The sequence below is a fragment of the Planococcus sp. YIM B11945 genome, assembly GCF_050864155.1.
Classification (GTDB): domain Bacteria; phylum Bacillota; class Bacilli; order Bacillales_A; family Planococcaceae; genus Planococcus.
The window spans coordinates 1-85541 of sequence record NZ_JBOZWR010000009.1 but is presented as its reverse complement, the minus strand read 5'-3'; the positions used below and the strand labels follow the sequence as shown (position 1 = coordinate 85541).

Sequence of the window (85541 nt, the reverse complement as noted above, 5' to 3'; positions counted from 1 at the left end):
CCAGCGTTCGTCCTGAGCCAGGATCAAACTCTCCATTATAGAAGCTTGATTGCTCATGCTGGCGCTCGCCATCCCGAAGGATGCGCGAATCGCTTGATCTGAGTAAACTCTGATCAGTAGTTTAAGCCACAAACACCGAGACTTGGAAGACTATTGCTCCGATTGCCTAAAGGCAACCCTCGCAAAAGCCGTTCTCGCGCCAAGGCGCTCGTGACGTCTTTCGTTGACGTTTTGCTGTTCAGTTTTCAAGGTTCGTTTTTTCTGCCCTGTAAAAGCGACTTCTCTAATTTAGCATCACTTCGCAAATGCGTCAAGCACTTTTTATTATCGTGAAAAACTTATTTCCTTAGCGACGTGTATTATCATAATATGAATCGTTATCAATTGTCAACGATAAATACAAAAAAAGTCTAAAATACTGAAAATCGTTGGTATCAAAGGAATTTACTTCATCTTACACGAACAGAAACATCATAGAAAAAAGAAAAGGAATCGAACTGATCTTCTTAGAAAAACCAGCTCGACCACTCAGTATATTTCCATTTTAACTTTTCACAAAATAATACCTATGAAAAATTCCTTCACTTTTTGTCTTGACCCCTTTCACAAAAATCAATTCTTTTTCAATTAAATACTCAATGAAAACTTCCAAGTCAGCGGAATAGTTCTTCAACTCTTCTTGTTCATGTAATTCCTGGATCGTCCAGCTTTCATTCTTCTGCATTACTTCTCTTATATGTCGGGCTCCATCTTTTGTCCGCGAATGGATATGGAATTCGCTCGCTAGAAACAGCAGCTCCAATCTTTTTTCAAGAGGCTCTTCACTCAAAATTAATTCTTCGTACAATTTATAGATGGCTGGCTCCATTTGTTTCACTTGGGACCAAACTGTTACTTCAGGAGGCAGGCCGTTTTCTAATACCGCTAGCCTTGCTAAATGATGAAGGGAATGGACGATGTGGTTATACGCATCCATATAGTTTTTTTCTTCAAAAAAAACTTTCCCTTCAGAATAGCGCCGAATCAATTTCGCAAATTCCATACCCATCTTAATCTTTCGTCCATAAAATGGGTAATCCTTCAGTTCTGTCCTTAATCTCTCCATAAACTCATTTCGATCGTAGATGATGCGGCCATGGAATAGCCAATCCACTATCTTTCGGTTAGTTCCTAACAGCAGCCATTTGTGCAATTGCTTTTCCTCCACGATATGCATGACAGCTTTTTTATCTAAATATGTGTAATGCTTGGTAAAAACAGGCGTATCATTTTCTTTTGTAATGATCAGCAGCACCGAATCAAATGTATCGGTAATTGGACTCGCTTTTCCTCTTTTTTCTATTAACACCACACCAAGTGTACTTTCCTGGCTGGCGCGCTCCTGATAAATCGGTCTCAACATTTGTTCCATTTAATTTCACTCCTCGAGTGTCTAACTAGTTTGGGTCGGTTTACAGAACTACTATTGGGTTCTCGTCTGCTTTTCTTTATTTCGACATATTTATTAGAGAATCCTTCACCCGAAAATCAATATCACTTTTTAAGAGTCTTTATGATATAGTATGATGGATGCAAGGAGGAATTAAACAATGAAACCTTATAAAAATAAAATTAACCGAATCCGGACTTTTGCGTTATCGCTGGTTTTCATCGGAATCGTTATTATGTATGTCGGTATATATTTTAAAGACCATCCGCTCGTCATGGTCATTTTAATGCTGCTGGGTGTTATTGCCATCATCGGCAGCACTGGCGTGTATGCCTGGATTGGATTGCTTTCAATGAAAACCATTCCTGTAGAATGCCCGAACTGCGGAAGACATACCAAAATGCTTGGCCGCGTAGATATGTGCATGCATTGCCGTGAACCGTTGACGATGGATCCTGCTCTTGAAGGAAAAGAATTCAATGTGGATTACAATAAGAAAAACTCAAAAATCTAAATAAAAACATCCGCCCGAAATTTTCAGGGCGGATGTTTTTATTTAGCAAATAAACTTTCACTGTGCTTTCGCTGGTTTTTCAACGCAGTCTTGGCAAGTCCCGTAAATTTCTAAGCGGTGATAATCTACTTGGAAGCCGGTCACATGAGAAGCCAAATGCTCCACTTCGTCTAGTCCAGGATAATGGAAGTCGACAATCTTTCCGCAATCGTTGCAGATCATGTGATAATGATCATTTGTCACGAAATCAAAACGGCTGGATGAATCGCCATAAGTCAATTCTTTTACCAATCCAGCTTTTCTAAAAACCCGCAAATTATTATAAACAGTTGCAACACTCATATTAGGAAACGTTTTTTCAAGCGCGCGATAAATGTCATCCGCTGTTGGGTGTGCTGTTGAATGAATCATATACTCCAAAATCGCATGACGTTGGGGTGTGATTCGTACACCTGTTGACTTCAAAGCATCAAGCGCGTCTTTTAACTGAACCTCAGACATCGCTGTGCACCTCACTTCATAATTATACTTACATTATAATCGTTATAATTAGTGTACTTAAAAATGAGGGCCTATGTCAAGAAATCACCATATCACGGCATTCCCACCGGTCTATTTTTCTTAGGAGCTGTGAAGTTCGTTTTCTTTTTTGCCTAGCTTCAAATTAACGAAGCGGGCCGCGACAAATAGAAAATCAGACAACCGATTTAAATAAGCCAAGACATTCGGTGAGACTTGTTCCCCGATAGATATGGCCATGCGTTCTGTACGCCGGACCACGGTGCGCGCTACGTGGAGAGCTGCACCCGCCGGATGGCCTCCCGGCAAAATAAAATTAGTCAATGCTGGAACTTTGTCATCAAAAAGGTCGATCCATTGTTCAAGTTTCGCGATATCTTGTTCTTCGAGTTTCCATTTCACTTCTTTTCCGTGTGGTGTTGCAAGCTCCGCGCCGACATGGAAAAGCTTCGTTTGGATTTCATGAAATGCTTGTTCAAGTGCTTCTTTTTCTTTAAAAAATTCATTCGACAAATGCGACACAGCCAAACCGACCATGGAGTTTGCTTCATCACAAGTGCCATAAGCTTCAACGAGCACATCGTTTTTCGCTACCCGTGTACCATAAACAAGCGATGTCGTTCCTTTATCTCCCGTTTTCGTATAAATTTTCATCGTCAATACCCCTTTTCTAAATCTACAAGATTGGTAGGGTTTTTGTCCTCAGCCAGCCATTTCCGCAAATTCGGAATAAAAATATCCAATGACCGTTCAACGTATTTTTCCGAATGGCTTGAAACGTGGGGAGAAACGACAACGTTTTCCATTTTCCAATACGGGTGATCTTCTGGCAATGGTTCTTGTTCGAATACATCCAATACCGCAAAACCGATTTCCCTGCTTTCGAGAGCTTCCAAAAGAATGTTGTCCTCGACCAAGTCGCCTCGGCCGAAGTTCATGAAAATTGCGTCTTTTTTCATTGCATGAAAATGGTCTTTCTTCAGCAAGTGTTTAGTTTCCGGAGTGCTCGGAACCACCGAAATGACGATGTCCGCTTCCGGTAAAACAGTGGCCAATTCTTCGTTGGAAACCATTTTTCCCATAAATTCAGCGGCTTTGCCGGAACGGTTGCAGCCAATTGTACGAACGCCGAACGCTTGGAGGAGCCGGCCGATTTCAGAACCGATTGCTCCTGGCCCAATAACTAAGGCAGTCGAACCTAAAAGTTCCGACGACGGAATTTTCCGGCTCCACTCGTTGTTTTTCTGGTTTGCGTAAAGCGTAGGAAGGCCGCGTTTCAATGCCAATATATGCGCCAATACGGATTCGCTCATCGGCGTTTTATGAATGCCTCGCACGTTTGAAACGATAATTCCCCGCTCTAATATCGTTTCATGCGGCAATTTTTCTACACCCGCACTGGCGACCATGATCCACTTTAAATTTTCCGCTTTCGTAATGTCTTCAGCCTTTAAATCTTCGCCATAAGTAACAACAATATCCGCCGATGGCAAACGGGTTTTGTCCTGGTAGCAAAAATAAAATTCAACTTCGGGAAATTCCTCAATTAATCGATTCTGCTGCTTTTCATTCGGTTTAAACAAAAACAAAATTTCCATCGGTGTTCCCCTCTCCTACTGGTTGCTTACTGCCTTCAATGTTTCGAGCACTTCTTTGATGTGGTCCGCTACTTTCACTTTTCTCCATTCTTTAATGATGGTACCTGTTGGATCGATCAAAAAAGTAGAGCGTTCGATTCCCATAAACGTTTTGCCGTACATGTTTTTTTCTTTCCAAACTCCATACGCTTCCGAAACCTCATGGTCCTCGTCAACCAACAGAGAAAATGGCAACCCATGTTTGCTAATAAATTTCGTGTGCTGATCCGCTGAATCCGCGCTTACTCCAAGAATAACCGCATTCAGTTCGGAAAAGTCTGCACTTGCATCCCGGAAATCACATGCTTGAGTGGTGCATCCTGGCGTCATGTCCTTCGGATAAAAATACAAGACCACATAATTCTCCCCTGCAAAATTGTTCAACGAAACTGTTTGACCGGTTTCATCTTTCAATGAAAAACCCGGTGCTTGCATCCCTTCTACCGCTTCCATTTCCATCACTCCTTTTCTACTTCTATCGTACCGAACCCGCACGAGAGTTTCAATTTCTTTGGCACCGGCGAAAATTATGTCTACAATAAGGAAGAGAATTAATTAGGAGGCAATTAAATGAAACACACAATCTCAGAACAACTTCATGAAGAAGCATTGCAACATATCGTAGGCGGAGTAAACAGCCCGTCCCGATCGTATAAAGCAGTAGGAGGAGGTTCGCCGGTATCTATGGAACGGGCAAAAGGCGCTTATTTCTGGGATGTCGACGGCAATAAATACATTGATTATTTGGCGGCATATGGACCAATCATCACTGGCCATGCCCATCCGCATATTACAAAAGCAATCACGCACGCAGCGGAAACCGGTCTTCTTTACGGCACTCCTACGCGGCATGAAATTACGTTTGCAAAAATGCTGAAAGAAGCGATGCCGAAAATAGATAAGGTCCGCTTTGTCAACAGCGGCACCGAAGCGGTCATGACGACAATCCGCGTATCGCGTGCATATACCGGACGCACAAAAATCATGAAATTCGCTGGTTGCTACCACGGCCATTCGGATCTCGTTCTGGTTGCAGCAGGTTCTGGCCCAGCTACGCTTGGCACCCCGGATTCTGCAGGCGTTCCCATTTCCATCGCCAAAGAAGTCATCACCATCCCGTTCAACGATCCGGCTGCTTTTTCAGAAGCGATGAATAAATGGGGCGAAGAAATCGCATGTATTTTAGTGGAACCGATTGTCGGCAATTTCGGCATTGTCGAACCGAAGAAAGGGTATCTAGAAGAAGTGCACCGCATTGCGAAAGAAAAAGGCGCTTTGATCGTTTACGACGAAGTAATTACCGCTTTCCGCTTCCATTACGGCGGCGCTCAAGATTTGCTTGGGTTGACACCTGATTTAACGGCACTCGGCAAAATCATTGGCGGCGGCTTGCCAATTGGCGCATACGGTGGCAAAAAAGAAATCATGGATACAGTTGCTCCTCTTGGGCCCGCTTACCAAGCTGGAACAATGGCTGGCAATCCAGCGTCTATTCAAGCGGGAATTGCCTGTCTCGAAGTACTTCGTGAAGAAGGCGTTTATGAAAAAATGGACGAACTTGGGCGCATGCTGGAAGAAGGCATTTTGGCTGCAGCTCAAGAATTCGGTATTACCATCACCATCAATCGCTTGAAAGGTGCATTGACTATTTACTTTACCGATGAAAAAGTTGAAAACTACGAACAAGCCGAAGCTACTGATGGCGAGATTTTTGGACGCTTTTTCAAACTGATGCTTGAGCAAGGCATTAACTTAGCCCCATCTAAATACGAGGCTTGGTTTTTAACAACCGAACATACAAAAGAAGATGTAGAAGTTTCCATTCAAGCTGTCCGCGAGGCTTTTAAGCAACTGTAATATTTTAAAAACCGCCATTTCTATAGAAAGGAGATCTTACTTATATGCAGTTAGGAGCACGTATATTTAAGACTGGCATCGCGATTTCTTTAGGCCTCTTTTTAGCAAACTGGCTAGATTTGCCAATTCCTTTCATGGCGGGCATTTCTGCGATTTTTGCCATTCAGCCTTCAGTTTATCGCTCTTATTTAACTATTTTAGATCAGATATACGGGAACTTGATCGGGGCAGCTATTGCGATTGTCTTCGTTTTAACACTGGGTTCCAATTACCTGACCGTCGGACTGGCCTCTGTTTTGGCGATTATTCTTATGCTTAAACTAAAACTCAACAATCCGGTTCCATTAACGTTGGTCACCATCATCATTATCATGGAATCCCACCAAGAGCAGTTTTTGATGTTTGCTGGTTTACGGTTTACAACAATTCTTCTTGGCATTCTTTCTGCTTTTATCGTCAATATGATCTTTTTGCCGCCCAAGTATGAAACACGCCTTTTTGCTTCTATCCACGAAGTGACAGAAGAAGTGATCCGTTGGATTCGCGTGTCGATCCGGCATGCATCCGATCACACTTCAGTAAAGAATGACATTGACAAATTATCTGATATGTTGGATAAAGTGGATCAATGGTATACGTTCTACAAAGATGAACGCAGCTATACGAAAAAACAGCAATTTGCCAAAGCGCGCAAACTGGTGCTGTATCGGCAAATGATTGCCACCACCAAAAAGAGTTTGGATGTGTTAAAACGGCTTCACCGCTACGAAAACGAATTGACCGACCTGCCCGAGCATTTTCATATGATGGTTCAAGAACGGTTGGAGAGTTTGGCCAGCTACCACGAGCAGCTTTATATGAAATACGTTGGCAAATTGCGCCCAGAACATAGTGAAACAGCTGGTCCGGAAGCCGATTCGAAACGCCATGAAGTAATGACCGTGTTCGTCAAAGAAATTAATTTAGCACTTGAAGAAGAAGGAAAACAAGCTTCGCTCTATCATTTAATGCATATTTTATCAGCAATGCTCGAATACGAAGAACAGCTTGAGCATCTCGACCTGCTAATCATCGCTTACCACAATTACCATGCCGATGAAGTCGGAACTGAGCTTGAAAAAGCCATTTAAAAAAACGTGTTGGGATTTCCCAACACGTTTTTTTATGATTTCATTCGGGGATCAAGCGCATCGCGCAGCCCGTCTCCCATCAAGTTAAATCCTAATACCGTCAACATAATTGCAATACCTGGGAAAATCATCGTCCACGGAGCATTGGTCAAATAAGACCGGGAGTCCGCGAGCATTTTCCCCCATTCCGGAGACGGCGCTTGTGCTCCGAGTCCCAAAAAGCCTAGTGCTGCCGCTTCAATGATCGCTGTCGCAATAGCGAGTGTCCCTTGGACAATAACCGGTGCCATGGAGTTCGGCAAAATATGCGAAAACAAGATCCGATTGTCTTTCATGCCAATCGCTTTTGCGGACATGATGTATTCGTCTTCTTTAATGCTCAATACTTTCGAGCGGATCAAGCGCCCGAAGTTTGGCACGTTGATCAGCGCAATGGCAATCAATGCGTTGCGGAGCGACGGCCCAAGAACCGAAACGACCGCAATCGCCAGCAAAATACTCGGAAATGCCAGCATGATGTCAAAAATCCGAGAAATGATGGTATCTACCCAGCGGCCGTAATAACCAGCGATAATGCCTAAAATACTGCCGACAACGGCTGAACCGATAACCGCTAAAAATCCAACCCATAGCGAAATACGGGCTCCGTAAACAATGCGTGATAAAATATCCCGCCCAAAATCATCCGTTCCCATCCAATGGTCGCCGGAAGGAGGAAGCAGCTTATTCGTTAAATTTTGTTCATTAATTCCTTGCGGGGTAAAAAGCGGACCAAAAATCGCCATGATGATGAAAAAAATTACGATTCCCATTCCGACGACCGCAACTTTACTTTTGCGGAATCCCCGCCACGCCTCTTTCCAAGGACCGGCGACTTTTTCCATCTTTACATCTTTTTTATCGATAGCGGATTGTGTCATTTTCTGTCTCCTCCTTCCTATTCGTATTTAATGCGGGGATCAATCAAACCGTAAAGCAAATCGACGATCAAATTGATCATGACAAAAATAAATGCGACGATTAAGATGCCGGACTGGATAACCGGGTAATCCCGGAATCCGATCGCTTCATAAATATAGCGCCCGATTCCCGGCCAACCGAAAATCGTCTCTGTCAAAATCGCGCCTCCAAGCAATAAGCCCATTTGAAGGCCAATAATCGTCAATACGGGAATAATGGCATTTTTTAATGCGTGTTTGTAAACGACCCAAAACATTTTCAAACCTTTTGAACGGGCCGTTCGCACATAATCCGAACGCATTACTTCAAGCATGCTCGAACGCGTCATTCTGGCGATAATCGCCATTGGAATCGTGGCCAAAGCCGTGCCTGGCAAAATCAAATGCTTAAAGACCGTTGATAATTGGGTAAAATCGCCTTGAATCAACGTATCTATCAAGTAGAAATTGGTGATCGTATTCACCGGGTCCCGAACGTTTTCTCGGCCGGTCGTCGGGAGAACGCCAAGTTCAATAGAGAAAATCCACTGGTTCATTAAACCAAGCCAGAAAATTGGCATGGACACGCCGATCAAGGCAATGATCATAGCCAAATAGTCGAACCAGGAATTTTGGAACCAAGCGGAAATAATGCCGGCATTAATGCCGATGACCACTGCAATGATTATGGCAAAAACAGACAATTCAATAGTTGCCGCTAAATAGGGCCATACTTCATCAACCACAGGCGTCCGTGTCCGCAGCGATTCCCCCAAATCACCGGTTACGAGCCCTTTTAAGTATTCAAAATACTGAATATACCATGGACTATCCAATCCCAATGTGGTTCTTAATGCTTTTATTGCTTCCGCTGATGCTTGCTGCCCCAATATGACTTGAGCCGGATCACCCGGGATCGCCCGAATAATCAAGAAGACAATAAACGTCATGCCGAGCAGAACCGGTATCAATTGAAAAATGCGCCTGCCGATATAGTGAAGCATTTTCTTCACCTCTCCATCTCTTACAATATGTATAAAAATTAAGAAAAAAGAGGAGAAATCAAGTTGACCTCTCCTCTTTCAAAGTCTTCTACTCTAAATCAACTGAAGCCAATTTGTCAGAGCCAGTTGGATGCGCTTTGAAATTCATTACATTCTTGCCGCCTGCTAAAAGCGGTGTAGAATGCGCAAGCGGTACCCATGGAGCGTCTTCGTGGATGATTTCTTGAGCTTGAGCATACAATTCGTTGCGCTTCGCTTCATCCACTTCTGTTTGTGCTTCGATCAAAATATCATGCAATTTTTGGTTTTCGTAATACGTGTAGTTGTTTGAACCGATGTTGTCTTGGTCAAGCAATACATACAAGAAGTTGTCAGCATCGCCGTTATCGCCTGTCCAACCAAGCAAGAACGCATCTGCTTCGCCTGCTGCCGCTTTTTCAAGGTAAGTAGCCCATTCAAACGACACGATTTCAGCTTTCACGCCGATATCCGCTAAGTTTTTCTGAATTGCTTCCGCTACTTTTTGGCCATCTGGCATATAAGGGCGTGGTACTGGCATTGCATAAAGTTCCATTTCAAAGCCGTCTGCTAGACCAGCTTCAGCTAACAATTCTTTTGCTTTTTCTGGATCATACGGATATGGTTCAATGTCAGCATTGTATCCGCTGATGGATTCTGGAATCGGGTTTGCAGCTACGTCTCCGCGGCCTTCGAAGAATGCATCCACAATTGCTTGCTTGTCGATGGCATAGTTCATCGCTTGGCGCACTTTCGGATCGTCAAACGGCTCGCGAGTTGTAGTCAAACCAAGGTAACCAACGTTCATTGAAGGACGTTCGAACAATTGAAGATCTGCATTTCCTTCGATTGTCTTGCCATCCGATGGCGTAATGCCGTCAGCCAAATCAATTTCACCAGATAATAAAGCATTCAATCGAGCTGAGTTATCGGGAATTGAACGGAAAACTACTTTGTCCAATTTTGGTTCGCCTTCAACCCAATACTCATCGAATTTTTCGATTGTCACTGTGTCGTTGCGTTTCCATTCTACAAACTTGAATGGTCCGGTTCCAACTGGGTTGTCGCCGAATTTATCGCCGTCTTTTTCAAAAGCAGTCGGTGATGCAATTCCGAAAGAACTCATTGCTAAGTTTTTCAAGAAAGGAGCTTGTGGACGTTTTAGTTTAAATTCAACTTCATAGTCGCCTACCGCTGTAACCGACTCGATTACGTGGCCTTCTTCGTCGCCAAATCCACCAAACATTGAGCCGTAGTAAGGAAATTGATCAGCATTCCCGCCAGCCCAACGCTCAAAGTTTTTAACGACAGCTTCTGCGTTAAAGTCGGTTCCATCGTGGAATTTAACGCCTTCTTCTAAGACGAAGTTATACGTTAACCCGTCTTCAGCAGGTGTCCATTCTTTTGCTAAGCCGGGGTGGATCTCTGTATCTTGTTCCCCGAAGTTTACCAATGTATCAAAAATGTTTTTCGTGACTTTATACGATTCACCGTCCGTTACTACGATTGGATCGAGTGATACCGAGTCACCGCCGCGTCCAAAGATCAACGTTTTTTCTTCAGTAGAGCCACCTTCATCTCCACCACCTTCATTTCCTTGCGATGAGTTATCCGAACTACAGCCGTAAAGTGCTGTCGACAACAGCATGAGCATTAAAAATGCCAGTGACAAGTACTTTTTATTCCTCAAATTGACCCCTCCGTTTGTGTTTTTTTATTATCATTGCGGCCTGGACGTCTCATAGAGATGGCAGGCTACAGAATGACCTTTTTCAACTTCGGCAAAAATCGGGACGGTCGTTTCACAAATATCCATCTTAAACGGACAGCGCGTGTGGAATCTGCAGCCGCTTGGAGGATTTGCAGGGCTTGGAATATCCCCTTGGATGACGACTTGTTCACGAACAAAATCCGGGTCCGGAACCGGAACAGCAGTAAGCAGCGCTTGCGTATACGGGTGAAGCGGCTTCTCATAGAGGTCTTCACTGCCTGCGAGTTCTGCCATTTGGCCAAGATACATGACACCGACTCGGTCGCTGATGTGGCGAACGACTCCTAAGTCATGGGCAATAAATATATAAGTAAGTTTCAGCTCTTTTTGCAGATCTTGCATCAAGTTTAATACTTGGGCTTGGATCGAAACATCGAGCGCTGAGACTGGCTCATCGGCAATAATCAATTTCGGATTGGTCATCAAGGCACGGGCAATACCAATGCGCTGGCGTTGCCCTCCGCTGAATTGGTGCGGATAGCGCTTGGCATGGTAGCTGCTGAGTCCGACAATTTCCAAAAACTCATGCACTTTTTGTTTCCGTTCTTTCGGATCGCCGATGTTATGGACATTCAACGGCTCCATTAAAATTCTCTCGATGGTATGGCGCGGGTTTAGGGAAGCGTACGGATCTTGGAACACCATTTGGATGTCTCTTCGGGCTTTTCGCATATCTTGGTTGGAAAGCGCAGTCAATTCTTGGCCATCAAAAAACACTTTGCCTTCTGTCGGGTCCAATAACCGCATCAGCATCCGCCCGGTTGTGGATTTCCCACAGCCTGACTCACCGACAATGCCAAGTGTTTCTCCTTCCGCAACCGTGAACGACACATCATCAACCGCCTTAACGTGGTTTTTGACTTGCCCCAATATACCGGATTTAATAGGAAAATATTTTTTTAGCCCTTCAACTCTTAACAGCGGTTCTGTCATGTGGCGTTGCCTCCTTTGGATCAAATAGGAAACAGCGTGTTTTGTGGTTGTCCGCTGTTTGGTACAAGTCTGGATTTTCTGTGATGCAGCGATCAAAAGCGAATTCGCACCGCGGCGCAAATTTGCAGCCGGTGTGGATCGAGCCCGGCTTAGGAACGTTGCCGGGAATGGAATACAGGCGTTCTTTCTTATAGCGCATATCCGGTACCGACTCTAAGAGCCCCCGTGTATAAGGATGCTGCGGATCTTTGAAAATCGTTTGGACCGGACCTTCTTCTACCACTTTCCCGGCGTACATGACCACAACCCGTTCACATGTTTCGGCCACTACTCCTAAATCGTGAGTGATCAATAAAACCGCCGTATTGAGCTTTTCGTTCAAGTTTTTGATCAACTTTAAAATTTGTGCTTGGATCGTCACATCAAGTGCGGTCGTTGGCTCATCGGCAATCAACACTTTCGGATCGCACAACAAAGCCATTGCAATCATGACCCGCTGGCGCATTCCGCCGGACAATTGATGCGGATAGTCTTTCATTAGCCCTTCTGCACGCGGCAAGCCAACAAGGCGCATCATTTCAACTGCGCGGTCGTTGATTTGCTTTTTGGACCAATCCTTTTTATGGATTTTAATCGCTTCTCTCAATTGATCTCCAATTGTAAAAAGAGGGTTCAAAGAAGTCATCGGTTCCTGGAAAATCATCGCAATGTCATTTCCACGGATTTCCCGCATATTCTTTTCCGACAGTTTCGTCAAGTCTTTATCTTGGAATAGTATTTCGCCTCCCGTAATTTTACCAGGAGGACTTGGGACCAATCCCATGATCGACAAGGAAGTGACACTTTTTCCGCATCCAGACTCGCCCACTATGCCAAGCACTTCCCCTTCCTTAATATGAAAGTCAACGTTATCTACTGCAGGAACTTCCCCATCGTCTGTAAAAAAGGAAGTCTTTAAACCTTTAACATCTAATATGGTTTGGCGCTCTTTCACATTTCCACCCCTTTTTTACAATTTCTCTCTTTCAGAACATTATTATTATTTTCATTATACGTAACATTACAATTATTGCAATAGCTCTTTTTTTAGTTTTTTTGCATAGAAAAAAGCCTCCAATAAATTTGGAGGCTTAGAAATTTATTAAACGAAATGCTGCACTTGGAATAAATTATAATAGGTTCCTTGCTGTTTCATCAATTCGTCATGCGTGCCTTTTTCCACGAGTTTCCCGTGGTTGATCACTAAAATTTGGTCGGCGTGCGTAATTGTCGAGAGCCGGTGGGCAACGATTAACGTTGTCCGGTCATGCGCCAATTTTTCCAGGGAATCTTGAATCAGCGATTCACTTTCCAGATCCAAGGCAGACGTCGCTTCATCTAAAATTAAAATCGGCGGATTTTTTAGGAAGACACGAGCAATGGCGATTCGCTGTTTTTGCCCGCCAGACAATTTGACGCCGCGCTCTCCAACTTTTGTATCGTAGCCTTGCGGCAGCAGTTCGATAAATTCATGGGCATTCGCAGCTTTTGCGGCAGCGACTACGTCTTCATCGCTCGCACCGGGACGACCCATCAAAATATTGGATTTTACCGAGTCGCTGAATAAAATGGAATCTTGAAGCACAAGCCCGATCTGGTCGCGAAGCGAATGAATGGTTAAATCTTTTACGTTATGGCCATCCATGAAAATGTCGCCGCCCGTCACATCATAAAAGCGGGGAATGAGCGAGACGATGGTCGATTTCCCGCCGCCGCTCATTCCGACGAATGCAACCGTTTCTCCTGGTTCCACTGTAAAATTCAAATCCGACAAAACTTCATCTGAACTGTCGCTGTAATGAAACGACACATCATGGAATTCCAGTTTTCCATCTGCTTTTTTCAAGTCAAAGGCATCTTTTTTGTCTTTGACGTCGTAGTCTTCATCCATCAATTCAAATACTCGGTCCATCGATGCAAAAGCTTGCGTCAACGTCGTCGATGAATTCACCAAACGGCGCAGTGGATTGTACAGGCGTTCAATATAGGCAATAAACGCCACCATGGTTCCGACCGACAAATTGCCTTCGATCACCTGATAGCCGGCATAGCCGATTACGAGTAGCGGAGCCACATCCGTGATGGTGTTGACAACCGCAAATGCTTTGGCGTTCCACTTTGTATGGTCAATCGCTTTTTCAAGAAATTGGTCGTTTGTTTCATCAAATATTTTCTGTTCATGTTTCTCCAGCACGAAGCTCTTGATAATGCTCATTCCTTGGACGCGTTCATGCAAATAACTTTGGACGTTTGCTAATGCTTGCGAACGGTCGCGTGTCAAATCGCGCAGGCGGCCAAAGAAATACTTGACGCTGAAGGCGTAAAATGGAAATGCCAGAAGCGTCACAAGCGTCAGCGGAACATCCATTGTCAGCATGATGCCGATTGCAATTAAGATCGTGGCCAAGTCGAGCCATAAATTCATCAAACCGATCATGACAAAGTTTTTGGTTTGTTCCACATCATTGATTACACGGGAAATCACTTCTCCTGCCCGCGTATTGGCATAAAAGCGCAAACTTAAGCGCTGCAGATGGCCATACAAATTTTGGCGGATGTCGTAAAGGATTTTATTGCTGACCAACTGGGCATAATACTGGCGGTAATATTCAATCGGAGGACGGAAAATGAAAAACAAAATAGCGGTTCCGCCAAGCCAGATATAAAGCTGCCTCATTTTTTCGTCGTTCGATAGCGACTCTGCGCCAATGATGTCATCAATGACGATTTTAATCAGCAACGGGATGAAAAGCGGAATTGCAAATTTCAATATCCCGATGATTATGGTTAAAAGAATTTGCCAATTATACGGTTTGACAAATTTCATGTAGCGTTTCATACTGCTCAAAGCCTTCACTCCATTCTTTTCAAAATGAAAAACCTGTTGCCAGGCAACAGGCTTTCACTTATTAACGAATCTTGTTTTGCCTATGAAATTCATAGCGATTCGTCCATACTTCGATGAAGTCCTGGGCAAATGGGCCCCGGCGTTGTTTGATCCAGCCAATCAGTTTTTCGACATTGCGATGAAGAATTTGATCAATGACTTCAGGATACCCCATTTGCCGTTTGTGGTCTTCATATTCGTCTTCGTCCAGCAGCGTGTATGACATGTCCGGAAACACCTTAACGTCTAAATCATAATCGATGTATTTCAACGATCCGTTATTGTAGACAAAAGGAGAACTTACATTGCAATAATAATAGACTCCATCTTCGCGAAGCATGCAGATGATATTGAACCAATGCTCTGCGTGAAAATAGCAAATGGAAGGCTCACGTGTCAACCACGTCCTGCCATCGGACTCTGTCACCATCGTCCGTTCATTTGCGCCAATGACAATGTTATTCGTTCCTTTGAGTACAGTTGTTTCCTGCCAGACACGGTGGATTCGGCCGTTGTGCTTATAGCTGTGGATTTGTATTGTTTCTCCCTCTGCGGGAATCGCCATGTACCATCCCACCTTCTTGTCTAAGCCGTATATTTTCTGCTATTTCAACATTATATCAATCAATTCTGAAAACATACAGCAAAAAGAAGGAGGCTTCTTTGATTACATAACGACCGAACGTCCGCCGTCGACGATTATCGTTTGGCCGCGGATCATATCTGCTCCGTCTGAGATCAGGAATAACGCTGTTTTTACCATGTCATCAATTTCCACCATGCGCCCTGCCGGCGTATTGACGCGTGCATCGTTCAGCAAATCTTCGCGGTTCGGGAAATGCTTCAACGCTTCTGTATCAAGCGCGCCGCCTGAAACAGTGTTTACCGCAATGCCTTTTGGCGCGAGTTCCACTGCCAAATAACGGGTGAGCGATTCGACTGCTGCTTTCGATACTCCTATTGTCGTATAGTTTTCCAAATAGCGGATCGACCCAAGCGACGAAATGCCGATGATTTTTCCGCCTTTGTCCATCAGTTTTGCCGCTTCTTGTGCTCCGAACAGCAGCGCTTTGGCGTTGATATTCATCGTCCAGTCCCAATGGGATTCTTCAAGTTCCATAATTGGGCGCAGCACGCCTGATGCTGCATTGGAAACAAATACGTCCAAACGGCCGAATTCTTCTCGAATAATCTCGAACATGCCGCGAAGTTTTTCCACATCGCCGACATTTGCGCGCACAAGCAGCGCTTTTTGTCCTCTTGCTTCAACTTCTTTTACCGTTTCAAGCGCCGCTGTTTTGCTGCGCGCGTAATTTACCACAATATCGTATCCTTGTTCAGCAAGTGCAATTGCCATTGCTTTGCCAAGGCCTCTGCTGCTTCCTGTTACCAATGCCACTTTTTGCTCCGCCATCGTTACACATCTCCTCTAGTTTGTAATGCTGTTTTCATTTTTTGGACCGGCCCTGCAATCGGCAGCAATTCCAGTTCTTCTGCCGTTACCCAGCGCATTTGATCAGGGACCGTTAAATTTACACCTTTGGCAATATAGCCATCCACATTCCATGTTAAATGAGAAAACACATGTTTAAAAGAAGTAATTTTTTCTACCCCTTGCACTGTCCCTTTTAAACTTTCGGAAAGTTCTTCTTCGATTTCGCCCGGCAGTATTTCTTTTGGCAGCTCCAGCAAAGGAAATTGCCACATATTTGCAAGCAATCCCGTAGACGGGCGTTTTTCCATGAGCACCGAATCGCCGTTTTGAATCGCAATCATAGCGTATTGCATTGCTTTGTTTTTTTTCGCTTTTGTTTTGACCGGCAATTCGTTTTGCTTGCCTTCATGAAAAGCTGTGCAATGGTCGCGCACCGGACACAGCAAACATTTTGGCGAAGTTGGTGTGCAAATGAGCGCGCCCAACTCCATCAAACCTTGATTGAACGAAGAAGGATCTTCGTGGCTGATGATTTCCGTTACGGCTTCTTCAAAGATTTTCCGTGTTTTTGGTTTCGCAATGTCTTCTTCTATTAATAAAATCCGCGACAACACACGCATGACGTTGCCGTCTACGGCATGCTCCGGAATTCCGTATGCAATGCTCAGAACAGCGCCTGCAGTATACGGGCCGACGCCTTTTAAAGACGAAAATTCCTGGCGGCTGTTCGGGACAATCCCACCGTAGTTTTCAGCCACTTCTTTAACGCCCGCTTGGAGATTACGGGCACGTGAATAATAACCGAGCCCTTCCCATTGTTTCAGCAAAATTTCTTCGTCTGCATCTGCGAGAGCCTGTAATGTGGGAAACTTTTCAACAAAGCGTTTATAATAAGGGATGACGGTATCTACCCGTGTTTGCTGCAGCATAATTTCCGATATCCAAATTTGGTAAGGATCTGCCGTGCGCCGCCACGGAAGGTCTCTTTTTTCGGCCGAAAACCAGCTGATTAAGTCTTGTTGAAATTGCTTTTTATCAATATTTATGACGTTTGCCTCCAGCCTACTAGATTATTCTTATTCAATAATGGGTAATATATATAGCAGCGAATACTATTATTTTAACAAAATTTCACGGTTACCGATATAACAAACCCATTTAGAAAGGGGATGAGGCAATGGATACAGGCACCCATATTGTCATGGGCATCGCTCTCGGCGGGTTGGCTATGGCCGACCCCACTGTAGCCAGCCATCCTATCACCATGACCGCTGTCATAGCGGGAACCATCATTGGTTCTCAAGCTCCTGATATAGATACTGTTCTTAAATTGAGAAATAATGCGGTTTACATCCGCCATCACCGTGGACTTACCCATTCCGTCCCGGCTGTTGTCATTTGGCCGATTTTGATCAGCCTGGTGCTCGGGTTTATTTTTCAAGAAGCCAACATGCTCCATTTATTCCTGTGGACTTTTTTAGCGGTGTTTCTCCATGTGTTTGTCGATATCTTCAATTCGTACGGCACACAGGCACTGCGGCCATTTTCCAATAAATGGGTAGCGCTCGGCGTCATCAATACATTCGATCCCATCATTTTCAGCGCCCACCTGATTGCGCTGATGTTCTGGGCGTTTGGAACCGATCCGGTTTGGACGATGGCCATTTTGTATATCGTTTTGTTCTTTTACTACCTCACTCGTTTTGCTGTCCAATCGGCAGTGCGCAAGGCAGTGCGACATACAATACCGGATGCCAAAGAAATTATTGTGGCTCCGACAATGCGGTTTTTTCAGTGGCGTATTGCTGCAGACACTGAGCGCCACCATTATGTCGGGCGGGCGTATGGCCGAACAATCAACATTTACGACAAATTTGCCAAAACTGCATTGCCTACGTCCAATTTGATGCAAGCTGCCTTAAAAGACCGAAACTTAGCAGCATTTGTTTCCTTTTCCCCACTTTACCGCTGGGAAATCAGCAAAGTGGACGAACTATACGAAGTCCGGCTGATTGATTTGCGCTACCGCAGCAACGATTATTATCCATTCGTCGCCGTCGCGCGCTTGAACAAAGAATGCAAAGTCGTCCAATCTTATACCGGCTGGATTTTCAGCGAAGACAAGCTGAGAGAGAAATTGGATTTTAGTATGAACTAGAGAAAAGCGAAAGCGCCTGTTTCAGCCCCGACAAATGCTAGGGGTTTGAAATATGGCGCCTTTTGCCACGACTCTCAAACCCGAAGCGGCCTCGAGGGGCTAGGCGCTGCAGCTGGACATAAAAGCTTAACTAAAAAAACGCACACTTTTGCAGTGTGCGTTTTTTTAATTCTCCTGGTCATTCAATAAATGAGCGTATTTCGGGTTGCTCCCTGCGAATTCGTGAATTTTGTCGCCGTAGCTTTCGATCCATTGGCGAATGACTTTTTCCACCACTGCTGTCCCTTGGTAGTCGTAGCCCGCTTTTGCGTAAGAGGCTTCAAAATCCGATACCAATAACTCGATCCACGTTCTTGCTTTTTCTTCAGATAAATTGTGGTTTTTATCGCGCAGTTCTGCGATCAGCTCTTCAATCGTTTCTTTCATCCCTTTACTTCCCTTCTTTCAATGGGCGCAGCATGGAAATAGGCAGCGCTTCTAAATGGCGTTCGCCGCCCATTCGGTAGCCCCAAGCAAAACGGCCGTTAAAATAGTCGATTTTGAAATACATATTGGGGTCGCCTTCGATTCGGTAAACTTCCCCTTTTTTAAAATCTTTTGGATCCATTAAGTAAGCAGCTGCCATAATGGCTTTCCGCTCCAAAACCGCAAACTCGTTGACGATGCCCAACTGTTCGGCTTTTCTCGCTTTTTCTCTCAAGTTGGCAATTTCTGTCCGGAGTTCCTGCTCCGTCATCTGGCTGTACCTTTTATGTTCAGTCATCTTCTTGCTCCTTCTTGTCCAAATATTCATTGATCACTTCACCGGGAAACCCTTTTTGGTACAATCCCTGTTTGACTTTCGATTTTAAGTCATAGCCCGTCAACTTGCTGCTATGCTTTCTCCATAATTTATCGCCTTGTTCGGCAACGCTGTCAGCCCACTCATCTTCGTCTTTCTCTAATTCCAACCCTTCTATGGCTTGGTTGATTAATGAATACGAATAGCCTTTTCTCAATAACAAATCGGTGATTTTCTGCTTGATTTGATTCGGTGTTTTATTTTTTTCTTTAGCCGCGAGTTTTTCCGCTAGCCCTCTTGCAATTTCCAGCTGCTCTTCTTCTGAATAGGAATCTAAAACATCTTTTTGCATTTGTTTATCAATCCCTTTCTTTGCCATGTCTTGTTGAATCGCTCTTGGACCTTTTTTGCCAGATGCCATTTGCGTCCGCATCAGCGCTTCCGAAAAAGCCCGGTCATCCAAAAAATTGAGCGTGTATAATTTCTTGACTGCTTCATCTATGACGGCATCGCCGTATTCTTTTTCTTTTAGCTTTTGGCGCACTTCACCTTCGCTTCGCATGCGGAAGCTTAAGTAATTAAGGGCAGAGTTGAAGGATTTTCGGACTTGGTCATCAAAAGCCATTTCTTCAATCGTCCATTGATCCAATTCTTTGCCTTTGGTGAGCTGGTATTTCACCAGCACCGCTTCGTCCACACTAAACGCAAATTTTTCCTCAAAGAAAATATTGTATCTCTCTGGGTTCTTTTTGCCTTGGGTAATTTTCGTGATAATCGGCAAGAGACGGCACCTCATTTCCTCATTTATTATACACCTTATCCAGGCTTAAATGCATGGATTCAGGGTAGAATAAAGGAAATGGAGGCGATCGGAATGAAAATTGCAATTACCGGAGGCACAGGTTTTGTCGGGAAAGAATTGACGCGTCTTGTGCATATGCAAGGCTGGGAAGTGTTTGTTTTAACGCGGCATCCGAAACAATCTTCGCTTGGCATTACATATGTCGAATGGCTGACAGAAAATGCCGCTCCTGAAAACCAATTAGAAGGCATTGATGCGTTCGTCAATCTGGCAGGCTCTTCGATCAACGACGGCCGCTGGAGCGGCAAGCAGAAAAAAGAAATTTACGACAGCCGCATGACCGCAACGAACGAAGTGCTGCGGATTCTTCGGGCCCTCGACTCAAAACCGGAAGTGCTGGTCAATGCCAGTGCCGTCGGAATTTATCCGGCATCCGAAACTGCTGCCTATACCGAAGTTTCGACTAATTTCGGCTCGGATTTTCTTGCAAAGACCGTAATCGATTGGGAACGGCTCGCGGACCAGGCAAAAGAACTCGGCATCCGCGTTGCTTCAGGCCGATTTGGCATTGTGTTGGGAACAGACGACGGAGCATTGCCGCTCATGGCGCTTCCTTATAAATTGTTCGGCGGGGGCACGGTCGGCTCCGGCAAACAATGGCTATCGTGGATTCATGTCCACGACGTGGCCCGGGCGCTTCAATTTGCCATTGAGACCAAAACATTGGATGGCCCGTTCAATGTCACAGCTCCTCATCCAAAACGAATGAAGGATTTCGGCAAAGAAATCGGAAGAGCACTTGGCCGGCCGCACTGGATTCCGGTGCCTCCCATTGCATTAAAAATCGTGCTGGGCGAGAAAAGCCGCCTCGTTTTGGAAGGCCAGCAAGTGTTGCCGGCCGTTTTGGAGCAGCAAGGTTTTGAATTCACGTTCCCCCACCTGCATTCGGCACTAGCTGATCTTTACAAATGAGGTATAATGAAAGGATGAAGAATTGAAGGACGTGAGAGCGATGAATGAACAACCCATTATTGAAGAAGGCCAAAAATTTCCTTTGACGATAAAACGGCTCGGCATCAACGGCGAAGGCATCGGTTATTTTAAACGCAATGTCATTTTCGTCCAAGGGGCTTTGCCCGGAGAAGAAATTACAGCACAAATCACAAGCGTCAAACGCAATTTTGCAGAAGCGCGCATTATGAAAATGCGGAAGCCATCGGTTCACCGGCAAACACCGCCGTGCCCGGTCTATGATACTTGCGGAGGCTGTCAATTGCAGCATATGACATACGAACAGCAATTGGTCGAAAAACGCGACTTGGTCGTCCAAGCACTTGAGCGGTATTTAAAAGGCAGCTCGGTTCCCGTCGAAAATACGATTGGCATGGAAGACCCATGGCGGTACCGGAACAAAAGCCAGTTCCAAACGCGCCTAAAAGGAACGAAAGTAATTGCCGGCCTGTTTGCAGAAGGCTCCCATCAATTGCTCGATATTGAACAGTGCATCGTCCAGCATCCGGATACCACAGTCATAACGAATGCCGTCAAACGCATTCTCGAGGAATTAAAAATTCCGATTTATGACGGCAAAACGATGAAAGGCATCATTCGGACCATCGTCGTACGGACAGGCGTTGAAACCGGGGAAATTCAATTGGTGCTGATTACGACGCGCTCCAAAATCCCGCAAAAAGAAGCCTTGCTTGAGAAACTGAAAAAAATTGATACCAATTTAGTATCGATTGTCCAAAACATCAACAAAGAAAAAACATCGCTTATTTTTGGAGACGAAACCGTTACCCTTTATGGCAAAGACACCATCCACGAGAAACTTGGCGAACTGGCTTTTGATTTGTCGGCACGCGCCTTTTTCCAGCTGAATCCGACACAAACGGTGAAGTTGTACGATGAAATCAAACGGGCTGCAGCATTGACCGGCACGGAAAAAGTAGTGGATGCGTATTGCGGCGTCGGCACCATCGGTCTTTGGCTCGCTGACCAAGCCAAAGAAGTACGCGGCATGGACGTCATCCACGAAAGCGTTGTGGATGCGAAAGCCAATGCCAAAAAGATGGGCTATACGGCCAAATACGTAACGGGCACGGCAGAGAAATGGCTGGAGACGTGGAGCAACGAAGATTTTGTTCCCGATGTGTTGACCGTTGATCCGCCGCGCACCGGCCTGGGCGAAAGTTTGCTGAAGACGATTTTAAAAGTGAAGCCGAAACGGTTTGTCTATACATCTTGCAATCCGTCAACGCTTGCAAAAGATTTGCAGGAGTTGACCAAGATTTACCGCATCGAGTATATCCAGCCGGTTGATATGTTCCCGCAAACCGCGCAAGTGGAAGCAGTAACAAAACTGGTCTTGAAATAAAAAACGGCTGGAGCCAATTGGCGCCAGCCGTTTTTTAATTTGAAATTACGATGCAACCGTTTCTTTTCGGATTTGCTTCCCTCTTATCGCGATAACCAGCCCAATAAGCAGAAGGATGCCGGCGATGAGCAGCAAAAAGCTGAAGCCCTCGACATAGCCGACAAACAGGCCGCCAAGAAAGGGGCCGATTAAACTGCCGACGCTAAACGCAATGCCGCACAGCAGATTCCCTGTGGGCAGCAATTCTTTTGGCATCAAATCTGCCATAAATGAAATACCAAGAGAAAAAGTCGAACCGACAAACATGCCCGCTAGCGCAAACAACCCCACTGTCAGCCAGGCGTTCGATTCAAAGAAACTGGCGACGCCAAATACTCCTGCCCCGCCGATCAGAGCGATGATCAACACATTTTTTCTGCCCAGACGGTCGCTCAACACGCCAAGCGGCAGCTGAGTCGCGATAGCACCGGCTGAGAACGCCGCTAGAATAATGGACACAAGAGCCACATCAATCGACTGGCGTAAGGCGTAGACAGGATAAATGGAGTTTAATGACGCTTCCAAAAAGCCGTAGCCAAGCGGCGGCAAAAAGGCCATCCAGGCAATGATGATCGCGGCTTTGAACCGTCCAAAAATCCCTTTTGAGGAATGCGTCCCCGATGACACTTCCGGAAAATCATTTTTCAGTAAAAAAACAAACGACCAGGCAATCAGGCACAGAGCGCCCGAAATGATAAAAGGCAACGCTTCAAAAATATTCACAAGCGGTACAAACAACGGGCCAGCGCCAAAGCCGACGCTGAATGACATGCCATAAATGGCAATGTTGCGGCCAAGGCGATGCTGAGGCGATGTACTGGTAATCCACGTTTGCGTCGAAAAATGCAGCGCTTGGTCGCCAATGCCGATCAACACGCGCAAGATGAACCAAAACATGACGCTTTTCCATAAAGGAAACAGCAAAAGCGAAACGATCACCAAGCCGCCGCCGAATAAAATCAGCGGCTTAAAGCCGAATTTGCGAAGCTGTGGCTCCATAAACGGGGCAATTACAAGTGTTCCTATGTATAATCCTGTCGCGCTTAATCCATTGAGCGCTGAGGATACTCCGTCTTGTTCAAAAATGACGGCAATCAGCGGCAACAACATCCCTTGGGAAAAACCAGATATGGATACAATCGCGACCAATACCCAAAAACGCGCGCGTTCACTTTTTAAAAAATAAGCCATTCCATCCTCCTTGGAAATTTCCATTCTTTTGCTGTAAATTAAAGTCAGGTATCATTTTAACACAAGGAGTGAAACACGATGAAATTTTCCATGCAAGAAAACGGCTTTACAGGAAATTTCCCATTCGGCGAACTGAAGATTTCGGGTAATGAGCAATATGGCTTCCGCCCCTATCAACTGTTAGTCGCTTCGATCGCTGTATGCAGCGGCGGTGTCATGCGCAGCGTATTGGAGAAAATGCAGATGCCTGCAGAAGATATACAAATAGAAGTAAAAGAAGTGGTGCGGATTGAAGAAGAAGCTAACCGTGTGGCGAAAGTGCATTTGCACTTTACATTGACAGGCGCCATTAAAGAATCGAAGATGGCGAGAGTGATGGAAGTGACGCGGTCAAACTGTTCCATGGTGCGTTCTGTAGAAGATTCCATTGAAATCGTGGAAACGTTCGAGCTGCTTTAATTCTAGGCACATTAAATAAGGCTCAACCCATATCTGATTATCAGATTGCAGTTGAGCCCCTAGCTTGTAGAACTATCAATTTGTGTTTTCATAGAACCATTCTCGGCTATGCAGCCGATCGAATGTGCGATCCTCCTCCTTTAACTCATGAGATTGATTGGGTATGATTTTTCCTTACATCCCCTCTCTTTTTTTATTAACTTAACTTTAACATGAATCCAGAATAAAGTAAATATTCTAACAACATTAAGTGACAATTCACTCTTAATGCCTATAGTTGTTGAAATTCTGTTCAAAATCCGCTACTATTAACATGCGAAATGAGGTGTATCAAATGGGCAAAGGCATTGATAACAAAGAAGAACAAGTTACTTACATGAAACAGCGTTTAAATATGTTCCTCGAAGTATTGGATACGATTGAACCAGAACACACAGAATTAGAAGACATCGACCGCTTGATTGAAATGGTGGATGAGTTGGAAGAAAAAATGCAGCAATTCAAGATCTCTTCTGATAAAGAAGAATAATCATAATTAAAAATCCCCTGTTTAAGTTTTTGGCTTAAACGGGGGATTTTTTCTGTTTGCTTTTGGATTGTGGGCTCGCTGCATTTCATGATGCCCTTGCATGACGGCATTAATTTGTCCGCCGACCATGAGCAGCATTGCTGAAACATACAGCCATAGCATTAAAATGATCATGCCGCCGATGCTTCCGAAAGTAGCGGAATAAATCGCGAAATTGTTAATGTAAAACGAAAAAACAAAAGAAACGGCCATCCATCCTACTGCAGTAAATGCAGCTCCTGCCAATACACTTTTTAAATTCAGCCGAATATTCGGAGCGACCCAATAAATAATGGCGCAAATCAAGAAAATGATAAGCGGCGGAATAGTGAATCGCATGGCATTCCATGTCGCCAAAAACCCTTCTTCCAATCCTAAAAACGAAAAGATAAAAACGCCGATCTGCTGTCCAAAAATCGGTAAAGCGAGAGCGACGATTAAAATAAAAATCATTAATAAAGTTGAAACAATGGACATGGCCCTTGCCAGTAGAAAAGGACGATTTTCTTCCACCCCATACGAAGCATTCAACGAATTGGTCAACGCATCCATGCCGATGCTCGCAGACCAAATGGTTGCTAAAATACCAAATGACAGGAGTCCCCCGTTTTGAGTGGTCAACAGTTCATCCAAAGTTTGCTGAATTAACGCAAACAATTCATGAGGCGCTATTTCTTCGATGAAACTATATATCTGGTCTTTCGACAAATCCAGATATGGCAGTAACGTGACCAAGAAAATGAGCAAAGGAAATATCGACAACAGGAAAAAGAACGCTAATTGCGCTCCCACTCCTATAACGTCGACATCTTTGATCCTTTTATTCAATTCTTTCAAGAAGCCTGAAGCGGTTGTAACATCATACGTCATGTGTAAACGATGCAGCCGTTCCTCAGCACTTTGGTTTTTTTTTGTTTTCATTGCAAAGTTAGAGATTAGTAGTTTTTTCCTGATCCTGAAGTTGAACCAGATCCTTTTGATGATCCTGAACCTGAATTTGATCCAGAGCCAGTTGAAGATCCTGAACCTGAAGTTGAACTAGATCCTTTTGAAGATTCTGATCCGGAATTAGACGATGAACTTCCGCTGTCTGTTAAATCTGAAGAAGCTGATGGAGCGTCTTCTTTTAAAGCAGAAAGGACATCATTTTTCGAATCAATTACAGCATCTTTCGTGTCGATAAACGCTTCTTTTGTTTCTACTGCCATTTCTTTAACGTGTGGAGTCAATTCTTTTAATTCATTAACTTTTTCTCCAACATAAGAAGCGTCTTCAGAAATGCGAGAATAAAGATTTTGCATTTTGCTCGCTTGTTGTTGTACCATCGATTGCAATTCTTTTCTATTGGTAGCGTAGTATTGTGCATTGCTTCCCAATTTTTTCGATTTCTGCATTACGTCGTTGCGTGTGTTGCGGTCAAATAATGATACGATCAATCCCATTGCTGCTCCAACTAATATACCTGTAAATAATTTGTTTTGGCTCATCCTAAATTCCTCCCAATAGTAGATTACTAACATCTCTTTGGATTTTTTCCCTCTTCTTCTAAAATCTAAACTCTTCCGTGGTTTTATTTTCAAAAAAAAACTTGACTCCTTGATTAATATTTCGGAATATTATATCAAAAGGAGGAATAAAGAAAACTAGAATCTATCTTACAAAGGGGTTAAAGACATGGAACAAATTGAAAAAATATTGGGCAGTATCAGCAGTTTTGTTTGGGGACCGCCGCTTTTAATTTTATTGGTGGGTACAGGAATCTTTTTAACGGTGCGGATCGGCCTTTTACAAGTACGCTTATTGCCCTATGCATTGAAACTCGTTTTCACGAAAAATCAAGACAAGACTTCTGAAGGTGATATTAGCCACTTCCAAGCGCTTTCTACAGCTTTAGCTGCAACGGTCGGGACCGGGAATATTGTCGGTGTCGCAACGGCCGTTATTCTCGGTGGACCTGGAGCTGTATTTTGGATGTGGTTTTCTGCTTTCTTTGGAATGGCAACGAAATATGGTGAAGCAGTTTTAGCTGTTAAATATCGCATTGTGGACGCTCGCGGCCAAATGGCAGGCGGTCCAATGTATTATTTGGAACATGGATTAAAACAAAAATGGCTGGGTGTATTGTTTGCTATATTCGGAGCGATTGCCGCTTTCGGGATTGGCAACGGAACTCAATCCAATTCAGTAGCCATCGTAGTGAGCGATACTTTTGACGTGCCGACTTGGATTACGGGGCTGATCTTAATGATTTTTGCCGGCGCAGTTATACTGGGCGGCATTACAGCAATCGGAAAAGTGACTTCTTATTTTGTCCCGATCATGGCCTTGTTTTATCTTGTAGCTGGACTCATTATTATGATCACCAATCTTGAATTGATTTTGCCTGCAATCAGCACGATCTTTGGTTCTGCCTTTACAGGTGAAGCTGCTGTCGGTGGAGCAATCGGTGCAGCCATCCGCTATGGGGTTGCACGAGGTGTTTTCTCCAACGAAGCAGGCCTCGGATCTGCACCAATCGCTGCTGCTGCTGCGAAAACCGATTTACCAGGTCGCCAAGCATTGGTTTCTATGACCCAAGTATTTATCGATACGTTAATCATTTGTTCCATCACGGGCATCACGATTGTTATGTCCGGAATGTATACAGACAAGAGCTTGGAAGGTTCGGCGCTGACAACTGCAGCATTTGAACAATTCCTCGGGCCTGCTGGTCCCATTGTCGTCGCCATCGGCTTGATTTTCTTCGCTTCTTCCACCATTATTGGCTGGGCATACTATGGAGAAAAATGTTTCCAGTACCTTTTCCGGAATCCGAGTTTATTGATCGTTTACCGCATTTTATTCATCGCGGTGGTATTCATCGGCGCTACTGTTTCACTCGATATGGTTTGGATGTTCTCTGATATCATGAACGGATTAATGGCACTTCCCAACTTGATCGGCCTTCTTGGCTTATCAGGAGTCATTGTTTACGAAACGAAACGCATTACCGCAAAAATCAAAGAAGAAAAAGCCGCGGAAAAAGCTCGCAATTGACTTTCGTTTTGAATAGTGAAATGATAAGTCATACACAACCGAAAGGCAGGTACTTATCATGGATTTATCCAAGCAATCCAACGAAAACGTTACTTTTATGATTGAAGAAATAAAAACTAAATTGCGCATGGTCAATGTGGACGCAATGAAGGCCGAACATTTTAACGCTTCTCAGTACGAAGATCTGAAGGAGCTATACGAAATGGTTGCCAAACGCGACAACTTCAGCCCGAACGAAATGGAAGCCATTGCTTCCGAGCTCGGCTCATTACGAAAATAAAAAATTCCCTGATGAACGTTCATCAGGGAATTTTTTATGCTTCTTTTTGGTACTGCACAATATACCAGCTGCCTTCTTTAATGACTGTATGGATGCCGAGCATCGTCAAACCTGCTTCGCTTCCCCATTCTGCCAGTTCTTCTGTTGTCGGCAGGCGGAACAAATTATCGAAAGACGAAAAGAAGCTGTTGAATGCATTGACAAAAGCCGGACTGTCACTGCTGCCGGCAATCGGCGTTACGATGGATAAGACGCCGTCTTTGTTCAGCCAGCTGGCAAGCTCTGTATACAATTGCTGCCGTTTCTCCAAATCAATGTAATGAATGACATTGTTCATCATCAATAAGTCCACGGGCTGTTCCGGTTTATAGTCCCACAAATCAGCATTTTTTATTTCCACGTTAGCTAAATCAGCTGTCAGGTTTTTAGCTGTTTCGGTAACCGTCGGGCTGATTTCAATTCCTTGGAATTGGGTTTTCGGGAAACGTTCAGCCAGCTTTTTAATATACCCCGCTTCCCCGCAGCCAATATCCAATACAAGTCCGCCTTTTTTCTCTTTGAGCACACGCGACATTTTCGGCAGCGCCAATACTTCAAGCAAACGGCTCGTTTCCGCGACAGTCGGTGCATGCTTTTCTTCGTCAAAGTGGCGGCGTTTGCCTTCTCGCATCAATTCAGGGTAACTCAGCAAAGTCGGAATGTGCAGCTCCATCATTTCTTTCAACAAAACACCAGATGAATTTTGTCCTTTCGGTTTTGGCAGCTTCCAGGCATTTGCCGTTTTAAAGCGTTTTCTGCCTGCTTCTTTTAAATGGCCGATCGACAAGCCAACCCGAACCCATTGCTCGAGCAGGGCTTCATCGAGTTCCAAGGCATCCGCCACATCAAATTGCGTCATTGGCCGTTCAAACGCTTTGAACAAATCCAATTCATAGCCGACATAGGCATGCCAGCTGTATAAAAACGGTTCATTCCGCTTCATGTACATGCGTGCTTTAAACATTTTCATTACGTCTATCATAGGAGTCCCTCCACTTTCCATGGGTAATCGTCTTCTTTTGTGAAATACTTTAATTCTTTGAAATCTGCCGGCAACGCCGTGGGCCGAACGGGCATAAGTCCGCCTTGAATAAACCGGTCGCGGACATTTTCTTTCCACATGCCAAGGCCGGAAACGTTCAGCATTTGCTTGAAATGAAGAATTGGATCTTCCTCCATCCGTTCAAAAGTCCGTTTTCGAATAAAACTGACCGGCTTGAACGGAAACGAATACGCGAGCGCTGCTAAATGACTTAGTTGCAGCACATGGTCTGCACGCCGGTAGCGGACTTTTTCGTACCAAGCTAAATTGCCAAGGTCCGTCTTTCCCGTCTCCAACATGTCTGCTGTCAATTCACCAAGAATGTCCGCATCTTGTATTGCCATGTTCATGCCTTCTCCGGCCATCGGGTGAACCGCATGGGCAGCGTCCCCAAGAATCGCTTTGTTGCCTTTTACATATAAAGGTGCATGGAACATGATCGGCACCATCAACTGGATTTTTTTCCAGTCATCCAGCTGTTGGACATAGCCGTCTACAACCGGAGCAAGATCGGTATAAAGTTTATGAAAATGGCTTATCGGCTTTTCTTTTAATGTTTTATAATCCCCTTGGGGAATCAAATATACGCTTCTGACTTTTTCATCAGGCAGCGGAAAAAGCCCCAAAAACCGGTTATATGTAGAAATGATTTTTCCATCTGTGAAATTCTCAGCACGCGGAAACGTGACCGTCAAAAAATGGTGATTGTATGTAGTTTGCTTTACTTCAATATCCATCGCTTTTCGGGTGACCGAAGAACGCCCCTCCGCACCAAAAAAGAAATCCGCTTCAACCTCTATGGCCTTTTTTCCTTTTTGGAGCAAAGCTGCATGAGATGTGAATCCTTTGCAAGCGGTTCCGTTTAAATAATGAAAGTGAGCAAATTCGGAAGCTGCATGAAGCAGCATTTCTTTCAATTCTTCATGAGGCACCATATAAGAAGCGTTGTATTTCCCGGGCAGCACGCTGTAGTCCATGAACGATTGATCAAGCACTTTTAAGGAACTGGACAGTTCTAGCATATCCAACACTTTGAGTTCATTGGAACGTGCACGAATTTTATCAAATAGGCCAAGGTTATCAAAAATCTGCATACTCTTCGGCTGCAGCAATTCCCCTTTGTAGGTTGAAGGCGGACTGGACATGCGCTCTGCCAGCACAACACTTACTCCCCGTTGAACCAGCTTCAACGCAAGCGTCAATCCCCCTATGCCACCGCCGCTAATAAAGACGTCGGTTTTCATCAGCTTCATCCCCTCTCTTTCCTGTACCCTCTTTTCAAGAACAAGAAAACATTTTGCTTCGGACGCAGCGAAAAGACTTTTTTAAACTAATATAAGTTGAACTAAAGAAGGTGCTTTTTTATAAGCCGCTTTGGACGCTTTGGGCAGGGCTTTCGCAAAGACATCGACCGCACTACATTCGGTCAATGTCTTGCCTGCGGAATATCGACAAGTTGGAATCATTAGTTCAACTTATATAGCCAAATTGTCGCCTTTCAGGAGAGAACTTTCCGAGTTTTTGCACGATGCGGGGTATTAGGTCCCTCTAAACTCAAAAAATTTCACAATTCTTTGTATATTCATTGCAGAAAGCGGCTCAAAATTGCTACTATGTAGAGGATGAGAGGAGAGATTTTATTGACATCTTTTAATGAAAAGTTAAACCGTTACGCTGAATTAGCTGTAAATGTTGGGGTAAACATTCAACCAGGGCAGCAGCTTTATATCGCGGCATCTCTTGACGCAGCACCACTCGTTCGCTTGATAACCAAGCAGGCCTACATAACAGGCGCTAAACAAGTTCATGTGGACTGGAACGACGATGAAGTCGGCCGCTTGCGCTATGAACTAGCTCCTGAAGATTCGTTTTCGACTTTTCCTGCTTGGAAAGTCCAAGAACGCGAGCAATTAGCGGAACAAGGTGCAGCTTTTCTAAGCATCGTCTCCCAAAGCCCCGACTTGTTAAAAGGCATTGATTCCAAACGAATCAGCGCCTTCCAAAAAGCGACGGGTACAGCACTTAGCAAGTACCGCCAATATGTCCAGTCAGATAAAATCAGCTGGTCGGTTATTGCAGCGCCTTCTAAAGCATGGGCAGCAAAAGTCTTCCCTGAACTACCCGAGGAAGAGCAAGTTGATGCTTTATGGGAAGCAATTTTTAAAGCAGTCCGCGCTGATGTTGATCAGCCTGTTGAAGCGTGGTTGGAACACGACAAAACCTTGCATACGAAAGTTGATTATCTTAATAACAAAAAATACGCTAAACTTCATTACACATCGCCGAATACCGATTTAGAAGTAGAACTGCCAAAAGGGCATCTTTGGTGTGGCGCGGGTTCCGTCAACGAAAAAGGATTTACGTTTATGGCGAATATGCCGACAGAAGAGGTCTTCACCGTGCCGAATAAAACCGGCGTAAACGGGTATGTATCCAGTACAAAACCTCTTAGCTATGGCGGCAACATCATCGATGATTTTAAAGTGACATTTGAGAACGGCCGCATTGTCGATGTAACCGCAGCTCAAGGCGAAGAAGTTTTAAAACACTTGGTCGACTCGGATGAAGGCTCCCACTATTTAGGTGAAGTGGCGCTAGTCCCTCATCAATCGCCCATTTCGGCTTCAGACGTTTTGTTCTACAACACGCTTTTTGATGAAAATGCTTCCAACCATTTTGCCATCGGCAGCGCGTATGCGTTTTGCTTAGAAGGCGGCAAAACAATGTCTTCCGAAGAATTGGAAAAACACGGTTTGAACCAAAGCATCACTCATGTTGATTTCATGGTCGGATCAGCTGAAATGGACATTGACGGCATTTTGGAAGATGGCACGCGTGAACCGGTTTTCAGAAACGGCAACTGGGCATTTTAAGGTTCTGAAAATCGACACTTATTTTTCTGTTGGTTTTTCTGTATAATGATGAGGGATCATTACCAACGAGAGAGGAGTTGTCTTACATGGTATACGGAATTACAGTTGTCCTTGGATTTATGGTCGTAATCGGTCTATTTTTCGCAACACTTATGCATTTTCTTGGAAAAGAATTGCATTCGCATGATGCAGAACACGTAGATCCACTTCCAAAGCATAGATACTAATGATTTGACAAAAGAGGTCCTGCTGCTTTGCAGCGGACCTCTTTCTCTTGTCTTCGTATGACATATATTTAACAAAGAGAAATCATTTCGATTACATAACGGTGACAAAATAGTTATATCAACCTAATTTTAATTCGATTCGAACGACCTTAGCCTCTTCTTATATGACAAGAATTTGTTATAATTTTTTATAGTTATTTTTTCGTGGTAAAATGCGAAAGGAACTTGTTTATTATTAGGAGGAGTTTATCCATGTTTTCGTCAACAGATATCGGCATTGATTTAGGAACCGCAAACATTTTAGTATATACAAAATCGAAAGGCATTATTTTGAATGAGCCTTCGGTTGTTGCTTTAGATACAAAAACTGGCAAAGTATTGGCCATCGGAGAAGACGCTAAAGCGATGATGGGAAAAACTCCAAGCCATATTCGTGTTGTCCGCCCTTTAAAAGAAGGCGTTATCGCTGACTTTGATGTAACTACAGATCTTTTAAAAATTGTCATGCAAAAAGCAGCTAAACAAATGGGAGGCGCTTTCCGCAAACCGAACGTCATGATTTGCACGCCTTGTGGAGCGACTTCAGTTGAACGCCGCGCCATCCATGATGCAGCTAAGCAAAGCGGCGCTAAAAGCGTTCATTTGATTGAAGAACCGGTAGCAGCAGCAATCGGCGCAGATCTTCCGGTCAGCGAACCGATCGCAAGCGTCATCGTTGACATCGGCGGCGGCACAACCGAAGTCGGCATCATCTCATTTGGAGGCGTGGTTTCGTCAAATACGGTAAAAGTTGCCGGCGACCGCATGGACGAAGACATTATTCAATACGTCCGCAAACATTATAATGTATTGATCGGCGAACCAACTGCTGAAAGAATCAAAAAAGAAATCGGCTACGCGCTTATTCCGCACAAAGCAGAAACGATGGAAATCCGTGGACGCGATATTATGACCGGATTGCCAAAAATCGTCACATTGACGTCTACAGAAATTCAAGAAACGCTGAAAGAATCGTTAATGTCGATTCTGGAATGCATCCGTGCTACGCTGGAAAATTGCCCTGCTGAGCTTTCAGGCGATATCGTCGACCAAGGCGTCGTTATCTCTGGCGGCGGTGCATTACTGAAAGGCATGCAGCAATGGCTGTCGGAAGAAATTTCCGTACCTGTACATACTGCCCCTCAACCGCTTGAATCGGTAGCCATCGGCACAGGGCGTTCGCTCGTCATGATGAGCAAACTTGAAAAAATCCCGAATTAATCTTTATGCCTGAAAGCCTAGCGCTTTCAGGTTTTTTATTTGGTTATTGCGTGTGATTCGTCTTTTTCGCTCGATTGCATTAAAATAAAAGAGAAGAAATTTCAAGGAGGAAATGCCATGTCGTTGCTTAACGAAATTTTGACTTTCAATGAAGAGTTTGTAAATGAGAAAAAGTACGAGGAGTTTATCACGACGAAGTTTCCGGATAAAAAAATTGTCATTTTAACGTGTATGGATACCAGGCTGTTTGAACTTCTGCCAAAAGCGATGAATTTAAAAAATGGAGACGTTAAAATCGTCAAAAGCGCTGGCGCTGTAATCAATCATCCGTTCGGTGCGATTATGCGAAGCATCATTGTTGCGGTGTATGAATTACAAGCAGATGAAATCTACATAATTGGCCACCACGATTGCGGCATGTCAGCAATTGAGTCATCCGTGGTTCTTGAAAAAATGAAATCCCGGGGAATCGAAGAAAAAACAATTGATCTCTTGAAATATTCAGGCGTTAATTTGGAACAATGGCTTTACGGATTTGACGATGTCACCGAAAGCGTTCGCCACAGTGTCAATATGGTGAAAAACCATCCATTAATGGACCGTGCTGTTCCTGTACACGGTTTAGTGATCGACCCAACAACCGGGAAACTGGATTTAGTAGTAAATGGCAATACAGACGAAAACCGCTGAGATTTCTCAGCGGTTTTGTTTTTGAAAGTAGATATAATCGAGCGCAATGCCTTCTTTGCCGAATTGGCGGAGGAATGACGTGATTTGCCCTCTATGGTATGACGCATGGTTGACGACGGTAAAGAGCATTTCTTCGCGCGTGTTTTCCAAATCGTCGCCGCGCATCGTTTTGAATTTCAATATCTCTTGCCACTGTTCATCCGTCAAGGAAGCAAAATACAATTCCATTTCTGCATGCAGCAGCATGGCTGATTCTTTCGCTTTTGCCACAGTAGAAACGTCTAGCCTTTCAAAAGTGGGCTGTCCAACTTGGTTCATGCGCATAAGCCACAATTTTTCCACGCCTAGGACATGCTCCATGGTTTGTTGGATCGAGGCAAAGGAATTCATTCCCTCCCGCACATAAATTTCTTCGCCAAGCGATTTGATATGGTCCAGACACGTTAAAGTGGCCCATTTGTGATATGAAAAAAGTTTGTCTTTGTTCATTCTGCACCTTCTTTCGCTTTGTCCATTGCTCAGAAAAACCAGCGTTTTGTTTGGCTCCACCATTTTTTATAGGTGGCCTTGCCCTTTCAAAATTCGCTTTCAAGCATAGCAAAATGAAAATGGTCTTCCCATTCCCCATTGATGTAAAGAAACTCGCGCAGCAATCCTTCATTTAAAAATCCTGCTTTTTGCAGCACTCGGATCGAACCCATATTTCTCGGTGATACATAGGCTTCAATTCGGTGCAGCCGAAGCTGTTCAAATCCAAACGCCACGACCAGTTGGACCGCTTCTGTCGCGATCCCTTTTCCAATCTGCGCTTCATCCATTGAGTAGCCGACCAAACCGCTGAGGAAAGGCAGGCGTTTGATGCTGTACATCGAAATGTGGCCGATCAACCGATTTGTTTCGTGCTCAAAAATACCTAAACTATACTCCCGGTTTTCCCTTGCTTGATAAATTGATTCCCGAATTTTTTCCCGTTGGACCGCTATTGTAAAATAACTGTCTCGGTGGCGCGGTTCGTATATGGCCCAATAATCACGATTTCGGACAAGCAGTTGGACCATCGCTTCTGCGTCGTCGACTTCTAAACTTCGGAGATAGCAGGTTTTTCCATTAAATAACATGGCAAATCACCCCATGGAAGACGTCAATGCGACGAATTCTTCTGCATCTTTCACACACAATGCGATGCCTTTTTCCCAAAATGCTTGTTGCGTAATGTCTTCGCCCAAATGCTTCATCGCCAAATCTTCAGCCGACATGATGGCCGTATCGCGCAATAGCGCCATATATTTCTCTTCAAACCCGGTTCCTTCTTCTAGCGCTTTTGCGTAAATGCTCAACGAGAATAAATAGCCGAACGTATACGGGAAATTGTAGAATGGTACATCGGTGATATAGAAATGCAGTTTTGATGCCCAGAAATGCGGATGCGTGGATTTTAAGCCGCCTGCAAATGCTTCGTTCTGCGCTTCATCCATCAACTCGTTTAAACGGGAAGCGGCTACCACACCTTTTTTGCGTTCTTCATAAAAACGCGTTTCAAATAAGAAGCGTGCATGGATATTCATGAAAAAAGCGACGCTTCGCTGCACTTTATCTTCCAAAAGCGCAATTTTTTCTTCTTTCGTTGCTGCATTTTTCACTGCAGCATCCGCCACGATCATTTCCGCAAACGTTGAAGCCGTTTCAGCCACATTCATCGCATAAGAACGGTTGAGCGGATGGACCGGGCGCAATGCATACGAATGGAACGCGTGGCCAAGTTCATGGGCCAGTGTCGCTACATTGGACATTGAGCCGCTGTAAGTCATGAAAATACGCGATTCTTCCGTCAGCGGCAGCCCAGTGCAAAAACCGCCTGGGCGTTTGTTTGGACGATCTTCTGCTTCGATCCACCCTTTTTCAAATGCCTGCTCTGAAAAACGAGCAAGTTCCGGACCGAATTTGTCAAAATGATTTAAAATAAAATCCGCGCCTTCTTGATACGAAAATTGCTGCGTGCTTTCCGTGACTGGGGCATCGACGTCGAACCAGTCCATTCCATCTTTACCGAGCAATTCGCTTTTTTTGTTCAAGTATTCAACGAATGGTTGTTTGTGTTTGCTGATAGCTCCCCACATCGCATCCAATGTTTCTTCTTTCATTCGGTTGATGTGCAGCGGATCTTGCAGCGGGTTTTCCCACCCACGTTTTTGGTAAACTGCTAAACGGAAACCGGCAATTGAATTTAAGGTTTTGGCGAAAAACTCTTCTTTCTCGGTCCACGCCTCTTCTAACTTCTCATACGATTCCTGGCGGATGGCAGCATCCTTATGTGAGCTTAAGTTGTTCGCTTGACCGACGGAAAAAACTTTTTCTTCCCCGTCCACCGTCATGGTGATCTTGATATCGCCCACCAGCATATCGTAGAGCTGGCTCCATCCGTGGTAGCCATCTACGCTAAGCGCGGTGATTAAATTCTCTTCTTTTTCTGAAAGTTGCAGATTGGCTTCTTCACGCCATTCATTCAGCAAAAAGCTAAACTCGCGAAGAGAGGCTTCTTCCAACAACTTGTTCCAAACCCCGTTTTCCGTTTTGGTCAAGTCTTGCTGAATTTTTTGAAGCGCCGACTGGAAGCGCGCACCGAGTGCAGCCGTTTCACTTTGCAGAATGTTTGCCTTTTTGTCTTCGGTGTTTTGTGCCATAAGGCAGCCGATAAAAGCACTCGATTGGCGGAGATGCAACATAACGTCTTTAACTTCATCTAAAAGTGCCGCTATTTTCCCGGCGTCTTCTATTGAAGATGGCACTTGAAAGTTTAAAGCCGTAGTTTCAAACTTATCCAATTTTGGTGCAGCATTGTCCATATGTAATCGCAATTCCTGGGAGTCGCTTCCACCTGGAAACAATATATCCAGATCCCACACTTCAGCATATTTTACGGTCATCGGCTTACCTCCGTCTAAACTTAATTTTCTAAAAACACTTATAAGTATACCATTGTTAATCTGAAGGCGGAATAATTTGAACAGTTCGCCTCCGGCTTAATCTGGAAAATTTCACGTTTCGTTCTTTTTTGCTCAATTTTTGAATTTTCTAGGAGAAACATATTTGTTGAACGAAACTTGGACAGGTATACTGATAATAAGGAGGGGGCTCTATCATGTTTCGTACACTAGTCATGACCATTGCGTTTTTAGCAATCGTCGTATTCAACACGCTAGCCAATACGCTGCCAATCAATGGACAGACAACCGGAGAGATTTCCAATCGGCTTCCGGTCATGTTTACTCCAGCTGGCTATGTCTTTTCAATCTGGTCTTTCATTTACATAATTTTTGCCATTTGGATTATCGGCCAATGGATTCGCTGGAAAAACGGAACCGCTCCTTCGGCAAAAATCACCTTGTATTTTACATTGAGTGCCGCCTTCAACATTGCGTGGCTGTTTTTATGGCATTATGAATTCTTTATTTGGTCCATCGTGGCGATTGTCAGTTATTTGATTGCCTTAGTTCTGCTTTACCTGCAATACTCAAATGCGGAACGAAAGTTGACCGAACGCATGCCGGTCTCTATTAACCTCGGCTGGATCATTGTCGCAACTATCACCAACATTAATTTCGTTTTGACTTATTTCAATTGGAGCGGCTGGGGACTCAGCGACCAATTATGGACGGTCATCATGTTGACGGTAGCTACCGCCATCGCGCTCCACATCCGCTTCCACCACAACGACATCCCGATTGCCCTTGTCTTTATATGGGCGTTTATCGGCATCGCTGTCAAGAACGGAGCGGACGAACTGCTCGTCACAACCGCTTCCCTTTTCTTAAGCGGCGTCATTGCGACCGGCATTTTGTTAATCAAAAAACGAACGGCCCAGTAATGCTGGCCGTTTAAAGACAAAAATCCTGTATCGATAATTCGATACAGGATTTTTATTTATGCATATTTCAATCAGTCTAATTTCGTCAACAAAATCGGTTCGCCTTTTGTGACGAGCACGGTATGTTCAATTTGAGCGACTAGCGACTGGTCCGGTGTGATGAATGTCCAGCCATCTCCGGATTCTACAATATGTTCAGCTTTTTGGGAAATAAACGGCTCGACCGCCAATACCATTCCTTCTTTCAGGATGGTTTTTTCCCAAGCATCGTAATAGTTTAAAATGTGCTGCGGCTCTTCGTGAAGAGATTTCCCGATGCCATGGCCCGTTAAGTTTTTGATGACAAACAAACCTTGTTGTTTGGCTTCCCGTTCAACGGCTTTGCCGATTTGATTCAGCTTGGCTCCGGCTTTGACTTTCGTCATGGCGCGCTCAAATGCCGATTCAGCCACTTTGCACAGCTGTTCTTTTTCAGGATGGCCTTCGCCTACGACAAACGAAATGCCGGTATCGGCAAAAAATCCTTCATATGAACCGGATACGTCAATATTGACGATGTCGCCGTCTTTGATGACGCGGCTGCCCGGAATCCCGTGAGCCACTTCTTCGTTGACGCTGATGCATGTATATCCTGGGAAATCGTATTCGCCTTTCGGGCCTGACAAGCCGCCTAGTTCTTTGAACAGCTGTCCGCCAAGTTCGTCAATTTCTTTCGTTGTGACGCCCGGTTTTGTTGCAGCCTTCATCGCTTCACGAATTTCAGCGACCATGCGGCCGGCTTTTTTCAACATTTCTATTTCTTTTTCTGTACTGGCAATCATTGAATACCCTTCTTTCAAGCTTTTCTAATTAAAAATTATACCATAAGAAAAGCGGAAGCGCCCAGGTAAGCCTCGACAAGCGCTGGAGGGCTTGAAAGTAATGGCGTTCTTTGCCATTGCTGGCAAGATAGCCAGCGACCTCAAGAGGCTGGGCGCTGGAGTCTGGACCATAAGAAAAGCGGAAGCGCCCAGGTAAGGCCTGACAAACAATGGATAGCGGACAAAATCGACAATAAGAAAAGAGGCTGTCCATAACTGCAAAATATAAAAAAGGCTAAGAAAAGTGGTGCTTTTCTTAGCCTTTTTTATAATTAGCTGACGGGAATGGATGCGGCGACTCCTGCGGGCTGGAATGGACGTCAGCCCCTTTTGGGACAACCCCTGCTGCTTATGCTTTGCTGTCCACTAACTTCGGTGCTGCTACAAATAGTGCTGAACACACAACTGCGGCGAGCAAGAATACCGGAATCATATAAGTAGCGTTATAAATGATGGAATAAATGACTACATTTCCTTCTGCAAATTCGGCGAAGAACAAAATCCCGGTGATCACATGGACCACGTAGCGCAAAAAGGATGCGATCAAAATGCCGATGACAATTGCAGAAATCATGCTGCCCGTTTTTCCGTTTTGCAGTCCGTTCACGTATTGGCTTCGCATGCTGCCAGCAAAGCCGACCATAGCATAAGCAACCAGATAATCGAGAATCACTTGCAAAATGACAAACCCGAATGACAATGGCGTGACTGAAATGACACCCGTGACAATTTGCAGCAAGCCAACCAGCAACCCGGTCAATACGCCCGCCCCTACACCTCTTCGGAATGCCATCAAGACTATCGGAATCATTACCAAGCTGACGGATCCCCCTTGCGGCATTTTAAACGCGACAAAATCGAGAACATATCCCAGAGCGCCAAAAATTGCAATTTCCACCAATAATAAAATGCGTTTGTTTCTCATAACTTCCTCCTTAATGTGTTTGCACAACACCAGAAGGGAAAGCAGAATAAAACCTATTTTTTTCCATATAAAAGCGGCGTCAGGATAGAGCCTGACGCCGCATAAGGGCAGGTTTCCATCCACATCCCTGCGCAAGCGTTAACTTACAGGTTCAAAGGGTAAGAACAGAACTGTTCACTCTCAGCAAAAGCTCCCCTTGTGGTGTATACATGATTTTCGGTAACATATGTATTGTACCGAAGGCTTCAACCGAAAGCAATCTTACAGGTGAATAATTTTACAAAGGGGGTGGCAGCGGCCAGAAATTTGGCGGCTCTCATATGATTGACTTGTTAAAAAATCTGATCCAAATCAAAAGCGATACGAAAACCGGCGCAAACGAAGCCTTGATTTATTGCGCTGATTGGCTGAAAGAACGCGGCCAATTGGTTACTCTCCATGAACATAACGGCTTTCTCATGTTGACGGCAAGCAAAGGCGGCGGCAGTGATACGATTATTTGGAATGGACATGTTGATGTCGTTCCGGGCCACGAAGAACAATTTGTTCCGATAGAGAAAATGGATCGCCTTTACGGCCGCGGCTCTGCTGACATGAAAGCTGGCGTTGCAGCAATGATGCAAGCTTTTGTGGAATTAGACGCTTCATTGCTGCAACGGACCGTTCAACTGCATCTGGTCACTGACGAAGAAATTGGCGGCGAAAATACTTCCAAGTGGCTAGTCGAACAAGGCTACAGCGGCGACTTCGTGATTTGCGGCGAACCGACCGGTTTAAAAGTTGGGGTGCAGTCGAAAGGCGTTTTACATATGGATTTGGTGTTCAAAGGAAAACCTGCTCACGGCAGCCGGCCTTGGGAAGGCATCAATGCCATCGAATGTGCAATGAAATTTCATGAGCAGTTGTCGGAACTTCCTTTTCAAAAACAATCAACCGACTTTTACGAGCACCCTTCTGTCAACTTGGCCATTATGAATGCTGGAAAGCGCTACAACGTGGTTCCTGAAGTATGCCATGTTTCTTATGACATCCGCTTTTTGCCTGGGCAGGATCCAGATGAAATTATTCACCAAATGGCAGAGTTGGCAAAAACGCTTGGTCTGAAAATGGATTATCAAGCGGACAATTCTACGCCCGCTTTAAAAACATCTGCTGAACACAGTTCAATTTTAAGTTTGCAAAAAGCTATTCGCCAAGTGACGAAAACGGAACCGGTTTTATTCGGCCAGCATGGAGCCGCTGATACCCGCTATTACGCAATCCCCATCAATGGCGAAGGTGCAATCGAATTCGGGCCAAGCGGCGGCGATTGGCATGGAAATGCGGAATATGTTGAGTTATCCAGCGTCCAGGCCTATAAGGAAATTCTTCTCTTGCAGGCACTTTCCAAAGAATAAATGTTTGCATCTCCCTATTTTCGGGAACTTGTATAATACCTTTACTAAACGAATGGAGAGATGATAATGGGAATTGGCCGCATTGTAAAAACCGCTATCAAGTATGGACCAATCGCTTACCCGATTATACGGAAAGCTATGAATAAACGAAAAGCTGGTGCTGGAGCTGCTCAATCAACCAACCAGTATAAACCGAACCCACGGAAACGCTAAATGCCAAAACCCCGATCTGGAATATCCGGATCGGGGTTTTGTTATGCATGGCTTTAAATGTAAGGAATTGGTTCCAGCAGAGCCAAATAATCTTCCTTCATGCTATCGGAAGGCTGGGAAGAAGTTCCTTCAACGGCTTCTCCTTGCCCTTCCTGGCTTTGCATGATTTCTTCAAATGACTTCGGATCAGCTTTTGGAAGTTCTCCCTTTTCCACTTTCCATCCTTTTTGGTACTCGTTCAAAAACGCATTTGCCATCGCTTGGTAGCCAAAAATATTTGGATGAACATCTGCCGGGTTCGGTACTTTATCCACCGCTTTATCGCCAAACGCTTTATCGACAGCAACAAACTGGGCACCCGCTTGTTCCGAACTTCTTTTCAGAATTTCATTAAGGCGATCTAATTGCTTCGCCGTGCCTTCTTTTTGGCTTTCTCTTACGTGAGGATAGGCAAAATAATAGCCCATTACATAGACATCGGCGTTAGGCGCCTTTACTTTCAATTCCTCTAAAATGGTTTCCATATTGATGCGGGCTTCGTTCAACGCAAAATCCACTTGAATTTGCTGGAACGCAAGCGACCCATTTTTTGGATCGGATTGCACAAGGCGCAGCAAATCATTGGCTCCTGCTGAAATGGTAATGATATTGGCAGAAGCTAATACGTCCTTGGCTTCCTTCGAGCGAACCCGCTCCAGCACATCTTTTGTCGTGAACCCAGGAAACGCCAGTTGTTTTGTATAGAAAGCGACCGGCTGATGCCGGGAAAGTTCCTGTGCAATCAAATCGGTATAGCCTGCATCTATTTTCGAATCCGGAGTCTGCCCAGCCGCCAGCGAATCACCAAGGGCAATGTAAACCGCTGGTATTTTAATAGCAGCTTCCGCAGAATAGGATCCGCTAAAGGAGAAAATAGCCAGCATAGCTGCAATCAAATATTTTTTCAAAAGGTTCACCTCTTAAAATGCCCAGTTTCCTTTACGGAAAATTGGTTCTCTCGTTCCATCGGCCAAAATGCCATCGATGTCCATGTTATCGCTTCCGATCATGAAATCTTCATGGACGATGGACGTATTCAAGCCGATCGATTCCAGCTGCGTACGCTCCAAATCGCGTGCGCCTTCATAGCAAGTCGGATACGAATCGCCAATCGCCAAATGATTGGAAGCATTCTCATCGAATAATGTATTAAAAAATAAAATATTGGAATCGGAAATCGGTGAATGGTGCGGCACTAACGCGACTTCGCCTAAATAAGACGCCCCATTGTCAGCCGTAATCATTTCATTCAGCAATTCCTGTCCCGTCTCCGCTTCTGCTTTGATGATCTTCCCTTTTTCAAACGTCAGGGAAAAACCGTCAATGATATTTCCTTGGTAAACAAGCGGCTTCGTGTTGCTTACTTTACCTTCTACGCCATATTTTGCTGGGACTGTATACACTTCTTCCGTTGGCATATTGGCGATAAAGCTATTGCCTTGAGGCGTTTTGGCAGCTCCTGTTAGCCATAAATGTTTTTCCGGCAACGCAATCGTCAAATCGGTGCCTGGTGCTCGGTAATGCAATTGCGTATATTTTTTGCCATTCAACTGTGCCGCACGCTGTTCTAACTTTTCAATATGCGTTTTCCACAATTCCACGGCATTGCCTTCACCGATGCGCACCGTTTTAAAGATTGCTTCCCAAAGCGCCGCCATGCCTTCTTCCACCGATAAATCCGGGAATACTTTTTCCGCCCATTTTGTGGACGGAATGGCGACAATCGACCAAGCAATTTTGTCGGAACCGACCGCTTGGCGGTAACGTTCCAGCGCCTTGCCTGCTGATTTCTGAAAATCGGTCAAACGTTTAACCGGTATGCCCGTCAGTAAATCTGGGTCTTCTGCATCAATCCACAAAAACGAACCGCCTTTATCAATCACTTCTTCTCGCTGGACAACCGACCATTGCGGATATTCCTGGAATGCTTGATCCGGAGCCAGTTCATAATGCATTCGAGTTTGAATTGGATCCGAATAATTGACTTGGACAGTTTTCGCTCCAGCTTCGTACGCTTTTTTTACTACAAGGCGAGTAAACTCAAGCGTATCGATGGTTGTGTTGATGACAACCAACTGGTCTTTTTGAACGTTCAATCCTACATAGACCGTTAATTCTGCGTAATGCTCCAATTTTTCCTGGAATGTCATCGTTTGCTCCCCTTTTCGGCGATGGTTTTGCTCGATCCTTCTATTAATTGGCCGCCGTGCAACACTTTCTGCACTGGCTTGGACGGCAATTCTTTTGTGAATTTCTTGTAATGGCGTTCGTCTGCATAAGCAAGGAGCGTCAAAACTTCGCCGTCTGCTCCTGCACGGCCTGTTCGGCCTGAACGGTGCAAATACTGCTCGACCGTTTGCGGTACGTCAACGTGAATGACGTGGGTAACCAAATCGATATCCAAACCGCGTGCCGCTACTTCTGTTGCGATCAAGACTGAAACTTCCCCTTTGCGGAACGCATCAAGCGCTTTTTTCCGCTCGTCTTTTTTCATTTCAGAATGAAGCGTGACGATTTTCGCATCACGGAATTTCAATTTATTTTCTTTCATTAACAGTTGATCGATGTTGTTGACAAAAGCCAATGCTTTAACGTCTTCAATATGCGAAATTCTGCGCAGCAAATCGGTTTTGTCGCGTTCGTCGACTTTGATGAACGAATGAGTCACTTTTCCCTGCATCGGCAAGTCTTCCGGAGCTATATGGATTCGAGTCGGATGCGTCATCAACCGCTCGGCCACCAATTCCACTTCTTCCGTGATCGTTGCGGACACCAATACCAACTGGCGGTCATGCTGCGTCTTTTCAATTAAATCTTTCATGATGTTGCGGTGCTCGCGCCCCATCAACTGATCGCCTTCATCCAAAACGATGATGCGGATTTCGTGCATTTTTAATTTTTTCGTTTTAACTAATTCGTTTAACCGGCCTGGCGTTCCCACGATAATGGTCGGTTTTTTCTTCAGCTTTTCAAGCTGGCGCTGCATATTGGCGCCGCCGATCAATTGCGCAACTGTGACTTCAGTGCCTTCTGTCCATTCCCGCAATACATTGACGATTTGCATCGACAATTCTTGGGACGGCGCAATAATCATCGCCTGCGTTGCTGATTTTTCTGGGTTGATGCGCTGCAAGATTGGTAAGACGTAAGCAAGCGTCTTGCCGGAACCTGTCGGCGATTCAGCGACAATATCGTTTCCCGCAAGCATTTCCGGGATCATTTGATCTTGAATGGGCATTGCCGTTTCAAATCCTGATTTTTTCCATTTTTCCTGCCAAACAGGATTGAGTCCAGTAATAAAAGTCATGTAGATTCCACCTTCTTTTCGATGCCTCTAGTGTATCATATTTCGCGCCACAGCACCTTTTTAGACAGAAAAAAGGCCGGCCCGTTTGGGGGTCGGCCTTTTCATCATTCCATTACTTCTTTTTGTTTATAGACAACTTCTTTTTCAACTTCAGTTACAGGGCGTGCCGGCTTTTTGATGAAGAAGGCCAACACTAATGCAACCAGAGCAATGAACATAGAAACAAAGAAGGAAAAATTAATGCCTTCAAGCATGGCATTGTTCATTATCGTTTCAGGAGCTGCACCGCTCATGGCCAATTCTTTGCCTGTCGATTCCGCCCGTGTATTCATCATGGTGATCAGGAAAGCTGAACCAATCGCTCCAGCAACTTGTTGCAGCGTATTGTTGATTGCTGTCCCGTGTGGATAGGATTTCATTGGCAATGTGTTCAACCCGTTAGTCATAACCGGCATCATAACCATGGAAATCCCGAACATGCGGGCTGTATACATCGCCATAATTTCTAAATAACTTGTTTCAAGAGAAAGCTGGCTGAAAAGATATGTTGTAAGAACTACAATAGCCAATCCTGGAATAGCAAGCACCTTGGCGCCGAATTTGTCAAAAAGACGGCCCGTAACCGGCGACATAAAGCCCATTACTAATGCTCCTGGAAGCATTAACAATCCGGAATCAATCGGCGAGATCCCTTTAATGGTCTGCACATAAATCGGCATTAAGATCATAGCCGAAAACATGGACATAGAAAGTGCAACCGAAATCACTGATGATAAAGCAAACATTGGGTATTTATAGATGCGCACTTCAAGCAACGGTTCTTTTAATTTCAATTGGCGGAAAACGAAGATGAGAAGCGCTACCACTCCGACGGCTATCGTACCGTATACTTCTACATCGTCCCATCCTTTTGTTCCGGCAGAACTAAAGCCGTATAAAATGCCGCCAAATCCGATGCTGGAAAGGACGATTGAAAATTTATCCAACGACATGTTTTTGTTTTGGACTGTTAAGTTTTTCAATTTAAAAATTCCAAGACCTAATGAAATTAATGCAACTGGCAAGATGATGAAGAATAGAACCCGCCATGAATAATGTTCAACAATAAATCCGGAAAGCGTCGGCCCGATTGCCGGTGCCACTACCATAACGAGTCCGAAAATTCCCATTGCCGCTCCACGTTTTTCTACGGGGAAAGCTGCTAGGATTACGTTCATCAATAATGGCATCATAAGCGCTGCACCAGAAGCTTGTATCATTCTTCCGACTAGCAAAATGCTAAAAGTTGGCGCTAGTCCTGCAAGCAGCGTTCCAAGCGAAAATAGCGACATCGCTAAAATAAAAATCGCGCGGTTTGAAAAGCGCTGGATAAAGAATGCACTGGCCGGAATCAAAATCCCGTTGACCAGCATGTAACCGGTCACTAGCCACTGTACTGTGGAAGGTGTAACGTTCAAGTCTGCCATGATTTCGGGCAACGCAATATTCAATAAAGTTTGCGTGAAGATGGTTACAAACGCCCCGGTAAAGAGAATCGCGATTATGCCATAAGGCGGTTTTTTCTGTTCTGTCATTCGTTTATTCCTCCGTAATTTTCTTGCTGTATTTTTTTGTTTTACTCCATTGCATCATTCTATACCGGTCGTCCAATTTTATCAAGAGAAATATACCGACAGTCCAAATTTATTGATTTGTAAAGGTTTGCACGTTATCATGTAACTAGACTGATAGTATAAAGGTGACGAAAAACATGAATTCCAAAAAACAGCAAATTGTAAATGCCGCCTATTCCCTCTTTATCAACAAAGGGTATAACGCTTCATCGATCCAAGACATTTTAAATGAATCCGGTGTATCAAAAGGCACTTTCTATAATTATTTCACTTCCAAAACCGAATGCTTGATCGCTATCATGGAATCGATCGGCAGTGAAATCCGTCAAAAACGCATGGCAGCTGCGGCCGGAAAACCGATTGAAGATCTGAATGTATTAGCTGAGCAATTGTGCATCCGTATCCGGTTGAATCGCGAAAAGAATTTATTTGCTTTGTATGAAAGCATCTTTTATTCACAAGATGAAGAGTTGAAGAAGTTTTCAAGAAGTACATACGTGGCAGAAATGGAGTGGATCAGTTCGCGCATCACCGATGTATTTGGCGAAAAAGCAAAACCCTATGCATTAGAGAATGCGGCCATCGTCCATGGCTCAATCCAGCAATTGACCCATATATGGAAATTGAACTCATCCCAAGATTTACCGACCCAAAAATTGGCCGCATTTGTCATTAGACGATTAGAGGCAGCCATCACCACACAAATCGAAACAGGTGATCACTTTCTTGGAGAGATGAATTTTTCTTCTATAAAACCGCTGGAGAGCATAACGCCTGCAGAGCTAAGCGACCAATTGAAAGAAAGTGCGCATTTATTGGATGAGGAAGAAGAGGCAGTCATTAAAGAATTAATCGGCTTTGTTGCCGAGGAATTGGCCTCTGTAACACCTCGCAGAATTCTCATTGAAAGTGCGCTTTCAACAATAACCACCCATCAAATTCATGAACCAAAGCTGTTGATTTTGCTGGAACAAGTGTGGAAGCAGCTGCAGAAATTATAATAAAAAAAGCAGGGCCAGTTTATGGCGCTGCTTTTTTATGGTTTAATTCGGCCTTTGGTTGCCTGTTCAAATGCATACGCATACTCGATCAGCTGTGGTTCGCTGAACGCTTTGCCTGTAAACGTGATGCCGAATGGCTCTTTCGATTCTGTCAGCCCGTAAGGCACCGCGATCGATGGAAATCCCGCTGCTGCTCCGATATTGAAGCCGTAATCTTTTGGCAAGATCAGTGCATCCGCTCCTACTTGTTTTAATGTATCGGATATTCCTTGTTCGGCAGCTAAATAGCGGTTCCGTTCAAGTGCTTCAATGTATTCGCGTTCGTTCAGCTTCCCAGTAGTGGAATTGGCCTGCTCCATTAAGTTTTGCCCGTAGCGCAGCATTTCTTGTGGATGCTTTGTGTTATAAGCCAACACATCTTCCAATGAACGAACCGAATTTAAGGGATTGGATTTCCCTAAATAGTCATTTGCATTGGCTTTGAATTCATGAAGCAATACGGCAAAGCCCAAATCTTCCTGATCGGCGCCAAGATCGACATCCTCAATGATTTCAGCGCCGCAAGCCCGAAGTTCTTCCAGCGCGTTTTCGAATAAAACCCGCTGCTCATCCGTGATATTGTCTTCAAAAAGCATCCTTGGTATGCCAAGCTTTACTCCTTGTAATCCGCCCTCTTTAAAATGAATGGACCAATCGTATTTTTCGAAAGGCTCAGCCAAAACGGTAATGGGATCATTCGGGTCTACAGCAATTAATGAAGCAAACACCGCCACCGCATCTTTTATGGTCCGTGCCAGCGGCCCCGGAATGTCTTGCGTATGTGAAACGGGAATGATGCCTTGCCGGCTGATCAAACCGACTGTCGGCTTAATGCCCACCAAACTATTCTGCATGGCCGGATTAATGATCGAGCCTGATGTTTCCGTTCCAAGCGCTGCCGCAGCTAAATTAGAAGCAACGGCCGCGGCAGACCCTGAACTGGAGCCGCCGACTTCAAAGGATCCGTATGGATTTTTGGTTTGGCCGCCTCTTGAGCTAAAGCCATTCGGCAGTTTATCGCTCAAGAAATTGGCCCATTCTGTCATATTCGTTTTCCCTAAAATAACCGCTCCCGCTTTTCGCAGCTGTTCCACTACTTTGGCGTCTTTTAGCGCGTAATGGTCTTTCAAGGCACGCGATCCAGCGCTTGTGTGCATTTTATCCGCAGTATCCATATTGTCCTTCACTAGCACTGGAATACCGTGAAGCGCAGAACGCGGCCCTTTGTGCTTTCGTTCAAAGTCGAGCGCTTGTGCGATTTGCAGCGCATCCGGATTGATTTCGAGCACGGCATGAATCGTTTGGTCGCGCAGGGAAATGTTTTCGAAATACATCAACACCAATTCTTCCGACGTCACATGTCCTTCTGACAGTTCTTGCTGCATGTCGCTAATGGTCATCTCATCGAGTTTGCTTTGCCGGAAATCGTCTAATTTCTTTTGGTGCATGTGGATTCCTCCTGACATTCTTTTGCCATTGAAAAAAGCCGGAATGTCCGGCTTAATTTTGTTCTGTATAGGTTTTCATCAATTCGTATAAGGACAATTCATATAATTGTCTGCCGTCAATTTTAAAAACATTTTGGGCAACAAGATCTTCAATAATATGGCTGCGTTTATCTTCAAATTTTGATTCAGGTATGTGCTGTTCCATGATCTACGTTCTCTCCTTGTTCAAGTACTCTGCTAATCTAATACCCCCTCTGCGTCTTTATTAAAACCTAAAAAAGAAATCGATCCAAAAACAATCTCAACTTTGTGACCGTTTTCATTCATTGGAAAAAATTCAGTTAGTTTATAGGATAGAATCAACGGCTAATTTGGCGATTGTGGCATTTGATAAAATAAAATTATCCACTTTTATATGCGAAAAATTCAAGATATGTTCTTCCCGTTCCACTTCCACCGTGGTATGTACGCCAGGCGATATTCGTTCAACTGCACAGGCAATCATCAACGACTTTCCATCCGCTAATATTTGGTCTTCAATTTTATCGTCAGAAAAAATCAATACTGCTTTTGCGTGAGAGGTATTGGCCTTTTGCAAAATAGCAGCATCTGTCGCTCGTCCTCGAATAAAATGAATCCGCTCATTGATTTCTTTCGCTTTTTCAATCATATCAATGACCACAATTTCTATTTTAGGGTCTCTTGCCAATATTTCCTTCATCGCGTTTTCTGCTTTATGCGACCAATCAATAATCACGATGTGGTTTTTTCCTTCAAACATCAAATCACCACTTTCCTTGTGTTTTCTGTAGAGCGTTAAACTATCCACCGCCTTGCCAATAAAAGAAGCAAACAACCCAATTCCGACTACGTATAAAAAAACAATCGTGAAGATCCTTCCGAAAACTGTCGTCGGAAACAAGTCTCCATAGCCGACAGTCAACATTGTCGTCATGGTAAACCATAGCGCATCCAAATAACCGGTAAACGTTGCAGGTTCAATAATCGGCAGCACCAGTGTGCTCATCACAATTAACGCTAGCGTACACACAGTTAAAATCAACCAGGAAAGCTTGGTCGCTTGAAAATACAATTTCTTGAAAATGATCATCGGTTCTCCACTCCTTTTTCAGTTGTTGATAAAAGAAGAACTTTTTTCAAGTATACACTCACCACTCGTTATTTTTACTCATTTTTTGAAAACAAAAAAACCTGAGACCTTTTTCGAGTCTCAGGTTTCCCTTTATTGATTTTGCAATTCAACGTCGTTTAATTCCAGGTTTGCTAGCAACGCACGTACTTCTTCTGTTGACTTCGTATTCATCAATTGATTTCTCAATTCCCCTGCTCCGCGGAAGCCTTTGACATAGATTTTGAAAAATCGGTGAAGCCCCGAAATCGAGCGGGGCAATTCTTCTAAATAATAGTCATGGAGATCCAAATGCAGTTTCAGCAAGCCGAGAAGTTCTTCGCTGCTATGTTCTCTTGGCTCTTTTTCAAACGCAAACGGATTCTTGAAAATGCCGCGGCCAATCATTACGCCATCGATGCCGTATTGTTCCACGAGCTTCAGCCCCGTTTCACGGTCCGGAATGTCCCCGTTGATCGTCAAAAGCGTATTCGGCGCCACTTCATCCCGCAGCTTTTTAATTTCCGGGATCAGTTCCCAATGTGCATCCGCCTGACTCATTTCTTTTCGGGTCCGTAAATGGATCGACAAATTGGCAATGTCTTGTTTGAAGACATGCGTCAGCCATTCGCGCCATTCGCTCAACTCCGAATAGCCAAGCCGCGTCTTGACGCTGACCGGCAGCCCGCCCGCTTTTGCTGCCTGGATAATTTCCGCAGCAGCTTCCGGACGAAGGATCAAGCCGCTGCCTTTGCCTCTTGAGGCCACATTCGGCACCGGGCAGCCCATATTGATATCGATTCCTTTAAATCCAAGCTCCGCCATTCCAATGCTCATTTGACGGAAATATTCAGGCTTGTCTCCCCAGATATGAGCAACCATCGGCTGTTCATCTTCCGTAAACAGGAGTCGTCCGCGGACGCTTTTTATGCCTTCCGGATGGCAATAGCTCTCCGTATTGGTAAACTCCGTGAAAAACACATCCGGTCTACCTGCTTCACTGACGACATGGCGAAACACGACATCCGTCACATCTTCCATCGGGGCAAGCACAAAAAATGGTTTCGGCAATTCTTGCCAAAAATTAGTGGTCATATTCGTTTCCAATCCTTTCGTTCTGCACGAGATTCAGAATGAAAGCAGATGGCCAATTAGTAAATGCTTTGCGCATTTCTAAACCATCTGCTTTTATATTTTTAAGAAGAATAAAAATTACTCAGCCAGTTCCAGCCAAGCCACCGCTTCGCAATGCGTGGACTGCGGAAACATATCTACCGGCTGCACTTCTTTTGTGCGGTAGCCGCCGTCTTCAAGAATGCGCAAGTCGCGCGCCAAGGTCGCCGGGTTGCATGACACGTAAACGACACGTTTTGGCCGCTGTTTCAAAATGGTCTGCAACAGTTGCTCGTCGCAGCCTTTGCGCGGTGGATCGACCATTAAGACGTCCGCCGTCTTGCCTTCTTTGTACCAGCGTGGAATCACTTGTTCAGCCGGTCCTGCTTCAAACAAGGTATTGGCAAAGCCATTGAGTTCCGCGTTTCGCTTAGCGTCTTCAATCGCCTGCGGCACAATTTCAACGCCCATGACAAACTTCGCTTTTTGAGCCAAGAACAAGGAAATCGTACCGATGCCGCAATACGCATCAATTACGGTTTCGTCTCCTGTCAACTGCGCATAATCAAGCGCTTGGCTGTACAAGACATCGGTTTGTTCCGGATTGACCTGATAGAACGACCGCGCCGAAATTTCAAAGCGGACATCTCCGATTTGGTCTTCGATGACGTCTTTGCCCCAAAGCGTGATCGTTTCGTTGCCAAAAATCACGTTCGTTTTTTCGCCGTTGACGTTTTGGACAATCGATGCCACTTCCGGGAGAAGCGACCGGATCAAGTCGACCGCTTGCTGGGCTTGCGGGAATTTCTTTTTCTTCGTTACAAGCACGACCATGATTTCACCCGTCGCGCGTCCTTTGCGGACGACCACATGGCGCAGCATGCCGCGGTGCGTTTGTTCTTCATATGGTTCGATGCCCATTGCATGCAAGTTCTTTTTCAAACCAACCATGATGGCATCGGCTTCAGGCGTTTGGATGATGCAAATATCGGTATCGGCAATGTCATGCGATCGCGTTTGGTAGAATCCGGCGATTACCCGGCCATTGTCTGTTCCAAATGGGATCTGGGATTTGTTGCGGTAGCGCCACGGGTTTTCCATGCCTTTAACAGGATGCACCGGTACGTCCGGCAATTTGCCGATGCGGGTGATGGCATCGCGCACCAGCTTGCGCTTGAACGTCATTTGCCCTTCGTACGACAAATGCTGGATTTGGCAGCCGCCGCATGTATCAAATACAGGACAAGGCGCCGTCACACGAAACGGCGACGCTTGTTTAATTTCAAGCATTTTGGCAAAGCCATAAGATTTCAAGGTTTTCAGCACATGGACTTCCACGTCTTCTCCCGGCAAAGCGCCGTGGATGAAAAGCGGATAGCCCTCTACTTTTGCAACGCCTGCGCCGTCATGCGTCAAATCTTCCACATGGACGAGCAAGCGATCGTTTTTTTGTACAGGTTTCAAAGCGTTCACTCCATTTCAACTTTTCGTATTATAACACATGAAAGGCGGTGGCGCCTGTGTCAGCCCCGACAAGCGCTGGAAGACTTGAAGCAGTGGCGCTTTTTGCCGCAGCTTCAAGTCTGAAGCGACCTCGAGGGGCTAGGCGCTAAAGCTAGACACAAAGAAAAGCGGAAGTGGCCGTTTAGGCTCGACGGGCATAAGACGGGCTGCGAGGAGGCTGTTGCCGCCGCAGCAGAACGGCTTATGCCCCCGAGAGCCTGGCCACTGCAGCTGGACCATGAAAGGCGGAGGCGTTTATTTTCAAGCTCTATCCGTATTGTGTGCACTTACTGAAATTTATGCTTACAAAACTGCAGTTGAGTGCGCTCTTAATCATTTTTATGCGTGAAAACAAATTTATGTGCCATAATTCGATTCCGTTAAATTTCCACAAAAAAACGGACAGACCGAAGTCTGCCCGCCCTTTTATTTCTCGTCTTTTGTCGCCGGTCCGTCTTTTAACGAAAACCAGAAACCAAAAGCGATTGATGCGAATAAAACAAGAAACGGTGCGTAAAAAATTAAGAAATCTTGCAGCATAGCTGTTTCCTCCTTTAGCGCCAACCCTTAGGCGTGGTAATCGGATTTTCCTTTGACGTAATCTTTATCGAACAAGAACAGACGGAACAATAGATAAAGCGATGGCAGCAATAACCCCAAACCTGCGATAAACGCAACAATTAGCGAAATAGCCATCGTTTCATTGGTAAAACTGTCGTAAATCGTCAAATGCGGATACAACAGGTACGGATAGTGGGAAACTCCGTATGCGAAAAAGGCGGTAAAGAATTGGCCGACCAATAGGATGAACGCCAATCCGTAATTTCTGCGCTTCCATATCAAGAACACGGTTCCAAGGAACAACAAGAACGAAATACCAAAGACCCACCACAAATCCAAAATGCGGCTAAAATGCTCTTCGTTGTGCGTCCGCAATTCGAAGATGATGCCCGTTGCCGTAACGATGGCTGGAATGGCCCAACCGAGTGCATACTTCCGCAGCAAATCGGTCGCTTTTTCATCGCCTGCTTTATTGGCGTACCAAGTCAGGAAGACCGCTGAAATGTAAAGAACGGCCGTCAAACTTAAGACGACGATGCTCCAAGTCAGCGGGCTGGTAAACAGAGCCCAGTAATCGAGCTTCGGCGAATCGTTCACCATATTAATGAAGCCGCCTTCTGACATTGCCAGCACCGGTGATAAAGACGCCGGCAACAGAAGCCCAGATAATCCGTACATGTAAATATAGCCGCGGTGGTTGATCTTCGCACCGTATGTTGCAAACGCATAATACGAGCCGCGGATTGACAGCAAGATCAGCGCAAGGCTTGCTGGAACCAAAAGCGTTGTTCCGTAGTAGAACGCTGTCTGCGGAAAAAATCCGATCATGCCGACGAAGAAGAACACGAAAAAGACGTTCGTAACTTCCCAAACCGGCGACAAATACCGCTGAATAACATTTGTTAAAATATGCTGCTTGTTGGTAAATGCGCTATAGGCGTTAAAAAATCCAGCGCCAAAATCGATCGACCCAACAATGACGTAAAAGAACAAGAACAGCCAAAGAACTGCAATCCCGATAATTTCTAAAGTCATCCTTGCTCACCGCCTTTTTGAGCTTCTCGATTCGCCAGTTCTTCTTCAACTGAATTGCGGCGGTACATGCGGGTCAAGACAACGATCGTGCCGATTCCCAATATGATATACAGTCCGCCAAACAAGATGATCATCAAATCCACGTTGCCGCTTGTCGTAGCGCCTTCCTGCGTGGTCATGAAGCCTCGTAGAATCCATGGCTGCCGCCCGACTTCCGTGAACCACCAGCCAGCTTCAATCGCCACTAATGCCAGCGGACCACTGAGCAGCAGCAGTACGCGGAACCATTTAGCCTGGATAAATTTCCAGCCGCGCCAAGCAGCCACCACGTAAATAAACGACAATGCAGCTAACGTCATCCCGATGGTCACCATCGTGTCGAATAAATAATGGATCCAAAGCGGCGGAAGCGGAACTTCGTTTTCTTCTAATTCGTTGAGGCCTGTCACTTCGGCAGCAGGCGTGCCATGTGCCAAGATACTCAAGGCAAAAGGAATGTGAATGGCGTATTTCACTTCATCGCCATCCAGCACGCCGAACATAACGAGCCCTGCCCCTTCTTCTGTTTCAAAATGCCATTCAGCCGCAGCTAATTTTTCCGGCTGGTATTCAGCCAAGTATTTTCCGGAAAAGTCGCCGATCAAAGCTGTCGCGATGGAAAAGACCAATCCTAATTTCATCATCAAGTATAATGCTTTTTTATGGTACACATGCTTCGAACCGCTGAGTATGCGCAAAGCGGCAATGGAAGCCAGCAAAAATGCACAAGTCATAAATGCAGTCGAGACAACGTGAGCGACTTTCGTCGGCATCGCCGGGTTGAATATAGCTAATAGCGGCTGCACATTGACCAGCTGCCCGTTCAGCATTTCAAATCCTTGCGGTGCGTTCATAAATGCGTTGAAGATTGTGATGAAAACCGAAGATGCAGCTGCACCGAGTGCCACTGGAATCAGCAGCAGCAAATGCTTGCGCTGATCCTCGAACCGGTCCCATGTGTACAAGTAGATGCCAAGGAAAATGGCTTCAAAGAAAAACGCGAAAGTTTCCATGAACAATGGCAAGGCAATGACATTACCCGCCACTTGCATAAAGTTCGGCCACAATAAAGACAACTGCAATCCAATAATCGTTCCGGTCACAACTCCGACTGCTACAGTAATGACAAATCCACGCGCCCAGCGCCGTGCCATTAAAATATAGTGGTCATCGTTTTTCTTGATTCCCACCCATTGGGCAATCATGATCATGAGCGGGACCCCTACTCCGATCGTTGCATAAAGAATATGGAACGACAGCGTCATCAAAGTCAATATGCGACTCAGCAGGGCTGTATCTTCGATTCCCATTTGTTTGTCCCCTTTCAGAAACCTTGATGAATTTCATTCATCTCTTACTACCTATTGTACCTCATCCGCTCTTTTCAAAACTTCCCTCAACCTTTGGAAAACCACTATTTTCAGGCCAACTATGAAAACAATGTGACAAGCCTGCATCCCGCTTGCAATTCTCTACTATCCATGAAAAAAAGCCCAGCACAAGGGATAATCCCAGTACCAGGCTTTCGTATTATACGTGGTCTAATGCGTTAAGCGATTGAATCGGAACGAGCACTTCAATGTGGCGGTATAAATTTTCAAAAGTGGCTGGAAGAATTCCGCCGTATTCGCCGTCTAAGTTCAACAACACCGTTTCTTCCGACGTAACGGATATTTTGCTCGCTTTTGCGTAAATAACATGAGGGTCTGACAAATGCTCTCCTCGAAGCGCCAAAGATGCCAACCGGATAAACTCAGCCATGTTCACTTCTTTTAAAATCAATAGCGTAAACTTGCCATCATTGATGCTTGCATCCGGCGCCAGTTTCTCAAAACCGCCGACCGAGTTCGTCAAGCCGATCAAAAACATCATCGCTTTGTCATCAAACACATTGCCATCGTATTCGATGCGCACTTTCGATGAACGGATCGATGGCAGCATTTCAATGCCTTTCAAATAATACGCCATTTGGCCAAGCACCGTTTTTAGCTTGCTCGGCACTTCATAAGTGAGCTCGGTCAATCGGCCGCCTCCTGCAATATTAATAAAATATCGGTCGCTATCCATGAGCCCGACATCTACCGGAATGGATTCGCCCTGTAAAATAATATCGACGGCTTTATTGATATCCCTTGGAATGTGGACGGCACGCGCAAAATCGTTCGTTGTTCCCATTGGAATCAAACCGATTTTCGGGCGCTCTTCAAACTTCGAGATGCCGGACACTACTTCGTTCAATGTCCCATCCCCGCCAACTGCTACAATCAAATCGTACTTCCGCTCAACCGCGATCGCCGCTGCTTTTGTCGCATCGCCTTCTCCAGTAGTCGCATGGCAGGACGTTTCATATCCCGCTTGTTCCATTTTTTCCAGCACTTCAGGCAAATGCTTGCGAAACAATTCGCGGCCGGAAGTTGGATTGTATATAATTCGTGCACGTTTCATACGATTTCAGCCTTTCTCGTCGTTCTCTAAGAATAAGACAGCAGGAACACCGCTAAAGTTCCCTCCAAGAAAAAAGCCGACGCTTTGCCGGCCATTCTATCATTCTTATTGCTTCACTTTTTTATTTTAACGCTATTGTAAACGTGTTTCGTAAGTCTTCGTACACCGCTTGCCAAAACTCTTCGTTCCACGTAAAGGCATCTGAAATTTCCCCAATCATCGTTTCATGATTGATCGCATAGCGCGGATCTTCTTTTTCAGGAAGCGATTTTCTTTTTTCCATGACAAATTCTTGGATTTTCGGAGCGCGAGGTCCCCAATGGCCCAGCACTTCGCCTTCTTTCGAAAGGATGATGTATTTTGGAATCGAACGCCCGCCGTTCGTTAAATACTGGTCCATCAATTCCGTATTTTGATCGCGGTAAACGCAGCGCACTTCCAAATTGCCTGCTTCAGCGATTCGCCGAAGAATCGCATTGTTCATCATCGCGTCTCCACACCAATCTTCCGTAATGACCAAAACATGGGGCTGTTTTTCTTTCAGCAATCCGATGAATTCAGGATCTTCCGGAAGGTTGAATTTTTCATAAACCGAATACGACGTTTTTTGGTTCGATTCCATTTGAGCCATGTACTTTTCAATGGCAATGGCTTCTTCGAAATACTGCTGTTCCGTTGGCATACGATCACATCTCCTTTTTATCTGCATAAAGCTTACTAAAGAAATTAACCAATCTATTCTGTTCAATATATAGTTTACTTCCCTAGATTGAAAGCTTCAAATCATTTACTTGCAAAAAAAGGATGGCCCTGAATTCGGACCATCCTTTTCATCGCATATTAGCGTTTTGCGATTTCTTCAAGCAAGATTTTATTCAGCAATGGCGGATTGGCTTGGCCTTTTGTTTGTTTCATAATTTGGCCGACTAAAAAGCCGATTGCGCGGTCTTTGCCGTTTTTAAAATCTTCGATTGACTGAGGATTGTTGTCCAGGGAAGCCGTTACAAATTCTCGCAGCACTTTTTCGTCCGAAATTTGGACAAGGCCTTTCGCTTTAACGATATCGTTTGCGTCTCCGCCTTTTTCAATCAATTCCTTAAAGACTTTCTTGGCGATTTTCGATGAAATCGTGCCATCGGAAATCAGTTTAATCATGCCAGCCAAGCCAGCAGGCTCAAGCAACGTATCGCTCAATTCTTTTTGTTCAGCGTTTAAGTAGGCCGAGACTTCACCCATGAGCCAGTTAGACGCCAGTTTCGCGTCAGCACCCGCAGCAACAGTCGCTTCAAAGAAATCCGAAATCGGCTTCGCAAGCGTCAAGACCATCGCATCGTATGATGACAAACCCAGTTCAGCAACATAGCGGGCTTTCCGCGCATCCGGCAATTCCGGAATTTCTGAACGGACGCGTTCCAGCCAAGCGTCGTCGATGATGATGTCCACTAAATCCGGTTCCGGGAAATAACGATAGTCATCACTTCCTTCTTTCACGCGCATCAAGATCGTTTTGCCGGTAGTTTCATCGTAGCGGCGTGTTTCTTGTTGGATCACTCCGCCTGAGAGCAATACTTCTTCTTGGCGAATTTGTTCGTGTTCAATGCCTTTGCGGACATAGTTGAATGAATTCAAGTTTTTCAATTCGGTTTTTGTGCCGAATTGTTCTTGGCCATACGGACGAAGCGAAATGTTCGCGTCGCAGCGCAAGGACCCTTCTTCCATCCGGACATCGGAAACGCCCGTGTATTGGATAATCGCTTTGATTTTCTCAAGGTAGGCATAGGCTTCTTCCGGAGTCCGGATGTCTGGCTCTGATACGATTTCAATCAACGGTGTTCCTTGGCGGTTAAAGTCGACAAGCGAGTGGCCATTGCCTGTATGCGTCAGTTTCCCAGCATCTTCTTCCATGTGGAGGCGCGTAATGCCGATGCGTTTTTTCTTGCCGTTCACTTCAATTTCCACCCAGCCGTGTTCGCCGATCGGCTCATCAAATTGTGAAATTTGGTAAGCTTTCGGATTGTCTGGATAAAAATAGTTTTTGCGGTCGAATTTGGTGTGGCGCGAAATCTCACAGTTTAATGCAAGAGCCGCTCTCATCGCCCAATCCACTGCGCGTTTGTTGACGACCGGCAAGACGCCCGGGTAGCCAAGGTCGATCACGTTTGTATTCGTATTCGGTTCTGCCCCGAAATGAGCCGGTGCAGGCGAGAACATTTTGGATTCTGTTTTTAGTTCTACGTGGACTTCAAGCCCGATGATCGTTTCAAAGTTCATTGTGCTGCTCCCTCCCCAATTTGCGGAGTTTGTGTATGGAAATCGGTTGCTTGTTCGAAAACATCCGCCACGCGGTAAATTGTTTCTTCATCAAAGTATTTCCCGATAATCTGCAAGCCGAGCGGCAAGCCGTTTTCGAAGCCGCAAGGAACGGAAATCGCTGGAACGCCTGCCAAGTTGACCGGAATCGTTAAGATGTCATTCGCATACATTGTTAACGGATCATCGATAATTTCACCGATTTTAAAGGCTGGTGTCGGCGTAGTTGGTCCGATAATAACATCAAACTTTTCAAACGCTTCGTCAAAGTCACGTTTGATCAAGGTACGCACTTTTTGCGCTTTTTTATAGTAAGCATCGTAATAGCCAGAGCTTAATGCATACGTCCCGAGCATAATGCGGCGTTTTACTTCATCGCCAAAACCTTCTGCACGCGTGTTCATGTAGAATTCCAATAAATTCGCCGCTTTTTGCGTACGGTAGCCGTAGCGGATGCCGTCAAAACGGGACAAGTTGGATGATGCTTCTGAAGAAGCGATCAAGTAATAGGTCGCTAACGCGTATTTTGAATGCGGAAGCGAGATTTCTTCCCACGTTGCGCCTTTTTCTTCCAATACCTTTAATGCATCGCGGACAGCTTGTTTTGCTGCTTCGCTCACGCCTTCTCCAAAATATTCTTTCGGTACGCCAATGCGCAAACCTGTGATGTCGCCAGTCAACGCTGCTGCGAAGTTTGGCACTTCAACGTCAGCTGAAGTGGAATCCCGCTCATCATGGCCGGAAATGGCTTCAAGCAACAACGCGTTGTCTCTTACCGTTTTTGTCAAAGGACCAATTTGGTCAAGCGATGACGCAAATGCAATCAAGCCGAAACGAGATACCCGCCCGTAAGTCGGCTTCATGCCAACCACGCCGCAGAAAGATGCCGGCTGGCGAATTGAGCCGCCTGTATCCGTACCCAATGTGAATGGCACTTCGCCAGCTGCAACTGCCGCAGCAGAACCGCCTGAAGAGCCGCCGGGAACAGTTTCCAAGTTCCATGGGTTTTTCGTTTTTTTGTAGTACGAGTTTTCGTTGGAAGAACCCATCGCAAATTCGTCCATGTTCAATTTCCCGACTGTGATCATGCCGGCTGCTTTTAATTTTTCAACAACCGTCGCATTATAAATCGGATTAAATCCTTCTAAAATGCGGCTTGAAGCCGTCGTTTCAAGGCCTGCAGTCACAATATTGTCTTTCACGCCGATTGGCAAACCAAATAGCGGCCCCCGTTCTGAAAATGGAACTTTGTCCATTTCTTCAGCTTGTTGAGTCGCTTGTTCGTTGTTCATCGCCAAAAACGCATCCACTTTTGAATCAAGCGCTTCGATTTGTTCGAATGCTTGCTTCGTCACTTCAGCAATTGTCGTTTGTTCGCTATGTATCAATTCCTGCAATTGATCCGCTGTTTTTTTCATCAATGTCATGGGTTTTCCCTCCTTCCGGTTATTCTAAGATTGTTGGAACTTTCACTTGCCCCGCTTCGTGTTCTTTCACATTTTTCAAAACCAATTCCCGGTCTAAGCCAGGTACGGATTTATCTTCACGCAGCACGTTTACCATCGGCAATACATGGGTTGTCGGCTCTACATTGTCAGTATCCAATTCGTTGAGCAATTCCATTGCGTTCGTGATTGCTTCCAATTGATCCGCAAAATGCTCCGCTTCTGCATCGGTAATTGCCAGCCGCGCCAAATGCGCAACTTCAATCACTTCTTCTTTAGTCATTTTCGCCATTTTTCTACACCTCCGGATTCATCAAACATACGCTATATCATACCATTTTTCCAAGAAAAGCGGAAGCGCCCGGTCAGCTATGGAAAACGGCCGCTATAAAAAACAGTCCGTATAGAATTCTTCTATACGGACTGCAAAGTTCGTTTTTCTTTTATTCCTTGCTCAATCGTAAATATGGACAACCGGTTCGGTTTCATTTAGTTTTCTTAACACCAAAGCTTCCGGCCCGTTCGTGGAGGTCACGCTTACTTCTACTTGAACGTTTTCCGGGAAATGCTCGATGACAAGTCCCGTCAAGTATTGCGTAAAGCCAATAATCTCTGCGGAGCCGTAAAACTGGATAGGGATTTCAATTTGCATTTCCCGCAATTGATCTTCCTGGTAAAAGCCAGTACCGATGACGCTTGTAAAGTTGGAGAAATATTCTTCTACATCTTGCTTGAAATTCAAGAAAGATGTATCCACTTCGCGGTATTTGTCTTCCGTGCCTGATGTCGGGAACAGCACGTATTCTTCATTGATCGGCTTCCAATCTGCCACTTTCGTGTCGCCGCCTGGTGCTACGCCGTAAGAAAAATACGTGGCTGGCACAATCGCTTTTCGGCTGTTTTGCTCAAAAAGTCCGACCGTGATCGGAATATCAGCCATCCCTTCTTTTGCACGCAAGCGTTTCACGATTTCGTTGGCGATCCGCTTGCCTTCTTTTTCAACTTCCGCGTGCGGAATCGTTTCTTCAAAAGAAAATTCGCCTTCGGAACTGTAATAAACCGAATTCAACGCCAAGCCGATTGATACTCCGCCCAAGCGGATCGTATCTTCAGCAGTTTTCACTAAGTAGTTTTGTTCAACGATGTGGGCCAGCACTTCCGGAGTCGGCCGATCGCCTTTTTTCTTTTGTTCAGCAGTTCGTTTATCGGCGGGATTCAGTCCTTGCGGATCGCCGCCGCTTTTGTCGTCTTTGCTGACGCGCTTAAGCCACGCGGTAATTTCTTTGTCTGTGATTTTTTGTCCTTCTTGAAAATAATAATCGTCCGGCGAGAACTGATGCTGCGACAAGCGAAGAAGCCCATTTTCCACTTCTTTAATGTCATAGCGAGAATTCAAACGGTTAATTATTTTTCCTCTCGTGGCGCTTTGTTTATAAGGCAGCAAGGTCCGGTAATATTGGGCATCCAATTGAATGCTCGGAATAATGGCCGTTTCCGCTTCTTCTTCCTCCGTGTTGAGCACTTCCGTCTTATCATTCGAGGAAGGTACACATCCCGAAAGCAACAGCAAGCTGATCGGGATCCACCAAATGCGTTTCATGTTAAAATCTCCTTATTTATTCAATTCTTCGATGAGGCGTTCTTCGTTCCAAATGTCCACTTTCAGCTCGAGCGCTTTTGCCAACTTCGAACCGGCTTCTTCGCCCGCAATCAATAAATCCGTTTTTTTGCTGACGCTGCCGGACAATTGTCCGCCAAGCGCTTCAATTCTCTCTCCGGCTTCGCCGCGGGTCATTTTCTCCAGCTTGCCAGTCAGCACAATTTTCTTACCGGCAAATGCATTCGATCCCGCTTCCACACGGACGCGTTTTCCGGTATACGTTAAGTTGACGTTTAACACGGATAAACGTTCCATTAACGCTCGAACTTCTTCGGTTTCAAAATAAGTGACAATCGAATCCGCCATTTTTTCGCCGATTTCGTGGATACTGGTCAATTCCTCGACAGTTGCGCCCATCAAGTTTTTCATCGAACCGTAATGCTCGGAAAGGATGCGTGCTCCTTTTTCACCCACATGGCGGATGCCTAGGCCAAACAGCAGCTTTTCCATCGAATTTGACCGTGAAGCATCAATTGCGCCAATTAAGTTAGATGCTGATTTTTCGCCCATGCGCTCTAAATCCAGCAATTGTTCTTTTGTCAGTTTGTAGATATCGGAAATATCGGCAATGAGCCCTTCCCGGTATAATTGTTCAATCACTTTAACGCCCAAGCCATCGATGTTCATCGCATTGCGGGACACAAAATGAATCAACCCTTCCACAATTTGCGCCGGGCATTTTGGGTTGACGCAGCGAAGCGCCACTTCGCCTTCAATCCGCACCAATTCAGCATCACATGCAGGGCAGTTTTCAGGCATTTCAAACGGCATTTCTTCGCCGGTCCGCTGCTCTTTTAGTGAAGCAACGATTTCCGGAATCACATCGCCCGCTTTGCGGACGATCACTTTGTCGCCGATGCGGATGTCTTTTTCGCGAATCAAATCTTCGTTATGCAGCGATGCCCGCTGTACAGTCGATCCTGCCACCAACACCGGATCCAAAATAGCAGTTGGTGTAACGACGCCGGTTCGGCCGACGCTCAATTCAATTTCGCGCAATGTGCTCAGCACTTCTTCAGCCGGGAACTTGTAAGCAGTGGCCCATTTCGGGCTTTTCGCCGTAAAGCCCAGCTCCTGCTGCTGCAGAAAACGGTTTACTTTAATGACAATGCCATCGATTTCGTACGACAACTCCGAACGGTTTTCCGTCCATTTTTCAATATAAGCCAACACTTCTTCGACGCTTCGGCAAACTTCGCGTTCGTTATTCGTTTTGAATCCCAAGTCTGCCATATACCGAAGCGTTTCTTCGTGTTCGCTTAACCGATAAGTTTCTCCGTCGCCGCCAATTCCGTAAATAAACACGTCCAAATTGCGGCTGGCGGTAATTTTCGAATCCAGCTGGCGCAGCGATCCTGCTGCTGCGTTGCGCGGATTGGCAAATAACTCTTCGCCATTTCCAGCTCGCTCTTCATTCAAATTGCCGAATGATTTTTTCGGCATGTACACTTCGCCGCGGACTTCAATAGAAACCGGCTGCTTCAATTTTAATGGAATCGTCCGGACGGTACGCAAATTGGCAGTGATGTCTTCGCCGATGCGGCCGTCGCCTCGCGTGGCGCCGCGGACAAAATTGCCGTTTTCGTAAACGAGCGATACGGCCAAGCCGTCAATTTTCAATTCGCAAACATATTCGATTTCTTCTCCTGCACCGCTTCGCACCCGTCGGTCAAAATCCCGAATGTCTTCCTCGTTAAAGACGTTCGACAAGCTGAGCATTGGCTGTTCGTGCGTAACTTTATCAAAATTGGAAAGCGGAGTCCCACCCACTCGCTGGGTAGGGGAATCCGGGAAAATCAAATCGGGGTACATCGTTTCCAACTCGATTAATTCATGGAGCAATTGGTCGTATACCGAATCCGGGACAGCCGGCTTGTCGAGCACATAATACGCATGGCCATAGCTCCGGAGTTGGTCATTCAATTCAATTACCCGTTGTTCTGCTTGTATGCGATCCATGTTCTTTCCTCCCGCTTACTCTTTTTCAATCGGTGCGAACTTGGCCAGTAGGCGTTTGATGCCAACTGGGCTCGGGAACGCAATATCGAGCTCGGTTTGTTCGCCTTCGCCTTTGACGCTAACCACGGTCCCGGTGCCCCATTTTTTATGCGTCGCACGGTTGCCAGGCTGCCAGCCCAGTTTGTCGCCGCCGGATTGCTGATAGGCAGGGCGCGTGACCGCAGCGCGTTTTGGCGCTTGCTTATAGCTGGTTGCGGCTCCTGCACGGTGGTTGGCAAATGTCGGTTCAATCAGTTCTTCGGAAATTTCGCCGATAAAGCGGGATGGCATATTGTAGCTGCTCTTGCCAAACAATGTCCGGGAAGTCGCATGCGTCAAATACAACCGCTTCTCGGCGCGGGTAATCCCCACGTAAGCCAAGCGGCGTTCTTCTTCCATTTCTTCCTCATCATTGTTCGAACGGGAATGCGGGAAGACGTTTTCTTCGAGGCCGATAATGAAGACGACAGGAAACTCCAGCCCTTTTGCCGCATGCATCGTCATCAAAATGATCGGGCCATCCGTTTCTTCTTCATCGTCAAGCGAATCGATGTCGGAAATGAGTGCCAGATCCGTCAAAAAGGAAACAAGCGATTTGTCGTCGCTTTGCTTTTCAAACGCTTTCGTAACTGTTAAAAATTCTTCAATGTTTTCCAAGCGGCTTTCGCCTTCAATCGTACGGTCGCTTTGCAGCATTTGGCGGTAGCCGGATTTTTTCAGCACTTCTTCCACCAATTCCGTTACCGACAAGTATTCCTGCATTTGCGTAAATCCATCAATCATTGAACGGAATTCCAATGCCGTTTGCGCGGTTTTTGGCGACAGCCCCATAAAGTCGACTTCCCGCAGTGCATCCATAATCGTCCGGTCTTGGTCAATTGCGAAACGCGCCATCCGTTCAAACGACGTCGCCCCGATGCCGCGCTTTGGTTCATTAATCACGCGCGCCAAAGACAAGTCGTCGTCGTTGTTGGCGATCAAACGCAAATACGCCAATAAGTCTTTAATTTCTTTGCGGTCATAGAACTTCGTGCCACCGACAATCGTGTAGTTCATATTCGATTTAACGAACATTTCCTCCATAATCCGGGACTGGGCATTCGTCCGGTACAGAATAGCAAAATCGGATGTTATATAATTTTCTTCTTCCATTAACTTTTGGATTGTCTGAACCACGAATTGGGCTTCTTGGCGTTCATCGCCCGCTTTATGGAGCGTAATCGCCGGCCCTTCCGCATTATCGGTCCGCAATTCTTTCGGATAGCGGCTGGTGTTTTTCTTGATGACATCGTTTGCTGCTTGCAGAATGCGTTTTGTCGAGCGGTAGTTTTGTTCGAGCATAATCACTGTGGCGTTCGGATAATCTTTTTCGAACGACAAAATATTTTTGATGTCCGCTCCGCGCCAGCGGTAAATCGATTGGTCGGAGTCGCCCACGACGCAAATGTTCTTGAATTTGCTTGCCAATTTTTGCACCAGCTGGTACTGGGCATTGTTCGTATCCTGGTACTCATCGACATGGATATAGTGGAATTTGTTTTGGTAAAATTCAAGCACTTCGGGAACCGTATTGAATAAAGTCAGCGTCATCATGATCAAATCATCAAAATCGAGCGACTGGTTTTTCCGCAGCCGTTTTTCGTAAGCGGTGTACACTTCAGATACCGTTTTTTCGTACGGATTCACTTCATTGGCTTCCGCCGCGAACTGCTTGGCGTCTATGCATTCGTTTTTTGCAGAGGAAATGGCGTTCAGCATCGTGCGCGGCTCGTATTTTTTCACATCCAAGTTTTTCTCTTTCAAGACATTTTTAATGACCGACAATTGGTCGGTCGTATCCAAAATCGAGAAGTTTTTGGAAATGCCCATACGGTCGATGTCACGGCGCAAAATGCGCACGCACATCGAGTGGAACGTCGAAACCCACATGCGCTCGCCCGTACCATGGCCAAGCAGACCATCAATCCGATTGCGCATTTCGCGTGCGGCTTTATTGGTAAATGTAATTGCTAAAATATTGGATGGGTAAACTTGTTTTTCCAGCACTAAATAAGCGATTCGATGTGTCAGCACCCGTGTTTTCCCGGAACCGGCACCGGCCATGATCAATAGCGGGCCTTCCGTCGCTTTGACGGCTTGTTCTTGTTCAGGGTTCATCCCTTTGAGTAAGTTCTTTGTAATAATTTCCATTTCGCACCACCTCGAACATTTGTTCTCATTATAACGATTGATGCTCCGTTTCTGCAACTGCTTGGACGGTTTCAATCGCTTTCGTTAAGTTTTCATAAATGATATTTCCGATAACGACCGTATCAGCGGCCGCTGCCATTTCGCGTGCTTTCTCGGGCGAATCGATGCCGCCTCCATAAAAAAGGCGGGTTTCGGACAACACGTTTTTAACGCTTTTCACTAACTCTATATCGCCATACATTCCGCTGTATTCCATGTAAAAAATCGGCAGCCGGAAGAAATGTTCGGCCATCCGTCCATATGCAAGAACGTCATCTTTCGTTAACTCCGTTTTGGCACCCGTCAGCTGCGCTGCTTTGCAATTCGAATTCAAAATGCAATAGCCTTCGGGAACAAGTTCTTCCCAGTCCATCACTTCTCCGTATTCACGGATCGCTTCGTGATGGAGGCCTTTGATCCATTTTGGATCTTCGCTATTCAATACCGTGGGAATAAAATAAAAATCAAAACCCGGTGTCACCGAATCGACCGTTGAGACTTCCAAAACCGCCGGCACCGTATAGCGCCGTACCCGTGCCATTAAATCAAGGACATTGTCGAGTGTGACATTATCGCTGCCGCCAATCAAGATGGCATCAGTCCCGGATTCGCAAATTCGTTCCAAATGTTCATCGGAAATCGATTTGGCTGGATCTAATTTAAAAACATGCCGCCATGTGTGAAAGTCCAAATGATTCACCTAACCTTTAGCTTGTTAAAGAAATTTATTAATGAAAATTGAATTGGTTCGTGTAAAGGCTATTCCGCAAAACAGCTCCGCGAGAACCGTGTGCTCCTGCAGCGTTGCAAAGGCATTGCCCGAACTAACTTGGGCTTAGCACCCACGTGGGTTTCGGCACTTCGCTATCCCGCGGGAGTCTCCACTGTTTTGCTCCATAGCTAAAGGAAAACTCAAAAACTAAGTTGTGAGACCTTATATCTCAAAAATCATTCTTAATATGAATGAATAAATGAAGTTTATCTTTTTCATCTTCTCATTATAACAAATAAAAGGCTGTCCACTAAGCCATATCATAGACTTAGTGGACAACCTTGCTCTTTTTAAGGCAACTAAACGCACTGCTCCTGACTCTGTCTCGCTTCGCTAGCTTTGAGACAAAAAGAACTCTGCTCCTAATCGCTTCGCTGCTTCGCCGCAAAAGAGTTGCTTCAAATTACTTTGAAGCAACTCTTTTGTTCAGTCTTTCGGAAGTTGAAACGGTTTTTCGTCCGGGTACATGCGTCCTAGCATTTCGTCGTATGCGTCATTGCCGTAATTTAAGCAGCGGCGCACGCGTGAAATGGTTGCTGTGCTCGCTCCCGTTTCATTTTTTATTTTTTCGTACGTTTTTTTCATTCGCAGCATATGGGCTACTTCTAAACGTTGGGACAGCGATTGAATTTCGCTGATCGTGCACAAATCATCGAAGAAGCGATATGCTTCTTCTTTGTCGTTCAAGGCCAAAATGGCTTCGATCAATTGATCGGTTTGTGGTCCGCGAATTTTATCTACTTGCATATAGCTTCACCGTCCTTTCATTTCTATCGCTTACGGGGTATAGTCAACCATTTCGCCTATAGACGGAACAATATGGATCCATGTTTTCCCCGGATCCAATTCGATGGCTTCCCCGTTATTGGTCGGCACTAACATTCCGCCCAAATTGCTCCACTGAGTTTCCATGACGCCGCCATTTTGAAAAACAAGGGCACTGCCTCCGCTTTCCAAATCGATGGACAGCCTTCCTTCAGCATCGATGGTGTCATGGGTTGCTTCCAAGACCAAAACATTGGAAACCGCAACGGCTTCACCCGATTCTTTATCCTTTGTCTCTTCGCCGCCGGATGCGCGGTTGTACTGCCCCGTATTTTCATCGTATGTAAACACGCTGTAAAATTGAGGATTCGCACCATAGCGCACTTCAATGCGAGATGCCTGTTCCTCCAGTTTAGCACGTTCATCCGCTTCATTGAACTGATACGTTGAATTGCCGCTAAAATCGGCATCTGCTTCCACTTGCTCCATGCCTGCTCGCACATTATCGTACATGATGTACGAATTATGCGGCGCGACACGGTCGGTTGAACGCTGAAACAGCGTACCGTCGTAAAAAATGCCATTGATATGGTCTACCTCTCCCGAGTCAAGCAAGCTGCGTGCATCGGGGCTGAAGCCGTGGGCGACGAAAAAAGCGTCGTAGCTTGCGGCCATTTCCACAAAATAATCACGGGCACTGCGAATCGGACCCATTTCTTCTGGAAATTTGCTTTGATACAACGCCAAGAAACGGGTTACGTTGCCTTCTGCTAAAAATTCAAAGACAATATCCGCTTCCACCAGTCCCGTTTGCGGCCTTGCATCCGGATGATTGTTGATGACCGCCATGACCGGCCGCGCTTCAAATGGCTCTTCTGCTTGCTCTCCGCTGAACGGAGACACAAATACTTCAGGCTCTTCTGTTGGCGGTTGTTCCGGCGTTGCCTCTTCCGGCTCTTTATTCATTAGCCAATAAACCAAGGCGCCTGCCGCGAGCATTAAAATTACAATGATGCCAATCCACTTTTTCATTGGGCTACCTCATAAATGCAGGGAACAGGATTTTTTTATTTTTCACGTCATAAATTCCTTTTTGGGTAATGCGGATATACGGCAAATGCGTCGCCTGTAAAAACAACAGCGTGTAAACGGCATCGCCTTTTGTATAGCCCCGCTCTTTAAGCGCTTCTTTTAAAACCAGCTCTTGTTCAATGAGTTCTTCCATTGGCAGATCCGACATACCGCCGCCAATTGGCAAAGGCACGCTGCAAACCGTTTCGCCGTTTTCCACAAGGACAATGCCGCCTTGCATCAGCTTCACTTGATTGAATGCTTCCCACATGTCGTTGCGGTTTTTGCCGATCAACACAATGTCGCCTGTGCTCGTATACGAAGAAGCAAAACCGCTGACATTGGCTGCAAAGCCTTTGATGAGCGTATTGACCCGCCATTTGCCATGCCGGTCAAGAAGCATCAAAAAGCTTTCTTCGTGGTTCATGGACAAATTGCCGTCATGCGTATCGACACTGACTGAATACGGTTTGATGATGACGTCATTGACCATTTCAAGTCCGAATGGCATGGAGAACTGAAAATCATCTTCGGACAAATCGAAATCGAGATGAAGGTCCGGCATCACCGACCAATCAATTTTCGGGAATGCATGCACTTGTTTTCCGTCTTTTTTCAGCCACACCCCTTTTGAAATGACGCCGGATGGCACAGGGTTGTCCAAGCTGTCGAGAATGTTCAAATTTGCGTAGCGGCTCGTCGCAATGACGCCGTGCAAGCTCGTAACATTGTAATAGCGAGCCACGTTATAAGAAGCCATCAAATAAGCATCGATTGCCGGAACTCCCGCTTCAAGCGCAATCTTGATGCACAAGTCCATGACGCCGTTCAAATGGAACGACGGCGTCGAGCCGTCTGTCGTCATCATCAATTTGTCAAACACATTGAGTTCTCGTTCGATGATCCCTTTCAGCAAGTTCGGCAGATCGGGGCGAATCGATGAATGGCGAAGTGTCACACCGTACCCGTGAAGTAATCGCATTTCCGCTTCCTCGGCAGTCATCGCCTCATGGTCACCATCTGCACCGAGCAGGCGCATACGGGCCAACGTCTTTTCTGATGCTCCCGGGAAATGACCTTCGATTTTCTTGAGGCCCGTTTTCGCTTTTTGAATCCAATACAGCATTTGGTCATCGCCGTCCAACAGTTTTGGCCAGCCGGTCAACTCCCCGCCCAGCAAAACATCCGGCCGATCCAGCCATTCGCCGACGGACTTAGACGTAAACAATTGGTCTTCTTCATTCAATTCCGTTTGCGAATCAAATCGCGTCCACCAGTAATACGAGAACGGCAGCTTTTTCAGTTCATCCAGCAATGAAAACGCTTTCTCGTTTTCCAATGCCAAAAACAAAGTCAGGTTATCAGAAAGAAATGTCGTTGTTCCCCGTTGCGCTGCGTATTCTGCAAACGTTTGGGGATTGTATAGCTGATACGGGTGGACATGGGGTTCTATGTAGCCGGGAACGATAATTTTTCCAGTCATATTCGTTATTTCCGTTGAGCTGTCAATCTTCGGCATTTCTTTCCCGGCATAAACGATGCGGTTTCCCTTGATCCAAATATTCCCTGTCATCCATTTTTTAAAAATACTATGCAAATAATACGCATTGGTCAGCAAAATGTCCGGCGCTTCTTCTCCGTCTATTACTTTCAATTGTTGCCTAATTTCTGTATTTCTCCAAAGAGGATCCACTTTCATCCCACTCCTTTTCTACTCTAGTTCAATACATTATATACTAGCATAATAATGCATGATAATACAGGATGCCATTAAAAAACATGAATATTCTGAAAGTCATATGACACAATAAATACACTATGCCTGCTCTTACTTCCTGTAAAAAAATGAAAACTGCCTCAAAAGCGATTGCTCAGCTCTTGGGGCAGTTTTTTATTGATTAGTTAGGAACTTTTGTTGATAGCTGCTCTAATACGTCTGTTTTCTCTACTTCATTAAAAGTCAGCACTTTTGAAACCGGCTCATGCACTTCGCCATAAAGCTCTTCGTTTTTATAAGAATGAATGTCTTTATACGTTTTTTTCATCGCTTCAAAAATGTCTTCTTCTGTTTCGCCATTTGGAGCCCAGTACAAGATTTCCATTGAATTTTCTTCGCCAGTCGCAACAGAGCGGCGGCAATAGCCAATTGATGAGGCATGTTCAAATCCTTCTCGTGCATAAAAGCGCAAACGTTTTTCAGTATCGGTGTCTTCGTAATTGACCGGTTCTACTTCTAAAATGATCGGTTTGTTTTTGTCTTTCAACATTTGCAGCGTCTTTTTGCCGAGACCCATGCCGCGGGATTCTTTTGAAACGAATAAATAATCAACAAAAGAAAAGTCCTGGAATTCCGCATACATTAAAATGTGGTAAGGGCCTTCATCTTTACGGTAAACGTTCCCTTTTTCTTTCAGCAATACATCAAAGTGCTCTTTTGATTTCATTTCTTCTGCCGGGAAATACTGATTTAATTTTTCATACCAATTCATTAAAATGCCCCTTTCGAATTTAGACAACCTTTTTTAGCTTCGCTAGCTATGTCGTTCTGGAGAGTATTAGAGAGGTATAACAGTGGGTCTTAATCATATTAACTTCTATCTATACCCGATTGGCAAAGGGATAAAACAAAAATGACACAAATTCAGTTGAATAAGTGTCATTTCTTAATTGATAGCCCTATTATATCACTTTTTTGTTCACTTAACTATTATTTTGCTCGCCAACCGATATCGGATCGATAGAAAAAATGATTCCATGAAATGCGCCCTAATTGGCTGTAGACGTTTTCCTGGGCTTCTTGAATGGACGTACCTATTGCTGATACAAGCAGCACACGGCCGCCTTCTCCACTAAAACCATCGCTCGTGAGCTTTGTCCCGGCATGTGTGATTTCTACTTGTTGCAGTTTGGACAAATCAGGAAGCAAATGACCTTTTTTAACTGCCCCTGGGTAACCTTCGCCCGCAATGACGACGCCTAGAATCGCTTGATCGCTCCATTCAAGCTTATAGCTTTCTTTGTTTAATAGACTGGATAGGAATTGCGCAAAATCGGATGTTAAGCGCGGCAAAACCACTTGTGTTTCCGGGTCGCCAAAACGCGCATTAAATTCAATTACTTTCGGCCCTTCCCCGGTCAAGATAATGCCGGCGTACAAAACTCCGTTAAACGGCGTCCCCTCTGCTTCCATCGCCCGAACAGCCGGTTTGACAATCCGCTCAAACGTTTCATCAACAGCGGATTGAGGAATTTGCGGCACCGGTGAGTAAGCGCCCATGCCGCCCGTATTCGGCCCCCGGTCTCCGTCGTAAGCCCGTTTATGATCTTGCGAAATCGGCATGGGGTAGATTTGCCCATCTTGAACAAACGACATGAACGAAAATTCTTCGCCTGCCAAAAACTCTTCGATGACCACCTGCGAACCGGAACTGCCGAATTTCGCATCTTCCAGCATATCTTTAACAGCCGCAATCGCTTCACCTTCTGACGTGGCAACGATTACCCCTTTACCAGCAGCCAAGCCGTCCGCCTTTACCACAATGGGCGCACCTTTTGTACGGATAAATGCAATGGCCGGCTCCACTTCCGTAAACGTTTCATAAGCTGCTGTAGGTATGTTGTATTTTTTCATCAACTCTTTGGCAAAGGCTTTGCTTCCTTCAATTTGTGCAGCGGCTTTTGAGGGCCCGAAAATCTTCAAGCCCTGCTGTTGAAAATAATCCACAATGCCTTCAGCAAGCGGCTGTTCCGGACCGACAAACGTAAAGCTGACGTGATTTGCCTCGGCAAAATCCGCCAAGCCGCTGAAATTCATTTCATCAATAGGAACCAATTCTGCTTCCCCTTGCATCCCGTCATTTCCCGGTGCGGCATACACTTGTTCCACTACAGAAGAGCGGGAAAACTGGCGAACAATGGCGTGTTCTCTGCCGCCTCGCCCAATGACCAATACTTTCATCTCGCTTGCACCTCGCTTAATGTTTGAAATGGCGGATGCCCGTAAAGACCATGGCGATGCCGAATTCATTCGCTTTGTCGATGGATTCTTGATCTTTTTTCGAGCCGCCCGGCTGAATAATCGCTTTAATGCCCGCTTGCGCTGCCGCTTCCACCGTATCAGACATCGGGAAAAATGCATCAGAAGCCATAATGGCACCTTGCGCGCGGTTCCCAGCTTGTTCCAACGCGATTTTTGCAGAGCCGACGCGGTTCATCTGGCCTGCGCCAATGCCAAGCGTCATTTCCGCATCGCACACAACAATGGCGTTTGATTTCACGTGCTTAACGACGCTCCAGCCAAGTTTTAAGGCCGCAAGTTCCGCTTCAGTCGGCTGGCGTTCAGTAACTACTTGAATGTCTGCATTCTCATACCCGAGTTCATCCGGCTGCTGGACCAAAAGCCCGCCTTCGACTGTCACCAAGTTCCATGAATCTTTCGTTGCCCGCTCAAACGGAATCGTCAACAAGCGGATGTTTTTCTTTTGCGTCAATATTTCCAGCGCTTCTTCTGTAAAAGCCGGCGCAACGACAATCTCCAAAAAGATCGAAGCCAATTGAGTGGCGGTTGCCGCGTCCACTTCGCGGTTAAGTGCCACAATGCCGCCAAAGATCGATGTTGCATCTGCTTCGTATGCTTTGGCAAACGCTTCGCTGATGGTTTCCCCAGTTCCAACGCCGCAAGGGTTCATGTGCTTGACCGCAACCGAAGCAGGCAAGGTGAATTCTTTGATCATTTGAAGCGCTGCATTGGCATCTTGGATGTTATTGTAAGACAGTTCTTTGCCATGCAATTGATCGGCACCCGCAATCGAAAAATCAGAGCCTAGCGGACTGCGGTAAAATGCCGCTTTTTGGTGCGGGTTTTCACCATATCGGAGCGATTGGTTTAATTCATATGTAAGAGTCAGTTGATCCGGGAATTCTTCTCCTGCCAGGTCTGTTAAATAATTAGAAATATACGAATCGTAAGCCGCTGTGTGGCGGAACACTTTTGCGGCCAAGCGGCGGCGCGTTTCAGGAGTCGTGCCATTTTGTTTACGCAGTTCGATCAATACCGCTTCGTAGTCGCTCGCGTCGACAATGACTGCGACATACGCGTGGTTTTTCGCAGCGGAACGCAGCATCGTCGGCCCGCCAATATCGATGTTTTCAATGGCATCTTCAACCGTCACATCCGGTTTCACAATCGTTTCACGGAATGGATACAAGTTGACGCACACAATATCGATCGGCGAAATGCCGTTTTCAGCCATTTCACGCTGATGCTCCGTGTCGTCTGGTTTTGCCAGCAAGCCGCCATGAACAAGCGGATGAAGCGTTTTGACGCGACCACCCAAAATTTCCGGGAATTTTGTGACTTCATCAACCGCAGTAATAGCGACGCCGTTGTCTTCTAAAAAGCGTTTCGTGCCGCCTGTTGAAAGAATTTCGTAGCCCATTTGTTCCAGTTCTTTTGCAAAATCCAAAATGCCGGATTTGTCCGATACACTGAGTAGCGCTCTTTTTTTCACTGTAAATCCTCCTAATAGCCGATTGTTTATTGATGGAGCAATTGTTGCAGCGTTTCCGGATAAAGCTCATGTTCAAGTTCATGGATTTCTTTTTCCACGGCTTCCCGGCTTTTTCCAGCAATAGGAAATGCCTTTTGGGAAATGATAGCGCCCGTATCCATGCCCGCATCGACGAAATGCACCGTGACTCCTGCACGTTCCGCTTTTGCCGCAATCGTTTGGCCGATGGCATCTTTCCCGGGGAAGGCAGGCAGCACAGACGGATGGATATTGACGATGCGGTTTTCAAAAGCCGCAAGCAAAACCGGTCCAATCAAACGCATATAGCCCGCAAGCACGAGCCATTCCACACCGCGTTCTTCGAGTTTTTCTTTCAGCAATTCTTCATAAAGCTGCTTTGAATCAAATTGAGCCGGAACAAAAGAAAACGACTCGATTCCAAGCCGTTTTGCCCGTTCCACTACAAATGCTTCCGGCCTGTCCGTCACCACAAGCACAAGTTCTGCCTGCAGCTTGGCGTCTTGAATGGCATCGGCAATCGCCTGAAAATTAGAGCCGTTTCCAGATGCGAAAACGGCGATTTTTGGTTTATTCTTCATTTCAAACTGCCATCCTGTTCACCGGCAAATTGGACGCCGGGCGTTTGAGACACTTGTCCGATTTTATAAGCTTGTTCACCACTTGCATTTGCTGCGGCGATGACATGCTCTGCATCTTCTGGAGCAACCGCTATGACAAATCCGATGCCCATATTGAATACAGAGTATAAATCGCGGTCAGCAAGCTTTCCTTTTTCTTTCAACAACTTGAAAACCTCCAGCACCGGCCAGCTGCCAAGTTGAATTTCTGCTCCTAAGCCGTCCGGCATCATCCGCGGAAGGTTTTCAATAAAACCGCCGCCCGTCACATGGGCCATGCCGTGGATTTGGACTTCTTCTGCAACCGCCGCAACGGCTTTCGCGTAGATTTTTGTCGGCGTCAACAAAACATCGCCTAGCGGCCCAAGTGCTTCATAGCCTTCAATCGCTTGGTTTAACGTGAAGTTATTTTCTTCAAAGACAATATGGCGGACGAGCGAGTAGCCATTGGAATGGATGCCGCTAGAGGCTAAGCCAACCAACACATCACCAGCTTGAATGTTCTCACCCGTAACGATTTTTGATTTTTCAGCAGCTCCCACCGCGAACCCCGCAATGTCGTATTCGTCTTCTTCGTAAAGGCCCGGCATTTCAGCCGTTTCGCCGCCAATCAGTGCCGCACCGGCTTGAACACAACCGTCCGCGACACCTTTGACGATTTGTTCAATTTTTTCAGGAACCGCTTTGCCAACCGCGATATAATCGAGGAAAAACAACGGCTCAGCGCCTTGCGCCACGATGTCATTTACACACATGGCCACGCAGTCTACGCCGATCGTATCGTGCTGATCAGCCATGAACGCAAGTTTCAACTTGGTTCCAACGCCGTCCGTTCCAGACACCAAAACTGGCTCTTTTAAGCCAAGTGCCGACAAATCGAACATGCCGCCAAAACCTCCGAATGTTCCCATTAAGCCGTGGCGCGCTGTACGCTCCACATGAGATTTCATGCGTTGGACCGCTTCATAGCCCGCTTCGATATTGACGCCTGCTTTTTCATACGCTTTTGACACGCTGTTTCCCCCTATCGCACTTTTTCTTTTTCATGCGGCAATACTGTACTTGGATAGATGTTCGTCGGGTATTCTCCTGTAAAACAAGCCAAACAATGGCCGCATTTCGAGCCTGGATCGGTTCTGCCGATATTTTGCACCATGCCATCCACTGACAAGAACGACAACGAATCAGCTCCAATAAGCTCGCGCATTTCTTCTATTGTATTATTTGCTGCGATCAGTTCACCTGACGTGCTGATGTCGATGCCATAAAAACATGGACTTTTGATCGGCGGAGAAGAGATGACCACATGCACTTCTGTCGCGCCGGCTTCTTTCAACAAATTGACGATATGGCGGGAAGTCGTGCCGCGGACGATTGAATCGTCAACCATGATGACGCGCTTGCCTTTGACTACTTGGCGGACCGGCGACAATTTCATTTTCACGCCTTGTTCACGCAGATCTTGCGAAGGCTGGATAAAGGTACGGCCGACATAGCGGTTTTTAATTAAGCCGAGTTCATACGGAATGCCGCTTGCTTCCGAATAGCCAATAGCTGCAGAAATACTTGAATCCGGTACGCCTGTTACGACATCTGCTTCAATTTTAAATTCTTTCGCCAATTGAATGCCGAGGCGTTTCCGCGCAGAATGGATATTGATGCCGTCAATATCGGAATCTGGACGGGAAAAGTAGACGTATTCCATCGTGCAGATTGAGCGTTCTTCCGGGTAGGCAAAACGTTCTGCGCGCACGCCGTCTTTCGTGACAATTAAAAATTCGCCTGGTTCAACTGAGCGGACAAATTCCGCTCCGACGATATCAAATGCACAAGTTTCCGATGCCGCCACCCATGCATCGCCAAGCTTGCCGAGCGACAATGGGCGCAAGCCATGGGGGTCAAGCGCAATGTACATCGCGTCTTCCGATAAAATGATACAAGCAAATGCGCCTTTTAAAAGAGACAATGCGTTTTTCGCCTTTTCTTCAAACGTTGCATAGCCGCTGCGCTTGATCAAATGCGCCAGCACTTCGGTATCGGACGTTGTTTGGAAAATGCTGCCTTGGCGTTCCAAATGGCCTTTTAATTCGGTCGCGTTAACCAAGTTGCCATTATGGGAAATGGCCAAGCTGCCTGTTGTCGAATTAAACAGAAGCGGCTGGACATTTTCAATGCCGCTGCCACCTGCAGTCGCATAACGGACGTGGCCGATTGCCGCATGGCCCGCTATTTTTTCAATTTTCTCTGGCGTAAACACTTCACTGACCATGCCTTCGCCTTTTAACGGTTTTAAAGAATCTCCATCTGTCGAGACAATTCCAGCGCCTTCTTGGCCGCGGTGCTGCAGCGCATGCAAGCCGTAGTACGTCAACTGAGTGGCATTGGCATGTCCCCAAATTCCAAAGATACCGCATTCTTCATTTAAGCTTCTGATTTCAGTAAGCATGGGATAGCTCCTTTCCAAGCTGAGCGAAGCGTTTCGACTCTTTCGTTGATCCAAGCCGTGCCGTCTTCACTTTTGATGATCACGTGTTCCCCAGTGACAGTTCCGATCTGCTTGGCATCAGTAACGATTGTTTCAAATTCTCCCATGTGTTCCGGTGATACAGAAACGATAAAACGCGATTGCGATTCGCTGAAAAGAGCTGTTGTTGCTGATCCTGAAAGTGTCGCTTCGATTCCCAATCCGTTGCCAAATGTTTTTTCCGCGAGCGCTACAGCTACTCCGCCTTCTGCTACGTCATGAGCAGAAACGACAAGCCCTTGCTGGATGGCTGCAAGAATTTGCTGCTGGCGTGTTGCTTCTACTGTCAAATCGATTGCAGGCGCTTTGCCGAAAATGCGGCCTTCTACCATTTTTTGCAGCTCACTGCCGCCAAATTCCGTAAAGCTTTCCCCGATCAAGTACACAACATCACCTACGTTTTTCACGTCTTGTGTCGTCACGTGTTTCAAATCTTCCACAAGGCCGACCAAGCCGATTGTCGGCGTCGGGTAAATTGCCGTGCCATTTGTTTCATTGTATAAAGAGACGTTTCCGCCAATCACCGGCGCGTCCAAAATCGTACACGCTTCCGACATGCCGTCAGCCGCTTTTTCCAGCTGCCAGAAAATCTCCGGCTTTTCCGGGTTTCCGAAATTCAAACAATCCGTGATGGCGAGTGGTTTTGCTCCTGAAACGACCACGTTGCGCGCCGCTTCCGCAACCGCAATCTTGCCGCCTGTTTCTGGGTCCAAGTAAATGTAACGGGAATTGCAGTCTGTCGTCATCGCCAGTCCTTTGTTTGTTCCGCGAACACGGACAACCGCTGCATCTGATCCCGGACTAACCACCGTGCTCGTCCGTACTTGGTGATCGTATTGATTATAGACCCATTCTTTTGAAGCAATCGTTGGCTGCTGCAATAAATTCAGCAACGCTTCTTGATGATTATCAACTTTTGGTTCAACATTTTTCATCGCTTGGTATTCCGTGAAATACGCTGGCACGCTTGATGGCTTGTGGTAAACCGGCGCATCTTCTGCCAATGCATCAACCGGCACTTCCGCAACCACTTCGCCTTTATGAAGAAGGCGTAAAGTAGAGTCGTCCGTGACGGTTCCGACCGTTACCGCATCCAGGCCGTATTTTTCAAATAGCTCGACGATTTCCGGTTCACGTCCTTTTTGCACAACGATCAACATGCGTTCTTGCGATTCGGATAACATCATTTCGTAAGCGGTCATTCCCGTTTCGCGCTGCGGGACATGATCCAAATCCATTTCAATTCCCGAGCCCGCTTTTGAAGCCATTTCAGCTGATGAAGAAGTCAGCCCTGCTGCTCCCATGTCTTGAATGCCGACAAGCGCATCGGATTTCACAAGTTCAAGGCATGCTTCTAGCAACAATTTTTCCATGAACGGATCGCCCACTTGAACTGCGGGACGGTTGTCCCCGGATGATTCCGTCAATTCTTCTGATGCGAATGTAGCGCCGTGGATGCCATCACGTCCTGTTTTGGCGCCAACATACATCACTGGGTTGCCGACGCCTGAAGCGACGCCTTTTTGGATGTCTTTGTGGTCAATTAAACCGACACACATTGCGTTGACCAGCGGATTGCCGTCATACGAATCATCAAATTGCACTTCGCCGCCCACAGTCGGAATGCCGATGCAATTTCCATATCCAGCGATGCCGGCAACCACTTCTTCAAACAAATATTTCACTCGTGGGGTCGTCAGTTCGCCAAAACGGAGCGAGTTAAGCAGTGCAATGGGACGTGCACCCATTGAGAACACATCGCGGATAATGCCGCCTACGCCTGTAGCAGCACCTTGATAGGGTTCAATCGCTGACGGGTGGTTATGCGATTCCATTTTGAAAACAACTGCCTGCCCGTCGCCAATATCCACAATGCCCGCTCCTTCGCCTGGACCTTGCAAAACACGAGGCGCTTTTGTCGGGAATTTAGCAAGAACCGGCTTGGAGTTTTTGTACGAACAATGCTCAGACCACATGACCGAAAACAAACCGGTTTCCGTGTAATTCGGCGTTCTTCCTAAAATCGTTTCGACCATTGCAAATTCCGCATCCGATAAGCCCATTTGCTGATATATTTTCTGTTCTTTAATCTGCGCTGTATTTGGCTCAAGCATGAGTGACATTTGCTTCCCTCCACTGTTTCACAATTGATTTGAATAACGCAAGACCGTCGCTGCCGTTGATCAATTCAGATACTGCTCGTTCCGGATGAGGCATCATGCCAAGCACATTGCCGCGTTCATTGATGATGCCCGCAATTTGGTTGCGGCTGCCGTTAAAATCATCCGCGTATGAAAAGACGATTTGATTGTTTTTTTGAAGCTGATCATAAGTAGCATCGTCGCAGTAATAATTGCCTTCGCCGTGAGCGATCGGGATTTGGATTTCTTGGCCGTCTTTATACTGATTAGTAAACAGCGTATTGGCATTTTCCACTTTTAAGCCGACTGTTTTGCACATGAATTTCAAGTTTTTATTGCGCAACAACACGCCTGGCAAAAGACCCGCTTCCGTCAAAATCTGAAACCCGTTGCAAATTCCTAAAACCGGCTTCCCTGCTTCTGCTGCTTTTTTCACTTCGTCCATGACTGCTGATGATTGGGCAATCGCGCCGCAGCGCAAATAGTCGCCATAGGAGAATCCGCCCGGCAGCAAAACGCCGTCAAACTTGCTCAAGTCGGTAGAATCGTGCCAAACGTACTCTGCTTCTTCGCCGAGTTCATCTTTAATGGCATGGTACATATCCAAATCGCAATTCGAACCTGGGAACACAATCACTGCGAACTTCATTGTGAGACAGCCTCCTCAACTTCAAAACGGTAATCTTCAATCACGGTATTCGTCAGCAATTTCTGGCACATTTCGTTGACCAGCGTATCCACATCTTGTGCATCATCTGCAATGTTCAATTCCAAGTATTTGCCGATCCGGACATCTTCAACTTCCCCGTAGCCCATTTTATGAAGCGAGCCCATAACAGCAGAGCCTTGCGGATCCAATACACTTTCGCGCAATGTTACATAGATTTTCACTTTTTTCATGAATGTTGACCTCCCAGTCGAGTCAAAATGAGTTTGTATGCATCAGTTAAATTGCCAAGATCTCGGCGAAATACATCTTTATCAAGCTTTTGCTTTGTTTTTGCATCCCACAGGCGGCACGTATCCGGAGATATTTCATCCGCAAGCAAAATGTCGCCATTTGCATCGCGGCCAAATTCAATTTTAAAATCGATCAAGTCGACGCCGATTTCATTAAAGAAACCGATCAATACTTGGTTGATCACAATCGCTTTTTCACGCAGCTGCGCTACTTCATCGGGGCTGGCCAACTCAAGAAGGTCGATGTGGTCCTCTGTGATAATCGGGTCGCCGAGTTCATCGTTTTTTAAGTAAAACTCAATAATGGGGCGGGCAAGCACTGTGCCTTCTTCAATGCCAAGGCGTTTCGCCATGCTGCCTGCCACAATATTGCGTACCACAACTTCTATCGGGATAATGGAAACTTGCTGGACCAGCTGTTCATGGTCAGACAATTGCTCTACGAAATGAGACGCGATTCCCGCTTTCTGCAATTTTTCAAATAACAACGAAGTGATTTTATTGTTCAGTGTACCTTTGCCGGCGATTTCCGCTTTCTTTTCTCCATTGAAAGCGGTCGCCGAGTCTTTGTATTCGACCCATAAAATATCTTGTTCGTCTGTTGCGTATAAGCGTTTGGCCTTTCCTTCGTACAAAAGCTGACCTTTTTCCATTATGAATGCCCCCGTTTAGTTTAATCCAAGTCGGTTGAAAATCATGTCCACTTGCTGCAAGTGATGATTGTAATCAAAGCAGTCATCCAATTCTTCTTTTGATAAATGAGAAGTGATTGTTTCATTTGCTTCGACGATTTTGCGGAAATGCGTTTGGTTTTCCCAAGCTTTCATCGCACACGGCTGAACGGTATCGTACGCCGCTTCGCGAGCCATGCCTTTGTCGATCAATGCCAACAACACACGCTGCGAATAAATGAGGCCTAGCGTTGAATCCATATTGCGCTTCATGTTTTCCGGGAATACGGTCAAATTCTTTACGATGTTGCCAAAACGGTTCAGCATATAGTTCAACGCAATCGTTGCATCCGGCAAAATCACCCGTTCAGCTGATGAATGCGAGATGTCGCGTTCGTGCCAAAGCGAGACATTTTCGTATGAAGTAACCATATAACCGCGGATCAAGCGCGCAAGGCCTGTCATGTTTTCAGAACCAATCGGATTGCGCTTATGCGGCATAGCAGAAGAACCCTTTTGTCCTTTTGCGAAAAATTCTTCCACTTCGCGTGTTTCCGATTTTTGAAGGCCGCGGATTTCCGTTGCAAATTTTTCGATCGATGTCGCAATCAAAGCCAGCGTGCTCATATACTGGGCGTGGCGGTCGCGCTGAAGCGTCTGTGTAGAAATCGGCGACGCTGCAAGGCCAAGCTGTTTGCAGACATATTCTTCAACGAAAGGATCAATATTGGCATACGTGCCAACCGCACCAGACATTTTACCCGTTTCAATCGTTTTCGCCGCTGCTTCAAAACGCTCCAAATTGCGTTTCATTTCTTCATGCCACAGCGCTAGCTTCAAGCCGAATGTCGTCGGTTCTGCATGGACACCGTGCGTCCGGCCCATCATAACAGTCATTTTGTGATCTTTGGCTTTATTGGCTAAAATTTCGATAAAATTCGTTAAATCCTTGCGGAGGATCTCGTTTGCCTGTTTTAGCAAATACGATAATGCCGTATCCACAACGTCAGTTGAAGTTAACCCGTAATGAACCCATTTGCGTTCTTCGCCGAGTGTTTCCGATACCGCTCGTGTAAAAGCTACCACATCATGGCGGGTTTCTTCTTCAATTTCCAAAATGCGATCTACGGAGAATGAAGCATCTCTGCGGATTTTTGCCACATCTTCTTTTGGAATATCGCCGATTTCTGCCCAAGCTTCACATGCTAGAATTTCAACTTCCAGCCAAGCATTATACCGGTTTTCATCTGTCCATATGGCACCCATTTCGGGCCGTGTATAACGTGCTATCATCTTTTGTTTCCTCCAATTATTTCGGCCAAATGCCGGATTCATCTATTTCTTTTAAAGTTTCGTTGATATCTTCTGTCAAAATGGTCACATGCCCCATTTTGCGCTTATGCTTGGCTTCTTCTTTCCCGTACAAATGGATGGACCAGTTCGGGAAATGCGCAATTTTCGAAGCGAGAGGCGCTACATGTTCGCCGAGCACATTGACCATCACCGTATCCGACCACAATTTTGGCTCTCTCAGCGGCCAGCCGCAAATGGCCCGGATGTGTTGATGAAACTGTGAAACGTTTGTGCCTTCTATCGAATAATGACCCGAATTATGGGGCCTGGGAGCCAACTCATTTACCACAATTTCGCCGTTTTCAAGGACAAACATTTCCACTGCCAGCGTGCCGATCATCTCCAAGTATGAAGCGATTTTACGGGCAGCTTCTTTTGCCCGTGAAAGTGTTGCATCTTCAATACGGGCCGGAACAATCGTTTGATGGAGAATGTGATCTTTATGGATATTTTCCCCAACAGGCAAGACCATCATTTCGCCGTGCACATTGCGTTGAATAATGACCGAAATTTCTTTCTCGAAGTTTACGAAAGCTTCCGCTACGCAAGAACCGTTTTGAAACAATGGCTCAGCTAGCGGCAATTCCTCTTTCGAAAAAATGGTCTGTTGCCCTTTGCCGTCATAGCCGCCAGTCGCAGTTTTTACCACAAACGGAAAATCCAGCTGGCTGCTTTTATTTACTAGCTCTTCGTAAGTGGCAGCGGCAATATAATCTGCAATCGCCACATCCGCTGCTGAAATTGCCTGCTTTTCGTAAATCCGGTTTTGCGTCACCCGAATCAATTCGGCTCCTTGCGGTACGTAAGCAATTTCCGCAAGCTGCTTTAATCCAGCCACATCAATGTTTTCAAACTCATAGGTGATGACGTCGCTTGCTTCCGCCAGCTCTTCAAGTGCATGAAAATCGTTGAACGGAGCGACGATTTGAACATCGGCAACTTGCCCAGTCGGAGAATCCATGCCAGGATCAAGAACTGCAATTTTAAAACCGGCTTCTTTTGCAGCGATTGCCATCATCCGCCCCAATTGCCCGCCGCCGATTATGCCAATCGTCTGCCCTGGCAAAATAGTTTTCGTCATACCAAATCACCTGTACTTTCCAGCACATCGGCTTTTATTTGGTCTCTCCGGTCCTGCAGCGCTTCGGCTATAGCCGCATCAGTCGTCCCAAGAATCTCTGCTGCAAGAAGTCCGGCATTGATCGCACCAGCCTTTCCAATTGCCATCGTCGCCACCGGCACGCCGCCTGGCATTTGAACAATCGACAACAGCGAATCCAAACCATTCAACGCCTTTGACTGAACCGGAACACCAATTACCGGCAACGTTGTTTTGGCTGCGACCATTCCCGGCAAATGCGCCGCTCCCCCAGCGCCTGCAATAATCACGTGTAGCCCTCGTTCTCTTGCTTCTTCTGCATAAGAAAACATTAAATCCGGAGTCCGATGGGCAGAAACCACTTGCTTTTCATAAGCGATATTCAACTCATCTAATATATCACATGCATGTTTCATCGTTTCCCAATCGCTTGAACTTCCCATGATAACGCCAATACGAGGATTCATTCCATTCTCTCCTTCTAAACAAATAAAAGCCCTCAAGCAAACTGCTCACTTTACGTGAAAAGCAGTTTACTTAAGGACTTGTTGTGTGCATAGCGAATTCGAAAAGAATGGCATAACATAGCCTTTCTTTCGCCAAGTCTCCATAAGTTGCTTTCCCGCATAGTCCGGACATTACGGTGTCCTGGTAGAAACGCAGAAGCCAATCCTTCTGCATATATGGGGTATTCTCACCTATCATAACAAGTTGATCAAAGCGCGTCAACGATAAACTCGAACGATTACACAATAGTCATTTCCATCGTTCGGTTTTAAGAGACTTTATTTCTTATTCTTCAATCTTTACACCTTTAAACTTAACAATTTGCCTTACCGGTATCGGTTCTCCATTCACTTCTTCAAACAAGGGCTCTTCTTTCCGCCCCATTGCCGCATACCCTTGCAGTTTCATGCGTTCGAGGCAGTCAGCCATCGTTTCGTTCTCGCCCACTTCAAACCAAACCGTCTTTTTGCTCATTTAAATAACTTTCCTTTCCTTACCGATTTGACCCAGAACCCGCCATGAATATTTTTCGGCTCATACGCCATAATGAATGCCTTCGGATCGATTGCTTTAATCGTATCATACAAACGCAATTCCATTTTTCGAGGAGTCAGGATTTGCATCGTCTGCCGTCCACCATCGCGGCCCTTTGCTTCCCAATCGGTGACCCCGTAACCTTTTTCGCGCAAGATATTTGGCAAATGGTCACTTTCTTCCATCGTAATCACATTTACCATAATATAGCCAAGCGCCATTTTCTCTTCAATTTTCGAGCCTACGATAACACCAGAAGCATAGCCAAGCGCATAAGCAATTAAATTTTGGATTTGATCCAAATTATCAAGAACCAAACCAAGTCCTACTATATAAATAGTAATCTCGAACATGCTTATCAAAGCCGCAATGTTTCGATAACCTTTCAAGGTCAAAATCATTCGGATTGTTGATATGGACACATATACAACATTAATGGCAAAAATAATGGCTACCATTATCCAAGGATTAAAATCCATTATATCCAACCTTTCCATAGAGCATTAAAGATTTATGTTTCATACTAGGTGAAATTTATAGTGATTGCAAGGAAGAAGGGTAAGCAAGACAAGAAGAGTAGCGTTAAGTAGAGTTTAAATAATAAAGAAAATTCATTTTTTCTTTTGAAAACAAAGAATGAACTGAAATCCTATTATATAGAAGAAATTTTACAATAAATTAAGTCTTGCTTATTTTACCGATCCAAGAAGGAGTACAGAACGCAAAAAAGCCGCTACCGGGAACCGGTAACGGCTTCTTTGACTGGTTGCCCAGCGACGTCCTACTCTCACAGGGGGAAACCCCCAACTACCATCGGCGCAAAAGAGCTTAACTGCCGTGTTCGGGATGGGAACGGGTGTGGCCTCTTTGCCATCATCACTGGACTCTT

At 45.6% G+C, this 85541-nt stretch carries 84 protein-coding genes, 1 rRNA gene and 2 riboswitches; of the genes, 18 read left to right on the top strand and 67 right to left on the bottom strand.

The genetic code is table 11. From position 1 onward, the window contains the following. Positions 1-544: 544 nt before the first annotated feature. Complete coding sequence (locus ACRRQV_RS16990) at positions 545-1411, bottom strand: nucleotidyltransferase-like protein (protein WP_432533111.1); 867 nt, start codon at positions 1409-1411, stop codon at positions 545-547. A 178-nt stretch (positions 1412-1589) separates the two neighbouring features. Between ACRRQV_RS16990 and ACRRQV_RS16985 the strand changes: the two genes are divergently transcribed. Continuing rightward, positions 1590-1943, top strand: a complete 354-nt coding sequence (locus ACRRQV_RS16985; protein WP_432533108.1) for a YgzB family protein — start codon at positions 1590-1592, stop codon at positions 1941-1943. A 57-nt stretch (positions 1944-2000) separates the two neighbouring features. On the opposite strand, the gene perR is transcribed toward ACRRQV_RS16985, so the two are convergent. The 4 genes from perR to bcp all read right to left on the bottom strand — a co-directional run bounded on the left by perR (position 2001) and on the right by bcp (position 4552). Then, positions 2001-2444 (bottom strand): peroxide-responsive transcriptional repressor PerR, encoded by a 444-nt coding sequence (gene perR, locus ACRRQV_RS16980; RefSeq protein ID WP_432533105.1) that lies wholly within the window; start codon positions 2442-2444, stop codon positions 2001-2003. Positions 2445-2564: 120 nt separating this feature from the next. Then, positions 2565-3116, bottom strand: a complete 552-nt coding sequence (locus ACRRQV_RS16975) for a cob(I)yrinic acid a,c-diamide adenosyltransferase (RefSeq protein WP_432533102.1) — start codon at positions 3114-3116, stop codon at positions 2565-2567. Between the two features lie 2 nt (positions 3117-3118). Further along, positions 3119-4060 carry a D-2-hydroxyacid dehydrogenase gene (locus tag ACRRQV_RS16970; RefSeq protein ID WP_432533099.1) on the bottom strand — a complete coding sequence of 314 codons (942 nt, stop codon included), beginning with the start codon at positions 4058-4060 and terminating at the stop codon, positions 3119-3121. Between the two features lie 15 nt (positions 4061-4075). Continuing rightward, on the bottom strand, positions 4076-4552 hold the full coding sequence (gene bcp, locus ACRRQV_RS16965) for a thioredoxin-dependent thiol peroxidase (protein WP_432533096.1): 477 nt from the start codon (positions 4550-4552) through the stop codon (positions 4076-4078). A 117-nt stretch (positions 4553-4669) separates the two neighbouring features. Between bcp and ACRRQV_RS16960 the strand changes: the two genes are divergently transcribed. Beyond that, the gene (locus ACRRQV_RS16960) at positions 4670-5956 is read left to right on the top strand and encodes a glutamate-1-semialdehyde 2,1-aminomutase (protein ID WP_432533093.1); all 1287 of its coding nucleotides are present in this window, start codon (positions 4670-4672) and stop codon (positions 5954-5956) included. Between the two features lie 44 nt (positions 5957-6000). Further along, positions 6001-7086 carry an FUSC family protein gene (locus ACRRQV_RS16955; RefSeq protein ID WP_432533090.1) on the top strand — a complete coding sequence of 362 codons (1086 nt, stop codon included), beginning with the start codon at positions 6001-6003 and terminating at the stop codon, positions 7084-7086. A gap of 32 nt (positions 7087-7118) precedes the next feature. Here ACRRQV_RS16955 and nikC read toward each other — a convergent pair whose 3' ends face one another. From nikC to mutY, 9 genes are all read right to left on the bottom strand, one after another. Next, positions 7119-8006: a nickel transporter permease gene (gene nikC / locus ACRRQV_RS16950; protein WP_432533087.1), complete on the bottom strand. Its 888-nt coding sequence runs from the start codon at positions 8004-8006 to the stop codon at positions 7119-7121. Between the two features lie 17 nt (positions 8007-8023). Next, complete coding sequence (locus ACRRQV_RS16945; protein ID WP_432533120.1) at positions 8024-9028, bottom strand: ABC transporter permease; 1005 nt, start codon at positions 9026-9028, stop codon at positions 8024-8026. Between the two features lie 88 nt (positions 9029-9116). Continuing rightward, the gene (locus ACRRQV_RS16940; protein ID WP_432533084.1) at positions 9117-10736 is read right to left on the bottom strand and encodes an ABC transporter substrate-binding protein; all 1620 of its coding nucleotides are present in this window, start codon (positions 10734-10736) and stop codon (positions 9117-9119) included. Positions 10737-10766: 30 nt separating this feature from the next. Continuing rightward, on the bottom strand, positions 10767-11750 hold the full coding sequence (locus tag ACRRQV_RS16935) for an ABC transporter ATP-binding protein (RefSeq protein WP_432533081.1): 984 nt from the start codon (positions 11748-11750) through the stop codon (positions 10767-10769). Then, the gene (locus ACRRQV_RS16930; protein ID WP_432533078.1) at positions 11725-12744 is read right to left on the bottom strand and encodes an ABC transporter ATP-binding protein; all 1020 of its coding nucleotides are present in this window, start codon (positions 12742-12744) and stop codon (positions 11725-11727) included. The genes ACRRQV_RS16935 and ACRRQV_RS16930 overlap by 26 nt, the downstream gene beginning before the upstream one ends. 147 nt (positions 12745-12891) lie before the next feature. After that, positions 12892-14637, bottom strand: a complete 1746-nt coding sequence (locus ACRRQV_RS16925; RefSeq protein WP_432533075.1) for an ABC transporter ATP-binding protein — start codon at positions 14635-14637, stop codon at positions 12892-12894. 61 nt (positions 14638-14698) lie between these two features. Further along, a complete protein-coding gene (gene ntdP / locus ACRRQV_RS16920) occupies positions 14699-15241 on the bottom strand; it encodes a nucleoside tri-diphosphate phosphatase (protein WP_432533072.1) in 543 nt (180 codons plus the stop codon). Between the two features lie 102 nt (positions 15242-15343). Next, positions 15344-16090, bottom strand: coding sequence for an enoyl-[acyl-carrier-protein] reductase FabL (fabL, locus tag ACRRQV_RS16915; protein ID WP_432533069.1), 747 nt, complete (start codon positions 16088-16090; stop codon positions 15344-15346). A 2-nt stretch (positions 16091-16092) separates the two neighbouring features. After that, a complete protein-coding gene (gene mutY / locus ACRRQV_RS16910; protein WP_432533117.1) occupies positions 16093-17151 on the bottom strand; it encodes an A/G-specific adenine glycosylase in 1059 nt (352 codons plus the stop codon). A gap of 137 nt (positions 17152-17288) precedes the next feature. Between mutY and ACRRQV_RS16905 the strand changes: the two genes are divergently transcribed. Further along, on the top strand, positions 17289-18269 hold the full coding sequence (locus ACRRQV_RS16905) for a metal-dependent hydrolase (RefSeq protein ID WP_432533066.1): 981 nt from the start codon (positions 17289-17291) through the stop codon (positions 18267-18269). A gap of 165 nt (positions 18270-18434) precedes the next feature. On the opposite strand, the gene ACRRQV_RS16900 is transcribed toward ACRRQV_RS16905, so the two are convergent. From ACRRQV_RS16900 to recX, 3 genes are read right to left on the bottom strand one after another with little or no spacing between them, the layout of a single operon-like run. Further along, positions 18435-18695: a YfhJ family protein gene (locus ACRRQV_RS16900; protein ID WP_432533063.1), complete on the bottom strand. Its 261-nt coding sequence runs from the start codon at positions 18693-18695 to the stop codon at positions 18435-18437. A 4-nt stretch (positions 18696-18699) separates the two neighbouring features. Further along, entirely contained in the window at positions 18700-19032 is a 333-nt protein-coding gene (locus ACRRQV_RS16895; RefSeq protein ID WP_432533060.1) for a YfhH family protein, read from the bottom strand. Continuing rightward, positions 19025-19831 (bottom strand): recombination regulator RecX, encoded by an 807-nt coding sequence (gene recX, locus ACRRQV_RS16890; protein WP_432533057.1) that lies wholly within the window; start codon positions 19829-19831, stop codon positions 19025-19027. The genes ACRRQV_RS16895 and recX overlap by 8 nt, the downstream gene beginning before the upstream one ends. A gap of 93 nt (positions 19832-19924) precedes the next feature. Here recX and ACRRQV_RS16885 point away from each other — a divergent pair, with 93 nt between their 5' ends. Both ACRRQV_RS16885 and rlmD (ACRRQV_RS16880) read left to right on the top strand, forming a co-directional pair. Continuing rightward, a complete protein-coding gene (locus ACRRQV_RS16885; RefSeq protein WP_432533054.1) occupies positions 19925-20824 on the top strand; it encodes a TIGR01777 family oxidoreductase in 900 nt (299 codons plus the stop codon). Positions 20825-20864: 40 nt separating this feature from the next. Further along, entirely contained in the window at positions 20865-22229 is a 1365-nt protein-coding gene (rlmD, locus tag ACRRQV_RS16880) for a 23S rRNA (uracil(1939)-C(5))-methyltransferase RlmD (RefSeq protein ID WP_432533051.1), read from the top strand. 45 nt (positions 22230-22274) lie between these two features. On the opposite strand, the gene ACRRQV_RS16875 is transcribed toward rlmD (ACRRQV_RS16880), so the two are convergent. Then, a complete protein-coding gene (locus ACRRQV_RS16875) occupies positions 22275-23459 on the bottom strand; it encodes an MFS transporter (protein WP_432533048.1) in 1185 nt (394 codons plus the stop codon). 78 nt (positions 23460-23537) lie between these two features. Between ACRRQV_RS16875 and ACRRQV_RS16870 the strand changes: the two genes are divergently transcribed. Both ACRRQV_RS16870 and ACRRQV_RS16865 read left to right on the top strand, forming a co-directional pair. Further along, positions 23538-23918 carry an OsmC family protein gene (locus ACRRQV_RS16870; protein WP_432533045.1) on the top strand — a complete coding sequence of 127 codons (381 nt, stop codon included), beginning with the start codon at positions 23538-23540 and terminating at the stop codon, positions 23916-23918. A gap of 334 nt (positions 23919-24252) precedes the next feature. Next, complete coding sequence (locus ACRRQV_RS16865) at positions 24253-24447, top strand: SE1561 family protein (RefSeq protein WP_432533042.1); 195 nt, start codon at positions 24253-24255, stop codon at positions 24445-24447. Between the two features lie 21 nt (positions 24448-24468). Here the strand turns inward: ACRRQV_RS16865 and ACRRQV_RS16860 are convergent, their stop codons facing one another. Both ACRRQV_RS16860 and ACRRQV_RS16855 read right to left on the bottom strand, forming a co-directional pair. After that, complete coding sequence (locus ACRRQV_RS16860) at positions 24469-25407, bottom strand: YihY/virulence factor BrkB family protein (protein ID WP_432533039.1); 939 nt, start codon at positions 25405-25407, stop codon at positions 24469-24471. Positions 25408-25421: 14 nt separating this feature from the next. Then, entirely contained in the window at positions 25422-25973 is a 552-nt protein-coding gene (locus ACRRQV_RS16855; protein WP_432533036.1) for a YtxH domain-containing protein, read from the bottom strand. A 187-nt stretch (positions 25974-26160) separates the two neighbouring features. Here ACRRQV_RS16855 and ACRRQV_RS16850 point away from each other — a divergent pair, with 187 nt between their 5' ends. Together ACRRQV_RS16850 and ACRRQV_RS16845 are read left to right on the top strand one after the other, a co-directional pair. Continuing rightward, on the top strand, positions 26161-27522 hold the full coding sequence (locus ACRRQV_RS16850; RefSeq protein ID WP_432533033.1) for an alanine/glycine:cation symporter family protein: 1362 nt from the start codon (positions 26161-26163) through the stop codon (positions 27520-27522). A 58-nt stretch (positions 27523-27580) separates the two neighbouring features. Beyond that, the gene (locus tag ACRRQV_RS16845) at positions 27581-27802 is read left to right on the top strand and encodes a DUF1128 domain-containing protein (protein WP_432533030.1); all 222 of its coding nucleotides are present in this window, start codon (positions 27581-27583) and stop codon (positions 27800-27802) included. 34 nt (positions 27803-27836) lie between these two features. On the opposite strand, the gene ACRRQV_RS16840 is transcribed toward ACRRQV_RS16845, so the two are convergent. Both ACRRQV_RS16840 and ACRRQV_RS16835 read right to left on the bottom strand, forming a co-directional pair. Beyond that, positions 27837-28823, bottom strand: coding sequence for a class I SAM-dependent methyltransferase (locus ACRRQV_RS16840; protein ID WP_432533027.1), 987 nt, complete (start codon positions 28821-28823; stop codon positions 27837-27839). Next, positions 28820-30136 (bottom strand): FAD-dependent oxidoreductase, encoded by a 1317-nt coding sequence (locus tag ACRRQV_RS16835; protein ID WP_432533024.1) that lies wholly within the window; start codon positions 30134-30136, stop codon positions 28820-28822. Before ACRRQV_RS16835 ends, ACRRQV_RS16840 begins: the two co-directional genes overlap by 4 nt. Before the next feature lie 387 nt (positions 30137-30523). Here ACRRQV_RS16835 and ACRRQV_RS16830 point away from each other — a divergent pair, with 387 nt between their 5' ends. From ACRRQV_RS16830 to ACRRQV_RS16815, 4 genes are all read left to right on the top strand, one after another. Then, on the top strand, positions 30524-31756 hold the full coding sequence (locus ACRRQV_RS16830) for an aminopeptidase (protein ID WP_432533021.1): 1233 nt from the start codon (positions 30524-30526) through the stop codon (positions 31754-31756). Between the two features lie 86 nt (positions 31757-31842). Further along, positions 31843-31983 carry a hypothetical protein gene (locus ACRRQV_RS16825; RefSeq protein ID WP_432533018.1) on the top strand — a complete coding sequence of 47 codons (141 nt, stop codon included), beginning with the start codon at positions 31843-31845 and terminating at the stop codon, positions 31981-31983. A gap of 252 nt (positions 31984-32235) precedes the next feature. Further along, on the top strand, positions 32236-33243 hold the full coding sequence (gene mreBH, locus ACRRQV_RS16820) for a rod-share determining protein MreBH (protein WP_432533015.1): 1008 nt from the start codon (positions 32236-32238) through the stop codon (positions 33241-33243). A 117-nt stretch (positions 33244-33360) separates the two neighbouring features. Then, positions 33361-33933, top strand: a complete 573-nt coding sequence (locus tag ACRRQV_RS16815) for a beta-class carbonic anhydrase (RefSeq protein WP_432533012.1) — start codon at positions 33361-33363, stop codon at positions 33931-33933. Between the two features lie 6 nt (positions 33934-33939). Here the strand turns inward: ACRRQV_RS16815 and ACRRQV_RS16810 are convergent, their stop codons facing one another. From ACRRQV_RS16810 to ACRRQV_RS16800, 3 genes are all read right to left on the bottom strand, one after another. Next, entirely contained in the window at positions 33940-34422 is a 483-nt protein-coding gene (locus ACRRQV_RS16810) for a DinB family protein (protein WP_432533009.1), read from the bottom strand. A gap of 86 nt (positions 34423-34508) precedes the next feature. Next, the gene (locus tag ACRRQV_RS16805; RefSeq protein ID WP_432533006.1) at positions 34509-35051 is read right to left on the bottom strand and encodes a GNAT family N-acetyltransferase; all 543 of its coding nucleotides are present in this window, start codon (positions 35049-35051) and stop codon (positions 34509-34511) included. 6 nt (positions 35052-35057) lie between these two features. Next, positions 35058-36857 carry a M3 family oligoendopeptidase gene (locus tag ACRRQV_RS16800; RefSeq protein WP_432533003.1) on the bottom strand — a complete coding sequence of 600 codons (1800 nt, stop codon included), beginning with the start codon at positions 36855-36857 and terminating at the stop codon, positions 35058-35060. Positions 36858-37072: 215 nt separating this feature from the next. Here ACRRQV_RS16800 and ACRRQV_RS16795 point away from each other — a divergent pair, with 215 nt between their 5' ends. Then, entirely contained in the window at positions 37073-37798 is a 726-nt protein-coding gene (locus tag ACRRQV_RS16795) for a tryptophan-rich sensory protein (RefSeq protein WP_432533000.1), read from the top strand. Positions 37799-37869: 71 nt separating this feature from the next. Here the strand turns inward: ACRRQV_RS16795 and map are convergent, their stop codons facing one another. Beyond that, on the bottom strand, positions 37870-38619 hold the full coding sequence (map, locus tag ACRRQV_RS16790; protein ID WP_432532997.1) for a type I methionyl aminopeptidase: 750 nt from the start codon (positions 38617-38619) through the stop codon (positions 37870-37872). 388 nt (positions 38620-39007) lie between these two features. Then, the gene (gene thiT, locus ACRRQV_RS16785; RefSeq protein WP_432532994.1) at positions 39008-39583 is read right to left on the bottom strand and encodes an energy-coupled thiamine transporter ThiT; all 576 of its coding nucleotides are present in this window, start codon (positions 39581-39583) and stop codon (positions 39008-39010) included. Between the two features lie 107 nt (positions 39584-39690). After that, positions 39691-39790, bottom strand: a riboswitch (TPP riboswitch). A gap of 113 nt (positions 39791-39903) precedes the next feature. Between thiT and ACRRQV_RS16780 the strand changes: the two genes are divergently transcribed. Together ACRRQV_RS16780 and ACRRQV_RS16775 are read left to right on the top strand one after the other, a co-directional pair. Further along, positions 39904-40980, top strand: coding sequence for a M20 family metallopeptidase (locus tag ACRRQV_RS16780; RefSeq protein WP_432532991.1), 1077 nt, complete (start codon positions 39904-39906; stop codon positions 40978-40980). A 66-nt stretch (positions 40981-41046) separates the two neighbouring features. Further along, the gene (locus ACRRQV_RS16775) at positions 41047-41193 is read left to right on the top strand and encodes a hypothetical protein (RefSeq protein ID WP_432532988.1); all 147 of its coding nucleotides are present in this window, start codon (positions 41047-41049) and stop codon (positions 41191-41193) included. 53 nt (positions 41194-41246) lie between these two features. On the opposite strand, the gene ACRRQV_RS16770 is transcribed toward ACRRQV_RS16775, so the two are convergent. The 4 genes from ACRRQV_RS16770 to ACRRQV_RS16755 all read right to left on the bottom strand — a co-directional run bounded on the left by ACRRQV_RS16770 (position 41247) and on the right by ACRRQV_RS16755 (position 46113). After that, a complete protein-coding gene (locus tag ACRRQV_RS16770; RefSeq protein WP_432532985.1) occupies positions 41247-42149 on the bottom strand; it encodes an SGNH/GDSL hydrolase family protein in 903 nt (300 codons plus the stop codon). 3 nt (positions 42150-42152) lie between these two features. Beyond that, a complete protein-coding gene (locus ACRRQV_RS16765) occupies positions 42153-43382 on the bottom strand; it encodes an aminopeptidase (RefSeq protein WP_432532982.1) in 1230 nt (409 codons plus the stop codon). Next, positions 43379-44539 (bottom strand): DEAD/DEAH box helicase, encoded by a 1161-nt coding sequence (locus tag ACRRQV_RS16760; RefSeq protein WP_432532979.1) that lies wholly within the window; start codon positions 44537-44539, stop codon positions 43379-43381. Before ACRRQV_RS16760 ends, ACRRQV_RS16765 begins: the two co-directional genes overlap by 4 nt. 104 nt (positions 44540-44643) lie before the next feature. Further along, positions 44644-46113, bottom strand: coding sequence for an MDR family MFS transporter (locus tag ACRRQV_RS16755; protein ID WP_432532976.1), 1470 nt, complete (start codon positions 46111-46113; stop codon positions 44644-44646). 176 nt (positions 46114-46289) lie between these two features. Here ACRRQV_RS16755 and ACRRQV_RS16750 point away from each other — a divergent pair, with 176 nt between their 5' ends. After that, positions 46290-47153 (top strand): TetR/AcrR family transcriptional regulator, encoded by an 864-nt coding sequence (locus tag ACRRQV_RS16750; RefSeq protein WP_432532973.1) that lies wholly within the window; start codon positions 46290-46292, stop codon positions 47151-47153. 35 nt (positions 47154-47188) lie between these two features. Here the strand turns inward: ACRRQV_RS16750 and ACRRQV_RS16745 are convergent, their stop codons facing one another. The 36 genes from ACRRQV_RS16745 to rrf form a co-directional block, all read right to left on the bottom strand. Continuing rightward, positions 47189-48640, bottom strand: coding sequence for an amidase family protein (locus tag ACRRQV_RS16745; RefSeq protein ID WP_432532970.1), 1452 nt, complete (start codon positions 48638-48640; stop codon positions 47189-47191). A 52-nt stretch (positions 48641-48692) separates the two neighbouring features. Continuing rightward, the gene (locus ACRRQV_RS16740; protein WP_432532967.1) at positions 48693-48845 is read right to left on the bottom strand and encodes a Fur-regulated basic protein FbpA; all 153 of its coding nucleotides are present in this window, start codon (positions 48843-48845) and stop codon (positions 48693-48695) included. A 141-nt stretch (positions 48846-48986) separates the two neighbouring features. Beyond that, positions 48987-49751, bottom strand: a complete 765-nt coding sequence (locus ACRRQV_RS16735) for an ion channel (protein WP_432532964.1) — start codon at positions 49749-49751, stop codon at positions 48987-48989. Positions 49752-49883: 132 nt separating this feature from the next. Continuing rightward, a complete protein-coding gene (locus ACRRQV_RS16730) occupies positions 49884-50864 on the bottom strand; it encodes a tRNA dihydrouridine synthase (protein ID WP_432532961.1) in 981 nt (326 codons plus the stop codon). A gap of 117 nt (positions 50865-50981) precedes the next feature. Continuing rightward, complete coding sequence (gene rlmD / locus ACRRQV_RS16725; protein WP_432532958.1) at positions 50982-52346, bottom strand: 23S rRNA (uracil(1939)-C(5))-methyltransferase RlmD; 1365 nt, start codon at positions 52344-52346, stop codon at positions 50982-50984. A 465-nt stretch (positions 52347-52811) separates the two neighbouring features. Continuing rightward, positions 52812-52922, bottom strand: a complete 111-nt coding sequence (gene cydS / locus ACRRQV_RS16720) for a cytochrome bd oxidase small subunit CydS (protein WP_432533114.1) — start codon at positions 52920-52922, stop codon at positions 52812-52814. A gap of 30 nt (positions 52923-52952) precedes the next feature. Next, complete coding sequence (locus ACRRQV_RS16715; protein ID WP_432532955.1) at positions 52953-53981, bottom strand: cytochrome d ubiquinol oxidase subunit II; 1029 nt, start codon at positions 53979-53981, stop codon at positions 52953-52955. Beyond that, on the bottom strand, positions 53978-55330 hold the full coding sequence (locus tag ACRRQV_RS16710) for a cytochrome ubiquinol oxidase subunit I (RefSeq protein ID WP_432532952.1): 1353 nt from the start codon (positions 55328-55330) through the stop codon (positions 53978-53980). Before ACRRQV_RS16710 ends, ACRRQV_RS16715 begins: the two co-directional genes overlap by 4 nt. A gap of 220 nt (positions 55331-55550) precedes the next feature. Continuing rightward, positions 55551-56465 carry a diacylglycerol kinase gene (locus ACRRQV_RS16705; RefSeq protein ID WP_432532949.1) on the bottom strand — a complete coding sequence of 305 codons (915 nt, stop codon included), beginning with the start codon at positions 56463-56465 and terminating at the stop codon, positions 55551-55553. Positions 56466-56586: 121 nt separating this feature from the next. Then, entirely contained in the window at positions 56587-57147 is a 561-nt protein-coding gene (locus ACRRQV_RS16700; RefSeq protein ID WP_432532946.1) for a thioredoxin family protein, read from the bottom strand. Between the two features lie 158 nt (positions 57148-57305). Then, positions 57306-58736: an Asp-tRNA(Asn)/Glu-tRNA(Gln) amidotransferase subunit GatB gene (gene gatB / locus ACRRQV_RS16695; protein ID WP_432532943.1), complete on the bottom strand. Its 1431-nt coding sequence runs from the start codon at positions 58734-58736 to the stop codon at positions 57306-57308. Next, the gene (gene gatA / locus ACRRQV_RS16690) at positions 58733-60202 is read right to left on the bottom strand and encodes an Asp-tRNA(Asn)/Glu-tRNA(Gln) amidotransferase subunit GatA (protein ID WP_432532940.1); all 1470 of its coding nucleotides are present in this window, start codon (positions 60200-60202) and stop codon (positions 58733-58735) included. Before gatA ends, gatB begins: the two co-directional genes overlap by 4 nt. A 19-nt stretch (positions 60203-60221) precedes the next feature. After that, the gene (gene gatC / locus ACRRQV_RS16685; protein WP_432532937.1) at positions 60222-60512 is read right to left on the bottom strand and encodes an Asp-tRNA(Asn)/Glu-tRNA(Gln) amidotransferase subunit GatC; all 291 of its coding nucleotides are present in this window, start codon (positions 60510-60512) and stop codon (positions 60222-60224) included. Between the two features lie 162 nt (positions 60513-60674). Further along, positions 60675-61820, bottom strand: coding sequence for a CamS family sex pheromone protein (locus ACRRQV_RS16680; protein ID WP_432532934.1), 1146 nt, complete (start codon positions 61818-61820; stop codon positions 60675-60677). A gap of 12 nt (positions 61821-61832) precedes the next feature. Then, positions 61833-63839 carry an NAD-dependent DNA ligase LigA gene (gene ligA / locus ACRRQV_RS16675; RefSeq protein ID WP_432532931.1) on the bottom strand — a complete coding sequence of 669 codons (2007 nt, stop codon included), beginning with the start codon at positions 63837-63839 and terminating at the stop codon, positions 61833-61835. A gap of 15 nt (positions 63840-63854) precedes the next feature. Next, the gene (pcrA, locus tag ACRRQV_RS16670; protein ID WP_432532928.1) at positions 63855-66068 is read right to left on the bottom strand and encodes a DNA helicase PcrA; all 2214 of its coding nucleotides are present in this window, start codon (positions 66066-66068) and stop codon (positions 63855-63857) included. A 28-nt stretch (positions 66069-66096) separates the two neighbouring features. Continuing rightward, a complete protein-coding gene (locus ACRRQV_RS16665) occupies positions 66097-66798 on the bottom strand; it encodes a heptaprenylglyceryl phosphate synthase (RefSeq protein WP_432532926.1) in 702 nt (233 codons plus the stop codon). Between the two features lie 507 nt (positions 66799-67305). Beyond that, complete coding sequence (locus ACRRQV_RS16660) at positions 67306-67626, bottom strand: YerC/YecD family TrpR-related protein (RefSeq protein WP_432532924.1); 321 nt, start codon at positions 67624-67626, stop codon at positions 67306-67308. A 30-nt stretch (positions 67627-67656) separates the two neighbouring features. Next, complete coding sequence (locus ACRRQV_RS16655; protein WP_432532922.1) at positions 67657-68676, bottom strand: DUF3048 domain-containing protein; 1020 nt, start codon at positions 68674-68676, stop codon at positions 67657-67659. 4 nt (positions 68677-68680) lie between these two features. Then, entirely contained in the window at positions 68681-70414 is a 1734-nt protein-coding gene (locus ACRRQV_RS16650; protein ID WP_432532920.1) for an adenine deaminase C-terminal domain-containing protein, read from the bottom strand. Between the two features lie 199 nt (positions 70415-70613). Further along, entirely contained in the window at positions 70614-71204 is a 591-nt protein-coding gene (locus ACRRQV_RS16645; RefSeq protein WP_432532918.1) for a GNAT family N-acetyltransferase, read from the bottom strand. 218 nt (positions 71205-71422) lie between these two features. Next, complete coding sequence (purD, locus tag ACRRQV_RS16640) at positions 71423-72673, bottom strand: phosphoribosylamine--glycine ligase (protein WP_432532916.1); 1251 nt, start codon at positions 72671-72673, stop codon at positions 71423-71425. 16 nt (positions 72674-72689) lie between these two features. Beyond that, complete coding sequence (gene purH, locus ACRRQV_RS16635; protein WP_432532914.1) at positions 72690-74225, bottom strand: bifunctional phosphoribosylaminoimidazolecarboxamide formyltransferase/IMP cyclohydrolase; 1536 nt, start codon at positions 74223-74225, stop codon at positions 72690-72692. Between the two features lie 26 nt (positions 74226-74251). Then, positions 74252-74824, bottom strand: coding sequence for a phosphoribosylglycinamide formyltransferase (gene purN / locus ACRRQV_RS16630; RefSeq protein WP_432532912.1), 573 nt, complete (start codon positions 74822-74824; stop codon positions 74252-74254). Then, entirely contained in the window at positions 74821-75876 is a 1056-nt protein-coding gene (gene purM, locus ACRRQV_RS16625; RefSeq protein WP_432532910.1) for a phosphoribosylformylglycinamidine cyclo-ligase, read from the bottom strand. The genes purN and purM overlap by 4 nt, the downstream gene beginning before the upstream one ends. A gap of 11 nt (positions 75877-75887) precedes the next feature. Beyond that, the gene (gene purF, locus ACRRQV_RS16620) at positions 75888-77309 is read right to left on the bottom strand and encodes an amidophosphoribosyltransferase (protein WP_432532908.1); all 1422 of its coding nucleotides are present in this window, start codon (positions 77307-77309) and stop codon (positions 75888-75890) included. After that, on the bottom strand, positions 77285-79510 hold the full coding sequence (purL, locus tag ACRRQV_RS16615) for a phosphoribosylformylglycinamidine synthase subunit PurL (RefSeq protein WP_432532906.1): 2226 nt from the start codon (positions 79508-79510) through the stop codon (positions 77285-77287). Before purL ends, purF begins: the two co-directional genes overlap by 25 nt. Then, positions 79494-80177, bottom strand: coding sequence for a phosphoribosylformylglycinamidine synthase subunit PurQ (gene purQ, locus ACRRQV_RS16610; RefSeq protein ID WP_432532904.1), 684 nt, complete (start codon positions 80175-80177; stop codon positions 79494-79496). The genes purL and purQ overlap by 17 nt, the downstream gene beginning before the upstream one ends. Beyond that, positions 80174-80428, bottom strand: coding sequence for a phosphoribosylformylglycinamidine synthase subunit PurS (gene purS, locus ACRRQV_RS16605; protein WP_432532902.1), 255 nt, complete (start codon positions 80426-80428; stop codon positions 80174-80176). Before purS ends, purQ begins: the two co-directional genes overlap by 4 nt. Next, positions 80425-81141: a phosphoribosylaminoimidazolesuccinocarboxamide synthase gene (gene purC / locus ACRRQV_RS16600; protein WP_432532900.1), complete on the bottom strand. Its 717-nt coding sequence runs from the start codon at positions 81139-81141 to the stop codon at positions 80425-80427. The genes purS and purC overlap by 4 nt, the downstream gene beginning before the upstream one ends. Positions 81142-81156: 15 nt before the next feature. Next, a complete protein-coding gene (gene purB, locus ACRRQV_RS16595; protein ID WP_432532898.1) occupies positions 81157-82452 on the bottom strand; it encodes an adenylosuccinate lyase in 1296 nt (431 codons plus the stop codon). 16 nt (positions 82453-82468) lie between these two features. Further along, complete coding sequence (gene purK, locus ACRRQV_RS16590) at positions 82469-83593, bottom strand: 5-(carboxyamino)imidazole ribonucleotide synthase (RefSeq protein WP_432532896.1); 1125 nt, start codon at positions 83591-83593, stop codon at positions 82469-82471. Further along, the gene (gene purE, locus ACRRQV_RS16585) at positions 83590-84078 is read right to left on the bottom strand and encodes a 5-(carboxyamino)imidazole ribonucleotide mutase (protein WP_432532894.1); all 489 of its coding nucleotides are present in this window, start codon (positions 84076-84078) and stop codon (positions 83590-83592) included. The genes purK and purE overlap by 4 nt, the downstream gene beginning before the upstream one ends. A gap of 140 nt (positions 84079-84218) precedes the next feature. Beyond that, positions 84219-84318: riboswitch (purine riboswitch) on the bottom strand. 85 nt (positions 84319-84403) lie between these two features. Then, positions 84404-84592 (bottom strand): NETI motif-containing protein, encoded by a 189-nt coding sequence (locus ACRRQV_RS16580; protein ID WP_432532892.1) that lies wholly within the window; start codon positions 84590-84592, stop codon positions 84404-84406. Next, the gene (locus ACRRQV_RS16575) at positions 84589-85131 is read right to left on the bottom strand and encodes a DUF2179 domain-containing protein (protein WP_432532890.1); all 543 of its coding nucleotides are present in this window, start codon (positions 85129-85131) and stop codon (positions 84589-84591) included. Before ACRRQV_RS16575 ends, ACRRQV_RS16580 begins: the two co-directional genes overlap by 4 nt. Positions 85132-85420: 289 nt before the next feature. Further along, positions 85421-85536: ribosomal RNA gene (gene rrf / locus ACRRQV_RS16570) — 5S ribosomal RNA — on the bottom strand. Positions 85537-85541: the final 5 nt, after the last annotated feature.

Coding starts and splice junctions, on each gene's coding strand:
- ACRRQV_RS16990 (WP_432533111.1), bottom strand. CDS start 1,411: ATGGAACAAATGTTGAGACCGATTTATCAGGAGCGCGCCAGCCAGGAA.
- ACRRQV_RS16985 (WP_432533108.1), top strand. CDS start 1,590: ATGAAACCTTATAAAAATAAAATTAACCGAATCCGGACTTTTGCGTTA.
- perR (WP_432533105.1), bottom strand. CDS start 2,444: ATGTCTGAGGTTCAGTTAAAAGACGCGCTTGATGCTTTGAAGTCAACA.
- ACRRQV_RS16975 (WP_432533102.1), bottom strand. CDS start 3,116: ATGAAAATTTATACGAAAACGGGAGATAAAGGAACGACATCGCTTGTT.
- ACRRQV_RS16970 (WP_432533099.1), bottom strand. CDS start 4,060: ATGGAAATTTTGTTTTTGTTTAAACCGAATGAAAAGCAGCAGAATCGA.
- bcp (WP_432533096.1), bottom strand. CDS start 4,552: ATGGAAGCGGTAGAAGGGATGCAAGCACCGGGTTTTTCATTGAAAGAT.
- ACRRQV_RS16960 (WP_432533093.1), top strand. CDS start 4,670: ATGAAACACACAATCTCAGAACAACTTCATGAAGAAGCATTGCAACAT.
- ACRRQV_RS16955 (WP_432533090.1), top strand. CDS start 6,001: ATGCAGTTAGGAGCACGTATATTTAAGACTGGCATCGCGATTTCTTTA.
- nikC (WP_432533087.1), bottom strand. CDS start 8,006: ATGACACAATCCGCTATCGATAAAAAAGATGTAAAGATGGAAAAAGTC.
- ACRRQV_RS16945 (WP_432533120.1), bottom strand. CDS start 9,028: ATGCTTCACTATATCGGCAGGCGCATTTTTCAATTGATACCGGTTCTG.
- ACRRQV_RS16935 (WP_432533081.1), bottom strand. CDS start 11,750: ATGACAGAACCGCTGTTAAGAGTTGAAGGGCTAAAAAAATATTTTCCT.
- ntdP (WP_432533072.1), bottom strand. CDS start 15,241: ATGGCGATTCCCGCAGAGGGAGAAACAATACAAATCCACAGCTATAAG.
- fabL (WP_432533069.1), bottom strand. CDS start 16,090: ATGGCGGAGCAAAAAGTGGCATTGGTAACAGGAAGCAGCAGAGGCCTT.
- ACRRQV_RS16905 (WP_432533066.1), top strand. CDS start 17,289: ATGGATACAGGCACCCATATTGTCATGGGCATCGCTCTCGGCGGGTTG.
- ACRRQV_RS16900 (WP_432533063.1), bottom strand. CDS start 18,695: ATGAAAGAAACGATTGAAGAGCTGATCGCAGAACTGCGCGATAAAAAC.
- ACRRQV_RS16895 (WP_432533060.1), bottom strand. CDS start 19,032: ATGACTGAACATAAAAGGTACAGCCAGATGACGGAGCAGGAACTCCGG.
- ACRRQV_RS16885 (WP_432533054.1), top strand. CDS start 19,925: ATGAAAATTGCAATTACCGGAGGCACAGGTTTTGTCGGGAAAGAATTG.
- rlmD (WP_432533051.1), top strand. CDS start 20,865: ATGAATGAACAACCCATTATTGAAGAAGGCCAAAAATTTCCTTTGACG.
- ACRRQV_RS16875 (WP_432533048.1), bottom strand. CDS start 23,459: ATGGCTTATTTTTTAAAAAGTGAACGCGCGCGTTTTTGGGTATTGGTC.
- ACRRQV_RS16870 (WP_432533045.1), top strand. CDS start 23,538: ATGAAATTTTCCATGCAAGAAAACGGCTTTACAGGAAATTTCCCATTC.
- ACRRQV_RS16865 (WP_432533042.1), top strand. CDS start 24,253: ATGGGCAAAGGCATTGATAACAAAGAAGAACAAGTTACTTACATGAAA.
- ACRRQV_RS16860 (WP_432533039.1), bottom strand. CDS start 25,407: ATGAAAACAAAAAAAAACCAAAGTGCTGAGGAACGGCTGCATCGTTTA.
- ACRRQV_RS16855 (WP_432533036.1), bottom strand. CDS start 25,973: ATGAGCCAAAACAAATTATTTACAGGTATATTAGTTGGAGCAGCAATG.
- ACRRQV_RS16850 (WP_432533033.1), top strand. CDS start 26,161: ATGGAACAAATTGAAAAAATATTGGGCAGTATCAGCAGTTTTGTTTGG.
- ACRRQV_RS16845 (WP_432533030.1), top strand. CDS start 27,581: ATGGATTTATCCAAGCAATCCAACGAAAACGTTACTTTTATGATTGAA.
- ACRRQV_RS16840 (WP_432533027.1), bottom strand. CDS start 28,823: ATGATAGACGTAATGAAAATGTTTAAAGCACGCATGTACATGAAGCGG.
- ACRRQV_RS16835 (WP_432533024.1), bottom strand. CDS start 30,136: ATGAAGCTGATGAAAACCGACGTCTTTATTAGCGGCGGTGGCATAGGG.
- ACRRQV_RS16825 (WP_432533018.1), top strand. CDS start 31,843: ATGGTATACGGAATTACAGTTGTCCTTGGATTTATGGTCGTAATCGGT.
- mreBH (WP_432533015.1), top strand. CDS start 32,236: ATGTTTTCGTCAACAGATATCGGCATTGATTTAGGAACCGCAAACATT.
- ACRRQV_RS16815 (WP_432533012.1), top strand. CDS start 33,361: ATGTCGTTGCTTAACGAAATTTTGACTTTCAATGAAGAGTTTGTAAAT.
- ACRRQV_RS16810 (WP_432533009.1), bottom strand. CDS start 34,422: ATGAACAAAGACAAACTTTTTTCATATCACAAATGGGCCACTTTAACG.
- ACRRQV_RS16805 (WP_432533006.1), bottom strand. CDS start 35,051: ATGTTATTTAATGGAAAAACCTGCTATCTCCGAAGTTTAGAAGTCGAC.
- ACRRQV_RS16800 (WP_432533003.1), bottom strand. CDS start 36,857: ATGACCGTAAAATATGCTGAAGTGTGGGATCTGGATATATTGTTTCCA.
- ACRRQV_RS16795 (WP_432533000.1), top strand. CDS start 37,073: ATGTTTCGTACACTAGTCATGACCATTGCGTTTTTAGCAATCGTCGTA.
- map (WP_432532997.1), bottom strand. CDS start 38,619: ATGATTGCCAGTACAGAAAAAGAAATAGAAATGTTGAAAAAAGCCGGC.
- thiT (WP_432532994.1), bottom strand. CDS start 39,583: ATGAGAAACAAACGCATTTTATTATTGGTGGAAATTGCAATTTTTGGC.
- ACRRQV_RS16780 (WP_432532991.1), top strand. CDS start 39,904: ATGATTGACTTGTTAAAAAATCTGATCCAAATCAAAAGCGATACGAAA.
- ACRRQV_RS16775 (WP_432532988.1), top strand. CDS start 41,047: ATGGGAATTGGCCGCATTGTAAAAACCGCTATCAAGTATGGACCAATC.
- ACRRQV_RS16765 (WP_432532982.1), bottom strand. CDS start 43,382: ATGACATTCCAGGAAAAATTGGAGCATTACGCAGAATTAACGGTCTAT.
- ACRRQV_RS16760 (WP_432532979.1), bottom strand. CDS start 44,539: ATGACTTTTATTACTGGACTCAATCCTGTTTGGCAGGAAAAATGGAAA.
- ACRRQV_RS16755 (WP_432532976.1), bottom strand. CDS start 46,113: ATGACAGAACAGAAAAAACCGCCTTATGGCATAATCGCGATTCTCTTT.
- ACRRQV_RS16750 (WP_432532973.1), top strand. CDS start 46,290: ATGAATTCCAAAAAACAGCAAATTGTAAATGCCGCCTATTCCCTCTTT.
- ACRRQV_RS16745 (WP_432532970.1), bottom strand. CDS start 48,640: ATGCACCAAAAGAAATTAGACGATTTCCGGCAAAGCAAACTCGATGAG.
- ACRRQV_RS16740 (WP_432532967.1), bottom strand. CDS start 48,845: ATGGAACAGCACATACCTGAATCAAAATTTGAAGATAAACGCAGCCAT.
- ACRRQV_RS16735 (WP_432532964.1), bottom strand. CDS start 49,751: ATGATCATTTTCAAGAAATTGTATTTTCAAGCGACCAAGCTTTCCTGG.
- ACRRQV_RS16730 (WP_432532961.1), bottom strand. CDS start 50,864: ATGACCACTAATTTTTGGCAAGAATTGCCGAAACCATTTTTTGTGCTT.
- ACRRQV_RS16715 (WP_432532955.1), bottom strand. CDS start 53,981: ATGACTTTAGAAATTATCGGGATTGCAGTTCTTTGGCTGTTCTTGTTC.
- ACRRQV_RS16710 (WP_432532952.1), bottom strand. CDS start 55,330: ATGGGAATCGAAGATACAGCCCTGCTGAGTCGCATATTGACTTTGATG.
- ACRRQV_RS16705 (WP_432532949.1), bottom strand. CDS start 56,465: ATGAAACGTGCACGAATTATATACAATCCAACTTCCGGCCGCGAATTG.
- ACRRQV_RS16700 (WP_432532946.1), bottom strand. CDS start 57,147: ATGCCAACGGAACAGCAGTATTTCGAAGAAGCCATTGCCATTGAAAAG.
- gatB (WP_432532943.1), bottom strand. CDS start 58,736: ATGAACTTTGAAACGATCATCGGGCTTGAAGTCCACGTAGAACTAAAA.
- gatA (WP_432532940.1), bottom strand. CDS start 60,202: ATGACATTGATGAAAAAAACAGCGGATCAATTGCAGGAATTGATACAT.
- gatC (WP_432532937.1), bottom strand. CDS start 60,512: ATGGCGAAAATGACTAAAGAAGAAGTGATTGAAGTTGCGCATTTGGCG.
- ACRRQV_RS16680 (WP_432532934.1), bottom strand. CDS start 61,820: ATGAAACGCATTTGGTGGATCCCGATCAGCTTGCTGTTGCTTTCGGGA.
- ligA (WP_432532931.1), bottom strand. CDS start 63,839: ATGGATCGCATACAAGCAGAACAACGGGTAATTGAATTGAATGACCAA.
- pcrA (WP_432532928.1), bottom strand. CDS start 66,068: ATGGAAATTATTACAAAGAACTTACTCAAAGGGATGAACCCTGAACAA.
- ACRRQV_RS16660 (WP_432532924.1), bottom strand. CDS start 67,626: ATGCAAGTAGATAAAATTCGCGGACCACAAACCGATCAATTGATCGAA.
- ACRRQV_RS16655 (WP_432532922.1), bottom strand. CDS start 68,676: ATGAAAAAGTGGATTGGCATCATTGTAATTTTAATGCTCGCGGCAGGC.
- ACRRQV_RS16650 (WP_432532920.1), bottom strand. CDS start 70,414: ATGAAAGTGGATCCTCTTTGGAGAAATACAGAAATTAGGCAACAATTG.
- ACRRQV_RS16645 (WP_432532918.1), bottom strand. CDS start 71,204: ATGAATTGGTATGAAAAATTAAATCAGTATTTCCCGGCAGAAGAAATG.
- purD (WP_432532916.1), bottom strand. CDS start 72,673: ATGAAAGTATTGGTCATTGGGCGAGGCGGCAGAGAACACGCCATTGTT.
- purN (WP_432532912.1), bottom strand. CDS start 74,824: ATGAAGAATAAACCAAAAATCGCCGTTTTCGCATCTGGAAACGGCTCT.
- purF (WP_432532908.1), bottom strand. CDS start 77,309: ATGCTTACTGAAATCAGAAGCTTAAATGAAGAATGCGGTATCTTTGGA.
- purL (WP_432532906.1), bottom strand. CDS start 79,510: ATGTCACTCATGCTTGAGCCAAATACAGCGCAGATTAAAGAACAGAAA.
- purQ (WP_432532904.1), bottom strand. CDS start 80,177: ATGAAGTTCGCAGTGATTGTGTTCCCAGGTTCGAATTGCGATTTGGAT.
- purS (WP_432532902.1), bottom strand. CDS start 80,428: ATGAAAAAAGTGAAAATCTATGTAACATTGCGCGAAAGTGTATTGGAT.
- purC (WP_432532900.1), bottom strand. CDS start 81,141: ATGGAAAAAGGTCAGCTTTTGTACGAAGGAAAGGCCAAACGCTTATAC.
- purB (WP_432532898.1), bottom strand. CDS start 82,452: ATGATAGCACGTTATACACGGCCCGAAATGGGTGCCATATGGACAGAT.
- purK (WP_432532896.1), bottom strand. CDS start 83,593: ATGACGAAAACTATTTTGCCAGGGCAGACGATTGGCATAATCGGCGGC.
- purE (WP_432532894.1), bottom strand. CDS start 84,078: ATGAATCCTCGTATTGGCGTTATCATGGGAAGTTCAAGCGATTGGGAA.
- ACRRQV_RS16580 (WP_432532892.1), bottom strand. CDS start 84,592: ATGAGCAAAAAGACGGTTTGGTTTGAAGTGGGCGAGAACGAAACGATG.
- ACRRQV_RS16575 (WP_432532890.1), bottom strand. CDS start 85,131: ATGGATTTTAATCCTTGGATAATGGTAGCCATTATTTTTGCCATTAAT.